The sequence below is a fragment of the Marinobacter sp. bablab_jr008 genome, from assembly GCF_016464145.1.
Lineage (GTDB): Bacteria > Pseudomonadota > Gammaproteobacteria > Pseudomonadales > Oleiphilaceae > Marinobacter > Marinobacter nauticus.
The window spans coordinates 1-93,218 of sequence record NZ_JACDWW010000092.1 but is presented as its reverse complement, the minus strand read 5'-3'; the positions used below and the strand labels follow the sequence as shown (position 1 = coordinate 93,218).

Below are 93,218 nucleotides of genomic sequence, written 5' to 3'. Positions count from 1 at the left end.
TACCGTTAACTTCCTATGGCTTCCTTCAGACCCCACCGTTGGCCAGTGACGCCCTTGCCAGTCGGATTGTCTTCCCCTCAGTCGGGGTGACGCCATCTTCTTTCAGATGGCCGGGTTTGCCAGCTTCGCCGGGCAAACGAACAAAGCGGCCACGGAAGCCCGCGGCCGCGCACCCATATTATTCAGAAGAATCCGAGTGGGTTGGTGTCGTAGCTGGTCAACATACACTTGGTCTGCTGGTAGTGCTCCAGCGCCATCTTGTGGGTTTCCCGGCCAACCCCGGATTTCTTGTAACCACCGAACGCGGCGTGGGCCGGATAAGCGTGGTAGCAGTTCATCCAGACCCGACCGGCCTGGATGTTGCGGCCCATGCGGTAGGCCAGGTTGGTGTCTCGGGTCCAGACACCGGCACCCAGACCAAACTCGGTGTCGTTGGCAATCGCCAGGGCTTCTTCCTCGGTCTTGAAGGTGGTAACGCCCACCACCGGGCCAAAGATTTCTTCCTGGAAAACCCGCATCTTGTTGTCGCCCTTGAACAGGGTTGGCTGGATGTAGAAGCCGTTGTTGAACTCACCTTCCAGGTGCTCACGGTCACCGCCGGTCAGTACAACCGCGCCTTCCTGGCGACCGATTTCCATGTACGACATGATCTTGTCAAACTGTTCCCTGGAGGCTTGGGCACCCACCTGGACGTCCGTATCCAGCGGGTTGCCACGTTTGATGGCCTTGGTACGCTGAACCACCTTGTGCATGAATTCTTCGAACATGTCTTCCTGAACCAGCGCCCGGGACGGGCAGGTACAGACTTCCCCCTGGTTGAAGAACGCCAGCACCAGGCCTTCCACACACTTGTCGATGAACTCCGGCTCGGCCTTCATAACATCCGAGAAGTAGATGTTCGGCGACTTGCCGCCCAACTCCACCGTAGACGGGATAATGTTTTCCGCCGCGCACTTGAGGATATGCGAACCAACCGGCGTGGAACCGGTAAAGGCGATCTTGGCGATACGCTTGCTGGTCGCCAGGGCTTCGCCGGCTTCCGGGCCATAGCCATTGACGATGTTGATCACACCCGGAGGCAACAAGTCACCAATCAGCTCCATCAGCACCAGAATACTGACCGGAGTCTGTTCGGCGGGCTTGAGCACCGTACAGTTGCCGGCGGCCAGGCAGGGGCCCAGCTTCCAGGCCGCCATCAGTAACGGGAAGTTCCAGGGGATGATCTGACCAACCACGCCCAGCGGTTCGTGGAAGTGGTAGGCGACGGTATTATGGTCAATTTCGCCCATGTGCCCTTCCTGAGCCCGGATACAACCGGCGAAATAACGGAAGTGATCGGCGGCCAGCGGGATGTCGGCATTCAGGGTTTCACGCACCGCCTTGCCGTTGTCCCAGGTTTCCGCCACGGCCAGTTGCTCAAGGTTGGCTTCAATGCGATCGGCAATTTTCAGCAGGATGTTGGAACGTTCGGTTGGCGACGTTTTGCCCCAGGCCGGCGCCGCCTTGTGGGCGGCATCCAGCGCCAGGTCGATATCCTCGGCCGAGGAACGGGGCACTTCACAAATGACCGCACCGGTAACAGGGGTGATGTTCTCGAAATACTGGCCTTTAACCGGCGCCACCCACTCGCCACCGATAAAGTTTTCATAGCGGGATTTGAAGGAGACAATGGAACCTTCTTTTCCGGGTTGTGCATAGATCATGACATCTTCCTCTTTGTTGTATTTGTCGCGGGGCAACGCAGCCTTTCGCGCTAACAAAACAAAGGTAGACCTCAATCCGGAACATTTGTATGGAGAGGGAAGATAATCCGCTTATCCGATGGTCTTAGTCGGCACCGAAGTGCTCCAGCTCTTTCAGGCAATCCTCAACAAAGGCTGCAGGATCCGCCATCACAGCCTCGTCCGCCACAACACCAAACTGCACTTGTCCGCCGTAGCTGACAATGCTGACACCCAGCCCGATATCACCGGCCTGAGGCACCCAAAACATCTGCTCGGTGATCTCACATCCAGCCAGATAGCGGGTGTCCGGAGTGCCAGGAACGTTAGATACCACCGCCGAAGCTTTCCCGAAGAACAGGTCGGCGAAGGGCCTGCGTCCCGGTTCGGGAATCAGTGCCGCGCAGCTGGTTAGCCCCCAGGCCAGGCCAGGCTGCCAGCTCTTCTTCAGTTTCCGGGTTTCATGCTTGATCCGGAACAACCGCTCCAGGGCACTCTCTCCATCCACCGGCAAAGGCACGAACACCGTGCCAAAGCAGTTACCGGGCTCGCCCTCTTCCGGCCGCACGCCGTCGGGCAGGCAAGCCCGGATGTCGACCGGCACCGCCGCGTGCATCACCGCCTCATCCAGTTGCTCCGGAGTCATGCCCAGTCGGGGCTTGACTGCCGCCGCCACGCAGGCGAGCAGGACATCGTTGATGGTTGTACCGGTTGCCCGGGCAATCGTGCGGAAGCGGGACAGAGGTACCGGGGAGGACCAGCGGCAGCTGCGTCGGCCCAGTAGCGGGCGTTTCAACTCAGACGGAGAGTCCTCTGGGCTCACCAGAAACTCACTGAATTCGTGCACCAGGCGCAGACTGTTTTCCAGGGCACGGCCTGCCATGCTCTTGCCAGTGCCTGGCGTTGATGGCGTATCGACAGAACCAGAGACGGCCGGAATCGCCTCTGCCATCCGGGCTTCCAGCCAGCTTTGGGCAGCCGCCATCCAGGCTCCAGCGCGGGGCTCCTCCGTTGATCCATAAACGGCCGGATACTGTCGCGGCGATGCCGGGCACAGGCGGTCAAAAATACCCAGCAGGGACAAGCCATCGGCGTAACAGTGATGCAGCCTCAAAACTAACGCAGCGCCACCCTGTGCGTTGGGTGCCAACCAGAATTTCCAGCGTGGACGATACAGCGGCAAGGGTTCGTTCAGGCGCTCGGAGACCCAGTCCTGCAGCTGTTCCGGCTCGAATCGGTCCAGCGCCACATCAAGGTGCTGGGGGGCGGAAAAGGTCTGGTCTTTCTCCCAGTACCAGGCAGGCGCACGCCACACCGGGCGGCAGCGGAACCGCTCCCAGGCCAGCCAGTATACCTCCAGAAACTCCCGGAAACGGGTCGGCGTCAGCCCGTCGACCCTCAGCATGATGGTGATGGTCATCGGGTTTTCGGGCCGTTCCAGAGCCAGCCAGGCTGAATCCGAAGGCAGCATGAGATGCGATTGCTCCTGGCTCAAACCCGATTATCCCCGATCAATAGCGTGCCTGTAGGAAAGAAAACCAATCCGGCATTGTGCCAGAGTCCGGATACCGGCTCCATCCTCGGGCACCGCGCACAGAGTTACAAAAAATTACACGTGAGTAACTGTTCAGTCCTATACTGGTTATATGGCCCGGTGCCATGGTTATAAAACCGTGCCCCGGATCGGCCAATTGGCCTCAACACACCATTTTTGCAGGCACTGGCGCCACTAAACCCGTTCGGCATTCACGGTACAAATGTCATACCGGCTCAGCAAAACCAATAACACAACGAAAAGCGGCCGGAGGGAGATGAATCATGAAAGCCAGTCATGTTCGCAAGCTGATCAAACCGATCGAAAGCGCCTATTCCGAAATGTTTTCCGGCCGGGTTTACCGCGTGGGCCGGGGTGCTGTGTCTGTGCGTAATCACAGTGGCACAGCAGAGCACACCGTTATTGGCGTGCATGGCTTTCTTGAGAATCACTGTTACTTTACCCAGGCCTACGATGGCCCCACCACCGAACTGATTCTGCTCACCTGCAGTAACTATCACATCCCGGTGAACGGTGTAACGCCAGAGAATCCGGCCTGGGAAGTGCCCATCAAACACCTTGAAGGCACCATCGAATACGACGCCTGCATCCTGAACCAGTCGTTGCAGAACCTGCCCAGCACCGAGAACATCCGGATCCATGGCCATTCCCGGGGTGGCGCGGTGATTCTGGAGGCCATCCGGCAGTGGCCGGAGCTTTACGAAAACGTGGAAGTGGTACTGGAAGCGCCGGTCCTGCCCCAGGGCAAACTGCATGCGCTGGTAACCACATTGCTCGAACCAGTCAGCCATGGCATGTGGCCCTGGTTGATTCGCCTGATCAACAGCGCCCCCCAGTCGGCCTATGGTCAGACCTTCTTCGGCAAGATGAACCCGCGCAAGCGCCAATTGCTGAGCAAACTGTTCTATGCCACCAAAGACCATCTGACCATTGTTCGCAACATCGAGAACATCATGGAATGGATGGCCCGCACCGACACCTCGGTGTATCGCCATGTGCGCCACGGGACCTTCCTGATACCGGCCACCGACCGAATACTGGATCGCCAGGCCATGCTGGCCAGCGCTCGCACCAGCCCCACCACCATGCGCATTGTCGAAACCGAAGCCCCCAGCCACTTCATCACGCTGGACAGCAAGGAGTGGGTGCCGGGCCTGGAAACCCTTGAGGCTGCGGCCCAAGGCTGAATTCAACGCAAACGGGCAGGTGCGTCACACCGAAGGCTTCGTTAAACTGGCGCTTTTCTGCCCGGTTGATTGGAGCCTTTAATGTATCGTGAGCGGCTGGTTGCCACGGATGTGCACACAGAGAACGCCCACCGTCTGAAACACCTGCTGCTGGAATACCACGATTTCCGCCAACACAAGGCCGGGCACCCCCTGCGGGATGAGGCCCACCAGGTGGCAGACTGGCAGGCAGAGCGGCTGAAAAACACCCATCTGGATCTCTACCGTCACCCGGGCTACCACACCGGCCTGGAATTTCTGCTGACCGACCTCTATGCCCCTGCCGGCATGACCCGCCGGGACGACAACATCGACCGGGTATTTCCGAAGATGGTGAAATGGCTTCCCGACCACCTGCTGGCCACCTTTGCCGGCCTGGTCGAGCTCAACCTGATTACCCAGAGCCTCGATCTTGAGCTGGCAGAGATACTTGCGCAGCAGGGCTTTTCGGCAACAGGTCTTGATGATGAGCGTTACTGCGAGGCTTATCGCGCCAGCAAACAGCTTGCAATTCGCGAGCGACAACTGGCTCTGGTAGCGGAAACCGGGCAGGAACTGGATCGCTACGTTCGCAATCGCACCCTCGGTTGGCTACTGTCCATGACCCGCGGTCCGGCCGAGATGGCCGACCTGGGTGATCTGCACAGCTTTCTGCACCGTGGCTACAGCGCCTTTCGGAAAATGAATCGGGTCGACCTGCTGATTGATCGCCTGCTCAGCCGGGAGCAACGAGTGATGGACAACATTCTGGCAGGCCACCCGACCCCTTTCTCCCTGCCGGATGACCTGTAGCGGGATTCAGGCCTGAATGATCTGATCCAGCTGGGAGTGAATTTCCTGCTCAATGCGGGATTTGAACGGCCGCAGCATCAACCCCAGCTCCAGACGGATATGCAGGTCGTTCTCGGAAATATCCAGCTGCCCTTTGACACCGCTGCGTTTGAACTTCAGCAGATCGCCTTCCCACTGGTAATTGACATCGAATTGTTTGGACAAATCCTTGGCCAGGGTTTCGGCCGCCTCGCGGGCGTGCTCCTTGTCCAGGGAATGGGCGCGATGGATATCGATAACAGACATGAATCAGTTTTCTCAGTGATTTGGAAACGGTTTTACAGTGTAAGCCGGCAATAAACTTGTAGCCAACCCCTCAAAGGTTAGAATACAGGGCTTAGATTCTGACAGGACCAACTTCCATGAGCGAGCAGCAAGCACCGGGCACCCAAGGCAACGGCCAGGACGACGTTACCCACTTCGGCTTTCGCAATGTGCCGAAAAGCCAGAAGGCCGGTCAGGTGGCCCAGGTTTTCCACAGTGTCGCCGGCAAGTACGACCTCATGAACGACCTGATGTCCATGGGCATTCATCGCCTGTGGAAGCGCTTTACTATTGAATTGAGCGGCGTACGCCCGGGCCATCAGGTGTTGGACATTGCCGGCGGTACCGGCGACCTGACCATGAAGTTTTCCGATCTGGTGGGCCCGTCCGGCAAAGTGGTGCTGGCCGATATCAACGCCTCCATGCTGCAGGTGGGTCGCAGCCGCCTGACCGACCGGGGTTACGCCGGCAACATCGAATACGTACAGGCCGATGCCGAACACCTGCCGTTCCCGGACAACAGTTTCCAGGCGGTGTCTATTGCTTTCGGCCTGCGCAATGTAACCGACAAGGATCAGGCCCTGCGGGATATGGCCCGGGTACTTAAGCCGGGCGGCAAGCTGATGGTGCTGGAGTTCTCGAAGCCCACCAACCCGCTGCTGAGCAAGGCCTACGACACCTATTCCTTCACCGCCCTGCCCCTGATGGGCCAGCTGATTGCCGGGGACAGCGAGAGCTATAAGTACCTGGCCGAGTCCATCCGCATGCATCCGGATCAGGAAACCCTGAAGGGCATGATGGAAACTGCCGGCCTGGTGAACTGCAAGTACTACAACATGACCGGCGGCATCGTGGCCCTGCACGTGGGAATCAAGCCCTGATGTTCCCCGGCCCGACCCTGCTTTCTGCGACAGGCGCCATTATTGAGGGCGCCCTGAACCGGGCGCTGACATTGGACCCGGCCGGCCAGCGCGCCTTGCTGGGCGCCTTGGGCGGGCCGGTTCAGTTCACCATTACGGCCCCGGTCACCATGCACTGGACCCTGAATCGCGCTGGCGAACGGGTACAGGTTCGCAGCCAGCCGGATCCGCAACCGGTGTTAATCATCACCGGGCGGCCGGTCGCCTTTGCCGCCCTGGCACTGGGCGATGACCGGGTATTTGCCGACGAACGCCTGACGGTGGAGGGCGACACGGCCCTGGCCCACCAGTTGCAGCGCGCTCTGAACCAGCTGCAACCGGATTGGGAAGCGGCCATGGCAAACCACCTGGGCGATGTGCCGGCCCATTTCATCGGCAAACGCATCCGCCAGGCGGTCAAATGGAGCCGCCAGGCGTTCAGCACCATGAACGCCAATGTGGAGGAATATGTCCACGAAGAGAGCCGCACTCTGCCCGGCCGGCGGGAGCTGGAGGCCACATTTCAGGATATCGATGAGCTGAGCCTGCGCACCGAACGCCTGGAGGCTCGGCTGAAGCAACTGCAAGCACCCGGTAGCGATAACAATACGGAGACCCTGTGACCCGCCTGCAACGCCTGTTCCGAATTGCCTGGGTATTCTGCCGCTACCGGCTGGACACGTTTCTGCCCTTGTCTGAACTGCCTACACCGCTGAAAATCTTTTTTCTGCTGGCACCCTGGCACCTGTTCCCGCAGCCAAAACTGAGCCGGGGTGACCGCCTGCGCCTGGCGCTGGAAGAGCTGGGCCCGGTTTTCGTCAAATTCGGCCAGATTCTCTCCACCCGCCGGGACCTGTTACCGGATGACATGGCCGAATCCCTGAAACAGCTGCAGGACAGGGTCCCACCTTTTCCCAGCGAACAAGCCCGAGGCATTATCGAGAAGTCGTTGGGGGCGCCCGTCTCGGAACTGTTTGCCGAATTCAGTCCGGATCCGATGGCTTCCGCCTCCGTGGCCCAGGTGCATGCTGCAACCCTACCCAACGGCCAGAAAGTGGTGGTCAAGGTTTTGCGCCCCGGCATCGAAAAAGTCATCCGCCAGGATCTGGGCCTGATGTACCTGATGGCCGGCCTGCTGGAGAAGTACTGGTCCGAAGGCAAGCGGCTGCACCCGGCGGAGGTAGTGGCAGACTACGACTCCACCATCCACGACGAACTGGATCTGCAACGGGAGGCCGCCAACGCCAGCCAGTTGCGACGGAATTTCGAGAACTCCCCGCTGATCTACATCCCCTTTATCGACTGGGACTATACCCGCAAATCGGTGCTGGTGATGGAACGCATTCACGGCATTCCTATTGCCGACGTACCCGCACTCGAAAAGGCGGGCGTCAACATGAAGGTACTGGCGGAAAAAGGGGTGGAGATCTTCTTCACCCAGGTGTTCCGGGACAGCTTCTTCCATGCCGACATGCACCCGGGCAACATCTTTGTGGATATCTCCAATCCGGCCGACCCAAAATATATTGCCATCGATTTCGGCATTGTCGGCACCCTGGCGCCGGACGATCAAAGCTACCTGGCCCGCAACCTGCTGGCGTTCTTCCGCCGGGATTACCGCCAGGTAGCGCAACTGCACATCCAGTCTGGCTGGGTGCCGCCGGAAACCCGCGTCAACGAGTTTGAGGCCGCCATTCGCACGGTGTGCGAACCCATCTTCGAGCGCCCCCTGAAGGATATTTCCTTTGGTCACTTCCTGTTACGCCTGTTCCAGACCGCCCGGCGCTTCAACATGGAAGTGCAGCCCCAACTGGTGCTGTTGCAGAAAACCCTGCTCAATGTCGAAGGCCTTGGCCGCCAGCTTTATCCGGATCTGGATCTGTGGAGTACCGCCCAGCCGTTTCTGGAAGACTGGATGCGGAAACGCATCGGTCCGTCCGGCCTGATCAAGTCTCTGCAGAACCACCTGCCATCATGGCTCGAGCAATCGCCAGAGATGCCCCAGTTGGTTCACGACGCACTACTACAGATACGCTCCAGCGGCCCCACCGAAGCGCAAAACCGGGCAACCCTGGCGCTGATGAAAGAGCAGCAAATGCGCAGCGAACGCCGTTGGCGCCGGGGCTTCATCGCCCTGGTTCTGGCAGGCGCGGCCCTGGTGGGCAGCCAGCCCCACGCCGGGCAGTGGCTGGCCGATCTGCCGGTCTGGAGCTGGGTCTTGCTTGCCGGAGCGGCAGGCGTCATGCTCCGGGGCAGTCGCTGAACCATCAAAGATTCAGGATTCATAAAAATGCAAGATTCTCCCGCTAACGTCGTACAGCCTGACTGGCTCGACGAGATCCAATGGACAGAAGACGGTCTGGTGCCGGCCATTGCCCAGGATGCCAATAATGGCGATATCCTGATGATGGCCTGGATGAACCGGGAATCTCTCCGGCTCACGGTTGAGGAAGGACAGGCGGTGTACTGGTCCCGTTCCCGTGGCAAACTCTGGCGCAAGGGCGAGAGCTCCGGGCACCAGCAGGTGCTCCGGGATATCAGGCTCGACTGCGATGCCGATGTGGTGCTGCTGAAAGTGGAACAAAAAGGTGGCATTGCCTGCCATACTGGCCGGCGAAGCTGTTTTTACCGAACCCTGAAAGATGGCCAGTGGGTGAGCGCCGATCCGGTTCTCAAAGACCCGAACACCATCTACGGCAGCAACTGAGGAGCAGACACCGTGAGTGATGTACTGGAACGACTGGCACAGGTACTGGAAGCCCGCAAAGAGGCGGATCCCGACACATCCTACGTCGCCAGCCTGCATGCCAAGGGGCTGAACAAGATTCTGGAGAAGGTGGGCGAAGAGTGCACCGAGACGCTGCTCGCTGCCAAGGATGCAGAGCATTCCGGCGAAACCCGGGACCTGGTGTACGAGACGGCCGACCTCTGGTTTCACAGCCTGGTGATGCTGTCACGGTTAGGCCTGGGCCCGAAGGATGTTCTGGATGAACTGGCCAGCCGCTTCGACCTGTCAGGCCTGGAAGAAAAAGCCTCCCGGAATCCGTAAAGGAGTACCCCCAAGGGGTATTTCCGCAAGGGGTAGCGGTTGGCGTACAATGTCATGCAACAGCAACATTTGAACGAGGAACCCTCATGGGTATCAGCATCTGGCAACTTCTTATCGTACTTGGCATCGTCATCCTGTTATTCGGAACCAAGAAACTCCGGAACATCGGCAGCGATCTCGGCGGCGCCATCCGTGGATTCAAAAAATCCATGAACGACGAGGAAGAGAAGAACGCCGAACAGCAACCGCTGGAAAAACAGAACGCCGAGCAACAAGCCCAGGCGGAAGACAAGCCCAAAGAAAAGCAAGGCTGAGCACCCCCTGAATGTTCGACATCGGCTTTCTAGAGCTGCTGATCTGCGGCGTGATTGCATTGCTCGTGCTCGGCCCGGAGCGTTTGCCGACGGCGGCGCGGGCGGCTGGCCGCTGGATCGGTGGCGCCCGGCGCATGGTCAGCCAGTTCACCAGTGAACTGGACCGGCAGTTGAAGGCCGAAGAACTCCGGGAGGAGCTCCGTAAGGCGGGTGATGTGGGCCTGGACGATGTGGAGAAAACCGTGCGTGGCGCCCTGGATGAGGCCAAGAAGTACGAGCACATGATCCTGCCGGACGATCAGGCCCGCAAGCCCAGGCCGGCACCGGCAACCCGGCGGGTAACCCCACCCTCTAAGGAGGAGGACAAACTGCCCGAAGCACCGCATGAACCCGTCAGGGACGAGACGGCGGCCAGCGATCAACCCAGTGAATCCTCACCGACCAGCCCCTCGGACAAGCATTCATGAGCGCCACCGAAAACGGCCAGCAGACATCGTCTGAACAACAGGAAATGCCCCTGATCGAGCATTTGCTTGAGCTTCGCAACCGGCTACTGAAAATGGTGCTGGCGGTGATTATCTGTTTCGCCGTCATCTATCCGTTTGCCAACGAACTCTATCTTCTGCTGTCCCAGCCGTTGCGCGAACTTTTGCCGGTCGGCCAGACCATGATCGCCACCGACATCACCTCGCCTTTCTTTGCGCCCCTGAAGCTGGCACTGGTTCTGGCGGTATTTGTCGCCATTCCGATCATTCTCTACCAGCTCTGGAGTTTTGTGGCGCCCGGGCTCTATGCCCATGAAAAGCGCCTGGCCTTCCCGCTGTTGTTTACTTCCGTGCTGTTGTTCTACGCTGGCGCGGCTTTCGCCTATTTCGTGGTCTTTCCGCTGGTGTTTGGTTTCTTTACCGCCATCGGCCCGGAGGGCATTGTCGAACTGCCTGATATCAGCAGTTATCTGAACTTCGTGCTCAAGATGTTCTTTGCCTTCGGCATTGCGTTTGAAATCCCCATTGCGACGGTACTACTGATTCTGACCGGCGCCACTACTCCGCAAGACCTGGCCGCCAAGCGCCCCTATGTGGTCGTGGCCTGTTTCATCATCGGCATGCTGCTGACCCCACCAGACATCATCTCCCAGACGCTCCTGGCCGTGCCCATGTGGATTCTGTTCGAGTTCGGCATCATATTTGGTCGCCTCGCCTACCGGGAACGGGAAGAGGCCGACGGAGAAGAGCCCGAAGCCTGATGAATCTGGCCCTGCTGTTTGAGGAAGACTTCGTCGCCCCGGACCGGGTGCGTCTCCGCGGCCGTCGGCTGGAGCACCTGAAAACGGTGCTCAAAGCCGGCACCGGCCATCGCATACCGGCTGGCCGGGTAAACGGCCTGATGGGCCATGCTGAAGTGCTGTCAATGACAGAGACCGAGGCCGAATTGCTGGTAACCCTGAATCAGCAACCCCCTGCCCCCTTACCGCTCACGCTGATACTGGCTATGCCCCGGCCCAAGATGTTCCGGCGGGTACTGCAGACCTGCGCCTCTCTGGGTGTGAAGGATCTCTGGCTGATCAACAGCTACAAGGTGGAAAAGAGTTTCTGGCAAACGCCCTGGCTAACCGAGGATCATCTGAGAGAGAACCTGACCCTGGGCCTGGAACAGGCCAAAGACACGTTGATGCCTCAGGTCCATATCCGCAAGCTGTTTAAACCCTTTGTGGAGGATGAACTACCGACACTGCTAGAGGGCAAACGGGCACTGGTGGCGCATCCGGGCATGGCGGCGCCCTGCCCCACCCACCTCAATGAGCCGGCCGCCCTGTGCATTGGTCCGGAAGGGGGCTTTACCGATTACGAAGTCGGCAAGCTGGAGGAAGCCGGCTGCCAGAGCGTGCATCTGGGCCCGAGGATTCTTCGGGTGGAAACCGCTGTGCCGGTGCTGATCAGCCGGCTGTTTGACGCCTGCCTGTGATCGGGCCGGCCCCGCCACGGATTACGCCGCCCGGCGCTCCCAGAGCTTCGCAACGGGCGTAATAACTAGAACCAGAATAGCGCCGGCCAGCAGGCCAAACAGGCCATCCCCGACCGTGGTGACCAGCACTTCCGGCACTGAAGAAATCATTCCGGCCACATGGTGAATGGCCCCGTACACCGCCGGTATACCATGGGTCAGAATACCTCCGCCCACCAGGAACATTGCAATGGTGCCCAGTACCGACAGGGTTTTCATCATCCAGGGCGCCAGCCACAGAATGCCCTGCCCCAGCTTCTGAGCGAAGGCACTGGTTTTCTGGCTCAGGTAAAGGCCGGCGTCGTCCAGCTTCACAATACCCGCCACCAGCCCATACACACCGACGGTCACCATCAACGCCACGACGGTCAGCACCGCAAACTGCATTCCGAAGCTCTTGTCGGCCACAGTTCCTAACGTGATGGCGATGATTTCGGCGGAGAGAATAAAGTCGGTCCTGACAGCGCCCTTGATCTTGTCTTTCTCAACCGCTTTAAGGTCCACCTCCGGCTTTTTCAGAGCCTCCCGCAGCTCTTGCCGGTGCTTTTCTTCCTGCTCTTTGTGCAGGAACCTGTGAACCAGCTTCTCGGCCCCCTCAAAGCAAAGGAAGGCACCACCGAGCATCAACAGCGGGGTAATGAGCCAGGGTACAAAAAAGCTGATGGCCAGTGCCGCCGGCACCAGAATGGCCTTGTTGATAAACGAACCCTTGGCGACCGCCCACACCACCGGGATTTCCCGGGCAGGTCGAACACCGGTGACCTGCTGCGCATTCAACGCCAGGTCATCGCCCAGCACACCGGCGGTTTTCTTGGTAGCAGCTTTGGTCATCACCGCCACGTCATCCAGTACGGCAGCAATGTCATCAAGTAATACGAGCAGGCTGGAGCCGGCCATAGACAGTTCCTTTGCAAATTGAACACGAAGGCGAGGAGTTTACGAAAACAGGCCGCCGGAAAACAGTTCCGGCGACTCAGAATGGACAACCGTTAGCGTTTTATACCCATAGCCTCGGCGGCAATGCGGTTCTTCAGCGGCGCCAGGTTGTCCAGCCAGCGCATACCGGTATTGCGCAACCACCGGATAGCCAGCTCATCCCGGGCAAACAACTGCTTGAAGCCCTCCATGGCCGCCATCATCGCCAGGTTCTCGCCTTTACGGCGGCGCTGATAACGAGCCAACACGGTCTGGTCTGCCGGCGAAAGTGCGAGCTCTTTGGCTCGCCCAGTAGGGCCGACACATCGCCATAGCCGAGGTTTGCACCCTGGCCGGCGAGCGGGTGAATGGTGTGGGCAGCATCGCCCACCAGTGCCAGGCCGTCGGCAACATACTCCTTGGCATGACGCTGACGCAGCGGAAACGCAAAGCGGCGCGAAACGGATTCGATAACCCCGAGCTGCTGCTCAATCGCCCGCTCCAGCTCTAACCGGAATTGCTCGGTCTCCAACGCCATCAGGCGGCGGGCTTCGGCCGTATCCTGTGACCAGACGATAGAGCAATAGTGCTCGTCTCCAGACTCCGTCAACAACGGCAAAAACGCCAGCGGCCCGGTGGGCGAAAAACGCTGCCACGCAGTGTACTGGTGCGGCTGCCGGGTACGGACGGTGCACACAATCGCTTGCTGATCGTAATCCCATTCCCGGGTAGCCAGTCCCGACCACTGGCGCAGCCGCGACTGGGCACCATCGGCCCCGACCACCAGTTTGGCGGACTGCGTTCGGCCATCGTCCAACTGGATTCCGGCTCCGGCACTCCAGCCCTGCACACGCACACCATCAATCACCGTAACGTTACTGTCCGCCAGCTCGGTAAACAAAGCGCGGACAATCGACCGGTTCTCAACAATGGTACCCAGGGTATCAGCATGAAGTTCAGCCGCATCGAAGTGAATTCGCCCGGTGCCGTCGGCATCCCAGACCGTCATGCCACGATAGCCGCAATGCCTGCCGGCCTGGACATGGCGCCAGGCCCGTAGACGCTCCAGCAGCTGCTCACTGGCCAGGGAGATGGCGCTGACCCGGGGCTCGAAGTCATCGGTATGGCTGGCGGTCGCTCCCGGGGCCAACAGATCCTGAACCCGGGCTCCTTCCACCAGCCCGGTATTCCAGCCTTGCCGCGACAACCCCAGAGCCAGGGCCGAGCCGACCATTCCGCCACCAACCACCAGAATGTCAAAACACGCCGCACCCACCGACTTACCTGTCATGTTTTTCCGCCTCGAAAGATGACACTCCGGAGCCTACCAGCGGCTTGCGCCCACCGGTGCCCATGGCTTTGCGGGCGAACCAGCGTTTGGCCCCCGGCAACAGATCCAGCCCCACCAGCCCTGCATCGCGGGCTGCGGCAATCGGCGCCAGCGGCTGACCGAAAATCCGGATCAAGGAATCGGAGAACTGCACCGTCTGCTGCCAGTCCTGCCGATGCAGTTGCTGGTACCGCCCCAGTACCGAGAGGTCACCAATCGGAAGTCCCTCATCGACCGCCCGGCGAAACTGTTCCACCAGGGTCATCAACCCCCTGAGGGCGAGGTTAAAGCCCTGACCAGCCACCGGGTGCAGGGCATGGGCGGCATTACCCACCAGCACAACCCCCGGGCGCGCGGGCTCATCTACCGTGGTCAGTTTCAGGGGATAGTGGTGGCACTGGCCAATGCGGGTAATACGCCCAAGGCGCCAACCGAACCGTTCCTGCAGTTTCCGGCATTTCTGTTCATCCGACAGTGACAGGATCTCGTCCAGAGCCTCGTCTCCCAGGGTCCAGACCAGGGCCGATTGATGCCCCGCCCGCTCCGGTGAACCATGGGGCAACAGCGCCATGGGGCCGGCCTCGGTAAAACGTTCATAAGCCGTAAACTGGTGGCTGTCGCTGGTGGAGACATTGGCAATCAGCGCGTTCTGACCATAGGCTTCGGTGCGGGAAACAAAGCCCAGCTTCTCACGCAACCCGGAACGCCCGCCATCGGCGATCACCAGACAACGCGCGGTCAGCTCCTCCTGTGCGCCATCCTTGCGGATGGCCACCCGGACACCGCCAGCCACGGGTTCCATGCCCACCACCTCAGCCGGTGCCTGCCAACTGACCCTGGTATCCAGCAAAGCCCGCATCAGGCACAGGCCCATCCAGCGGTTGTCTGCCACATAGCCAAGGGCATCCTGGCCATGTTCGTTGGCATGCAGGCGGGTAACGCCAAAACGGCCCCGGTCAGAGACATGAATGTGGCGTATTGGGGTGGCGTGCTCCGTCAACTGCGGCCACAGCCCCAACTGATCAAAGATCAGGCGGGAGCCCCAGGCCAGTGCCGTCGACCGGCTGTCATAGCTGGGCTGGTAATCCTCCGGCAACGCCTCTGGCGACAGCGGAAACGCCTCAACCACGGTTACCTTAAGTTCCGGCACCAGGCGCGCCAGCGCCAGCGCCAGAGTGGCTCCGGCCAGGCCGCCACCGGCAATGATCAGGTCAGTATCCACGCGCTCGGTAGTCACTGAATCAGTCCGCCATCAGAGCTTCAATATCGGCAATGGTCTTCGGCACGCCCTCGGTCAGGTTTCGGCAACCCTCTTTGGTGACCACCACATCGTCTTCAATACGGATGCCAATACCCCGCCAGCGCGGCTCTACGTCGGTATTGTCGGGAGCAATATACAGCCCTGGCTCAACGGTCAACGCCATCCCCGGTTCCAGTACCCGCCAGGCATCGCCGACCTTGTAATCACCAACATCATGGACATCCAGCCCCAGCCAGTGGCCGGTGCGGTGCATAAAGAAAGGTTTGTAGGATTCGTTGGCCAGGGCGTCGTCCAGGGTGCCCGAGAGCAGACCCAGATCGATCAGGCCCTGGGTCAGCACCTTCAGCGCCGCTTCATGGGGCTGGTTCCAGTGATTGTCCGGCTTCACCGCATCGATCGCCGCATACTGGGCCGCCAACACCACTTCGTAAAGCGCCTTCTGCTCCGGACTGAATTTGCCGCTGACCGGGAAGGTGCGGGTGATGTCCGAGGCGTAGCATTCCAGCTCGCAACCCGCGTCTATCAGTACCAGATCGCCGTCTTTCAGCGGTGCCGCATTTTCGATGTAGTGCAGGATGCAGCCATTGGCACCACCACCTACGATGGAGGGATAAGCGGTAGAGCGCGCACCATGCTCCATAAAGGTATGAATCAGTTCAGCTTCAAGATTGTACTCATACCCACCCTGACGAGCCCGCCTCATGGCCCGGCAGTGGGCCTCGGCACTGATCTGGCCGGCCTTTGCCATCACCTTGATTTCGGCAGCACTCTTGTACAGGCGCATATCGTGCAGCAGGTGCTCCAGCGCCACCAGCTCCCCGGGCGGATGCGCACCAGAACGAACCTTGCTGCGAATCACCTTGAGCCAGTCCATCACCCGGTTATCGAATGCCGGATCCTTGCCCAGCGGATAGTAGACCCGGCTTCGGCCTTCAATCATGCCGGGCAGAATATCGTCGATATCCGCAATGGGGAAAGCATCGTCGAAGCCGTAACGTTCGATGGCGCCCTCAGGGCCCACCAGAAAACCATCCCAGAGCTCTTTCTCCGGATTCCTCTCCTTGCAGAACAGAACCGCTTCACCATGCTCGCGGCCTGGAATCAGGGCCAACACCGCTTCGGGCTCGCCGAAGCCAGTCAGATACTGGAAATCGCTGTCCTGACGAAACGGGTGTAACACATCGCGGTTACGCACCCGCTCCGGCGCCGCAGGCAGAATGGCGATGCTGTCCGGGGCCATCCGGTCCATCAACTTGCGACGGCGCTCGGCAAACTCTTTCACGGGAATGGTCACAGCCATGATAGCTCCTGATCAGTGCAGGGTGGGCGAATCGCCTGCCGGCTTCTCCGGCTCATTGAACTCGGTGAACACCGCCAGCGCGCCAAGGCGCACGTACTCGGTAATTTCAAGCAGTTGCTGTTCACTTTCGTCGTCGGATTCTTCGTCCTCCGACAGCTGGCTGATGGCCACCATATCCTCGATCAGCTCCCGGATCTCATCCGGAGCCTGGCCAAGGGAAGCGCCGGCCGCCAGCGCCATGCCTTCCAGAAATCCTCGAACCCAGGCCACCAGGGCTTCCAGTCGTTGTTCGATGGCATAGTCGTCATCTGGCAACAACGGCTGAAAACTCATGTCGGTGGACTGCAATTGCTTGAGCGTTTTACCGTAGGCGCTGTTCATAAAGGGGGCGAGGTCATCCGACTCTTCAGCCGCTTCATCAGCCAGCCCCATGTGTTCGCAAACCATAGCCAGCCACTCGGGCTCGTCAATACGGGAGCCTGCCGCCAGCCGGCCACAGAGCACGCCATGCAGCTCAGAGGGGTGGCTGAACGCCTTGTGCGCGGTAAACACGTTGGCCCAGCGTTCAAATTCAGCCGCACGGGCGGCGGAGGTATCGGTTTCGGACATGAAGCTGCCGTTTCCTTAAATCGGTGGTGTACGTTCAGATACGCGCCGGGGCGGTGCCCCGACGAATACCGTATCCTAGCATTCTGGGGAAATCCTGGCACGAATACCCGGGCAGGCGGGGTTGCTTTTATCTTCACGTCAGACAAAAATGTTATAACATATCAGATATGGACAGAATGACCCGATGCGCAGATACGTTATGCCTCTCATGACCGTGGCACTGGCAAGCGCCGTACTGGCTCCGCTGCCCGCGGGCGCGGCCAACAACCCCAGCGCCCATCAACATGGCCACGCGGAGCTCCAGGTAGCCATAGACACCAACACCGCCGATGTCTTCCTTCGCTCACCCGCATACAATCTGCTTGGCTTCGAGCACGAGCCACGCACAGAGCAACAGCATCGGCAACTGGCGGATCTGGAGCAGTGGCTGATATCGACCCCTCTGATTAACACTGAGGATGGCAACTGCAACGTGGAAGATGCCAGCTTTCACAGCTCGTGGCCCGAGGCGACCCGCCATCACAGTGACCATGCGCACGAACACCATGACCACGATCACGAGGACGGGCAAGCAAACGACCACAGCGATATCGAGATTACCCAATCACTGACCTGTGACGGACTTGCCGATCACCAGACACTGACCACACCAATGGTGAAGCACTTTCCGGCACTGGAACACCTGGATGTTCAGTGGATCGGCCCTGAAGGCCAGGGCGCCACAAGACTGGAAGCCGGCGACCAGCAATTCCGGGTTGGCCGCTGAACCGTTACTCGGTGTAAGGTTCTACCGACTGCGCCACCATGGAATAGGAGGAAGTGCCGAGATCATTCTCGGTTCGCTCAATCACCAGCTCCCCCTCGATCCAGACCGGGTCGTATAGAGCCTCCAGGGTAAACCCTTCATGGTATTTTACGTGGATGATCTGGTTTGGGGGTGGTGGCGGCACATGGATGCAGGCGCCGTAGTAGGGCACCAGGAAGAACTCGAGAATGCGCATATCGTCCGTGGTTTTCAGAGGTACCACAAAGCCCGGAATCCGGCCCTCGACGTTGCCCATTTCCGGAACCACCCGCCCGGTCATGATTTCGTCCGGCAACAGGGGCGGGCCATCGCCCTCATGTTCGATTTCCGGCATAGTCTCGAGCAGCGCCAGATCTTCCGCAGGCATTAACTCAAGCCAGTCGATCTCCCGGGGCTCGGCACGGACCGCCAGGGAAACCAATAACAACAAGCCCAGGCCAAGACAGGCAAGCAGCTTGCGGGACAGAACATCAGTGAACATCAACACGGGTTCTCCAAAAAACCAGATCAGCAACCGGCGCCATCATACAACGGCGAGCACGATACGGATATGAACAGCGAGACACGACAACCGCCGGACAGTTCCCGCCCGGACACTCTGGCCATCCGAACCCGGAATCTGCACTTCCGATGGCAAAATCAGGCTCGAGAACTGGCCTTCCCCGATATTCAGCTGACACGGGGTGAACACCTGTTCCTGCACGGCCCCAGTGGTACGGGTAAAAGTACGCTGTTGGGACTACTCGCAGGCATGCACACGCCCAGCCGTGGCAGCCTTCAGCTGCTGAATCAGGAACTGACCACCATGAAGGCCGGCGCCCGGGATCGACTTCGCGCCGATCATATGGGCGTCATCTTCCAGCAGTTCAACCTGGTGCCCTATCTGAGCGCTGTGACCAATGCACTTTTGCCTTGCCGGCTATCAAATCTGCGCCATTCGCGAGCGATACCCTCCGCCACCGAAGCTGCCCAACACCTGCTGACACAACTGGGCATTCCGCAAAGCCACTGGCACCAGGGAGTGACCCGGCTATCGATCGGCCAGCAGCAGAGGGTGGCTGCCGCCCGCGCGCTGATCGGCGTTCCGGAGATCATTCTTGCAGATGAGCCCACGTCTGCTCTGGATAGCAACAATCGGGACCGCTTTCTTGAACTACTGCTAACTCTGGCCGAGCGCAGTAACAGCTCGGTTGTATTTGTCAGCCATGATCAGTCACTGGCCAGGCACTTTCATCATCGCATGGCCCTGGAGGTGGCGCCATGAACAAGCTCAAGCTCACCATCTTCCTCTCCGCCGCCAGTCTGTGGTACCGGCGCCGTGTACTGGCTCTCGTTTGCCTGACCCTGACGCTGAGCGTAACCCTGCTGCTTGGCATCCAGTACCTGCGCACAGAAATCCGACAATCATTCACCAGTACCATCAGCGGCACCGACCTTATCGTAGGGGCCCGCAGTGGCCAGCTGAATCTGCTGCTTTACACGGTGTTCCACATCGGTGATGCCACCAACAACATTCGCTGGTCCACCTATCAATCCATGACTGAGGACAGCCGCATCGACTGGCTGATACCTATTTCCCTGGGCGACAGCTACCGCGGCTTTCGGGTTGTCAGCACCAACGAGCAGTTCCTGGCCCGCTTCCGCTATGGCAACGACCAACCGCTGACCCTGGCGAGCGGAGACTGGTTTTCTGACCTGTTTGACGTGGTGATCGGCGCCGGCGTGGCACGGCAGCTTGACCATAAACTGAACGACGACCTGGTGCTTTCCCATGGCGGTGGCCGCACCAGCTTCTCGAACCACAAGGACCTGCCATTCCGGGTATCCGGCATTCTCGCGCCAACCGGCACGCCCGTCGACCAGGCGGTTTACATCAGCCTTGAAGCCATGGAAGCCATGCATGTGGGCTGGGAATCCGGCGTGGCCATCCCGGGCCGGACCCTGTCGGCCGACCAGGCCCGTAACCGGGATTACACACCGGACACCATCACCGCCGTGTTCGTTGGCCTGGACCGCCCGATCCTCACCTTCCAGGTTCAACGGGAGCTGAACCAGGCCCGCGAGGAACCTCTGTCGGCCATCCTGCCGGGTGTGGCCCTGAGCGAGCTCTGGCGGATGATGGGGCAATTTGAAAAAGCCCTGCTGGGCATCAGCGGCTTTGTCGTGATCACCAGCCTGGTGGGACTGATTGCGGTTTTGCTCACCCTGCAAGCCCAGCGGCAACGGGAGATTGCCGTTTTGCGAGCGACCGGAGCTTCACCGGGGCTGATTGCCGGCCTGTACAGCCTGGAGTGCGTCGGGCTTGCCCTGGCCAGTTGCCTGTTCGCCCTGCTGCTCGGCGCTGCCGCCATCGCCGGCCTCAGCCCCTGGCTCCTGGAACACTACGGACTGCAAATCCGGCTTCGGCCGCTGGCCCGGGAGGAGTGGCTGTTACTGGTGGCAGTGCCGCTCTCTGCGTTGGCAGTGTCCGCCCTCCCCGCACTGAACACCTGGCGAGCAGGCCGACAACAGGGGTTCGGGGCACCGGACTCCAGCTGAACTGACGCAAAAGGTGACAGGCCTCACGGCGAGCACGCCATGACAATGCGGTAAATTGACCGGTCTGGCGCGCGCACTTATAGTAACTCTCATCAAAATCACCGATGTTGGGCAGGTCATGGAACAGTCCGAAGTACAGGCATTAGCGGACAAGCTGGACAAGCTGATCGAGCGCTGCGACAAGCTGGAGAAAGACAACGCCCTGCTAAGGGAGCTGCAGGACGACTGGAACCGGGAACGGGCCCAGCTAATGCACAAAAACGATCTTGCCAAAAACAAGATCGAAGCCATGATCGGCCGTCTTCGGGCACTGGAGCACCACTGATGTCACAGACCCCAACCACCGTGGAAGTCAGGATTCTCGACAAGGAATACCTGGTGGCCTGTCCGCAGGAAGAGCAGGAAGCCCTTCTACGTGCGGCCCGGCATCTGGACACCAAAATGCGTGAAATCCGCTCCAGCGGCAAGGTATTCGGTACCGAGCGCATTGCCGTGATGGCCGCCCTGAACATCACCCATGAACTGCTGGAACGCGACACCATGTCAGACGCCACCAGCAGCATCCTGCGTGCCATGGATAACCGGCTTGATGAAGCGCTGGGAGAGCCTTCGGACAACTGATCCGGAAAGAATCCGGAAACGGGGTTGCAATCCTCCCCGGCCCTGCCCGTATAATGGAACCAACTTCCTGGGCTGTTCGCTGGTCGGGTACGTCCTCGAGCCGATGCGCATTACCCAGGTGGCTACTTCAGGGCATTGTGAGCATGTCCCCCAAGGGGGAAAGCCTAATATGTCACAGCGGCCACCGACCTTGAACTTCTGGGTTCAAGGGCTACATCCGATAACGGCAGCCCGGGAAGCTTTTCACCGTTACTCCGATTGCGACTTCCTGAATCTCAAGTGCAGCAAAGCGTCCTGAACCTCCTGGTTACCGAACCGCTCATCGAACAACAGTCCAGACCACACTGAGTCGTCCGACCTGGCCTGATCCTTTCGTTGCTGATACAGCGAATCCCAGCGTTCCAGGTACTGATAGGCCAGCTCATCATCCGGGGCCACCTGCTCACCCCGGTAGTACATCAGCCCGAGGTACGCCAGGGCGGCCATGTTCTCCTCCTCCGCCGCCCTCTCCAGAAGCTGTCGAACTTCTTCTGCATGAACCTCAGCCTGACCGGCGTAATACATTGCCTGTCTATAGCGCGCATTTGAGACAGCTTGACGCAGATTATCCGGCACATCGGCAACCGGCATAAATACAAACCGCTCGCGAGCTTTCGCAGCGCTCTCATCCCGGCCATCCTGCTGCAACTCTCGCGCCAAAAGCAGCTGTGCGGGCAGGTGGCCCTTATCAGCGGCGCGCCTCAACCAACCTACAGCATCCACCAGACTGGGCGGAATACTGGCCAGCCCCTGACTGTAGATCGCACCAAGTTTGTAGGCCGCCTCCGCATCCCGGTAAGCCATGCTTTCCAACAGATCCAAGGCTCGGCGATGCTGTTCTTCGGCCATACCCGGCAGGCTCGAGAGATAGATATCGGCCAGCAAGTGCTTGGCCCGATCGTCTTCTCGCTCTATCTGTTCAAGACGCGCAACGGCCAGACCCACTTGCATCGAGCGCCCGTCTTCGGGATTCAGATACAGGTGAGCCAACCAGAGATTCGCCTCTTTCTCGCCCCGGTCGGCCGCACGCTCCAGCTGATCGAGCGCCTCAAGATAATCAGCCTCGGAACGCTGCTTTCCGCGAGCCAGCGCCACACCTCGGGCCAGCAGTGCTTTCGGGTAGTTCTGATCGGCAGACCGTTGCAGCCATTGCTCTGCTTCGGCAGGGTTAAACCAAGGTGAATCTGGCGCTCCGTATATTTGGGCCATCATGTACTGGGCGCGGGCGCTGCCTTTATCTCCGGCATACCGGTACCACGCTATCCGGCGTTGCGCACTGGGATCCACCAGGGCCGGATACAATGTAGCCAGGTAGCGCATGGTGCCTGCATCGGTGTCCGGACGACTTGCGCGCCATACCTCGTCTGCACTCTGGAGAATAAACTCGCCTTCCTCATCCAGACAGGCCCAGGCAGGTACCCTGTCCCGGGTGTCGGAGCCGCAGTATTCAGCCAGAGCCCGGTGATGAAACAGATTCGAAGCATTATCTACCTCACCGATTTCGGGGATCAGTGCCACCGCCTGTTTGCGATCCTGCTCGACCAGCTCCCCGGACCAATAGATCATCGCGAGATCAATCAAGGCTCGCGGATAGTCCGCCGCACGGAGAAGCACTAACGACCTGGACACATCACGGTTCTCTGCCTGCCCTCGCCGATAGATCTCCGCCAACAAATGCCGCGCTTCGCGCTCGTAGACCGAAAACGGTTTCTGAAGCTCTCGCTCCAGCAACTCGGCAGCTGCCTGCTCATCCGCTGGCCCGCCCAGGCCAAGATACATTAAGCGAGCCAGTTCATAGCGCGCCCGACTGCTTTCATAACTCTCGGTCTCACCGTCAAGGTAACTCTGGAGATGGTGGCGGGCACCGGAATATTCAGCAGAAGCCAACGCACGAACACCCACCCGGTAAACCTCGGGGGATCCGGTCGCGCAACCAGACAAAGCAACAATCAAAACCGCAGGAAGCAACAGGCGAGCGTATCGGGGGAAATCCATGGCAGAATACAGCCTCTGAAAAAACAACGGACTGCAGACTAGCAGAATTTTAACGGGGCGTTATTGATGTGATACAACATAGGCCGAATTCACGACGCAGCAGCAGGTAATCGCCATCTTGAATCCGCATCATCAAGCAAGGACGTTTGACGCCGGCAATGATCGGGCCTCACGCCGCCAGCTCCGCCAAACTCTTCGCCAGAAACGGAGAAGTCTGTCGTTTGAAGAACAGCGGCAAGCTTCCGAACGTCTCGCCCTTAACCTGCTGAGGCACCCCGACCTGCACCGGGCACGCCACATTGGCATCTACCTGGCCAACGACGGCGAAATTGACCCGTCCCTGTATATTGATCTGGCTCGCAAAAAAGGCATCCGGTTCTACCTGCCCATTCTGCACCCGATCTACACGGGCAAGCTGGTTTTCAGCCCCTATTTTGATGGAGTGCAACTGACGGCAAACCGCTTCGGCATTCCAGAACCCCCGTTCCCGCGCTCAAGACGCAAGCCGGCCTGGGCACTGGATGCGGTGCTGTTTCCATTGGTAGGGTTTGACGAAACCGGAGGGCGACTGGGTATGGGCGGCGGCTTCTACGACCGAACCTTCGCGTTCAGCCGGATCAGGCCCTGCATGGCACCAAAGCTGGTTGGCCTGGCCCACGATTTTCAGCGCGTGGAACAGTTGCCAATTGAGCCCTGGGATGTGCCTTTACACGGTGTGGTAACGGATAAGCGTTGTTACCGTTTCAGACCCTGATTGGCAGACAGAACATAGCCTACTGCAGATGCTTCGCGGTCGGTACGCTTGTCCTCAGACGCCTGAATGGACGTAAAACCCGTAATCACAAGGCCGACAGCAAAGATGAGCACAATGGCACGAATGATGTCAGGCTTGCTCCCCATTTCTTGGATTCCCGTTATTCTTTCATTCAATTGGCAGGAAAATCAGACAACTATTACTGATTCGCAGAATTAGACGAAAGACTAACACGTAACTTGATTTTTACAATTTTTGACAGATTACCGTTATGTAAGAGTTGTAGCGTTCCACCCTCAGGTGGAACGCCCGTTGCCTGCTCCCAAAAACAGCCGATAGGCCTCGTTGTCAGTCATGTTTTCATAACGAAAACCGACCTTGTCGAGCATGCCCTCAAAGTCCGCCACCTCATTGTCCTCAACCTGCGCGCCCAATAGCACCCGGCTGTAGGCCGCACCATGATTGCGGTAGTGGAACATGGAAATATTCCAGCGCGTTCCCAGCGACATCAGGAACTTCAGCAAAGCTCCCGGGCGCTCGGGAAATTCAAACTGGAACACCTTTTCATTGGTAATCGTCGGTGCATGGCCCCCGACCATATGGCGAATATGCTGCTTGGCCAGGTCGCTGTCGGTAAGGTCGACCACCGAGTACCCGCTTTCCCGAAGATCCTGCACCAGTTCTTCCCGGCCATGTCCGCCAGCGGCAATCTGGATTCCCACGAAAATGGTGGCGTTCTGAGCATCCGCATAGCGGTAATTAAACTCGGTGATGCTACGCTTGTGCAGCGCATTGATGAACGTTTTGAACGCGCCCGGCTTCTCCGGGATCGTTACCGCCAGAATCGCCTCGCGCTTCTCTCCCACTTCGGTGCGCTCGGACACATAGCGCAGTCGGTCGAAGTTCATGTTGGCACCACTGAGGGTGGCAATCAGGTTTTCATCCTCGATCTTTTCCCTCGCGATGTACTTCTTGATACCCGCTACACCCAGAGCACCTGCCGGTTCGGCAATGGAGCGAGTATCTTCAAACACATCCTTGATGGCCGCACAGATCTCATCCGTGGACACTGTGATCACTTCATCTACGTGATCCTTGCAGATTTCCCAGGGATACTCACCGATCTGTTTGACCGCCACGCCATCGGCGAAGATGCCCACCTCATCCAGCACCACACGCTCACCGGCCTTCATGGCCGCCTGCAGACAGTTGGAGTCTTCCGGCTCCACACCAATCACTTTGATTTCCGGGCGCAGATACTTGATATAGGCCGCCATGCCGGCAATCAGCCCGCCGCCACCGACACAGATGAAGATGGCATGAATCGGCTTGCTGAACTGCCACATGATTTCCATGGCTACAGTGCCCTGACCGGCGATCACATCCGGGTCGTCGTAGGGAGGGATGTAGGTGTAGCCGTGTTTCTGGATCAGCTCCTGTGCGTGGGCTGCCGCCTCATCAAAAGCATCGCCCTTGAGAACCACTCTGGCGCCGTGGTCACGAACTGAGCGTACCTTGATCTCCGGCGTCGTCTGCGGCATCACAATAACGGCTTTGATGCCCAGCTTCTTTGCGGCCAGAGCCACGCCCTGGGCATGATTGCCGGCAGAAGCGCAGATAACCCCCTTGGCCTTTTGTTCTTCCGACAACTGAGCAATCCGGTTGTAGGCGCCGCGAATCTTGAAGGAAAACACCGGCTGAAGGTCTTCACGCTTGAGCATAATATTGTTGCCAAAGCGCTTGGAAAGACTACGGGCTTCAGTCAGGGGTGTTTCGATGGCCACGTCGTAGACGCGCGCATCGAGTATCTTCTTGATATAGCGTTGCGGCATGATGGTTCCGGTTGCTGGTGAGTGATCAGGAAAAACCCACAGTGTAGAAAGTTTGCACGCTTGCCGTCTATAAGCAGAGTTGCTGCAGGCGTATAATAGTGCCCAAATTCAACGCAAACCTCCGGGAGCCCCCCATGACCCAGGACGAACTGAAACAAGCCGTTGCCAAAGCTGCAGTGGATCACATCGCCCCTCACCTGGAACCGAGCAGCATTGTCGGGGTGGGCACCGGCAGCACCGCCAACTTTTTCATCGACTACCTGGCGGAATACCGCAACGACTTCGACGGCGCCGTCGCAAGCTCCGAGGCAACCGCCGAACGACTGAAAAAGCACGGCATCCCGGTATACGACCTCAACGCCGTTAACGAAATCGAGTTTTACGTCGACGGTGCCGACGAAACCAACGAGAGCCTGGAACTGATCAAGGGCGGTGGCGGTGCCCTGACCCGGGAAAAGATTGTGGCCGCCGTCGCCAAGACCTTTATCTGCATCGCCGATGAGTCCAAGCAAGTCGGCATCCTGGGCGAATTCCCGCTGCCCGTGGAAGTTATCCCCATGGCCCGCAGCCATGTCGGCCGCGAGATCGTAAAACTCGGGGGCGATCCGGTTTACCGGGATGGTTTTGTCACCGACAACGGCAACATCATCATCGACATCCACAACATGGATATCTCCCGCCCGCTGGTGGTGGAAGAAAAGCTCAATAACATTGTCGGCGTGGTCACCAACGGACTGTTCGCCCGCCGCCCGGCCGACCTGCTGCTACTCGGCACCCGTGACGGGGTGAAAAGCATTGCCCGCGGTGCATAAACCCCTGTAAGGCACTCCGCCTGACAAGCTGGCCATTCGGGCCAGCTTTTTTATTGCCGGAACAAACCCAAACCAAGCGCTTGCTTGGTAACCAGGATTGCGCGACACTCACCTCATCGCAAAACAAGAACACAGGGAGCCAATCCGTGTCTGACTACTTCAACGAAACCCACGAACAGGTGCGCCAAACCGCCCGGAAATTCATCGAGACCCACGTGCGGCCCCATATTGACGACTGGGAAGAAGCCGGTGAATTCCCCCGTGAAATCTATAAACTCGCCGGCGACGCCGGACTCCTGGGCATCGGCTTCCCTGAAACTCTGGGCGGCATCGGTGAAGGCGATATCTTTATGAAAGTCGCAGTTTCCGAGGAACTGATGCGATCCACCTCTGGCGGCTTCGTGGCCAGTATCGGCTCCCTGGATATCGGCCTGCCGCCGGTGGCCAAGTGGGCCAAACAAGACATTCGCGAACAGATCGTGCCACCCGTCCTGCGCGGCGACAAAATCGCCGCCCTGGCCGTGACCGAACCCGGTGGCGGCTCCGACGTCGCCAACCTGAAAACCCGTGCCGTAAAAGACGGCGACCACTACATCGTCAACGGGAGCAAAACCTTCATCACCAGCGGCATCCGCGCCGACCATTACACCGTCGCCGTGCGCACCGGGGGCGAAGGCCACGGCGGCATCAGCCTGTTGCTGATCGACAAAGGCACACCAGGCTTCACCACCGGCAACAAACTCCGGAAAATGGGCTGGTGGGCCAGCGACACCGCCGAGCTCTTCTTCGAGGACTGCCGGGTACCCGCCGACCGCCTGATCGGCGCCGAAAACGCCGGCTTTATCGCCATCATGAGCAACTTCCTGGCTGAACGCCTGAGCCTGTCCGTCATGGCCTACATGACCGCCCAGATCGCCTACGAGGCCGCTCTGGATTACACCAGACAACGCCAGGCCTTCGGCCGCCCCGTTGCCGGCTTTCAGGTCACCCGCCACAAACTCGTTGACATGGCCACCCAGATCGACATCGCCCGGGAATACACCTACCGCTGTGCCGCACTGATGCAGGCCGGAAAAAACCCCATTAAACAGGTGGCTATGGCCAAGAACTTCGCCGTGGACGTGTGCGAAAAAGTCACCCGCGAGGCGGTACAGCTGTTTGGTGGTATGGGCTATATGCGGGAGTCAGTGGTGGAGCGGCTGTACCGGGATGCCAAGATTCTGTCCATTGGCGGCGGCACCACGGAAATCATGAAGGAGCTGATTGCCAAACAGATCAGGCTGTGACCAAGGTTTAGTTTCGAATGGCAAGAGACTTCCGTATAATTGCGCCCACTTTTTAAACGCAGTTAAACGAACCCTAACGTACCAGGAAGGATCGCACATGCAATTCGACAACATCCCCGCTGGCAAGAACCCGCCAGAAGACATCTACGTTGCCATCGAAATCCCGGCCAACAGCTCTCCGGTCAAGTACGAACTGGACAAGGACATGGGCGCCCTGCTGGTTGACCGTTTCATGGCCACTCCGATGTTCTACCCGGCCAACTACGGCTTCATCCCCCACACCCTGGCCGACGACGGCGACCCACTGGACGTCCTGGTGGTCACCCCGTACCCGGTGCAGGCTGGCTCGGTTATTCGTTGCCGCCCGGTAGGCGTACTGAACATGGAAGACGAAGCCGGTGGTGATGCCAAACTGGTGGCCGTGCCCCACGACAAGCTGACCCAGACCTACCACAACGTTCGTGAAATCGAAGACCTGCCGGAACTGCTGCGTGATCAGATCCGTCACTTCTTCGAGAACTACAAGACTCTGGAGCCCGGCAAGTGGGTGAAAGTGCAGGGCTGGGACAACGCTGCAGCCGCCAAGAAAGCTATCGAAGACGCCATCAACGCCTACAAGGGCTGATCACGCTTCGAACATAAAAAAGCCGGGCAAGTCTAACGACTGCCCGGCTTTTTTGTGCCTGAGCCAAAGCTCAGACAACGGCGCTTATCAGCCCCGCGACAACAGGTCCCGCATATCACTGATCGCAGCATTCGCCCGTGACAGATAAGCCGCCATGGTCAACGAATGGTTGGCCAGCACACCGAAACCACTGCCATTGAGAATCACCGGACTCCACATGGAAGCCTGGGTGCCCTCCAGTTCGATAATGATTTGCTTTACGCTCGCCATGGCGTTCTTGTCCTGCAACACCTTCCGGAAGTCCACTTCCACCGCCCGGAAAATATGCAGCAACGCCCAGGCACTGCCTCGCGCCTCGTAAAAGACATCATCAATTTTGGTCCACGAGGTTTTGACATCCTCGCCACCGGTCTCTTCCGCCAGAGGATCATCCGGATTCAGATTGGCCACGGCATCCGACACCGACGCCTTGCCCACGCTTTCGCTGAGCGTGCGGGACAGGCTACCCAACCGGGTTTCCAGATCCGCCAGCCAGTTGTTCAGGTTATCCGCCCGGGCAAAAAACTGGGCGTCCGCCTGGGCCGGATCGGACAGGCGATTCAGATAGCGCTTGAGCGCATTGATACCACGCCGGTACTCGTTCTCGGTCGATGGAATGGCCCAGCTTTCACTGTCAAAGTGGAACTGGGGCTCGGCAATGGTCAGATCCGGGTCTTCCGCTGACTGGCTCTGGGAACGACTGATATCCTTACGCATCGCCCGGGAAAGATCCCGCAACTGGACCAGCACGCCATATTCCCAGTTCGGCATATTGTCCATCCACAGACCGGGAGGCGCGATGTCGTTGGAAATATAACCGCCGGGCTTATCCAGCAGGGTCTCGGCAATGCGGATCATGGTGGCGGTGGTGGCAAAACCGGTCACCGGCTCCCTATCCATGGTGCTTGCCAGCGTACGGGTGTGATCACGTACAGAAAAGGTATCTGGCTCACTGCTCCAGTAGATACCCAGAACCATCGCAATCAGCAGGTAGACCACCAGCAAGGCAACCACCAACTTGCCAATAACACCGCTACCGCCGGTGTAATCCTGTACATCGTCTTTCTTGTCCCTGAAGTACTGTCTGATCTTGCCAGGCATAAGACTCCTGATCTCCTGTTGATTACGTGTCTGCGGCAAATGGTCTGCCAAGATGGTAGCCCATGGCGCCGTCAATACCCAGTCTACAGAGTACCGAGTATTCCGCCGCGGTTTCTACTCCCGTAGCGTACACCTTCACCCCCCGACTATGGGCAATACCCACAACCGACTCCAGCCAGAACCGGTTTTCATCATGACGGTCCAGGTTGTGGATGAAGCTGTGATCAATCCGAACGGCCCTGAACGGCAGCCGCTTGAGATAACTGAATGGCACGCCGCCCACGCCGAACCGGTCAACCAGCACCGGTACACCAAGCCGCGACAACTCTCTTACCAGAGAGCTGACGGCTTTGCGGTGATGCTGAATGGTCACTTCGGCAATACCGACCCACAAGCGCCCGGCTGTGCGCCCGGCCCGGGTAACCATGGTCAGCAGATCGTCACGGAAGCTATCAGACGCGATCGAATTACTACCCAGTGATACCGCCAGCCGTCGCTCCGGGTGGCGTTCAAGACACTCCAGCGCCCGGGTAAGCAGCATACGGTCGATATCGCTCACCAGCCCCAATCGCTCGGCCATGGGTACAAACAAACCGGCTTTCAGCGGCCCTTCTGCAGACTCAATACGGGAGAACACCTGATAATGGACCAGTGTCTGCCCCTCACCATGCACCATGGGCTGGAGCCAGAGAGACAGCTTATCTTCCCGAATCGCCTGGGTAATGATCGTGCGCCAGGTCTCCATATTGTGATGGCTCTCAACACCGGAATCGGGTAGCACCAGGCTGCAGGAGTCCCCCCTTTGCTGGGCTGCCCTGAGAGCTTCATCGGCGGCGGCCAACAAGACCCTGATGCCATCACCGGGTCTGGCCACCGCCAGGCCAGCATGAACATGAGCGTCCATCGGGGCGGAGAGGTCAGAGTAGATGCCATCCAGCTCCCGCACCAGCTGCTCGGCCCAGATTCGCACGTCCGCTGCGGAGGCACCGGGCACAAACACCGCAAATTCTGCACCGGTTCTGCGCCCGGCAAAGGATTCGGCATGTCGGGCGACAAACGCCCGGATGCCACCGGCCACCTGGCGCAACAACCGGTCCCCCTCGTCCCGGCCATAGGCCAGGTTATAATCTGCAAAATAGGCCAGCTGCAGCATGATCAGAACGCCAGGCGCCGATTTCTCTTCCGATTCCACTTCCACCTTCATGCGCTGGTCAAAGGCACTGCGGCTTGCCAATCCCGTCACCGGATCTTCATTGTTCACACGCCGCAAATGCTGAATAAGCTTGCCTTGCCCCTCGAACAACTGGCCCAGATCATCCGCCATCTGGTTCATAGCCTCTGTCACCCGGTTCAGCTCCCGGGTGGAGCGAATACTCACTCGCTTCCGGAAATCCCGCAGGCCAAGCGCCCGGGCCTGGGCCTCGACCTCTTTCAAGGGCCTCAAAGTCCTCCGGAGTAACAGAAACAGCCCCAGCAAGCCACCAGTGGCGATCACCAGGGCGGATAGCAGCAGCCCCAGGGAAATATGCCAGAGGTCGTCGTAGGCCCGCCCGGGATGACTCACCACCCGCACCTTGCCCAACCGGCTCCAGCCCCTGACCACCTCCGCTTCCGCCACCGGCAAGGGCAATGCCGCCAGGGAAACAAACCACTCTGGCGCGCGGTTAGCCTGCAGCGGCATGCGCCGACCGGCAATCATCTCGCCATCGTGCCCCAGATACTCAACAGCCAGGTAACGACCACTGTCGAATACCGCATCAATCAGTGACGCCGAGGCCACCGGATCAGAACCGTCAATGGCATTGGACAGCGAAAGTCCGGTTGCGGTGGCACCATCGCGGGCGTGAGCTGACAGTTGATCGGCAACATAGTCCCGGAAATAGCCATAGCTGGTCACGAACGCAACCACCAGCGTGAGCGTCAGCAGAGTGCCAGCGAATAGCAACAGCAAGGTCTGCAAGGTAATTTCCCCTCGCTGCCTGCGGTTATAAAAGTTGTCGAGCATCCCTGCCATCACATCGGGGCTCCATCAGAGAAACGAGTATCAGGTTAGCTGTGACCCGGGCCGCAGAGTTGACAAACATTTACATAGCGCAACCTACGCCCACAACATTAAACACTATAGACTCTACACAAGGACCATAAAGCCTCTGTATAACTCATAAATGGCAAAAATTCGCGCAGACGGATATCGCGATCAACAATTGGACAGACAGGCCGGAGCACCATGAACGACGAGAGCCAGAAAGAGAAACTCAGGCAGCATTTCGCCCGCCGTGTCACCACCCAGGCCCGGGTGGTGCTTGATACCTGGCAGAAAATCCGCGACGACCGCAGTCAGGCGCCAGCCCACCGGGACGATCTGATTGCCGCAGCCGACAAACTCGTTCGTTATGCCCGGCGTTTCGAAATGGACAGCCACGCGGCTGCCGGCGAGCTGATCCTGTCCCTGTTGACCGACTGGCATCAGGACACCCCCCTGGACGATGCCAAAGCCAAGGCACTGGAAGATGCCACCGAGAATCTGCGCCTGTCCACCCAGCGCCGCACCGACCAGGACACCTCCAGCGCCCCCCAGCAGTATCGTCGCACGCCAGTTTATATCGCCCTGTCGAACGAAGAGATGGCCTCACGACTGATCCGGCAACTGGAATTTTTCGGTTTTCGCGCTTCCGCCTTCAGTGCATCAGCAGACCTGATTGAGGCCTGTGCGCTCAGCAAACCGGAAACCATCCTGATGGATGTAAGCTTCGGCGGCAGAGATAATGACGGCATTGCGACCGTGGAACAGTTACAGGAGCAACACGACACTCCGATCCCCATCATTTTCGTCAGCGACGAGGACGGCAGCATCGAAACCCGGCTGCGCGCCTCCCGCTGCGGCGGGGAGGAGTTCTTCTACCCGGCGGTGGACCCCGGCCAACTGATAGAAAAGATCGAAACCTATACCCACGGCAACACTGTCGAGCCCTACAAGGTGCTGGTCCTGGACGATTCCCGGGCCCAGGCCAAATACATGGAAACGGTATTGAAAAAGGCGGGAATGACCGCTCACATCATCACCGATCCGATGCAGATCATTCATGCCCTGGAGGAGTTCTCACCAGAAATCATCATCCTGGACATGTACATGCCCGGCTGCACCGGCATGGAGATTGCCCGTGTCATCCGCCAGCAGGATCGTTTCCACAGTGTTCCCATCATTTACCTGTCGGCGGAAGAGGACGTCAGCAAACAGCTGCACGCCATGAGCCTGGGCGGTGACGACTTCCTGACCAAGCCCATCGATCCCAAGCACCTGATTGCGACCCTGCACAACCGGGGTCGGCGGGCCCGCTCACTGCTGGCACTGATGATCCGCGACAGCCTGACCGGCCTGTTCAATCACACCCACACCCTGCATCTGCTGGAGCAGGAAATCGTGCGTGCGCGCCAGAAAGATCAGCCCATGTGCTTTGCCATGATCGATATCGACTTCTTCAAGAAGGTAAACGACACCTTTGGCCACCCGATTGGCGACCGGATTCTGCGCAGCCTGTCCATGTTCCTGAAACAACGTCTGCGCAAGACCGATCATATTGGCCGCTACGGTGGAGAAGAGTTCGCCATCATCCTGCCGAACACCCGCCCGGGCGATGCCCGCAATGTCCTCAACGAAATTCGTGAGCGCTTCTCCGAGCTGACCCAGCAGGCCGGCGACCGGGAATTCAATGTCACCTTCAGTTGCGGTATTGCCGACTGGCAGGGTGAAACCGCCCAGGCCCTGTGCGAGCGCGCAGACCGCGCCCTGTATACCTCCAAGGAGCACGGCCGCAACTGCGTGACCCTGGCCGAGACCTGACCGTCCGGGCCGGGCAATCGCCCGGCCCATGAAACCAATGTCGAATACCGACATTCACCGCCATGATCAACAATGATTGTCATCAACGAAATGTCATCGCGTGACAGCAGGTTGCTGTGTAACCTTTTCAGAGCAATGGACAACCGGCAGGATTGTCAAAAAGTGTTGATCTGGGGATAACAAGCACGCACCATTGGGGTAACGTGCCGTCATCTTCGGCGATCCTGTTCAAAAACCATCAAGGCAGACAGAACCATGTCGACCATTCTTGTGCTCCACGGCCCGAACCTGAATATGCTCGGAACCCGAGAGCCCGAGGTCTATGGCCACGAGACCCTGGCCGATATAGACGACCGCCTGCGCAGCAAGGCAGCTGAGAAAGGCCATCATCTGTTACACCTGCAGTCAAACGCGGAATATGAATTGATAGAAAGAGTGCATGAAGCCAGGGCTGAAGGGGTGGATTTCATCATCATCAATCCCGCCGCCTTCACCCACACCAGCGTGGCCCTTCGGGATGCCATGCTGGCGTCGGGCATTCCCTTTATTGAAGTGCATCTTTCAAACGTGCATGCGCGGGAACCTTTCCGCCATCACTCTTATTTTTCAGATATCGCCGAAGGCGTTATCTGCGGGCTGGGCAGCCAGGGCTACGATCTCGCCCTGAAAGCGGCCCTGCAAAGAATTCACCGATAGAACACAGAAACGGGACTGGAATAGTTATGGATATTCGCAAAATCAAGAAACTCATTGAGCTCCTTGAGGAATCAGACGTCGAAGAACTGGAGATCCAGGAAGGCGACGACTCGGTTCGCATTTCCCGCCGTCGCGAGCCCGCCGCCGGTGGACATTACGTCAGCCATTACGCGGCACCAGCCCCCCAGGCCGCTGCGCCGGCTCCGGCCCCCGCGGCCGATGCCGCCCCGTCTGCGGAATCCTCGGCTCCGGCAGCCCCCTCGGGGCACGCCGTGAAATCCCCGATGGTTGGCACCTTCTACCGTGCGCCGTCCCCCACCGCCAGCTCCTTTGTTGAAGTGGGCCAGAAAGTTAACGTGGGTGACGTGATCTGTATTGTTGAAGCCATGAAGATGATGAACCAGATCGAAGCCGACAAGGCCGGTACCGTTACCGAAATCCTGGTCGAAAATGGCCAGCCGGTTGAGTTTGACCAGCCCCTGGTCGTCATTTCCTGAATTCGGTGATTGCTAACCATGGCCATGTTAGAAAAAGTTCTGATCGCAAACCGCGGTGAAATCGCCCTGCGTATTCTCCGCGCGTGCAAGGAGCTGGGCATCAAGACCGTTGCGGTACATTCCCAGGTAGACCGCGACCTGATGCACGTTCGCCTTGCCGACGAATCTGTCTGCATTGGCCCAAACAGTGCCACAGACAGCTACCTCAATATCCCGACCATCATCAGCGCCGCTGAAGTGACCGATTCGGTGGGTATCCACCCGGGTTACGGTTTCCTGGCCGAGAATGCCGACTTCGCTGAGCAGGTCGAGAAAAGCGGTTTCCGCTTTATCGGCCCCCGTGCAGAGACCATCCGCCTGATGGGTAACAAGGTGTCCGCCATCGAAGCCATGAAAAAGGCCGGCGTACCCACAGTTCCCGGCTCCGACGGCCCGCTGACGGACGACGACGAACGCACCCTCAAGCTGGCGAAGCAGATTGGCTACCCGGTGATGATCAAGGCGGCCTCTGGTGGTGGTGGCCGAGGCATGCAGGTGGTGCACTCTGAAGCCGCCCTGCTGAAAGCAGTACAGATCACCCAGAGCGAAGCCAAGAATGCCTTCGGCGATCCCACCGTGTATCTGGAGAAGTTCCTGGAAACCCCACGCCACGTGGAAGTCCAGGTTCTGGCCGACATGCACGGCAACGTCATCCATCTGGGTGACCGGGACTGCTCCATGCAGCGCCGCAACCAGAAGGTAATTGAAGAAGCACCGGCACCGAACATCAACCAGGAATCCCGCGAGCGAACGCTTAAGGCGTGCGTGGATGCCTGCAAGGAAATCGGCTACGTCGGCGCCGGCACCTTCGAATTCCTGTATCAGGACGGCGAGTTCTACTTCATTGAAATGAACACCCGGGTGCAGGTTGAGCATCCAGTCTCTGAGATGGTCACTGGTGTGGACATTGTGCGCGAGCAGCTGCGTATTGCCAGCGGTCTGCCACTGCAATACAGCCAGGACCAGATCCACATTTCCGGCCATGCCATTGAATGCCGGATCAACGCCGAAGACCCGAAAACCTTCGTGCCCAGCCCTGGCAAGATCAGTCATTTCCACGCTCCGGGCGGCAACGGCATCCGCGTGGATTCCCACCTGTACAGCGGCTACACCGTACCGCCGTACTACGATTCCCTGGTGGCCAAACTGATTACCTGGGGCGACGACCGGGAGATCGCCCGCCGGCGCATGAAGAATGCGCTGGACGAAATGCTGGTCGAGGGCATCAAGACCAACCAACCCCTGCATCGAAAACTGGTGCGCGATGGTGGCTTTAAACAGGTAGACTTCACCATCCACTACCTTGAGAAACTGATGCGGGATTAACCATGCCCTGGATACAACTCCAGATTCCAGCTGATCCGGACACTGCGGATCAGCTGGAAGATCTGTTAATGGAAATGGGCGCCGATGCCGTTTCCATGGAAGACGCCGCCGACCAGCCGCTGTACGAGCCCGACCCGGGCACCACCCCCCTCTGGAGCCAGACCACCGTCACTGGCCTGTTCCAGTCTGATCGCAATATCGAACAGTTACTGGCGGAGATTCGCGACGCCTGGCACCAGCAGACCCAACAGTCTTTGGCCGACATTGACGTTACCCTGGTGGAAGACAAGGACTGGGAGCGGGCCTGGATGGACGACTTCCACCCGCTGCAGTTCGGTGAACGCCTGTGGATTGTGCCCAGCTGGCACGAGGCGCCAGATCCGGACGCCGCCAACCTGTTGCTCGACCCCGGCCTGGCTTTCGGCACCGGCACCCACCCGACCACCGCGCTGTGCCTGGAATGGCTTGACGGCCAGGATGTCGCGGGCAAGCAAGTGACCGACTACGGTTGTGGCTCCGGCATTCTGGGCCTGGCCGCCCTGTTACTGGGGGCAGAACATGTCGTTGGCGTGGATACCGATCCCCAAGCCCTGGAAGCCAGCCGTGACAACGCCCGCCGGAATGGCGTTGAAGATAACCGCCTGGATTTGTACCTGCCCGGCAACGATCCGGACACCCGAGCCGATATCATGTTGGCCAATATCCTTGCCCAGCCGCTGATCGGCCTGGCACCGAGACTGGCCGAACTGACCAGGCCCGGCGGGGATCTGGTACTGTCCGGCATCCTGTTCAATCAGGCCCGTGACGTGATGGAAGCCTATGAGCCCTGGTTCATCATGGACGAACCGGAACAGAAAGAAGACTGGATACGCCTCACAGGACGGCGCAAGGACGGATGACGACACAGGCGTTTATGTCTAAACTGCCTCCATCGTAGTGATCGACCAGAGATCGAGCTTTCAGGAACGAAGCATGACCCAGAGCAGCCTGCAGACCCAATGCCCCAACTGTGAGACCCGTTTCCGGGTAACAGACGAACAGCTGAGCGTCGCCAGGGGCAAGGTACGCTGCGGGAACTGCATGAAGATTTTCAATGCGGTCGAACACCAGGTGATCTCTGGCAAAGATAATGCCGGGGCCCGCCCGTCGCCCTCATCATCTGGCTCTGAAACCGGAGCACCCAGGCCCGGCCGGTTCGACGATGAAGAGGAACTGATCTTTGCGGACAACCCCGAGGAAGATGCCACCGAAGGCCGCTATGCCGGCAGCAAACTGACGTTCTCAGATGATGAGCTCAGCGACAGCTTCCGCAATTTCGACGAGCCCGAGGAATCCAGCTTCAGCGACGACGACCTGACGCCGGAAAACCAGAATATCGACGAGAGCTGGGCCGAAGCCATGCTCAACGACGACGAGCCCGCGAAGCCATCGGCTCAGCCAGAATCAGCGAAGCCTCAGCGCCCTGCCCCGGCGCAGCCCGAACCGGAACAGGCATCGCTTCAGACGTCCCCTGCTGCCGAAACACGGCCGGAGCCGCTTCGCCGTGAGGACAGCGAGTCCGATGAAACAACCCTACCCGCCAAGGAGACCTCTTCAGCGGAGCCGTCCACGGAACCGGATATCACGGACCTCAGCCTGGCGGATGACGATCGCGTGGGCGACCCGATTGTCAGCCGTACCCGCAAGCAAGCGGCGCCAGACACCCTCTACCATGACCTGCGACGGGATCCTGTATCCGTCGGTAACGGCGGAAGCCGGCTCAGAACCGTATTCTGGGCACTGGCGGTGCTGTCCCTGTTGGGCGTACTCATTGCCCAGGTTACCTGGTACCAGTTTGACCGGCTTTCTGCCATCCCCCAGCTCCGACCGTTCTACGAGAAGGGCTGCGAGATTGCCGGATGCGAACTCAAACCCCTGGTGAATGTCGAGGCTATCCAGAGCCGTAAACTGGTGGTGCGTACCGACCCGGAGAACCGGGATCAACTCATTGTCGATGCCGTGATTCTCAACCGCGCCGGCTTTGAGCAGCCGTTCCCAGCGATAGCTCTGACCTTCTCCAACCTCAATGGCGATGTGGTGGCCCAAAGCACCTTTACGCCAGAAGAGTACCTGGCCGGTGAGGCCGCAGAACTTGCCAGCATGCCGGTAGAGACGCCGGTGCGGATCGCCATCCGGATACGCGACCCCGGACGGGATGCCGTCAATTACAACCTGAGCTTTCGTCCCTGGGCGCCTTGATGCGAATCAATAGCCTTCGGGCCGACAGTTGACAGCGCAAAAGTCAACCAGAAAGCGCGAAAAATAATCAATTTTTTAACGCTTTCGCCCCTTCAATCAGCTTGCCCCCGGCGGTATCATTACCGCCCTTCGGAGACCGGAGCGGTCAGAAATTGAACAACCGCTCCAGCCGAATTTTGCTTAACCCGCTGTGACACGGACTCAGATCATGCTGCCAACGGCAAAAATCGGGCCGTACACCCTGCCCAACCCGCTGATTGTTGCACCCATGGCCGGTGTAACCGATCGCCCTTTCCGGCTTTTATGCCGACGAATGGGGGCCGGGCTGGCGATATCGGAAATGGTCATAGCGGACAGCAAGCTCTGGCATACGCGTAAATCCCGGACTCGCCTGAATCACGAAGGCGAACCGGAACCCAGATCGGTCCAGATCGCCGGCGGCGACCCCGAGATGCTGGCCGATGCAGCCCGGCAAAACGCTGAATTCGGTGCTCAGATCATCGACATCAACATGGGGTGTCCGGCCAAGAAAGTCTGCAACAAGGCCGCCGGTTCGGCCCTGATGAAAGACGAGAAGCTGGTGCGGGAAATTCTGGAAGCCGTGGTGAAGGCGGTGGATGTGCCGGTGACCCTGAAAATGCGAACCGGCTGGGACAGAGACAATCGCAATGCTCCGGTCATCGCCAGGATGGCGGAAGATGCCGGCATTCAGGCTCTGGCCGTACACGGCCGTACCCGCGCAGACAAATACAACGGCGACGCGGAGTACGACACCATCGCAGAGGTCAAGGCCAGCGTTGGCATACCGGTGTTCGCCAACGGCGACATTACCACGCCGGAGAAGGCCAGGCAGGTACTCAGCCATACCGGTGCCGACGGCTTGCTGATTGGCCGGGGTGCCCAGGGCCGGCCCTGGATTTTCCGGGAGATTCTTCATTATCTGGAAACCGGAGAACACTTGCCCCAACCGCCCATGGATGAAGTAGAGCGCATTCTGGCCGGGCACCTGGAAGAACTGCACCGTTTCTACGGCGAATTGATGGGCGTGCGTATCGCCAGAAAACACGTGGGCTGGTATCTGCAGTCCCATGATGACAGCAAACAGTTCCGACAACGCTTCAACGCCATCGATGATGCGCTGGAGCAGAAAGACAGCATCGCACAGTATTTTGCAGGCTTACGAAATGGAGAGGTATTCGCAGCATGACCGCTGAGACTTTGGCAAATCAATCCCTAAGCACCCCGGCCAACGATGATCTGCATCAGTTGCACACGGTAAACCACAGCGGCAACAGCGTCACCCTGCGTGACAGCGTAGAAGTTGCCCTGAAGAACTACTTTGAGCAACTCGATGGCGCGCCGGTTACCGACGTGTACCAACTGGTACTGTCAGAAGTGGAAGCCCCGCTGCTGGAGCAGGTGATGAAATACACCCGCAACAACCAGACCAAGGCCTCCACCATGCTCGGGCTGAATCGCGGCACCCTGCGCAAGAAACTCAAGCAATACGGTCTGCTATAATCAGACCTGACCCCACAAGGGCCTCCCGGATGCGTTCGCGAGGCCCTTGTTATTTGCACCCAGGCTTACAATCCGGCTTATCTGACCAGCGAAGAAAGTGACCCATGGCAAACCAGGCAAACACCCCCGTCCGTCGCGCCCTGATCAGCGTGAGTGATAAAACCGGCATCGTCGATTTCGGCCGTGCCCTCACCGAACGCGGCGTCGAGCTGCTCTCCACCGGCGGAACCTTCCGCCTGCTCAAGGAAAACAACGTACCGGTCACCGAAGTGTCCGATTACACCGGTTTCCCGGAAATGATGGATGGCCGGGTCAAAACCCTGCACCCGAAAATCCACGGCGGCATTCTGGGCCGGCGTGGCACCGACGATGCCATCATGGCTGAGCACGGAATCAATCCCATCGACATGGTGGTGGTGAACCTGTATCCGTTCGAGGACACCGTGGCCAACCCGGACTGCGACCTGGCCACAGCCATTGAAAACATCGACATTGGCGGCCCCACCATGGTTCGTGCCGCCGCCAAGAACCACAACGATGTTGCCATTGTCGTGAACGCCTCCGACTACAACCGCGTTCTGAAAGAACTGGCGGACAACGACGGCGAGCTGACCTATGGCACCCGCTTCGACCTGGCCGTGAAGGCCTTCGAGCACACCGCCGGCTACGACGGTGCTATTGCCAACTATCTGGGCGGGCGTACCCCGGATAACGACAACGCTGACTTCCCCCGCACCTTCAATGCCCAGTTCGTGAAAGTTCAGGATATGCGCTATGGGGAAAACCCGCATCAGCGCGCTGCCTTCTACGCCGAGCGCCACCCGAAGGAAGCCTGTGTCGCCACCGCCAAACAGCTTCAGGGCAAGGAACTGAGCTACAACAACGTAGCCGACACCGATGCGGCGCTGGAGTGCGTCAAACCCTTCGCCGACCCGGCCTGCGTCATCGTCAAGCACGCCAATCCCTGTGGCGTGGCCATCGGTGCCGACATACTGCAGGCCTACGACCTGGCCTTTGCCACCGACCCGACGTCGGCCTTTGGCGGCATCATCGCCTTCAACCGTGAACTGGATGCGGCGACCGCCAAGGCCATTGTGAATCGCCAGTTCGTGGAAGTGATTATCGCCCCGAGCGTTGCGCCGGAAGCAGTCGAGATTGTTGCCGCCAAGAAGAACGTACGCCTGCTGGCCTGCGGCGAATTCGACGGTGAACGCGCCCAGACCATGGACTACAAGCGTGTGACCGGCGGCCTGCTGGTGCAGGATCGTGACCTGGGCATGGTGGCTATGGAAGACGTGAAAGTGGTCACCGAACGCCAGCCCACCGAACAGGAACTCAACGACCTGCTGTTCGCCTGGGAAGTGGCCAAGTACGTTAAATCCAACGCTATCGTCTATGCCAAAGCCGGCCGCACCATCGGCGTCGGCGCCGGCCAGATGAGCCGCGTCTACAGCGCCAAGATTGCAGGCATCAAAGCCGCCGACGAAAACCTGGAAGTGAAGGGTTCCGTCATGGCCTCGGATGCGTTCTTCCCGTTCCGTGACGGCATCGACGCCGCGGCCGAAGCCGGCATTACCGCCGTGATTCAGCCCGGCGGCTCCATGCGCGACCAGGAAGTGATCGATGCCGCCAACGAGCATGGCATCGCCATGGTCTTCACCGGCATGCGCCATTTCCGTCACTGATCAAAGAACTCAGGAGTAACACATGAACATTCTGGTTATTGGCAGTGGCGGACGTGAGCACGCCCTGGCGTGGAAAGCCGCCCAGTCACCGCAAGCGGATAAAGTGTTTGTCGCCCCGGGTAACGCCGGCACCGCCCGGGAACCGAATCTGGAAAACGTCAACCTGGACGTGATGGACCTGGACGGCCTGGCCAACTTCGCCGAGCAGAACAACGTCGGCCTGACCATCGTTGGCCCGGAAGCCCCGCTGGTGGCCGGCGTGGTGGACAAATTTGAAGCCCGCGGCCTGCGCATCTTCGGTCCCAGCGCTGGCGCCGCCCAGCTGGAAGGCTCCAAGGCCTTCACCAAGGACTTCCTGGCCCGCCAGAAGATTCCCACCGCCGACTACGCCAATTTCACCGATGTCGACGAGGCCCTCGCCTACGTGCGTGAAAAAGGCGCACCCATCGTGGTCAAAGCCGACGGCCTGGCCGCCGGTAAAGGTGTAATCGTCGCCATGACCCTGGCAGAAGCCGAAGATGCCATCCGCGACATGCTCGCAGGCAACGCCTTTGGCGATGCCGGCAGCCGCGTGGTGGTGGAAGAGTTTCTGGACGGCGAAGAAGCCTCCTTCATCGTGATGGTCGACGGCAAGAACGTACTGGCCATGGCCACGTCCCAGGACCACAAGCGCGTAGGCGACGGCGACACCGGCCCCAACACCGGTGGCATGGGAGCTTATTCTCCCGCCCCGGTGGTCACTGCCGATGTGCACCAGCGGATCATGGACGAGGTGATCTACCCCACGGTCAACGGCATGGCGGCGGAAGGCCACCCGTACAAGGGTTTCCTGTACGCCGGCCTGATGATCGATACCAGCGGTGCACCCAAGGTCATTGAGTTCAACTGCCGCTTTGGCGATCCGGAAACCCAGCCGATCATGCTGCGCATGAAGTCCGACCTGGTGGAACTGTGCCAGGCCGCCGTGGATGGCAAGCTGGACGCGTGCGATTCCGAGTGGGATGAACGCGCCTCTGTCGGCATCGTACTCGCTGCCGGTGGCTATCCCGGCAGCTACGACAAGGGCGATGCCATCTCCGGCCTGCCGGACGGCGAAACAGAAGGTGAGAAGGTCTTCCACGCCGGCACCAAACTCAACGGCGACGACGTAGTCACTGCCGGGGGCCGCGTGCTCTGCGCTACCGCTCTGGGTAACACCGTCACCGAAGCCCAGCAACGGGCCTATGAGCTGGCAAAGAAAATCAGCTGGAACGGCATGTTCTACCGCAACGACATTGCCTACCGGGCCATTGCCCGGGAGCAGAGCTGAGGCTCCGGCTCGTCGAGTAACAGCGTCAGCCCGGTCATTGACCGGGCTTTTTTATGGGTTAGTGTTGGCATTCAATAATAGTCATAACGAAAAGGAGTTCCCTGTGCGCCGTACTCACCTGAAGCTGTTCCTGCTGCTGACCGTTACCCTGCTGGTCAGCGCCTGCTCCCGCCAGAGCATCTACGAAAACGCCATAGACTGGGAACGCTCAAGCGCCGGCCTGAAGGCCGCACAGGTCACCGTTGGCGATCTGGACATTGCCTATCTTCGCAGTGAAGAACCGGTCGATGGCGACACTCTGGTTCTGATCCACGGCTTCGGCGCCAACAAGGATAACTGGACCCGTCTGGCCAAAGAGTTCCAGGGTGAGTTCAACATCTATGCCCTCGATCTGCCAGGCCATGGCGACAGCAGTAAACCCCTGGACATCGGCTACCGTTTTGAGGATCAGGTAGATTACGTCCACCAGATACTGAAGGAACTCGGGGTGGAACGCTTCCACATGATGGGCAACTCCATGGGCGGTGCCATCACTGCCCTCTACGCTGCCACCCATCCAGAACAGGTTCACACAGCCGTACTGTTCGACCCTGCCGGTATCTTCGAATATGAAAGTGAGCTGGTGGACCTGGTCATGGATGGCGACAACCCGCTCATCCCGAAACGGGAAGGCGATTTCGACCGCCTGCTGGACTTCGCTCTGGAAAAACGCCCTTTCGTGCCCTGGCCGATCTTTGATGTGATGGAAGAAAAGGCCATCGCCAACCGGGAAGTCAACGAAGTCATTTTCCGGGCCATCCGCGACACAGGCTTCGAGCCGGATTTCCGCAACGCCATCACCAACATCCAGGCGCCGGTTCTGGTGGTCTGGGGCAAGCTGGACCGGGTGATTGACTACCGCAACGCCGATGTCTTTGTCGAGGCCATCCCGAACGCGCGCAAGGCGATTCTAGACGAGATCGGCCACGCGCCAATGGTGGAAGCGCCGGAGCAGTCGGCAGCCTTGTTCCGGGACTTTCTTGCCGACCGGCAGCCCTGAAACCATTCGCCACTACAGCTAGGCCCGAAAAAAAGGTAGGCTTCAGAGCTTTGGATTCCGTCGTCAGAAGATTCGCCCATGCCTGAAGCCATCTGGATAAGTTTTGCCTTTGTTATCGGCCTTCTCGTCAAGGGAATCGGTTTGCCTCCGCTGGTTGGCTATCTGGCCGCCGGCTTTGTGCTCAGCGGCCTCAGCGCGACTACCAGCATCACCGCAGAGCCCACCGATGTACTGGCCCACATTGCTCATCTTGGCGTTTTGCTGCTCTTGTTTACAGTCGGCCTGAAGCTGAAGCTACGCTCCATTGTCAGCCCGGAAGTCATCGGCGGCAGTCTGCTCCACTTCGCGATTACCTGTGTGGTGTTTGCCCCCGGCCTCTACCTGCTTTTTGACCTGGACTGGACAACGGCCCTGATGCTGGCGATCGCCCTGTCCTTTTCCAGCACCGTACTGGCCGCCAAGGTACTGGAAAGCAAACGGGAACTCAGAGCCTTCCACGGCCGGGTCGCTATTGGCATATTGATTATGCAGGATCTGATTGCACTGGTGGTGATGAGTCTCGCGGCCGGCAAAACACCCTCAGAATGGGCCGTCATTGTATTCGGCCTTCCGTTGCTCCGGCCGCTGCTTTACAGGCTGCTGGATGCCAGCGGGCACGACGAACTGCTGGTACTGCTCGGGCTTCTGCTGGCCCTGGTGGTTGGTGGCCTTGGGTTTGAGGCCGTGGGTCTGAGCTCGGAATTGGGTGCATTGGTGTTCGGTGCCATGCTGGCCAACCATCCCCGTTCCCAGGAACTGGCCAAGTCTCTTTGGAGCGTGAAAGAAATCTTCCTGGTTGGTTTTTTCCTGCAGATCGGCATTGACGGCCTGCCAGACCAGCAAGCTCTGATCTTTGCGGCAGTAGCAGCCTTGCTCTTGCCACTCAAAGGCATCCTGTTCTACTTCCTGCTGCTGGCTTTCCGCCTGCGGGCTCGCAGTAGCTTCCTCACCTCGCTGTCACTCACAAACTACAGTGAATTCGGGCTCATTGTCGCCAGTGTTGCCCTGCCAGAATGGCTGGTTCCGCTGGCGATATCGGTTTCCCTGTCGTTTGTATTTTCGGCGCCGCTCAACCGGTTTTCCCACAGTATTTACGAGCATGTTGCCCACAAGCTGGTTCGTTTCGAGAGTCAGAAACGTCATCCTGATGAGCAACCTATCTCGCTGGGTACTACACGGGTTCTGGTGATGGGCATGGGGCGAACAGGCACTGCGGCTTACGATTGGCTTGCGCCCCATGAAACGCGAATCATGGGGATCGACTCAGACCCTGCCAAAACCGAGAAACACCAGAAAGATGGGCGCAATGTCGTCTTTGCAGACGCCGAAGACACCACCTTTTGGGAAGGTCTGCACATGCCGGAACTCAACTCGGTGATACTTGCAATGAGTGACATCGAAGGCAAGCTTATCGCCGCGCGGATGCTGCGCAAGCTCGGCTTCGAGGGCTATATCGTGGCGCACACCATGTATGCCGATGAAGCCGTAAAAATTCGCGAAGCCGGCGCCAATGATGCCTACCTCACGATGAGTGAGACCGGCGTGGCCCTGGCAAGTCACCTTATGGACAAATCAGGAATTCAGGCGGCGCAGGTGCGGAACCCGGTGTAAACATCACTGCGAAACGGCAGATACGCCTGCCGGTAGGTGCCACGGATCAGGTTGGATGAGGTGGCACAACTGCCGCCCTTGGTGACTTTGTGCGTGGCAAACTGCAGGGTCGACATGAACGGGTACATATCTACCTTGAAGCCGTCATAGGGCAGGAACTCGTTGCTGGTCCATTCCCACACCGAACCCACCATCTGCCGGCAGCCAAACGGGCTATCGCCGGCCGGGTAATCCGACACCGGGTTGCGAGCCATGGACCGGGCATCCATATCCGCCTTCACAGCGTCCGGTGACTCGTTGCCCCAGGGAAAACGCCGGAACGGCTCACCAGGTTTGTTACCGAGCGCGGCCACTTCCCATTCATACTCGGTCGGCAACCGCCGCCCGGCCCAGGTACAGAAGGCTTCCGCCTCCCAGTAGCTGACATGGGTAACCGGAGCGTCTGGCTGCAACGGCAGCCAGCGGTCGAACACCCGTACCTGCCACTGTTCGTCATGCCACCGCCAATACTGCGGATGTCGGGGCAGCCGCATCATTGGCTCGCCAACCCCATAGATCAGGTTGACGTCCTGCTCCGATTCCAGCCACTTGCGGCCGCCGAACGACCAGAGTTCGGGACGCCTGTAACCATCATCGTCTACAAACGCCTGAAATTCCCCGTTGCTCACCAGCGTGCGACTGATGGCAAACGCCGGCAGCTCTACCTCAAAACGGGGCTTCTCGGCATCAAAGGCAAAGTCTTCGGTCGCGTACTGTTGCGACTCACCGGGCATGCCAATAACCCAGCGACCGGCCGGGATCTGAGCATCACCGCTGATCGACTCGCCCGGAGCAGGCCGATCACCTTTGTAATCCAAAGGCGCCGGATAGCCGACTGTCTGCCGACACCAGATGAGCGACTCGATGTGCATGTTCTGGTGGTAGATGGCGTAGCGGTACAGGTACAGCTCCCGGTCAGTGAGCTCCCGGGACTGAATCCGCTCCGCGACCCGGTCGTAGATGGTATTGAAATACTGAAGCGTGGCCTCCCGGCCGGGAAACAGATCACGGCGCCAGCGATCCTTGTGATCGACATGGAATGAATCCCAAAGGTCATCCATGGAGGGATCGTAGCTCGGTGTTCCGTCCAACAGGTTGAAGACAAAGACCTCGTAGAAAAACGCTGAGTGGCCCATTTCCCAGAGTGGCGGATTCACACCCGGATGATACGGGACCTCGAGCTTGTCTTCCGGTAACGACACAATCAGGCTCTCGGTGCGGACGCGAGCCTGTTCCAGTTCATCCAGAAGCTCTTTTTTGTTCATGGTTAGACCTTATCTCTCTCAGCCTGAAACCTCGGTGCAGGAGCAAGTTCCGAGAGGCTTTCCAAAAAGCGCTCCTGCCGGCACATCCATGTGTCGCTTATGTTCCGCCATCCATGGCTCCACAAATTTTTGGAAAGCCTCTCGGAACTTGCTCTTCATACGTCTTAGATAGACGAGAGTATCAAACAAAAAACCGCCGCCGGTAGTCACCGACGACGGTTATCTCTTTATGACGACGATAGCCTGCCCCGATTCAGCTCACTCGCAGTTGGCAAGCAGGGCGCAAAAACTGCGATCAGGCGGCTTTGCGTTTGCGCCGCCAGTCCGCCAGGTCTTCGATCAGCTTGTAGAACAAGGGCACGAAGAACAGGGCCAGGGTACTGGCCACCAGCATGCCGCCAACCACCACGGTACCGATTTCCTGCCGGCTCACGGCACCCGCGCCGGTACTGAATGCCAGCGGCAGGGAACCCACGATGAACGTCAGCGCGGTCATCATGATCGCCCGGAAGCGCTGACGGGCTGCGGTGCTGGCGGCCTCGAACGAACTCATGCCCGTTTGCCGGTTCTGGGCGGCGAACTCAACGATCAGAATCGCGTTTTTCGCCGCCAGGCCAATCAGCACCAGCAACCCTACCTGGAAGTAGATGTCGTTGGGGAAGCCACGCAACAGCGAGGCCAGTGCCGCCCCGAATACCCCGAAGGGCACCGCGGTAGCCACTGCCACCGGCAGACCCCAGCGCTCGTATTGGGCGGCGAGGATCAGAAACACCAGCAGCAGCCCCATGCCAAAGGCGAGGGTGCCGGAGTCCGCAGAGTCCTGCAGCTGATAGGCTTCACCGGTCCAGCCCAGCAACGTGTTTCGGTCAAACTGCTGATTGGCAACTTCCTGCAGCGCGGTCAGGGCTTCGCCCGTGGTGTGGCCCGGCGTCGGGTCCGCAAGCAGTTTGGCCGCGGGGTAGACGTTAAAGCGGTTCAGGATGTCCGGTCCGCTCACCCGCTCCAGCTCCACGAGTGAGCTCAGGGGAATCATCTCACCGTAGAAGGAACGCACAAACACCTTGCGCAGGTCATCCGGGTGGCTTCGGAATTCGCCTTCAGACTGCAGCGTCACCTGCCAGTTTCGCCCCTGCAGGGTAAAGTCGTTTACATACAGGCCGCCAAACGTGCTCTGCATGGTGGTGAAAATCTGATCCACCGGCACACCTGCCGCCTGGGCCTTCTCCCGGTCAACAATCGCCTGATAGCGGGGAATACCGGTATCCAGGGTCACCCGGACGTTGGTCAGTTCCGGGCGCTGGTTGGCGGCCTGGGTGAACCGGTCCGCCATCGCCTTAATCTCGGAAGGTGTGCGGCCACCACGGGCCTGGATATAACCTTCCACACCGCCGGTGGTCGACAGCCCCTGGATCGGCGGCGGGGTAAAGGCAATGACAAAGGCTTCGGGCATACCAAACCCGATACCCATAATCTTGTTGGCAATATCGGCCGCGCCCTGGCCTTCGCCTTCCCGCTCAGCCCAGTCCTCCAGCGTTACGAACGCGACACCGCTGTTGGTGCGCAAGGCACTGGAAATAATGTCAAAACCGGCAAAGGCGACAACGTCTTTCACCTCAGGCAGCTGCAGCATGTTCTGCGCCAGCTCGTCCCGGGTGGCTTCGGTGCGGCTGAGAGATGAGGTGGCCGGCAATGAATAAGCCGTCAGCACAAAGCCCTGGTCCTCCTGGGGGACCAGCCCGGACGGCATCTTGTTGAGCAGGAAAACGGTGCCACCGATCATGGCTGCGAACAACAGTACGCCGATCACGGCGTGGCGCAGTAGCCAGTCCACAACCGCCGAAAAACCGTTGGTGAGCTTGTCGAAACCGGCATCGAACCAGCGGAATACGGTGAGCTGCTTGCCTTCATGGCCGAGCAACAGGGCGCACATGGCAGGCGTCAGCGTCAGGGCGACGACACCGGAGATCACCACAGATACGGCAATGGTGATAGCAAACTGCCGATAGAGTTCACCACTGAGCCCACCCAGGAACGCAACCGGTGCAAACACCGCCACCAGCACCAGGGTGGACGCCACCACGGCTCCGGATACCTGGCTGACCGTGGTCACGGCGGCATTGTAGGGCGACATGCCCTCTTCCTTGATCAGCCGTTCTGCGTTCTCCATGATGATGATGGCGTTATCCACCACCACACCGATGGCCAGTATCAAGCCAAACAGGGTCAGCAGGTTGACCGAGAACCCCATGGCCTGCATGCCGGCAAACGTGCCCACCAGGGATACCGGAATCGCGATCAATGGAATCAGCGTGGCATTGAAATGCTGCAGGAACAGGAAAGTCACCACAACCACCAGCAGAACCGCAACGATGAAAGTCGAGATCACCTCCTGAATGGAGATATCAATGAAGCGGGTGGTGTCGTAGGGTACATTGTATTCGAGGCCTTCCGGGAAACGGTCGGCAATTTCCTTCATGGCTTCGTTCACCGCTTCCGCAGCATCCAGCGCATTGGCGCCCGGCTGCAGATACACACCCATCGGCACCGTGGCTCCGCCGTTGTAGATGGCGGCGAAATCATAGTTCTGGGCGCCCAGCTCTATCCGTGCCACGTCTTTCAGACGTAACGACGCGCCCTGATCATCACTGCGAAGAATCACTTCGCCAAATTCTTCCGGGCTGGTGAGCCGGCCCGGAGCGGACACGCTGAAGGTGAACGCCTGGCCTTCCGGCGCCGGCTCTGCCCCTATCCGGCCAGCGGCAAACTGGGCATTCTGGGCCCGCAGGGCGCCAGCCACATCCGCCGGTGTCAGCTCAAACTGCGCCAGTTTGTCCGGGCGCAGCCAGATACGCATGGAGTAATCCTGGGCGCCAAACAGAGAGGCGTCCCCGATGCCGGGCAGGCGTACCAGCTCATCCAGCACGTTCAGCAGCGCGTAGTTGGAAATCTCCACCACGTCCATGGAGTTGTCCGGTGAGGACAGGGTAATCACCTGCAGGATTGAGGTGGAACGGGATTCCACCTTCAAACCCTGGTCCCGGACGGTCTGGGGCAACCGGGCCAAAGCCTGCTGCACACGGTTGTTGACGTTGATCGTAGCCTGGTCCGGATCGGTGCCGATTTCAAACGACACCGTCACTCGAAAGCTGCCGGAGTCGGTCGCACTGGACTCCATGTAGATCATGTCGTCCACGCCGTTGATTTCCTGCTCAAGCGGTGCCACCACCGAATCGGAAATCACATCGGCACTGGCTCCCGGGAAGCGGCCGTCCACCACCACCTGAGGCGGCACCACGTTGGGGTACTGTTCTACCGGCAAACCCAGCAGGGCCAGCGCACCACCGAGGGTAATGATGATCGAGATAACCGAGGCGAAAATCGGCCGGTCGATGAATGTTCTCAGCATCAGTTGGCCTCCTCCGGGCTATCCGGATTGGTGACGTTAACGGCGGCGCCATCTCGGAGGTTCACCAGGCCACTGACAATATAACGATCACCCTCATCCAGGCCGCTCAGGAGGATCTGCCGGCCATCACTCACCGGCCCAAGCTCCACCTCCCGGACCCGGGCTTTGCTGTCGTCATCAACCACATAGACCACAGGGCCATTCTGCCCCTGGGTTACCGCCCTCTCAGGCACCGTTATCACATCGTCAAAACTCTGCAGTTCCACCCGCACCCGGACAAACTGTCCCGGTACAATCACTTGCTCCGGATTCGGGAACACAGCTCGGGCGGACACCGTGCCGGTGCGGGGGTCGAGGGTTGAAGCGGTAAAGTCGATGCGTCCATCCAGGTCGTATTCGCTGCCGTCCGCCAGAACCAGGCGCGCCGAGACATTCTGTTCCTGATCTGTTCTTACCATGCCCTCACGGGCAGCACGGCGAATGTTGGCGTCGTTTTCCGGCAGCGCAAAGCGAACGTGAACGGGATCGAGCTGAACAATAGTGGTCAGCAGGGTGCCGGTATCGATCAGGCTACCCTCCGGAAAATCCTCCAGACTGGTCACGCCGCTGATTGGCGCCGTGACATCGGTGTAGCCGAGATCCAGTTCAGCCTGGGCCACGCCGGCATTGGCCACCGCCAGGTTGGCCCGGGCCAGTTCCAATGCAGACTGGGCTGAATCCCGCTCCCGTTCACTGACGGCGTTACGCTCAAACAAGGAGGAAATACGGTTCCATTCCCGCTCCGCTTGCTGAACATCCGCCTCGGCAACCTGGCGTTGGGCCCGGGCTCGCTGCAGTGCCGCCGCTGCGGGCTTGCGATCTATGCGGAACAAGGCATCACCTTCCCGCACCATCTGGCCTTCTTCGTATAGCCGCTGTTCCAGAATGCCGCTGATGCGAGCCCGGACTTCCACCTCCCGGGCACCCCGGGCACGGCCGGCGTAATCCTGCCTCACCGTGACATCGGCCAGCGTCGCCTGTTGCACCACAACCGCCGCCGGAGGCATCCCGCCCGCGCCGGCCTGCTGGCCCTCACCATCCTGACCGCTGCACCCCGTTAGCATCAGCAGTGTCGACAAACCAGCAAAAAGCAATCCCTTGCGGGCGTTGGGGCGATGAGACATTTCAACGGGCATGGCGCGCTCTCCTGAACACCGAAACAGATCGTGTCATCAATTATGTAAATGTGTCCGGGCCAGCCAGCCCGAAATGGCAATCGGTAAGATCAGGCAAGATACATTCATCCATGTATGTATGTAAACTGTCTTCAGGTATACTTACGTATTTCCCGCAAGCGGTTCATACCCTGACGGGCCGGGACAAAGCCGGCGCAACACACCACCGGAAGACTTCATCATGGCGAGAAAGACAAAAGCCGAGGCGGAAGCCACCCGCGAATCCCTGCTCGATGCCGCCGAGAGCATGTTCATGGAGAAAGGCGTTGCCCGGGCGTCGCTGGAAGAAATTGCCCGTACCGCCGGTGTTACCCGGGGCGCGGTCTACTGGCACTTCCGCAACAAGCAGGACATCCTGGATGCCATGCTGGAGCGGGTTCGCGCGCCGCTCGGCGAAATGCTGGATGAAGCGGCCATCAGCCAGGACAGCCTGACCAACCTGAAGCATCTCTGCGTTATCGCTCTCAGCAAGCTGGCCGAAGACGAACAGTACTTCCGGGTGTACTACATCCTCTTCCACCGCAACGAATCTGATCAGGCGCTGAACAAACACCGGGAGCTTGCAGAGGAGGGAATTGCCTTTGTAACCGACATTTTCCGCAGCCCTGAAAACGCGAAAAAACTGCGACCGGGCCTGAGCCCGGAACTGGCGGGCTATCTGGTGCATACCCAGATGCTGGGACTGTTTTTCGACTGGCTGGCCAAACCTGAGCGCCTTCCGCTGGCCGAGGTTGCACCGATACTGGTGGAAACCGTTTTCGGTGGTCTGCTGGGTGAGCCGGAAGCCTGAGCTCCAGTCAGCCCCATACCCAGAGAATAACCGGCACCGCCGTGGCGGTGACCACCACAGACAGTGGCAACCCCAGGCGCCAATAATCGCCGAACCGGTAACCCGCGGGTTCCATGACCAGCGCATTGGATTGATGCCCTATCGGGGTCAGAAACGCGCAGGATGCGCCAATGGCGACGGCCATCAGCGTTGCGTCCGAAGACAGCCCCAACTGTCCAGCAACGCCCAGGGCTATAGGTGCGACCAGAATGGCCGCCGCGGCATTGTTCACCACATTGGATAACAACATGGTGCCAATCAGAATAATCGACAGCACCAGCCAGGGCGCCTGTCCCTCACCGATGGCCAGAATCTGACGGGCGATAAGATCGGCGCCGCCGGTGGTCTCCAGGGCCTGCCCCACCGGAATCATCGCCGCCAGCAATACCACCACCGACCAGTCGATGGCCTTGTAGGCATCACTGGCTTCCAGCAGTCCGGCCAGCACCATGGCGACCGCACACGCCACCAGCGCAACGGGAGGCGTCACCCAGCCGGCGACAATAACGAGGATGGCAACGGCAAACAGCCCACCGGCCAGTCCGAGGCGTTTCTCCCGGCCAAACGCCAGCCCCCGCTCAGCCAGCGGCAGACAGCCCAGCGTCCTCAGATTAGCCGGAAGCGTCTCCTCGAAGCCCTGCACCAGCAGGATATCACCGGAACGAAAACGGATATCCGCCAGCCGCTGTTTGAGACGGTGGCCCTGCCGGGCGACGGCCACGACGTTGACACTGTAGCGCTCCCGAAGATTCAGACGGTTTGCGGTACGGCCGACCAGCTGTGAACCGGGAGTCACAACCGCCTCGATCAAGCGGGCATCGCCAGCAACCAGCTCATCCTCCGCCTGTTGCCGACGCCCTTTGCCCCCGGTGCCATCCTTCTCTACTTCCTCGTTCGGCGCGCCCGAAGCCAACGTCAGACCGGTGATCTCCAGAAACTCGCCCAGACTCTCAGTATCGGCTTCCACCAGCAGGACATCATTTTCACGCAGAATGGTAAAGGTTGAGGGTGCCGGCGTTGTTTTGTCATCGCGGATCAACGACAAGACCACCAGATTGTTCTGGCTGTCTCCGGCCGTCAGCAGGTTGTGCAGGGTGCTACCGGCATAGTCAGAACCTTCGGTCAGTTTCAGCTCCGTCAGGTAATCACCCACGCTGAACAGTTTCTCGCCGGCGGCCGGGTCCTCCCGTTTCGGTGTCAGGCGCCAGCCGATCAATCCGATAAAGACGATACCCGCCAGGGTAATTGCCAGCCCCACGGGCGCAAAGTCAAATAGCCCGAAGGTGCCCGCCTCTCGATAGCTGGCAATGATGATGTTGGGCGGGGTACCGATCAGCGTAATGGTGCCGCCCAGCAGCGACCCGAACGCCAGAGGCATGAGCAGCAGTGAAGGCGACCGTCCGGCTTCCCGGGACATCCAGATGGCGACCGGCATCAGAAGCGCCAGTGCCCCCACATTGTTGATAAATGCCGAGCACACGGCCACCACGAGGGTCAGGGTCAGCACCTGAATCACGGCATTGTTCCCTACCCGGGCCAGCAGCCGCGCCACCTCGTCTACCACACCACCGTTAACCAGCCCCTGGCTGATAACCAGCACCGCCGCCACTGTAATCACGGCCGGGTGCCCGAAACCGGCGAATACGCTGTCAACCGGCACCAGTCCCGCAATGGCCACCGCCAGCAGCGCCAGCATGGCGACAACATCAAACCGCAACCGGTTCCAGATAAACGCTGCCAGGGTGACAAGCAGAACGGCAAATACAATCCATTGATCCGCTACCATGCCCCTCGACTTCCTCCATAACCGTCAATAAGTTTTACAGATCGAGCCAGCGCCAGCTCGGGAACCATTAGCAAGCATCTGTATTAACGGGATTACCCGATTCTGGTGCAAAACCTGCTATCGATCAGCTGAGACATTACCTGCATGGAAGCCCAGGCAGGTCACAGGGTCGTGGTCGACTATAGCAGTTCCCGCAGCAGTCCCCTCTCGTTTTCGAATACAGCGTTGTCGGTTGTTCAGTCCCTTTGCCGGAGCAAAGCTATGGAACAGAAACGACCGCTTGTCTGGTTGTCGGCGGCCCCTGATGCTGAAAATACACGGCAGCCCAGCCTTCCCGGCTGGCAGCTGACCGTCATCAGTAGCCGGCATACCCCCGTACTGCCAATGCCCGACTATCTGGGCAAACCCGTTGGGGTCTGTGTTCTGGCTGACCAGGACCCGGCCGCCCTGGAGACCATCAGAGGCTGGCTGGAGATGCTTCCGGTAACCTCCTGGCTGGCCGTGGTCAGGCGACGGCAACTGAATGACGCGGCGGTCTGTCGCCTGATCCGCGACTACTGCCAGGATTACCATACCCTCCCACTGGACCACCAACGACTGATCAACAGTCTGGGCCACATGTGGGGCATGCATTCCCTGAGTGCGCAACTGACAGGACCGGAACTGCTCAGTTATCAGGACTATGTACTGGATGGCCCATCGCCGGCCATTCGTCAGGCTCGCAGCCTGTTGCGACGCTTTGCAGCGACCCATGAACCCGTCATCGTTTACGGGGAGAATGGCACCGGCAAGGAGGCAGCGGCCCGGTTTATCCATGAACACTCTCCGCGCCATCACGGGCCTCTGGTTGTCATCAACTGCGCCGCGTTACCAGAGTCCCTGACCCAGAGCGAACTGTTCGGCCATGAGCGGGGTGCCTTCACGCACGCTCTGAAATCCAGAAAAGGCCGTATCGAAGCCGCCAATGGCGGCTCTCTGGTGCTACTGGGTGCCGACGAACTGGGGCTTATGCAGCAATCTGCCATCCTGCGTTTTCTTGAGGAAGGCACGATCGAACCCGTGGGCTCGAACCATGCCGTGCAGGTGGATGTGCGGGTAATCGCCACCTGCAATTCCCAGCTCGACCAGAAAGTCGCCCAGGGCAGTTTCAGAAGCGACGTTTTCTACCGGCTTGGTAACCTCACGGTGACCCTGCCACCACTCAGGGAACGTCTGGAAGACCTTCCGTATCTGGCCCGCCGGGCCCTGGGCGCCTCTGAGGGAGAACACTACCGGCTTGGTAACGCCACTTTGCTGGCCATGGCCGCACATTCCTGGCCGGGCAATCTGCGGGAACTGCAGAACCGGCTCCGGCAGGCCGTTCTGCTTGCCCGGCAATTAAACATCCAGCCCGAAGACCTGGGGCTGCCTCCGGCCACATTACCCACACACATCGACCAGTTCAGCCTGGAGGCCTACCGGGCCCGGGCCGACCAGGAAGCCATCGCGACCAGTCTCGCCCTGACACATCACAACGTCTCAGCTGCGGCGAGGCTACTGAATATTTCCCGAGTGTCGTTTTACCGACTGCTGGAAAAACACCAGCTGCAACCACCGTCGAACCACGGCCTTCCCAAGAAACGCGATCATGGAGATCTGTCATGAAACGTCTGGCCCTGTTCAGCTTCAGCCTATGCCTTACTCCGCTTGCCCTGGCCGAACCTCCTGCTCCGGATGAACGCACCGCCGGCACCACCGAGCAGCGGGAAGCGGCGGCCCAGGACAGCGCAACCACGATTGCCTCCATTACCGCAGACCGGGGTATCGTCACCCGGCCCGGGCGATTTACCATCGAGCCATCGTTTTCCCACGCCCACAGCAACGCAACCCGCGTGGCGGTTGAGGGGTACACAGTCATTCCGGCTCTGTTGGTGGGGTTGATCAACATCTCCGAGATCCAGCGCGATATTTTCGTCAGCGCGTTATCGCTGAAATACGGTTTCACCAGCCGGCTGGAAGGCAGCCTGCGATTGCCCTACCTGAGCATTCGGGAAGACCTTCGGGAACGGGAAGTGTTTCAGGGAACGCCGGTCGATACCGTGCGGGAATCGTCCGGTGATGGCATCGGTGATGCCGAGTTATCGATACGTTACCAGCTCAACGATGGCCTCGATGGCTGGCCTTATCTGATCGGTACTTTCCGGGCCCGGGCGCCCACCGGCGAAGGCCCCTACGATGTCGACCAGCGAATCATTACCGACAGCAGCGGCAACCCCATCGGGGTAGAGCTGGCCAACCGCCCCACCGGTTCAGGCTTCTGGGCAGTGGAACCGGGACTTTCCTTTATCTACCCGAGCGACCCGGCGGTTCTGTTCGGAAACCTGAGTTACGCCTGGACCATCAAGGAAGAGCAGGGCTTTGAAAACGGGGGCACCGTCGACCCCGGTGACGTGGTGAGATTCGGCTTCGGAATGGGCTTTGCGTTTAACGAACGCACTTCGTTCAGCCTGGGCTACGATCACTCGGTGATTCGCAAAACCACCTTTGAACATAGCAACGACCTGTTCTCGTCCAACTTCGACCGAATTCAGGTGGGTTCACTGTCTTTTGGGCTGTCGCACCGGCTATCGCCCTCAACCACCATGAGCCTGACGGTGGCGGTGGGAGTCACCGACAACGCACCGAACAGTGAGATCACCCTCAAGCTGCCGATCAATCTCTGAAACTGATCACGGCAACATAGGCAGACTGAAATCCCGTGGCAACCGATAGGCGCCACCGAGGTTGTTCAGTTCAATATTCAGTTGCCGGATATTCTGGATGGTGGTTCCGTTCAGGCTGTTCTGGATGACCGTCATCCAGCCGCCCGAGCCGGCCACGGCGGTATCAAGCGCCAGTTGCCCTGCTCCGCTCTCCCAGGCTCCCTGAATGGATGCCAACTGGGTGCTGAGTCTGTCTGCGGCCATGGGATCGTTCAAATTCGGAATGGTCAGGCGATTAACAACCAGGGTCTGACCGTTCACGGCCAGTACCTGCTCAAGGCCAATGGAGATCTCCAGATTGTTCATCACAAAGCCGCCCCGGAGCTGATCCAGCTCGGTATCCGCCAGGCTGGTAACAGGTAGTCTCAGCTCGGCATGAACCGGCCCGGCTAGCAGACTCAGAGTAATCAGAACAGCCCATCCTTTAACCATGGTCTTACCACTCCTGTGTACTGGGCCAGTATGGCAGGGTATGTCCCAATGCCGGTGAGCCAAGCCCCTTGAATAGAGGTGCCCGGGCCAGGCCCGGCCAGTCGTCCCGATCCAGAAAACTGGCTCGCCCCATATCCAGATGGCTGCGTATCACGAAGGCGGAGCCATCCCAATGCTCCTGAAATTCTGCCCAACTGTAGGCTTTAAGCCCCCGGGCCGGATCGCCCACCAGCACTTCCTGATCACTGATGCCCTTGATCACCACAAAATGTCGATAACCTCCCAGCGTTACCAGAGCAATTACCGGAACGCGAACCTGATCCCGAAGGCCGGCTAGCGGCATGCGGAATCCGTCCGCCAGATAACCTTCGGACTCCAGATAACGCTTCATATCCAACATGGAGAAGCCCTGCTGACGCACTTTGTCCTGATCCGCCAGAGTCCACATGCCTTGAAATACTTCCTGCTCACTGACCTCATCGCCGTAGTGAAAAGACAACAACGATGCCAGTGCCGCCGAGCCACAGCTGAAATCGTATTCCTGCTGGAACACAGCTGAAAATCGCTGATTCTGAAAACTGGCGACAGACACCGGAACATCCCCGGCAGGCCCGGGGACCAACACGGTGCCGGCGTGACCGGCGGTTGACAACATTCCGGCCATCACACCGGCCAGACAACCCCTGAAAAGCGACCGGCGGGAAAGGCCGCCACGCCTGGGTGCTACGGGAGTTGCCGACCGCACCTGACGGATGCGTTCCTGACGGTTCCCGATGCGATTGGTAGCCATGGCGGCCGCCCCTCCTCAATGGTTGATGAGAATATTGATTTGCGTGCTGTCCTGAATGACCACCTGGTTGCCGGTGTTCTGGATGACGGTGGCAATGCCGCTCATGTTGCCGAAAGCCTGATCACTGATACGGTTGTCTCCCGTCTTGACCGGGCCAGACAACACATTGCCAGAGACCAGAGCGTTCTGTTCTGACTCATTGAGTTGCCACTGGAGCGGAATTCCCTGTCGCCCGCTGGCAGCCTCCAACTGATCAGCACTCATTGGTTCCGCATCAGGCCAATCCCCGGCCCAGCTTGCAGACGCCACAGACACCAGCGCAGCCATCAGCATCCTGTTGATGAATCTGGCCATGACACATCTCCCGACAAAACCGGGCTGCCCTGGCCGGGCAGCCCGACCTGTCTCAGTTGCTGCCACCACCGGTACTCAGGTTGGACATTACGCTTACATTGGCCTGGGTTACGCTGCCAACGCCAGCATTCTGGGCAAATGCCCCGACGCCGGTGAAGTTGGCGGAGCCACCACTGATCTCGTTACCAGTGCGGGTATCCACATAGGAACCTTCACCGTTGGCGCTGCCATATGTGACATTGGTGCCAGAGACCGAGCCGTTAAGCTCTGCATCGTTCATGAACACTTCCAACGACAGGTTCAGCGTGGTGGTGCTGTTGTCTGAGTTGTCACTGCTGTCACTGTTGTAGGAATCGGTGGCATTGGTGGAGTTATCAGAACTGTCACTGTTGCCACTGTCCGCGATCTTGAACGAATCGTTCACGTTGGTGCTGTTGTCGGAATTATCGGAGTTGTCAGAGTTATCTGAGTTGTCCGAATTGTCGGAATTATCCGAGTTGTCCGATGCATCGGTGTTGCCGCTGTCGGCAATCTTGAAGGCATCGTTCACGTTGGTGCTGTTATCGGAGTTGTCAGAGTTATCTGAGTTGTCCGAATTATCGGAGTTATCCGAGTTGTCTGACATGTCATTGCCACTATCAGCAACCTTGAAGGAGTCGTTGACGTTGGTGCTGTTGTCAGAGTTATCCGAGTTATCGGAGTTGTCTGATGCATCAGTATTGCCACTGTCGGCAATCTTGAAGGCATCGTTGACACTGGTGCTGTTGTCCGAACTGTCGGAATTATCCGAGTTATCCGAATTATCTGAGTTGTCAGACGCATCGGTATTGCCGCTGTCGGCAATCTTGAAGGCGTCGTTCACGTTGGTGCTGCTGTCCGAATTATCGGAATTATCCGAGTTGTTCGAATTATCGGAGTTATTGGAGTTGTCCGAATTATTCGAATTATCAGACATGTTGTTTCCGCTGTCGGCGATCTTGAAAGAGTCCGCCACATCGGTACTGTTGTCTGAATTGTTGGAGTTATCGGAGCTGTCCGAGTTATCGGAGTTGTTGGTGGAGTTGTCGTTGCCAGAGTCCGCGTTACCGGAATAGTTGGTATTGGCAGCGGAATTGTCATTGGCATTGTTGTTGGGATCACCGTCCCCACCCTGGTCAGCCAGTGCAAATCCGGAGATACCCATGCTCATGGCGATGGCAGCGGCTAGCAGATTTTTTTTGGTATTCATGATGTCATGTCCTTTTGATGGTATTGGCTTAAAGGGGTCCAACCCATCCCGCCAGCATTCGGGTAAGCCAAGGTCCAGACCCGCAGAAGACAAGAGCGATTCCCGTGCCAGAAGCCAAGAAAATTACTCAGGACATTGAAAACTATTGGGAAATTTGAATTTCAAAGGCGCCAGAAAACAACCGTGAATTGACGAACTGTTGCGCTGGTGAAACAGCAAACGGTGGCTACATATCAGCCATTTCGCTTTTGTCCCCCAATATCAGCAACCTGGAAAAATCCGCCAGTGTTAAAAAACAAAACCCCGCAGGGCGCGAGCCATGCGGGGTTTCTGGTAGCTGGCAGGCACCTGCGGGTGCCTGCCGGACAATCTGAACCGGTCGATTAACCGAACTGGTTCATGGTGTTGTCTTTACCACCGGCCTTCAGAGCCGCTTCACCAGCGAAGAACTCTTTGTGGTCATCACCGATGTTGGAACCGGCCATGTCCTGGTGCTTCACAGTAGCGATACCCTGACGGATTTCCTGACGCTGTACGCCAGCAACGTAAGCCAGCATGCCTTCGTCACCGAAGTAGCCTTTGGCCAGGTTGTCGGTAGACAGAGCCGCAGTGTGGTACGTCGGCAGAGTGATCAGGTGGTGGAATACACCGGCTTCACGGGACGCATCACGCTGGAAGTTACGGCACCACTCGTCGGCCAGCTGACCCAGCTCGGTGTTGTCGTACTCGGCGCTCATCAGATTGGCGCGGTCGTAGGCAGAAACGTCCTTGCCTTCTTCCTTCCATGCGTCGAATACCTGCTGACGGAAGTTCAGAGTCCAGTTGAAGGACGGGCTGTTGTTGTAAACCAGCTTGGCGTCGGGTACCACTTCCTTGATGCGGTTAACCATGCCAGCAATCTGGCCAACGTGCGGCTTCTCGGTTTCGATCCACAGCATGTCTGCGCCGTTCTGCAGGCTGGTGATGCAGTCCAGAACAACACGGTCTTCGCCAGAGCCCGGCTTGAAGCAGAACAGGCCAGAGGCCAGACGCTTCGGCTTCAGCAGCTTGCCGTTGGACTTGATCACAACGTCGCCGTTCTCGATCTGGGAAGCGTCGTCGATGTACTCGCCGTCCAGGAAGCTGTTGTACTGGTCGCCCAGGTCACCCGGCTCGTTGGTTACCGCGATCTGCTTGGTCAGGCCAGCACCCAGGGAGTCAGTACGGGCAACGATAACACCGTCATCCACACCCAGTTCCAGGAACGCCAGGCGAACCGCGTTGATCTTGGACAGGAAGTCAGCGTGCGGAACGGTTACTTTACCGTCCTGGTGACCACACTGCTTCTCGTCAGAAACCTGGTTTTCGATCTGGATACAGCAAGCACCGGCTTCGATCATCTGCTTGGCCAGCAGGTAGGTGGCTTCGGCGTTACCGAAACCAGCATCGATGTCCGCAATGATGGGCACAACGTGGGTTTCGTGGTTGTCGATCTGCTGCTCGATTTCCTTGGCCTTAGCGGTGTCACCAGCTTTCTCGGCCTCATCCAGAGCGCGGAACAGGTGGTTCAGTTCCCAGGCATCAGCCTGACGCAGGAAGGTGTAAAGCTCTTCGATCAGGCCAGAAACCGCAGTCTTCTCGTGCATGGACTGGTCAGGCAGCGGGCCGAACTCGGAACGCAGGGCAGCAACCATCCAGCCAGACAGGTACAGGTAGCGACGCTTGGTGGTACCGAAGTGCTTCTTGATGGAGATCATCTTCTGCTGACCGATGAAACCGTGCCAGCAACCCAGGGACTGGGTGTACTTGGAAGAATCGGCATCGTAAGCAGCCATGTCTTCACGCATGATCTTGGCGGTGTACTTGGCGATGTCCAGACCAGTCTTGAACTTGTTCTGGGCGCGCATGCGGGCCGCGTGCTTCGGGTTGATGGCGTTCCAGGTGGGGTTCTGCTTCACGAGGGAAGCGATTTGGTCGACGTCTTGTGCGTAAGGCATGGTCTCTATCCTTTCTACGTTTGTGTTCAAAAGGTTCGGAGTGCTGCTGCCAGCAGCCTCCGGAGTCAGCCACCGGCCGGATTAACCGGGCTGGTGGTGACGTTGGGCGTAACTTTAGTGCTTTCGAATTTATAATTGAAATTTATATGGTGTATTTTCGGCATTTTTTAAATGAATACACATAATCCCTGCCGACAGGCTGAAGGCCTATTATTGAGGCGGGTCATTTCGGACAGACTACAGCGTGCTATGATTCAGGCACTTGACCCAGATCAGCAACCTCCCTCACCCACGGGCTACAGGGGCATTCTGTGTTCTACGTCCGCGCCTTCAATCATTCACTCCTGCACGCACTGAAGAACCTGCTTCCCATTGTGATCGTGGTGGCGTTCTTTCAGGTCGCCATTCTCCAGCAGGTGCCAGAGAACCTGTTCAGCATGGTTGCCGGCCTGTTTGTGGTTGCCATCGGTGTTGCCCTGTTTCTGCAAGGGCTCGAGCTTAGCATCTTCCCGCTCGGAAAGAGCCTGTCGAATCAGTTTGCCCGGCGCGGTTCCCTGGTCATTCTCCTGGCCTTCGGCTTTGCTATGGGCTTCTCTGCGGTGATCGCCGAGCCAGCCCTGATTGCGGTGGCCGAGCAGGCGCAAACCATCAGCGAGGGGCGCATCGACAGCCTGACACTCCGGGTGCTGGTGGCGTTGTCCGTGGGTTTCGTGGTGGCCCTCGGCATTTTCCGGACCATCTTCGGCTACCCGTTACACTGGTTCATGATTACCGGTTACGTCATCGTGGTGATCGTCACCTGGTTTGCACCGGAGGAAATCGTCGGTCTGGCGTACGATTCCGGCGGTGTCACCACCAATGTTGTGACCGTGCCGCTGATTGCCGCGTTGGGCATAGGTCTGGCTGCGTCGATCCGAGGCCGGAACCCGCTGATTGACGGTTTCGGACTGGTCGCACTGGCGGTGATGGTACCGATGGTCACCGTGCAGGTTTACGGCATGTTGGTGTACTCAGGTTCTGCCGAAGCCGAGGGTGTCCCGCTCTCACCAGATGTCGGAGAAACCAAGCCTTCCGGCGTGGTCGGCGCACTGCTGGACCTGGTCACCATGATTCGGGATGTTCTGCCCATCATCATCACTGTTCTGTTCTTTCAGTATCTGGTGCTGCGCCGCAAACTCCCCAACCCACGCAAGGTTATCTTTGGCTTTGCGTTGGTGATTCTGGGGCTCTATGCCTTTGTTATCGGTCTAAAGATGGGGTTGTTTCCGATTGGCACCAGCATGGCCGAACAACTGACCGCCAGAGACAATTATCTCTACGTGTACCTCTTCGCCCTGATGATCGGTTTTGCCACAACCATGGCGGAACCGGCGCTGATTGCCATCGGCAGGCAGGCGGAAGAAGCCGCCGGGGGCACCCTGAACGGCAATGTCATTCGTATATTGGTGGCAGTCGGGGTTGCCGTTGGCATCACCATAGGTGTTCACCGGATCATCACCGGCGACTCCATTCACTACTACATCATGGGCGGTTACATCCTGGTGATCGGGCTGACGCTGATTGCGCCCCGCTACATCGTTGCGCTGGCCTATGATCTGGGCGGCGTCACCACCTCGGAGGTCACGGTTCCCCTGGTTACCGCCCTGGGCATTGGTCTGGCCAGCAGTATTGACGGACGCAGCGTTCTTATCGACGGCTTCGGGCTGATTGCCTTTGCGTCAATCTTTCCTATCGTAACGGTGATGGCCTATGCCATCGTATCCCAGTATCTTGCAGAACCACGTAAGGAGACACCATGAAATTCTCGGCACTGGTGGCCATCGTTCCCGAAGACCTGGAGCAGGAGTGTATTGATGCTGCGCGGGATTGCGGTGCCGGAGGAATCACTGTGATGTCCGGCCGGGGCATCAGCAACACCGCGAAAAAGACCTTCTTTGGCCTGACCTACGATGGCAGCCAGAGCGTACTGCTGATGGTTCTTGAGAAAGGGCTGTCACTGGATGTGCTGAAGGCCGTCCAGAAAGTCATCATGCCCGACGCCAAAGATTCACAGGGGATGATCTTCACCGTACCACTGGAGCACCTGGGTGGCATCGACATGGCTCAGGTGGAAAAATTTGAGCAACATCTGAAAGACTCTCTGTAACCGGAGCGCAGACAATGAAACTGGTCAAAGATGTGATGGTGACCGACATCATCAGGATTTCACCCTTCGCCACCATTCGCGAGGCGCTGTCCCTGATGAAGCGGCACAATGTGAAATCACTGGTGGTGGAGCGCCAGAATGAGCACGATGCCTGGGGGCTGATTACCTATACCAATATTCTCAAGTCCGTCATCTCGGAGGATGGCGACATCGATTTGCTGAACGTCTACGATGTGTGCGCCAAACCGGTGATCAGCGTAGGTGAGAACCTGGCGCTGAAATACGCGGCCAGACTGATGACCGAGTATCGGGTTAAACGCCTGCTGGTGCTGTGTGACAACGACATTTCCGGGTTCGTGGTCATGGACGACATCATGCAGGCACTATTGGATACCGTCGACTAGAAACACCGGCCCCGGGGCGCCGACTCAGTTTTCCGACCCCAGGCAAAGCACCAACAGCTGATCGCCATCGCGCAGATCCAGGTACTGGCTCCGGGGCGGATTCATCTGCAAATGGCGCCCGCGTTCATCCGCTCCGGCCCGATAAACACCCAGGGCAATTTCCCCGCGCTCCGCCACAATCTTTTCCAGCACCTGGAAATCCGCGCTGGCCGGCAACGGGTAGTCGTGGGGGTTCCGGAACTGGATTTCTGCCCCACCCTCCGTGAACAGTTCATCCAGCACCACCCGCAGTTCTCGCCGCAGGGCCACCTGAGCCAGTACATGACTGAGGATCATCGGGCTGATCAGCATCTCGCTCTTGTGGCCGTACAACAGATGGCGGTTGTCCGGGTCACTCAGTTCCATAATAATCTGCGGTCGCCTGGGGGCGGCCGACAGAACATCTTCCAACTGGAGATAGCCCACCATGGCACGGGCATCGGCTTCCTCTCCGGAGCCAACTCGATCACTGCTGAGCAACATCACTGTGTCGTATCCGGCTGGATCAAGGCGTCGAAGGTCCTCTTCCACCATGTAGTCGGCTTCCAGCAGGCGACCGTTTACTTTCGACAGGTCAACGCCGTAACGCTGCATTTCCCGATTCCGGTCATCCAACGGAATCGCCGACACCAGATCGAGTTCAAAAACCCGACTGCCATAGCTGGCAAACTCGGCCGCCATGGTCGGCACCCTGCGGTTCCAGCCCAGTACCAGCACCCGGTGGACACCTGGAACCGGCTCTGGCAGGGCCTGATTTTGTCTTCGCTCCAGCTTCGGCAACGTCGCTGCCTTTGGCACGGCCACGGTATGCTGGTAATCCCGGGCCAGAAGCACAACCCGGTCTTCGTTGCGGATGACCGTGCCGGAATCTGCCAACAGATTGACCTGCCAGCCCCCGCTCGGGTTTGGATGCAACAAACCCAGGACAATCGCATTGGGCCGCTGGCTTGCCAGCTCTGCCAAGGTCAGGCCTTCAGCGGTTTCTCCCCCACGCACGAAAATCTCGTTGCCTTCACCGGCGGTCAGCAACTCGTTGTAGACCTCGGAAAGGTTCGGGTGGATGACGTTCTGAACCATCAACCTGCTGATGGTGGCATCACCGGCCACCACTTCCACGGCCCCGGGGTAGGCCCGCTCGATAACGGGCAGTTTACGCATGTCCTGAATTTCAGCCACCACAAAGGGCAGCCGGGCGTTGTAGTGCCTGGCCTGGGCGGCGATGGACAACAGCGCCTTCACGGTTTCAACATCGGAGGTTACCAACGAGCCGCCCTCGTGCACCTGGCTGGGCACAATCACCGCCGCCGCATCCAGACAGGCAACCCGATGCAACGCTTCCGGCTGAATGGCAGTGCCGCTGCGCAGAATCACTTCCCGGGCTCGCCGGCCAATACCAGGCTCCCTGATCAGTTCGTGCAAATGCTCGACACTGGCCTCTTCCGCCAAAAGAACCAGCCGCAGTTTCTGGGCATCATGCTTCTCCAGAAACCGGGCCATACGCCCAGACGAACCAAATAACTCCGCTACCAGCGGCGGCGTCTGGGCGGTCCAGCCCAGCACGACGATATGGTTCTTCAGCGTCACCGGGGTAAGCCCCCGCTCCAGATCTTCCATCTTGGCAATCAGCCAACGGGTGAGAATGGCCACCAGTGTACCCATGAACACCACGTAGCCCATTATCGTCAGCAGGGTGGAGACAATACGTTGCCAGGTGCCCACGTCGTCTCCCAGGTAACCCGGATCGGTCAGGCGCAAAAATGCCCACCAGATGGCGTGCCCGGCACTTTCAAACTCGCCGGCCTGGGGCAGCACCACCAGCAGACCGCCAATCAGCGATATCAGCGCAATAAAGCCACCAACCACCAGCAACTGAAAACCAGCCCCCTTGACCAGCTGGCGCTCCACGATGAACTTGATCCGATCAACAATTCGAAATGGCAGCATTCGATCCCTTATAGCGTCGTTCCCGCGGCAAACGGTTTGCCGGTTTCTGATTCTGTCGCCTAGGATAGTTCAAACAGTCCCGGAAGGTGAGCCCTGACATGATGCGGCCTTCAGGCAGTCTTTTATCGATCACTGGTGTGTTATGCCAACTGCCTGTTTTTTTTAGGTCTGCCAGTCCATCTCTGACAACTCAACCAGCGCCGCCTCCAGAGTCGGGTAGAAATAGCTCACGCCGGGCTCCGGTTTTACGCCGGCCCGGGCCAGGGTTCTCAATGGCTGGAACTGCAAGTCGGCAATTACAATGCGGGTACCGGTTTTCCGGCAACTGGCGATCAGTTTGTTCAACGCCGCCAGGCCGCCAGCGTCGAGGATGGTCACTCCGTCCATGTACAACACCAGACCCTCAGCCTGCTGGGACAAGTCTGCCAGCTCGCCGAAGATGCGGTCAGCAGCCGCGAAAAACAGCGGACCATTGATCTTGAACACCTGCCAGCCCTCCGGTACCCCGGCCTGTTGAACCCGTTTGCTGCCGGTAATGTCAGTCACTTTGGTCATTTGCGCCATTTCCCGCATAAACAGCACCGCGGCCAGCAACACCCCGGTGGTGATGGCAATTACCATATCCAGGGCCACGGTCAGGCCGAAGCAGGTCAGGAAAACCAGGATATCGCTGCGGGGCGCGGTCCTCAGCAGGTGCACGGCTTTCGGCGCCTCACTCATGTTCCAGGCCACCATCACCAGCAACGCGGCCATGGCCGGCATGGGCAGATAGGCAAGAATGCCGGCCAGGGAGACCAGCGCCAGCAGCACCACCAGCGCATGAATCATCGCAGCCACCGGTGATTCAGCGCCGGCCCGGTAATTGGCGGCCGACCGGGCAATAGCGGCGGTGGCCGTGATACCGCCAAAGAACGGTACCACCATATTACCAATGCCCTGCCCCATCAGCTCACTGTTGGCACTGTGGCGTTTACCGGTCATGCCATCCAGCACCACGGCACAGAGCAGGGATTCGATGGCCCCCAGCATGGCGATGGCGAAGGCGGCCGGAATCAGCTCCCGGAACAGGTCCCAGGACAGGCCGATAGGGCGTCCGTCGGCCCCTGCCTGCTGCCAGGGCCAGGCAAATTCCGGTAAAAACGGCGGTATTCCGGCACCGGTGCTGCCATCAGGAAGCAGGTAGCTGAAGCGTGACCCCACGGTCTCAATCGCCGCGCCACCAGCGTTCAACCACAATGCCAGCAGACTGCCAACAATCACTGCTGGCAGATGAGGCGGCACCGGAGTTCTCAGCCTTGGCCAGAGCAGCATCACCGCCAGGGTAACCACCGCCACCAGCGTACTCAGTCCATCCAGCGCCGGCAGTTGCTGACCCAGGACCGCCAGCTTGTCCCAGTAATGCTCTGGCATAGCGTCAATGGAGAGCCCGAAGAAGTCTTTTACCTGCAAGGTGGCAATCACCACGGCAATGCCACCGGTGAATCCCAGAGTGACGGATTCGGGGATATACTCAATAAAGCGGCCCAGGCGCATCACCGCCATAATCACCAGCAACACACCGGACATCAGCGTAGCCAGCAGCAAGCCACCCAGGCCATAGCTCTGGGCGATCGGATAGAGAATCACAACAAAAGCGGCCGTTGGTCCGGAAATGCTGTAGCGGCTGCCGCCAAACAGGGCAATCAGAAAACCGGCTATGATAGCGGTATAAAGGCCATACTGCGGCGCAACCCCGGAGGCAATCGCCAGCGCCATCGCCAGCGGAATGGCAATGATGCCAACCGTGGCGCCAGCCATCAGGTCCTTGAAAAAGCGCCCGCTGCTGTAGGGTTCATCAACGCAGGCCTCGCGAACGGCGTGAGCGGTACGAAGAGAAAAGAGATGGGCGCGATGGGGCATGAACAGACTCTCTCAGGCCAGGCATTTGGTTACATTATATGCTCATCATCTGTACACTCAATGTTAATATGATTAACATGCCAGTCTGTAACTATCTTCGCTGAACCTGTTGAGAACCAGAAACACCATGGAAAACCGAACTGCCCGGCTGACCCTGTTGATTGACCCTGAAAAGAAGAAAGTTTTCGAGGCCCTTTGCAAGCAGGAGGACGTGACTCCCTCCCAGAAGGTGCGTCAGTTCATTCGTGAATATGTGGAAGAGCGGCTCGGGCCAGACTGGCGCGAGCACAGCGGCCAGAAAACCGACTGACTCCGGCAACGTACAATCGGATATGAAAGCTTACGCCACCCGCCTTGTCCTGACGCTTGTAACCGTTGTCGCCTTCACAGGATGCACAGTCATGCGCACAGAGAACCGGCCCGCGCCCGTCAGCCAGTACGATGCCGTGATCGTCGACGCCAGCACCGGCGATATCCTCACGGTCGCAGAACTGGCCCGGCAATTGGCAGACACCGATGTAGTGGTGACGGGGGAATACCATGGCCACCATGCCTCGCACCTGTTACAGGCCCGCCTTCAACAGGCGCTGTACCGGCACAACCCCCGGCAGATCCTGACCATGGAGCAGTTCAACCTGAACCACCAGGATGCCCTGGATGCCTACCTGGCCGGACAAACCGGCGAAACGGAAATGATCGAAGACGCGGGCGCCTGGGAGAACTACAAAGGCTCCTACCGGCCCCTGGTGGAATTTGCCCGTGAACACCAGTTGCCGGTTATCGCGGCCAACGCCCCGGCAGATATCGTGCGCTGTGTCGGCCGTGAGGGGATGGACTATCTGCAACGCCTTCCAGAAGCGCAACGCGCCGCCCTGCCCGAACAGGCCTTCCTGGATACCCCGGACTACCGTGACAAATTCGTCGACGCCATTGCCGGCAGCCACGGTGCGGAACAGACAGAACTGACCGGGCGCCTGCTAAGTACCTATCAGGCCCAGCTGTTGCGGGACAACACCATGGCCGATCGGATACTGACTGCACTGAATGAACATCCCGGACATCAGGTTTTGCACACTACAGGCACCTTCCACAGCGAACAGCGGCTCGGTACCGTTGCGGTCCTTGAGCAACGGGCACCAGAACTGAGCATTGCAGTGCTCTCACCGGTTGAATGGTCGCCCCCGGAACAGGCGATGCCGGTGGCAGAAAACCGCCACAAGGGTGACTACCTTTACTTTATTCTGCCCCTGCCTCCGGAATACCGGGACGCGGAACGCCAGCGCAGCGCCATGCAGAAACGCTTCAGCCGCCATTCAGACACCCGCTGCGAGTGATCAAAGTGGCGCGTAAGGCGCGCCTTCCCAGCAGCCCCGGTTCCCGTTAACCTGCGCAGTCATCAGGACGTTTTCCGAACCGCAAGGAGTAAGCCATGAAAGTTGTCTCTGCCCTGATTATCGGCCTGTGCGCCATTGTTGCCGCTTCCCTGTTGAGCCAGGGCTTGATGGGGCTGCGCACGGCCGATCGCTACGTAACGGTCAAGGGCATGGCCGAACGGGAAGTGCAGGCAGACCTGGCGCTCTGGCCCATCCGCTTTGTTGCCACCGGTAGCACGCTGGACGAAGCACAGAACAAAGCCCGAAGCAGCCGGGAAGCCATCATGGCGTTCCTGAAACTGCAGGCCATTGACCAGTCTGCGGTTGAACTCCAGCGCCTGGATGTAACCGACACCCGCGCCAATCCCTACGCCGGCAATAACAACGAGCAACAGTACATCATCAATCAGACCCTGATGGTGCGCAGCACCGATATCGAGCGCATCCGGCAGGCGGCCCAGAACGTCAGCGAGCTGGTGGATTCCGGCGTAGTGTTGTCCTCGGACTACGGCCCGAGCGGCCCCACTTACCTGTTCAACGGCCTGAACGATATCAAACCGGCCATGATCGCCGAGGCCACAGCAGCGGCCCGTGAATCCGCCCAACAGTTCGCTCGGGATGCCGAGGCCAAACTCGGCAGCCTGCGCCGGGCCAATCAGGGTGTGTTCCAGATTCTGGCAAGGGATCAGGCACCAGGCGTGTCGGAGCAACAACAGCTGGTGAAAACCGTGCGGGTGGTCTCCACCTTCGATTACTACCTGGAGTAACCGAAAACAGGTGCCTACTGGGTGGCCACCATTTCGTCGGTCACCTGATAGTCGCCGGCCAGCCAGCGCAGGATCTCGTGAGCCGCGGGGTGATCAAACGCGTCGTAGGTGTGAATCAATGCCTGCTTTTTCTCATCGCTGATGCGTGCCAGCCCGGTGTCCTGCAGGGTCAGTAGATCCTTGTGCAACTGCCCCGCAAGCTCCAGACCAAGCACTTCCCGCGCTGCATGCAAAAACGCCTGACCATACTGGTAATCCGGCCCCTGGCGGTAGCATTCCGCCAGCGTGATCGCCGGGATGGTGGTCAGTACCGGCTGCAAAGCCGGATTGATGGCATGACCGGCAAGGTAGGCGGCATTGCCGGCAGGGCGGCCGGTGAAACCACGCAGATGCAGATGCCGGGACATGCGATCGCCATCATTCACCGGGTAATTATCCCAGAGGAGTGGCTTGCGCCCCAGCAACTTGCTGACACGTTTGAGATGGCCCGGAGAAACTTCACGGGAACAGACCTCTTCCCCGGTCCAGAAAACTCTCACTTCACGGTCCAGCTCCGCCCCCAGGGTTTCCAGATAGTCCGCCGGCCGCTGCCCGAAGACCCGGTCCAGCACCGGGTCATCGGAGTAGTAGGTGGGGCATACGCTAAGTTTGCCGGCACTGGTATTGGCTTTTACCCAGTCCACGATCTGAGCCTGGGTGCGGGCCAGGTCCGGAGTGTCCGGGTGCATATCATCAAACAGGATAGCCAGCTCCTGGATACCTAGGCGATCCAGCATTGTCAGTTTCTTCGCCAGGGCCTCCCGGGCCGTCTCATCGAAGTTATTGAAGATTTCGAACGGGCTCAGCCCGACACCAAACCGCACACCTTCACGCCGGCAGAATCTGGCAAAGTCCGCCAGTGCCTCAGCCTGCTCCGGAGGGTGCGGTTCCTGCCAGCGACGACGCAGGTAAGGGTCGGCCTTGGGGGCATACAGATAGAAGCCGTAACCATGGGCAAGCAGGGCATTGACCAGTTGGCGCCGTTCGGACCAGGTCCACAGAGGCCCGTAAAATCCTTCAATAATTCCCAGTTCCACCGTCATAAACCTGTCGCTCCCTGTCTGCCACCCAAGCGAATACTATACCGGACCAGCTGCCTTGATGACGGGATCGTCAGCTCTCAGCAAGCATACCGTATAATTAGATCCTAGCCGCTACTGTCACAACCTGCCTAGAATAAACGATCCGGTAAAATGTTGAGTTTTCAGGAGCACAGCTTTCATGCCCAATGGTCAAGACCGACTGCCCGCACTGGACGCGCTTCGAGGCATAGCGGCCCTGGGTGTGGTGCTGTTCCACTACCTCCCCTACTACGACAAACTCTACGGCCACAGTTTCAGCACGCCGGACACCCTCGGTTTCGGGCGCTACGGGGTTCACCTGTTCTTCATCCTCAGCGGCTTTGTCATCTTCATGACCCTGGAGCGCACCCGCAGCGCCAGCTGGTTCGGACTGGCCCGAGCCTTCCGCCTGCTGCCTGCACTCTGGGCCGGCATTGTATTGACCTGGATTGCCGTTCAACTGATGGGGCCAGCTGACCGCATGGTGAGCCCGGGCTCGGCGCTACTGAACATCACTCTGCTGCACGAATACCTGGGCCATCCCCATGTCGATGGCGCCTACTGGAGCCTGGTTATTGAAGCCACGTTCTACGTCTGGATTGCCTTGCTGTTCTACGGGCTGGGGAGCTGGCAGCGCATGCGGCCAGTACTCTGGGCCTGGACTCTGGCCAGCTACGCGGCGGTGATCTGGTGGAAAGCCATTCCCGACGGGCTGGAATTCCTGATCAAAGACCTGTTGTTTACCCGCTACGCGCCCCTGTTCATCAGCGGCATGCTGATCTACCGCTGGCACCGCCACAACCGCTTGCCGGTCGCGGATCTTGCGCTATTGACACTAACCATCAGCCACTGTCTGCTCGCTTACAAGGCACCGTTCAACCTCTTTGTGCTCGGCTGTTATGGCGTTTTCGGGCTGGCTGTCGCCGGCTACCTCAACGTTCTGGCCCGGCCGGGACTGCTCTGGCTGGGCAGCATTTCATACACCCTGTACCTGGTGCACCAGAACATTGGTTATGGCGTGATTGATCTGGCTTACAAAGCCGGACTACCCGGCCAACTTGGTGTGATGATGGCACTGGCCGTTGCCATTGGTCTGGCGGCAGCCCTGCATTACGGTATCGAAAAACCCGCTCTGCGCTGGTTCCGGCAGTGGCGGAAACGTGCCGTACCGGATACCGGTCTGACGTTGATCAACGCCCCGGTGCCGAAAAAAGCGGAAAATCTTGACTAGACTGAACACAACAAAAAACCTGAAACCCATTGCCTGACAAGAGTAAGACGCCATGGAAATCAAAACCTTCGCAGACCTGATTGACTGGACACGCCAGCTCCACGCCCACCTGGCCCGGTGCCTGCACGAATCCGCCCAGAAAAATCAGAACGAACGCGCTAGCGCCTTGCTCGATTACATCAGTTCCCACGAGGCACTGCTGGAACAGGCTGTTGCCGAGTACGAGAAACAGGCCGACCCGAAAGCCATGACCACCCGCCTGTACGATTATGGCGTGCATAAACCCATCGAGAAGAACCGCACCTGCGATACCCGCTATAACGATCTGGATTTTGACGGTATTGCCCGGGAGATCTTTGATTTCCACGACCAGGTGATGGACCTGTACGACTCCCTGATCGGCAAAGCCGAGATTCCCGAGGCCAAATCCCTGCTGGAGGATCTGAAATCCCTGGAGGAGCATGAGGCCATGCGCCTGGCCAGCCAGATCGGTCGAATGAACGACGTTTAACGTTAGACCAATGTCGTAGTCCGGCAATTTTTTGCTGCAGCCCACCCGCCATAGTTGCTAATCTGAACTACACTCTTGAGTTCCGGACCCCACGAGGGGCCGGGCTCTACTACAACAATGACAAGAGGTTAGAAGAGCAATGAAGATCCGTTCTGTTCTTTCCGCGGCTGTGCTGGCTGTGGCAACTACCTTTGCCGCCACCCAGGCGCTTGCCCAAGACAAGTTCACCCTGCGACTGGCAGAAACCTGGGGCCCGAACTTCCCCATTTTTGGTGACACCACCAAACGCTTCGCTGAAACCGTTAACAAGATGTCTGATGGCCGACTGACCGTCCGCATCGACTCAGCCAACAAGCACAAGGCCCCACTGGGCGTATTCGACATGGTCAAGGCCGGTCAGTACGACATGGGCCATTCCGCCTCCTATTACTGGAAGGGCAAGGTGCCGGAAACCCTGTTCTTCACCAGCATGCCATTTGGCATGAATGCCATGGAACAGTATGCGTGGTTCTACCACGGTGGCGGTATGGAGCTGATGCAGGAAGTGTATGAGCCCCACAACATGCTGTCGTTCCCTGGCGGCAACACCGGCGTACAGATGGGCGGCTGGTTCCGCAAGGAAATCAAATCCCTGGATGACCTCAAGGGTCTGAAAATGCGTATTCCCGGCTTTGCCGGCGAAGTCTTCGCAGAAGTGGGTGTTAACCCCACTAACATCGCCCCGGGCGAGCTCTACACCGCTCTGGAGCGCAATACGATTGATGCCGTTGAGTGGGTAGGCCCTGCGCTGGATCTGCGTCTTGGTTTCCAGCAGATTGCTGACTACTACTACACCGGCTGGCACGAACCGGCAACCGAGCTGCAGTTCCTGATCAACAAGCGCGTCTGGGATCGCCTGCCGGCAGACCTTCAGGAAATCATGCGGGTAGCCATGCGTACCGCTTCCTATGACATGCTGGTTCACTCTCAGCACGCCAACGCCGAAGCCTGGGCGAACATCAAGGAAGAGTATCCGAACGTACAGATCAAGCGTTTCCCGGATGACATTTTCCAGGCCATGTACGAGGCCAACGAGAAGCTGTTGAAAGAGGCCGCGGCAGAAAGTGAGATGGCTGCGAAGATCATTGAATCCCAGCACAATTATCTGGAGCAGAGCCGCGCTTACACCGACATTTCGGAGCGGGCTTACCTCAACACCATGGCCGAAGTCGAGTAAACTATTCGTTTATGACGAATCAGAGCCGGGATCGCTCTTCCAAGTGATCCCGGCTTTTTCATTTCCAACATTCAGAAATTCCGCGATGCGGAGGAAGAAGTTCGATGCGCTGGATTATCCGACTGGACGAGGGCCTGGCCTGGCTCTCCAAACTTTGCGGCTGGATCGCCTGTGTGGCCATGATCCTGATGGCCGCCAACGTCTTCTATGACGTCGTCGCACGTTATGCTTTCAACGATGTGTCCATCGCCATGCAGGAAATGGAATGGCACCTTTATTCAGTCGTCTTCCTGCTTGGCATTCCCTATGCCCTCCGCACCGATGGTCATGTCCGTGTGGACGTGTTCTACACCAACTGGAGCCAGAAGCGCAAAGCCTGGATTAACCTGATAGGCGCCGTTCTTTTTGTTATTCCGTTCGCCTACCTGATTGCCACCTATGGCTACAGCTACGCGATGGATGCGTACCAGATGGGCGAAGGCAGCGGCGACCCCGGTGGCCTACCCCATCGCTGGGTGATCAAATCCGTGATTCCGGTCAGTGCTTTCTTTATGGGAACGGCCGGCTTGAACATGGTGACCTACGCCATCCGGGTGATGGCCGGTGACAAGCAATACGAAGGTGAGCACAGCGCAGGAGGTCTGGCATGATCGGTATGATTATGTTCGGCGTGGCGCTGGTCATGCTGATGTTCGGTTTTCCGGTGGCCTTCACCTTCGGCGGCGTGGCGCTGTTTTTCGGTATCTACGCCGAGGGCATGGATCTCTTTGCCTTCATGCCCTTCCGGATCATGAGCGTGATGCAGAACACCGTATTGATGGCAGTGCCTCTGTTCATCTTCATGGGTGTGGTACTGCAACGCACCAGGCTGGCTGAACAACTGCTGACCTCCATGGGTCGGCTGTTTGGCGGGTTGCCCGGCGGCCTTGCCATTTCCACCATTCTGGTCGGTGCCCTGCTGGCTGCCTCCACCGGCGTTGTCGGCGCCAGCGTGGTTGCCATGGGCCTGATTTCACTTCCGGTCATGCTCGCACACAAGTACGACAAGCGCCTGGCCACCGGCACCATCTGCGCCTCGGGCACCCTGGGCCAGATTGTGCCGCCGTCGATCATCCTGATCATTCTGGGTGACGTCCTTGGCCTGCCCGTGGGTGATCTGTTCAAGGCTGCGGTCATGCCCGGCGTGGTACTGATTGGCCTGTACATTGTCTACATTCTGATTCTGACCCGTTTCAAGCCGGAAACCGCACCGGCCATGCCGGCCCAGGATGAATCGGTCAGCCGGGGCAAGGAAATCCGGGATGCCCTGCTCGCAATTATTCCGCCACTGGCGTTGATCGTGATCGTGCTGGGCTCCATCTTCACCGGCATCGCCACTCCCACGGAATCCTCCGCACTGGGCGGTGTTGGCGCCGTGGTTCTGGCGATCATCTACCGCCAGTTCTCGTTCAAAATGGTCTGGGATGCCGCCAAAGACACCGTCAGCGTGACCGCCATGGTGTTCGCAATCCTGATCGGCGCGACTGCCTTCTCCATGGTGTTCAGCTATACCGGCGGCGATTATCTGCTGGAGGAGTGGCTGATGATGCTGCCCGGCGAACAATGGGGCTTCATTATCCTGGCCATGGTGGTCATTCTGGTGCTGGGCTTCTTCATCGATTTCGTGGAGATTTCCTTCATCATCGTGCCCATTCTGGCACCGGTGGCCGAGGCCATGGGCATCAACATGCTCTGGTTCGCCATCCTGATTGCCATGAACCTGCAAACCAGCTTCCTGACACCACCATTCGGGTTTTCGCTGTTCTACCTCAAAGGGGTGGCACCACCGGAAGTCCGAACCACGGATATCTACAAGGGTATTATTCCGTTCATTCTGATCCAGATTCTGGTGCTGGCGCTGATCGTCATCTTCCCGGAATGGTTCGGCATGAGCGCCACCTACTGACCCCCGAATAACCCTGCAACTCTGGCGGAGCCGGCCAATGCCGGCTCCGCCCATCCACCCGCTCTGCCCCTCAGTCTTCAGTCCGCCGACCTGACAAAACCTGATCATTTTCTATACTGAGTCAAAAAGCCGCGACTCTCAGTTCAGTTTTCGGGATTGCACGGACCATAACGAATCAGAGGAGAGAGCATTCCATGGCACAGAGTACCGCTCATAAACCGGAGTTACCGGACAAGGAGGAACACCGGGCACACGTCCTCAGCCTGCCCCTGGAGCGCGGTCAATCCGATCGCGAACCCCACAGTTATGAACGCTGGCTGATCCATAAACTGATGCGTATGGCCGGCTCTCCCCCCATTCGTTTCCGGCTCTGGAACGGCGATGTCATAGAACCGGAAGTTCAGGACGCCCGCTTCACCCTGCACCTGACCGACCACAAGGCTCTCTACTCCCTGGTGGCCAACCCCAATCTGGCCTTTGGTGACCTGTATGCCGCCGGTCGACTGGAAATCGACGGCGATCTTCCAGATCTGATGGAGAGCCTGTACCGGGCCGTCCATGCCGCCCGCCAGAAATGGCCACGCTGGCTGGACGCCCTGTGGCGCAACCACAACCCGCGTGCCACCGGCATCTCCGAGGCCAAGGAGAACATTCACCACCACTACGACCTGGGCAACGCGTTTTACCAACTGTGGCTGGATGAGGCCGAAATGCAGTACACCTGCGCCTATTACGAGCAGGCCGACAACACCCTGGAACAGGCGCAACTGGCCAAACTGGAACACGTTTGCCGCAAACTTCGGCTGAAACCGGGCATGACCGTGGTCGAAGCCGGCTGCGGGTGGGGCGGGCTGGCCCGATATATGGCCCGTCATTACGGAGTGAAGGTGCATTCCTACAATATCTCACGGGAACAGCTGGCCTACGCCCGGGCTGAAGCAGAGCGACAAGGCCTGGACAACCTGGTTACCTATGTCGAAGACGACTACCGCAATATTGAGGGCCAGTATGACGCGTTCGTTTCTATTGGCATGCTCGAACACGTGGGCAAGGACAATTACCCCGCTCTGTCGGAACTGATCAAACGCTCCCTGAAGCCGAATGGTATTGCCTTGCTCCACAGCATCGGCCGCAACCGGCCCATGCTGATGAACGCCTGGATCGAGAAGCGGATTTTCCCCGGCGCCTATCCGCCCAGCATTGGCGAGTTCATGGAAATCTGCGAGCACAGCGATTTCTCGGTACTGGATGTGGAAAACCTGCGGCTGCATTACGCTCAGACCCTGACCCACTGGATGGACAATTTCACCGCCAACCAGGACCAGGTCACCGAGATGTACGACGAACATTTCACCCGGGCCTGGCGACTGTATCTGGCCGGTTCCATCGCCGCGTTCCGGGCCGGTTCTTTGCAGTTGTTCCAGGTGGTGTTCACCCACGGCGACAATAACCAGCTGCCCCAGAGCCGGCAGGAACTCTACACGTTTCCAGCCACGCCAGAGGGGGTCTGATGGAATACTACGACATCATTATCGTGGGGGCCGGCCCTGCCGGCTCAACCCTGGCCCGGGCTCTGGAGGACTCCGGCAAACGGGTACTGATCATCGACAAGCAAGCCTTCCCCCGGGACAAGACCTGCGCCGGCTGGGTTACGCCGGCAGTGATGGCCAGCCTGGACATTGATCCGGGGAAGTATTCCGTCGGCCGGACACTGCAACCCATTCGCCGGTTCCGGATCGGCATGATGGGGCAAAGTGCGGTGGAGAACGACCACGGGGATATTGTCAGCTACGGTATTCGTCGCTGCGAATTCGACGACTACCTGCTGGACCGTGCCGAGTGTGAAAAGCAACTGGCAACCGCGGTAAAGTCCATCAACCGGAACAACGGCAACTGGGTGATCAACGATCAATGGCAGGCGCCGCTGCTGGTGGGTGCCGGGGGCCATTTCTGCCCGGTGGCACGGCTGTTGGGCGACGGCCCGGGCAAGCATGAAACCGTGGTGGCCGCCAAGGAAGTTGAGTTCGAGATGACGCCAGAGCAGGCCCGCGCCTGCGAAGCCCGCGGCGACACGCCAGAGCTCTGGTTCTGCCGGGATCTCAAGGGCTACGCCTGGGTTTTCCGGAAAGGCAGCTATCTGAACATCGGCCTGGGCCGTGAGGACAACCACCGGTTATCTGATCATCTGGAAGCTTTTGTCGAGGAAATGAAACAGTCGGGCCGCATTCCTTCAGACCTGCCAGGCCGCTTCAAAGGTCACGCCTATCTGCTGTATGCCCATGCCAACCGACCACTGGTGGATGACGGCGTGTTGCTGATTGGCGATGCGGCCGGCCTGGCCTATACCCAGAGTGGCGAGGGCATTCGTCCCGCCATCGAATCGGCACTGATGGCGGCCAATGTTATCAAGGCCGCCACGGATTATTCCGCGCTCTCGCTGCAAAGCTATGGTGAACGCATTGCCGAACGCTTCGGAACCCGGGCCACGGACCAGGAGCCCGGCTTTGAGGTGCCGGACTGGCTGAAACAGCCCATCGCCAGCACCTTGATGCGCTCACACTGGTTTACCCGCAAGGTGGTCACGGAGAAGTGGTTCTTGCATCAGGAGGTGCCGCCACTGGAGGTCGCGGTTTAGATACACCAAGGCCGGGCGCTGAGGCCCGGCCTTGATTTCACGTCTGCACTGACCTGTAGCTCGATACCAGGCTGGCGCATGTAACGAGCGAGCTTAGAACTTCACGCGCATACCGGCCAGGAAGCCCATGTCGGCGTCGTCGCCAGACGCATCTTCAAGGTCGCTCTGGGCGATTTCGGCGAACACGCTGACGTTCTTGGCAGCCGGGAACTTGTAGGTTACGTTGGCGTACCATTCGGTAATGTCGTCCGCGTCATCTTCTTCCTTGTTGCCCATACCGAGTGCGACGTCGGTGGTGGCAGCAACAGCAAACACAGCCGCCAGGTTGTACTGGGTGGTTTCGAAGTCGTCTTCGTCGGTGGAGCTGTAATCAGCGGCCAGGTTCATGAAGCCGAAATCGTAGGAAGCACTGATACCCCAGGTATCCATGGAATCGGCAGAACCGTAGGCGCGCGCCTGCTGGTATGCCGCAGCCAGTTCAAGACCGGCCAGTTCAGTGGCAACAAACAGATCGTAGTACTCACCGTCGATACCGGCAGAAGCTCCGTCGTTGGTCTTCATTTCGTGGGAAGCTGCGATGTAGACGTTTTCCAGTTCGATATCGACGCGGATGGTATCATCACCGTCGGTGGCGATACCTTCGAAACGGTCTTCGTCCACGGTTTCAACTTCAATGGCTTGCTCAATGCCAAACTCATCCGTAGCAAAGTTCTGCTTACCGAAGGAGAATGAAGCCACGCCGTACTTCAGGCCCACGAAGGCTTCTTCCAGATTACTGCCGTTCTCGTCCTTCTCGGCAGCATCCTTGAAACCAAAGTCCAGGCGACCGAAGGCAGTCAGGTCATTGCCCAGATCGTAGGCAACGTAGTTTTTCAGCTCCAGATCGTCGTATTCAACCTCGGCGCGCTCATCAAAGCCGGTTGCCTGGCGGAACTGCACCTGGAAGTCACCGTTCAGTTTGGTTTGGTGTTTATTGGTTGCTGGAATCAACCCAGCTGTCCCACTCTTTTCGAGTTTGTTCGTCAGCCTTCAGATACCAGTAGCGCAGCATCCTGCTGACCATTTCCTGATCCGGATCGACGTGCGAATCCAGCAACAACCCGTCCTGGTTGGTTTTCAGCTCCGGTACGGCCACCGCCGCCACAGAGCCTGAACGGTTATAGGCAGCCAGCTCACGGGCATAGTCCCGCACCAGCTGAAAGCCCTCTTTTTCGAGCACATCGGCGGTAAACGCCACCTCACGGCCCTGGCGATCAGTCAGCTGCCAGTTACCCTGATGATTGAAGCTGTCCATTTGATTACGCGACTCGATTTCCGGAGCGCTCAGGGTCAGCGCGGTCTCAGCAGCCTCGAAACGGACCACGAAGGCATCGCTGGTTTCCAGCACCTTTTCACGGCCGATTTCAGCGGTGCACTCCACCACCAACTGCTGGGTACCATCAGCGAGGGTCACTGACTCGCCAGAGCCGGCGGTCTGCTCGCTACCCTGAACGGCTTGCACTTTCACACAGGGCCCCAGAGTGAGCTCAACGTCTGCCAGAGCCGGCAACGGCATCAAGGTGGCAAGCAAACAGGTTGGCCAGATAAGTCTCGTCACGCTTTGTTTCCAATCGGTGGTTGGCAGCAATCTTGAGACGACACTATGGAGGGAATTTATTAACGGACTGTTAATAATATGTTTCGGTTATATGACACATTCCTCAGGACACTCTTTTTCTCTAATAAACAAAAAAGCCCCGCCATAAAGACGGGGCTTCTTGTTCAGGGAGCTGAATTAATCAGTCAGCTCAAGTTTCACTCGGTAGATCGCCGTGGTACCGCTAACCTCGTTGCCGGTGATAAGCAACGGCTCGCCGGACGGCGAATCATCACTGGATACCACTGTGATGCTCTCTACACCCAGATCGCCTGCGGTTTCGAGCACTGAAGCCGTGTCGACAGTGGTCCAGTCGTCACGGGTGTTCAGGTAATCCACCTGAACCGGACTGGCGGGGTCCGTTACGTCGTAGACCAGAATACCCCCCATGCGCTCCAGGCCCAGGAAGGCAAAGGTTTTATTGTCGAACGTCGCCACGGTCACGGCTTCAGGTTCCGGACCTTTAGCGTCAGACCGGGAATCAAATGCCATGCCCTCGTCATGGGCGGAGTTGAAGTGGTCTGAGCAGGGAATAGAGCGATCCGTACCCAGACGGCACTCTTCACTGGCAAGGAACTGCTCGATCGTATCACCGGAGTCCCATACCAGCTCACCGTCCTCATTCCAGATCGCCAGAGAACGCGTGCCGTAGGAGTACAGCTGGTCGTACATCAGAAGCGTGCCGTCCGGGTCTTCTGCACCCGACGCGTTGAACATGACAGGAGCACCATTTTCAGCAACCCGGTAACCCTGCACCCAACTGATGTTGAGTCTTCCCAACTGGTCATCATCGCGACAGGCATTGGCTGCACCGGCTGTGGCACCGCAGTAATCGAAGACTGATGGATTCAACAGCGCACCTTCAGCCAGTGCAGTCAGTTGCGCCGGCATGTCGTCACCAACCCGACGGGCAAAACCATCCGGATGTACCAGGTGTTTCACCCGCAACTCTTCGACAAAGCCCCTGGAACTGTCGCCATTCCAGTAGTCGGCGTTATCTTCACCCCAGGCCCTGGCATCCCCCTCATTGGCCGTCACGATAAAGGTTTCACCATTTGCCTGGTAACTGTCGATGGCATCGGGATGATAGATACCCACCACACCCGGCCATCTCTGGATATTGATGACGCCGTCATCGTCCGAGGCATCAATACCCTGCCCCTCAACACCGTAATCCTTGAACCCCAGGGGTAAAATACCGGTGACCGTTGCCGCGCCGATATCCAGCTTCGCCAGGGCGTTGTTTTCCTGCAAAGAGACCCAGGCAGTGCGGCTGTCGGCACTGACGGTGATATATTCCGGTTCCAGATCCTGGGCTACGGTGGCCCCCGGGCCGTATATGCGAACACCCGATGCCTTCAGGGCGCCATCCTGGCTGTTGAAGGCCAGAAAATCGGCTGTCCGTACCGTGAGATTCCCCGGATTGGAAACATCAACCACACTGATCGACCCTTCCGGATCGATCTGGTAATCATCGCTTGGCTCGCCTTCGTTTGCTGCCAGGACATATTGCCCATCCGGCGTAAAGGTAACCATATCCGGCTGCGCACCTACCTGGATACTGTCACGCAACTGCAGGTCTGCAGCTCCAAATACCGCAACATAACCGGGGTCAGTTTTCGGATTCGATTCAACAGCAACCGCAACGAGCCCGTTTGCCACCGCCACACTGTTAACCACCGCATCAGCGGCAATGTCAGCAACTGTCAGCGTGTCGATTTTGGCTGGATTGACCGGGTCGCTCATATCCAGCACATCCACAGCCCCGGACAAGGCATTAACCACAAACGCCCTGCGACTGGCAGGGTCAAACGCCGTGATTTCCGCAGCAGACTCATCAAACTGTCCGGTGCTGTATCGACCGGCGAATTCGAGCGTCAGGCCAGTGACCTGAGCTTCCGGCGCCAGATCATCATCGTTGTCCGAGGAATTACAGCCGGATACCAGCACGGCGCTCACAGCGAGAACGAGCAATGACAGTTGAAATGGGTGCGATGTCTTGGGCACAGCGGGCTCCTTTGCTTATTTAATGATGCAAGAGCAAAGAAGGCTAGGCGACAGACGTGACGAACGCGGGAAAGGAAAGTGACAGTGCAGTGACGTTTCTGTGACAACTCCCCGGCCCGATGCCGGGCCGGGGAAAAGTCGGAGCATCAGCCGGAACTTACTGGCCCAAGTAGCTCCGGTACATCCATACCGTTTTTTCCTGCTGAGAGATGTAGTCACTCATCAGTGCCACGGTACCTTCATCTTCTGCTTCACCGGCCAGGTTCAGCAGGCCACGCTGCTTGGCGATGAGCTTACCGAAACTCTCGACGATGTTACCCACCGCTTCTTTGCCATCAGATACGTCCTTGCGCTCCGGCACTTCGGACTTTTCAATGTAGGTGCTGTAGGCGTGTGCAGGACGATGGCCCAGGGTGAGAACCCGCTCGGCAATTTCATCAATCTTGAGCAGCAGGTCATCGTAGAGTTCTTCAAATTTGGCATGCAGCTCAAAGAAATTGTCACCCTTGATGTTCCAGTGATAGCCACGCACATTCATGTAGAAAATCTGGTAGTTGGAGAGCAGTTCGTTCAGTGCATCTGCCAGCTTCTGGGTTTTGTCTGTGTCGAGACCAATAAAATTCTTGCCCATGTTGAACCTCCTGATTCGTTTTGGGGTGTCATCTAACAGCTACTGTATGACAGCTCAGTGTCAGAACGAAAGTTTGGGTATTCAATATCGCTCATAGCAGAAACTTATACCACCAACCCTAAAATCATAGCTGAACCCTATCGAGAAAAATGTCACTTTCTATTTGGAAACAATTCTCGTTTGTCCTTAAATGGGGTTATAGGCATTCATCACGCGGAGTTGATTCCATGAGTACCCTGAAACTGTTTGTTCACAATCACAGCTCGAAGGGCGACCCGTCGTTTCTGAAAACGATCACCTTCGCGATTACCCACTTTACGGTGGCTTTTACCGTCGCGTTCCTGCTGACCGGGGACATTCTGATCGGCAGCCTGATCGCGATGGTCGAACCGGCCATTAACACCGTTGCTTACTTCTTCCATGAGAAGATATGGGCACGGCATCAGCGGAATACAACCGCCAATGCCATGAATCTAGCGCAAAACACGCTTTAATGACTTGCCCTCTGTCAAAGACGGAGGGTAAAGCTACACACCCGGCCCGCAATCCATGCAACCCTCCCCTGGCTCAGGGCCTATCCGGAGTTTCTTGCTCAGGTCTTTTATTGCGGTTCGCAGCCCCTCCTCAATCACCGGATGGTAGAACGGCATCTCCAGCATTTCGCTCACGGTCATTCGCTTTTGCACGCACCACGCCAGCAAGTGGGCAAGGTGCTCTGCAGCAGGCCCGAACATCTGGGCCCCCATGAACAGGCCGCTGCCGTGCTCGCCGTAGACCCGGAGCAGCCCCCGATTCTTGCCAATAACCTTGCTGCGACCCTGATCCTCAAACGACACCTCACCAACCGCAAAGCAGCCCTGGCAACGCTCATCCACCTGATGAATGTTCAGCCCCACCGAGGCAATCTGGGGCTCGGTGAACACCACCGCCATGGGAGTTTTTCTGCGGCCGGTTCGGACTTCCGGCCAGGCCCCTGCATTGTCGCCGGCAATCCGGCCTTCGTCTGCCGCCTCGTGCAGCAGGGGGCGGTCGTTGTTCACATCACCGGCAATGAAGATATGGCTGTCACCGCAGCGCAGGGTGAAGGGGTCAAACTCCGGCATGCCCCGTTCATCCAGTTCGATGCCGGCATTCTGGATATCCAGGTGATCAATGTTGGGTCTCCGCCCGGTGGCTGCCAACAGATAATCAAAGGTTTGCTGATGCTCCTTGCCGCCCTCGCTCCAGCTGATGCGAACCCCCTCCTCGATGCGTTCAACACGCCGGGTATCGGCTTTCGGGCTGATGGCAAACTCTTCACGGAAGGTGTCCAGCGCATACTCCCTCACCTTCTCATCCTGAATACCGCCAATGCCGCCGCTGACGCCAAACATGCGGACCTTTACGCCCAGCCGGCTCAATGCCTGACCTAATTCGACCCCAATCACTCCCGGGCCGAACACCGCCACCGAAGACGGCAGATCCCGCCAGTCGAACACGTCATCGTTGACCACCAGTCGGTCTTTCGCTTCTTTCAGAATGCCCGGGATGTTGGGGCGGGAGCCGGTGGCAATAACAATCCGGCCCGCGGTGACCTCGGTATGATCACCCACGACAAGACGATGACTGTCAACAAATCGGGCATGCCCCATCAACCGGTGTTCCTGCGGCAGCGATTCCATGGACCGCACCACCGGTGCCACAAAGCGATCGCGCTCTTCACGCACTCGCGCCATCACAGCCGGACCATCAATGCGCACATCGCCCGGAAGCACACCGAACGCTTCCGCCTGCCTCACCTGATGGGCCCTTTCCGCGGCGGCAATCAGCAACTTGCTGGGCATGCACCCTACCCGGGCACAGGTGGTGCCGTATTGATCACCCTCAATCAACACAATCCGGTCGGTGGCCCTGCGGGCGCGCTGATAGGCGACCATTCCCGCCGTACCCGCACCGATAACCGCTACATCCACTTCTCGCTTGTCCATCCTGCCTCCTGGAGACTGACTGAAATTTCAGGTGGTTTGGGCTATTAAACTTAAGGAGCCTTTCGGTAAAGTATAGAAAGCTTATTATCCGCTGACAGGGGAATCACAGAAAAAATCCCTGTGGTTACTGGCTGCAGGCGCAACAACCCAAGCACAATTGCAAACACGCGGGAGAATGAATGTGCAGAATTACTGGCTGGAGTTTCTGACCGTTGCCCTGGTGCACCTTTTGGCGGTGGCCAGCCCCGGGCCGGATTTTGCAGTCATGCTGCGCCAGGCACTGACCCAGGCCCGGCGCAATGCCCTGCTGACCGCCATGGGCATTGGCATCGGCATTCTGCTGCATGTGGGCTATTCGCTGCTGGGTATCGGGCTGATCATCCAGCAATCGGTAATGCTGTTTACCGTGCTGAAAGTGATTGGGGCCGTGTATCTGCTCTATATCGCCTGGCACTGCCTGCGGGCCAAACCCGGAGCCATTCACGTGCAAGCGAACGGCGGGCAGGCCCAGACTGGCTGGGCGGCGTTCCGGCTCGGTTTTTTAACCAACGCCCTCAATCCCAAGGCCACCCTGTTTTTCGTGTCCCTGTTCTCCGTCATCATCAATCCAGGCACGCCGGTTCTGCTGCAGGCCGGATACGGCATCTATATGGCCCTGGCCACCGGCCTGTGGTTTGCCATGGTAGCGGTGTTCTTTACCCACCCCCGTGTCCGCCGGGGGTTCAACCGGTTCGGACACTGGCTCGACCGGACCATGGGGGGCATTCTGGTATTGCTGGCCGGGCAACTGCTGCTGTCTACAGTGAGCGGATCAGAGTCTCCGTCTGTTCCCAGCCCAGGCATGGATCGGTAATCGAGCACCCGTAGACCAGCTCTTTGCCGTCGTCCTGGCGGCCGAATTCCAGGAAGCTTTCCAGCATCAGGCCCTTGATGTGCCGATTGCCGTTACGCTTCTGCGCCATCACTTCCCGGGCGATGTCCACCTGCCGCTCAGCCTGCTTGCAGGCGTTATCATGGCTGCAGTCCACCATCACCGCCGTTGATACGCCGGCTTTTTCCAGCTCTGCCACCGCTTTGGCAATGCTCAGTTCATCGTAGTTGGTCACACCCCGGCCACCGCGCAGAACCAGATGAGTATCCGGATTGCCGGCGGTGGAAATCATCACCGGTGCGCCGCTATGGGAGATCCCCATGTGGTGGTGCGGGTGCGAGGCCGACTTCATGGCGTGGCTGGCCACGGTAATGCCACCATCGGTGCCGTTCTTGAACCCGGTAGGCATGGGCAGGCCGCTGACCATTTCCCGGTGAATCTGGGATTCGGTGGTACGGGCGCCGATCGCGGTCCAGCTTACCAGGTCCCCCAGGTAATCCATCATGAACGGGCTCAGGGCTTCGGTGGCGAGCGGCAGGCCGAGCTCGGACAACGCCAGCAACAACTTGCGAGAACGCTCCAGGCCCTGTTTCAGATCGCCCTGACCGGTGCGTTCCGGATCGTACAGAAGGCCTTTCCAGCCCACCGTGGTACGGGGTTTCTCCAGGTAGGCGCGCATGACAATCAGGAAACGGTCACTGACTTCGTCTGACAGTACTTTCAGGCGGGTGGCGTAATCCAGGGCAGCCTGCTCGTCGTGAATGGAGCAGGGGCCCATCACGATCAGGGTGCGGTCGTCCTGACCGTGCAGCACGGCGCGGATCTGATCACGGTAACCGGCAATGGCCCGCACCTGTTGCTCATCGGCAGGAAACTGCTGGCGCAACTCGGCGGCGGTAGGCAGTCTCGCTTCCTGGCGGTGCTGGCAGGCGCTTGAGGCTTGCGCATCCAGTGTTTCAGATTTCAGCGGCATGTTCATGTCTGTGTTCCCGTTTCCCTGTGTCAGAATCAAAAAAGCCCCGGCTGGGCTACCAGTCGGGGCTTTTCGGAGTCCGGTGGCAGCCTGGGTTGCTTGCCGGGCTGCCTTCCTCGTTGTATTCGGTCGATGAAGATCTTATGGGCGGCCCGGGCTCTGGCTAAAATAAAAGCCATAACCAAACCACCAAAAATACACAGCAGAGCCTGCGGCCTTCAGTTTTTCACCGAAAGCTTTCAGAACATTCAATTGACAGGCTGCGTGTAAGGTCTTCATGCTTTTCACTATATACCTACGGTTTTAACGATGGCAACCCGCAAAACGGATTATTTAATGCGGGCATGGCCGTCATGGCTCTGGAGGCCTGCATGCGAAACACCGAGCACCGCTCCGTTCTCTGGCTGATACCTGCCCTGTTTCTTGCGATGTTAACGGCTTCCACCGTCGTTTGGGCACAATCAGAAGCCAGGGTCTATGAGCTGAACAACCGAACGGCCGACGACATTGCGCTACAGATTCGCGAACTTTACCAACAGTCGCCGGTTACGGTGACGGCACGCGGACAACAACTGGTGGTCCGTGGCGAACCCGCACTGCTGGACGAAATCGGAACACTGGTGCAATCGATGGATGTGCCGCCGGTACAGATGAGGATCAGCGTACGCTACCGTCAGGACATCGGCGGCAAACAATCCGGAGGCGGCGTCAGCCTCTCGAACGGCTCGGCCGGCGCCAGCGTCGAACGCCGCACCATCAGCACCAATTCAACCCGTGAACGTCAGTTGATCGTGCAGGATGGCCAGTCAGCCCACATTACCTCCGGCAATGTGCGAACCTTGCCATTTGCCGTTAAGGGTGGGCGCAACCCCGCCGCCATACTGCAGCAGGTCGAAACCCGAAGCGGCTTTGTCGTAAGCCCCCAGGCCATCTCGAGCCAGGCGGTAGAGCTGAGTATCGTGTCCTTTGAGGAAGACCCCGCCGCACTGCCCGGCTACGAAACCGAAGCCCTGATGACCATCCGGCGGGTCGAGCCGGGCCAATGGGTCAGCCTCGGAGGAACTCGCACCTCCATGAATCAGGAGCAGCAAGGCATCACCTACCGTGTGAACGGCAAGCGTGCAGAAAACCTGTCCATCGACGTCAAAGTGGAAATTCTGCCCTGATCAGGCCTGATTACGCTTGCCCAGCAAGACATCTCGGGCCTCATTGAGCTTGGCGGCCAGGTAATCGTTGCCGCCGCGGTCCGGGTGCACCTTCAACATCAGTTTGCGGTGGGCAGCGGTCACCTCCTCACGGGAGCAACCGGGGTTAACTCCCAGAATATCGCAGGCTTCCTGCGTGCTCATTGGCCCCCGGGTGGCAGCCCGATCGCCCCCGGCATTTGCATGGCGCGTCGAGTCATTACCGGATGAATCGCCCATGGCCTTGCGAAACATCGGCGCATAACGCAGTAGTGCCGGCACCTTTCTCAACAGGGGAATAAGAGCGGCAATACCGGCCGTGATCACATGCACCCGGCCCGTCAGCACCATGAACAGCAACAGCGCACCGCCAGCCACCAGAATGACTTTCCAGATTGCCGCCTTCTGCCCTTCCGGCGACAGCGCGCCCCATTTTTTCAGGATCACAAATACAGCGGCAGCCAGGGCCAGGCCGAGAATCAGTTGCATTGCATGTATCTCTGTCAGGTTTTAGTCCACCAGTTGGACACTCAACTTGGTGCTGTTACTCTAATCCGGCATCCAAACACCAGCGTAATCATTCTGCAGTATTTATACTGCTTCATGAATGCAAACGGGTGACAAATAGCAATAGCTTTTGTAGCATCCTATTCGTTAAATTGAACTGACGTTCTATAACTTTGTCCCCGAGCCCTGATTTGCAAGGATAGCTGTCAGCCTTCCCTTCCGGGCGACTTTATCAGATTCAGGAAATTCACTCCCAGGAACAGACTTATGCGCACTGCTTCCCGTTTCGTCATCGTTCTCCTTTTTCTCGGCGTCGTGCTGGGTGGAATCTTTGGTTACAAGTTCTACCAGTTCGGCCAGATGAAAGAAATGATGTCCCAGCCACAGCCGCCGGCCATCATTTCTGTGACCAAAGCAACTACCGAAAACTGGCAGCCGGCGATCAAGGCTGTCGGCAGCATCACTGCTATCAACGGCATCGAAGTGGCCAACGAAGTGCCCGGTGTGATTGAGAGCATTGGCTTTGAGTCCGGCGATACCGTCAACAAGGGCGATGTTCTGGTGCGCCTGGATGCCGCCATCGACGAAGCAGCGCTGCGCACACGGCGGGCAGAAGCCCAACTGGCAGAACAGGAATTCAAGCGGGTTTCGGATCTGCTGCCGAAGCGGGCCGTGTCTCAGTCCCAGTATGATGAGGCCAAGGCCAATTTCGATGCCGCCCGAGCCCGTGTCAACGAGGCCGAAGCTCAGCTCAACAAGAAGGTGATTCGCGCGCCCTTCGACGGCAAGCTGGGTATCCGCATGGTGGATCAGGGTCAGTACGTTGCCACCGGCACACCGATCGTCGAGATCAACATGCTGAACCCTATCTATGTGGACTACACCCTGTCCGAGAAATTTCTGCCGGACGTGGATCAGGGCTACCCGGTATCCGTGACGGTCGCTGCTGTGCCGGACCAGTCCTTCGAGGGTGAGGTGAGCGCTATCAACACCTCGGTAAACCCGGAAACCCGTACCGTGCGTATGCGCGCCACCCTGGATAATGAAGAAAACCTGCTGCGCCCCGGCATGTTTGCCACCATTCAGACCGGTCAGCCCCGGGACAATGAAGTGGTTACCCTGCCGCGCACCGCCATTTCCTACAACACTTACGGCAATTTCGTGTATGTGGTTGAAGAAAACGACAACGGTGAACTGATTGTCAGCCGCCGCACCGTCACCACGGGCGAAGTCCGTGATGGCCGCTCAGCCGTGCTTTCCGGTCTGGAAGAAGGCGAAACGGTCGTCGCCAAGGGCCTGCTGAGGCTGCGCGCGGGCCAGCGTGTTGAAATCCAGGACGAGTCCGGCCAGGAGGCGTCTGAGTAATGAAATTCACCGACATTTTTGTCCACCGGCCGGTTCTCGCCACGGTGGTCAGCCTGCTGATCCTGTTGATCGGCGCGCGGGCCGCCATGGAGATGGAAATCCGGCAGTATCCGGAGCTGGAAAGCACCACGGTGACCGTCTCCACGGCTTACCCCGGCGCCAGTTCGGACCTGATCAAGGGCTTTATCACGACCCCGCTACAGCAGGCCATTGCGGAAGCCAGCGGCATTGATTACCTGACGTCCACCAGTTCCCAGAGCGTATCGACCATTCAGGCCAAGATGATCCTGAACTACGACGCCAACGATGCCCTGGCAGAGATCCAGGCCAAGGTCGCCAGTCAGCGCAACGTGTTACCGGCGGAAGCAGAGGACCCGGTTATCACCTCTACAACCGGCGACAGCACGGCACTGATGTACATTGCCTTCTACAGCACCGAGCTGGATGTCCCCCAGATTACCGATTATCTGACCCGTGTGGTGCAGCCCAAGCTGCAGGCGCTGGCCGGCGTGGGCAAGGCTGAACTGCTGGGCCGGACGTTTGCCCTGCGTATCTGGCTGGACCCGGAGCGTCTCGCCGCCGTGGATATGACCCCGGTCGAGGTGGCTGCCAAATTGCGGGCCAACAACTATCAGGCCGCGGTGGGTAAGACCCGCGGCAAGTACACCGAGGTCAGCCTGACCAGCGACACCGACATCGCCGACCCGGACGCCTTCCGGAACCTGGTGGTTAAACAGTCAAACGGCACTCTGATCCGCCTGCAGGACATTGCCCGGGTGGAGCTGGGCTCCCAGACCTACGACAGCCTGGCGCTGTACAAAGGCCAACCAGCCACCTATGTGGCCATTGAGCTGGCACCAGGAGCCAACCCGCTGACGGTGGCTGAACTGGTCAAGGCAGAACTGCCGGATATCGAGAGTCAGTTACCCAGCGGCCTGAATGTGCGCCTGGCCTACGACGCTTCCGACTTTATCGACGATTCCATCAACGAGGTTATCCAGACCTTGCTGGAAGCCATGATCATCGTACTGGTGGTGGTTTTCCTGTGCCTGGGTTCGGTTCGAGCCTCAGTGGTGCCATCTGTAGCGGTTCCGCTGTCCCTGATCGGTGGCGCCTTTGTCATGCTGATGTTCGGCTTCTCCCTGAACCTGCTGACGCTCCTGTCTATGGTGCTGGCCATCGGCCTGGTGGTAGATGATGCCATCATCATGGTGGAAAACGTGCACCGGCATATTGAACAGGGCGAATCCCGGTTCGATGCTGCCATCAACGGTGCCCGGGAAATGGCGACCCCAATCATCGCCATGACCACCACCCTGGTTGCGGTTTATGCGCCCATCGGCTTTATGGGAGGTCTCGTAGGCTCACTGTTTACCGAGTTTGCCTTCACCCTGGCCGGCACCGTGGTCATTTCCGGTATTGTTGCACTGACCCTGTCACCCATGCTGTCTGCCAAGGTACTCAAACCCCACGGCGACCCGGGCCGCTTTGAAAAGGTTGTCGAAAAGAGCTTCAACGGTCTGGCAAACGGTTACAAGGCAGCGCTGGCGTCATTGATGCAAACCAAGTCCGTCGTGGTGTTCTTCGCCTTTGTGGTACTTGGATCCATCTACTTCATGTTGATGATGAGTCAGAACGAACTGGCCCCCACCGAAGACCAGGGCATCCTGTTCTATCAAGGCCTGGGGCCCGAGACCTCCACCCTGGACTACCTGTACGACCACGGTCAGGAAGTGCAGAACCGGATGTCTGAGGTGCCGGGTTACAGCGAAGACTTCATGATTCTGGGCATCACCAGCCCCAACGCCGTCTTCGGTGGCTTCAAGCTGGCGCCCTGGAGCGAGCGGGAGATTACCCAGTTCGAGGTTCAGCCCAAGCTGGATGCTGAACTGAAAAAGGTCACCGGGCTGCAGACCGCGGTATTCCCCCGGCCGTCCCTGCCCGGCTCCGGCGGCGGCCTGCCGTTCCAGTTTGTCATCACCACCGGCGGCAGCTATGAACAGCTGGACCAGGTGGCGGATGAAATGCTGGGCAAGGCCATGCAGAGCGGTAACTTCATGTTCCTGAAGAAGTCCATCAACTTCGACAAGCCGGTTACCCGCATTAATGTTGATCGTGATCGCGTGGCCGATCTGGGCCTGTCAATGCAGGATGTTGGGCAGTCCCTGGCCAGCATGCTCAGTGGCGGCTACATCAACCGCTTCAACATGGAAGGCCGTTCATACCAGGTGATTCCACAGGTGGATGACCAGTTCCGCCCGAGCAAGGAAGCCCTGCAGGACTACTACATCCGTGCCGGCAACGGCGAACTGGTGCCGCTGTCCAGCGTCGTGAGCTTTACCGAGGAAGTGGAGCCGTCGAACCGCACTCAGTTCAACCAGCAAAACTCGCTGACCCTGGAGGGCGTGGTGATGCCGGGCGTGGCGGCAGGCACCGCCATGGAGTTTATGGAGCAAACCGCCAGCGACGTCTTCCCTCAGGGTTTCAGCTACGACTACACCGGGGAAACCCGCCAGCTGGCCACCCAGGGCAGCGCACTGATGGTGACCTTCTTCCTGTCATTGCTGGTGATCTATCTGGTCCTGGCCGCGCAGTTTGAAAGCTGGCGCGACCCGATCATCATTCTGGTATCGGTTCCCATGTCGGTAGCCGGGGCCATGGCGTTCATCGTACTGGGCTTTGCCACCATGAACATCTACACACAGGTGGGGCTGATTACGCTAATCGGGGTGGTCTCCAAGAACGGCATCCTGATTGTGGAATTCGCCAATCAGTTGCAGAAAGAGCGGGGCTTGAACAAGGTCGATGCGGTCATCGAGGCGGCGGCTATCCGCTTGCGCCCGATTATCATGACCTCTCTGGCATTGATCTTCGCCATGGTGCCTCTGCTGATTGCCATCGGCCCGGGTGCGGAAAGCCGGTTTGCTATCGGCCTGACCATCAGTGCTGGTCTGGGCATTGGTACCCTGTTCACGGTGTTTGTGCTGCCGGCGTTCTACATTTTGCTGGCCCGTGACCACCATGGCTCGGCAGCCGATGAATACGGCAACGACGAAGAGTCATCACAGGTGCCGGCGGGCAACCACTAACCCCGCACAGCTGTCTAGTCCTGAAATAGGTTTACACCTATTTCTATTGAAACGCCCGGTGCACCGCATCGGGCGTTTTGTATTTCAAGGCAAGATGTGGTCGCCTTGTGTTATAGGTCTGCACGGACTGATCGACCATCTTTTGGGCTTCC

The 93,218-nt window shown here is 58.7% G+C and carries 86 protein-coding genes, 1 other RNA gene and 1 pseudogene; 54 read left to right on the top strand and 34 right to left on the bottom strand.

Annotated features, from left to right (window positions below; genetic code table 11):
* Window positions 1-182: 182 nt before the first annotated feature.
* Window positions 183-1,703, bottom strand: a complete 1,521-nt coding sequence (locus JIF53_RS19280) for an aldehyde dehydrogenase family protein (RefSeq protein ID WP_199454089.1) — start codon at window positions 1,701-1,703, stop codon at window positions 183-185.
* Between the two features lie 124 nt (window positions 1,704-1,827).
* Window positions 1,828-3,192 (bottom strand): WS/DGAT domain-containing protein, encoded by a 1,365-nt coding sequence (locus JIF53_RS19275; RefSeq protein WP_199454087.1) that lies wholly within the window; start codon window positions 3,190-3,192, stop codon window positions 1,828-1,830.
* 347 nt (window positions 3,193-3,539) lie between these two features.
* Between JIF53_RS19275 and JIF53_RS19270 the strand changes: the two genes are divergently transcribed.
* Both JIF53_RS19270 and JIF53_RS19265 read left to right on the top strand, forming a co-directional pair.
* Window positions 3,540-4,463 carry an alpha/beta hydrolase gene (locus tag JIF53_RS19270; protein WP_153740537.1) on the top strand — a complete coding sequence of 308 codons (924 nt, stop codon included), beginning with the start codon at window positions 3,540-3,542 and terminating at the stop codon, window positions 4,461-4,463.
* 81 nt (window positions 4,464-4,544) lie between these two features.
* Window positions 4,545-5,294, top strand: a complete 750-nt coding sequence (locus tag JIF53_RS19265) for an FFLEELY motif protein (protein ID WP_199454085.1) — start codon at window positions 4,545-4,547, stop codon at window positions 5,292-5,294.
* A 6-nt stretch (window positions 5,295-5,300) separates the two neighbouring features.
* Here the strand turns inward: JIF53_RS19265 and JIF53_RS19260 are convergent, their stop codons facing one another.
* Entirely contained in the window at window positions 5,301-5,579 is a 279-nt protein-coding gene (locus tag JIF53_RS19260) for a polyhydroxyalkanoic acid system family protein (RefSeq protein WP_011786826.1), read from the bottom strand.
* Between the two features lie 116 nt (window positions 5,580-5,695).
* Between JIF53_RS19260 and ubiE the strand changes: the two genes are divergently transcribed.
* The 9 genes from ubiE (at window position 5,696) to JIF53_RS19215 (ending at window position 11,824) form a co-directional block, all read left to right on the top strand.
* Window positions 5,696-6,478 carry a bifunctional demethylmenaquinone methyltransferase/2-methoxy-6-polyprenyl-1,4-benzoquinol methylase UbiE gene (ubiE, locus tag JIF53_RS19255; protein WP_014422685.1) on the top strand — a complete coding sequence of 261 codons (783 nt, stop codon included), beginning with the start codon at window positions 5,696-5,698 and terminating at the stop codon, window positions 6,476-6,478.
* Window positions 6,478-7,119 (top strand): ubiquinone biosynthesis accessory factor UbiJ, encoded by a 642-nt coding sequence (locus JIF53_RS19250; RefSeq protein ID WP_199454083.1) that lies wholly within the window; start codon window positions 6,478-6,480, stop codon window positions 7,117-7,119. The genes ubiE and JIF53_RS19250 overlap by 1 nt, the downstream gene beginning before the upstream one ends.
* Window positions 7,116-8,759, top strand: coding sequence for a ubiquinone biosynthesis regulatory protein kinase UbiB (gene ubiB, locus JIF53_RS19245; RefSeq protein ID WP_199454081.1), 1,644 nt, complete (start codon window positions 7,116-7,118; stop codon window positions 8,757-8,759). Before JIF53_RS19250 ends, ubiB begins: the two co-directional genes overlap by 4 nt.
* 27 nt (window positions 8,760-8,786) lie before the next feature.
* Entirely contained in the window at window positions 8,787-9,203 is a 417-nt protein-coding gene (gene hisI / locus JIF53_RS19240) for a phosphoribosyl-AMP cyclohydrolase (protein ID WP_023009608.1), read from the top strand.
* A 12-nt stretch (window positions 9,204-9,215) separates the two neighbouring features.
* Complete coding sequence (locus JIF53_RS19235) at window positions 9,216-9,545, top strand: phosphoribosyl-ATP diphosphatase (RefSeq protein ID WP_199454073.1); 330 nt, start codon at window positions 9,216-9,218, stop codon at window positions 9,543-9,545.
* An 86-nt stretch (window positions 9,546-9,631) separates the two neighbouring features.
* Window positions 9,632-9,859, top strand: coding sequence for a Sec-independent protein translocase subunit TatA (tatA, locus tag JIF53_RS19230; protein WP_014422690.1), 228 nt, complete (start codon window positions 9,632-9,634; stop codon window positions 9,857-9,859).
* A gap of 11 nt (window positions 9,860-9,870) precedes the next feature.
* Complete coding sequence (gene tatB / locus JIF53_RS19225; protein WP_199454071.1) at window positions 9,871-10,326, top strand: Sec-independent protein translocase protein TatB; 456 nt, start codon at window positions 9,871-9,873, stop codon at window positions 10,324-10,326.
* The gene (gene tatC, locus JIF53_RS19220) at window positions 10,323-11,105 is read left to right on the top strand and encodes a twin-arginine translocase subunit TatC (RefSeq protein WP_199454069.1); all 783 of its coding nucleotides are present in this window, start codon (window positions 10,323-10,325) and stop codon (window positions 11,103-11,105) included. The genes tatB and tatC overlap by 4 nt, the downstream gene beginning before the upstream one ends.
* Window positions 11,105-11,824, top strand: coding sequence for a 16S rRNA (uracil(1498)-N(3))-methyltransferase (locus JIF53_RS19215; RefSeq protein WP_199454067.1), 720 nt, complete (start codon window positions 11,105-11,107; stop codon window positions 11,822-11,824). Before tatC ends, JIF53_RS19215 begins: the two co-directional genes overlap by 1 nt.
* Before the next feature lie 21 nt (window positions 11,825-11,845).
* Here the strand turns inward: JIF53_RS19215 and JIF53_RS19210 are convergent, their stop codons facing one another.
* The 5 genes and pseudogenes from JIF53_RS19210 to JIF53_RS19190 all read right to left on the bottom strand — a co-directional run bounded on the left by JIF53_RS19210 (window position 11,846) and on the right by JIF53_RS19190 (window position 17,278).
* The gene (locus JIF53_RS19210) at window positions 11,846-12,760 is read right to left on the bottom strand and encodes a DUF808 domain-containing protein (RefSeq protein WP_199454065.1); all 915 of its coding nucleotides are present in this window, start codon (window positions 12,758-12,760) and stop codon (window positions 11,846-11,848) included.
* Window positions 12,761-12,852: 92 nt separating this feature from the next.
* Window positions 12,853-14,069: pseudogene (locus JIF53_RS19205) on the bottom strand (UbiH/UbiF/VisC/COQ6 family ubiquinone biosynthesis hydroxylase).
* Window positions 14,059-15,345, bottom strand: coding sequence for a 2-octaprenyl-6-methoxyphenyl hydroxylase (gene ubiH, locus JIF53_RS19200; protein WP_199454063.1), 1,287 nt, complete (start codon window positions 15,343-15,345; stop codon window positions 14,059-14,061). Before ubiH ends, JIF53_RS19205 begins: the two are co-directional and overlap by 11 nt.
* A gap of 4 nt (window positions 15,346-15,349) precedes the next feature.
* Window positions 15,350-16,669 carry a Xaa-Pro aminopeptidase gene (pepP, locus tag JIF53_RS19195; protein ID WP_199454061.1) on the bottom strand — a complete coding sequence of 440 codons (1,320 nt, stop codon included), beginning with the start codon at window positions 16,667-16,669 and terminating at the stop codon, window positions 15,350-15,352.
* 12 nt (window positions 16,670-16,681) lie between these two features.
* On the bottom strand, window positions 16,682-17,278 hold the full coding sequence (locus JIF53_RS19190) for a UPF0149 family protein (protein WP_011786840.1): 597 nt from the start codon (window positions 17,276-17,278) through the stop codon (window positions 16,682-16,684).
* Between the two features lie 184 nt (window positions 17,279-17,462).
* Here JIF53_RS19190 and JIF53_RS19185 point away from each other — a divergent pair, with 184 nt between their 5' ends.
* Window positions 17,463-18,044 carry a ZrgA family zinc uptake protein gene (locus tag JIF53_RS19185; protein ID WP_199454059.1) on the top strand — a complete coding sequence of 194 codons (582 nt, stop codon included), beginning with the start codon at window positions 17,463-17,465 and terminating at the stop codon, window positions 18,042-18,044.
* 4 nt (window positions 18,045-18,048) lie between these two features.
* On the opposite strand, the gene JIF53_RS19180 is transcribed toward JIF53_RS19185, so the two are convergent.
* Window positions 18,049-18,564 carry a DUF3299 domain-containing protein gene (locus JIF53_RS19180; protein ID WP_014422699.1) on the bottom strand — a complete coding sequence of 172 codons (516 nt, stop codon included), beginning with the start codon at window positions 18,562-18,564 and terminating at the stop codon, window positions 18,049-18,051.
* Between the two features lie 69 nt (window positions 18,565-18,633).
* Between JIF53_RS19180 and JIF53_RS19175 the strand changes: the two genes are divergently transcribed.
* From JIF53_RS19175 to ssrS, 5 genes are all read left to right on the top strand, one after another.
* The gene (locus JIF53_RS19175) at window positions 18,634-19,347 is read left to right on the top strand and encodes an ABC transporter ATP-binding protein (RefSeq protein ID WP_199454057.1); all 714 of its coding nucleotides are present in this window, start codon (window positions 18,634-18,636) and stop codon (window positions 19,345-19,347) included.
* Window positions 19,344-20,621, top strand: coding sequence for an ABC transporter permease (locus tag JIF53_RS19170; RefSeq protein WP_199454055.1), 1,278 nt, complete (start codon window positions 19,344-19,346; stop codon window positions 20,619-20,621). The genes JIF53_RS19175 and JIF53_RS19170 overlap by 4 nt, the downstream gene beginning before the upstream one ends.
* A 118-nt stretch (window positions 20,622-20,739) precedes the next feature.
* Window positions 20,740-20,946 carry a TIGR02449 family protein gene (locus JIF53_RS19165; protein WP_011786845.1) on the top strand — a complete coding sequence of 69 codons (207 nt, stop codon included), beginning with the start codon at window positions 20,740-20,742 and terminating at the stop codon, window positions 20,944-20,946.
* Window positions 20,946-21,242: a cell division protein ZapA gene (locus JIF53_RS19160; protein ID WP_023009596.1), complete on the top strand. Its 297-nt coding sequence runs from the start codon at window positions 20,946-20,948 to the stop codon at window positions 21,240-21,242. The genes JIF53_RS19165 and JIF53_RS19160 overlap by 1 nt, the downstream gene beginning before the upstream one ends.
* Before the next feature lie 61 nt (window positions 21,243-21,303).
* Window positions 21,304-21,484: non-coding RNA, 6S RNA (ssrS, locus tag JIF53_RS19155), on the top strand.
* Between the two features lie 7 nt (window positions 21,485-21,491).
* Here the strand turns inward: ssrS and JIF53_RS19150 are convergent.
* The gene (locus JIF53_RS19150; protein ID WP_199454053.1) at window positions 21,492-23,276 is read right to left on the bottom strand and encodes a tetratricopeptide repeat protein; all 1,785 of its coding nucleotides are present in this window, start codon (window positions 23,274-23,276) and stop codon (window positions 21,492-21,494) included.
* 118 nt (window positions 23,277-23,394) lie between these two features.
* Between JIF53_RS19150 and JIF53_RS19145 the strand changes: the two genes are divergently transcribed.
* Window positions 23,395-24,030, top strand: coding sequence for a 5-formyltetrahydrofolate cyclo-ligase (locus tag JIF53_RS19145; protein ID WP_014422703.1), 636 nt, complete (start codon window positions 23,395-23,397; stop codon window positions 24,028-24,030).
* Here the strand turns inward: JIF53_RS19145 and JIF53_RS19140 are convergent.
* Window positions 24,012-24,176, bottom strand: a complete 165-nt coding sequence (locus tag JIF53_RS19140; RefSeq protein ID WP_199454051.1) for a hypothetical protein — start codon at window positions 24,174-24,176, stop codon at window positions 24,012-24,014. The two genes, JIF53_RS19145 and JIF53_RS19140, sit on opposite strands and share 19 nt — an antisense overlap.
* A gap of 150 nt (window positions 24,177-24,326) precedes the next feature.
* Window positions 24,327-25,862 (bottom strand): threonine ammonia-lyase, biosynthetic, encoded by a 1,536-nt coding sequence (ilvA, locus tag JIF53_RS19135; RefSeq protein WP_014422705.1) that lies wholly within the window; start codon window positions 25,860-25,862, stop codon window positions 24,327-24,329.
* A 134-nt stretch (window positions 25,863-25,996) separates the two neighbouring features.
* On the opposite strand from ilvA, the gene rpiA reads away from it, so the two are divergent.
* From rpiA to ppa, 3 genes are all read left to right on the top strand, one after another.
* Entirely contained in the window at window positions 25,997-26,674 is a 678-nt protein-coding gene (gene rpiA, locus JIF53_RS19130; RefSeq protein ID WP_011786849.1) for a ribose-5-phosphate isomerase RpiA, read from the top strand.
* A gap of 146 nt (window positions 26,675-26,820) precedes the next feature.
* Window positions 26,821-27,960, top strand: coding sequence for an acyl-CoA dehydrogenase family protein (locus JIF53_RS19125; RefSeq protein WP_014422706.1), 1,140 nt, complete (start codon window positions 26,821-26,823; stop codon window positions 27,958-27,960).
* A gap of 97 nt (window positions 27,961-28,057) precedes the next feature.
* Complete coding sequence (gene ppa / locus JIF53_RS19120) at window positions 28,058-28,585, top strand: inorganic diphosphatase (RefSeq protein WP_014422707.1); 528 nt, start codon at window positions 28,058-28,060, stop codon at window positions 28,583-28,585.
* An 87-nt stretch (window positions 28,586-28,672) separates the two neighbouring features.
* Here ppa and JIF53_RS19115 read toward each other — a convergent pair whose 3' ends face one another.
* Both JIF53_RS19115 and JIF53_RS19110 read right to left on the bottom strand, forming a co-directional pair.
* Window positions 28,673-29,725, bottom strand: coding sequence for a DUF2333 family protein (locus JIF53_RS19115; protein WP_011786852.1), 1,053 nt, complete (start codon window positions 29,723-29,725; stop codon window positions 28,673-28,675).
* 22 nt (window positions 29,726-29,747) lie between these two features.
* Complete coding sequence (locus JIF53_RS19110) at window positions 29,748-31,739, bottom strand: EAL domain-containing protein (protein ID WP_199454095.1); 1,992 nt, start codon at window positions 31,737-31,739, stop codon at window positions 29,748-29,750.
* Between the two features lie 213 nt (window positions 31,740-31,952).
* Here JIF53_RS19110 and JIF53_RS19105 point away from each other — a divergent pair, with 213 nt between their 5' ends.
* From JIF53_RS19105 to JIF53_RS19050, 12 genes are all read left to right on the top strand, one after another.
* Window positions 31,953-33,566 (top strand): diguanylate cyclase, encoded by a 1,614-nt coding sequence (locus JIF53_RS19105; RefSeq protein ID WP_141067453.1) that lies wholly within the window; start codon window positions 31,953-31,955, stop codon window positions 33,564-33,566.
* Window positions 33,567-33,821: 255 nt separating this feature from the next.
* Window positions 33,822-34,262 carry a type II 3-dehydroquinate dehydratase gene (aroQ, locus tag JIF53_RS19100; protein ID WP_011786855.1) on the top strand — a complete coding sequence of 147 codons (441 nt, stop codon included), beginning with the start codon at window positions 33,822-33,824 and terminating at the stop codon, window positions 34,260-34,262.
* A 26-nt stretch (window positions 34,263-34,288) separates the two neighbouring features.
* Window positions 34,289-34,759 carry an acetyl-CoA carboxylase biotin carboxyl carrier protein gene (gene accB / locus JIF53_RS19095; protein WP_023011259.1) on the top strand — a complete coding sequence of 157 codons (471 nt, stop codon included), beginning with the start codon at window positions 34,289-34,291 and terminating at the stop codon, window positions 34,757-34,759.
* Window positions 34,760-34,777: 18 nt separating this feature from the next.
* Complete coding sequence (accC, locus tag JIF53_RS19090) at window positions 34,778-36,124, top strand: acetyl-CoA carboxylase biotin carboxylase subunit (RefSeq protein WP_011786857.1); 1,347 nt, start codon at window positions 34,778-34,780, stop codon at window positions 36,122-36,124.
* 2 nt (window positions 36,125-36,126) lie between these two features.
* On the top strand, window positions 36,127-37,023 hold the full coding sequence (prmA, locus tag JIF53_RS19085) for a 50S ribosomal protein L11 methyltransferase (RefSeq protein ID WP_022993098.1): 897 nt from the start codon (window positions 36,127-36,129) through the stop codon (window positions 37,021-37,023).
* A 73-nt stretch (window positions 37,024-37,096) separates the two neighbouring features.
* The gene (locus JIF53_RS19080) at window positions 37,097-38,362 is read left to right on the top strand and encodes a DUF3426 domain-containing protein (RefSeq protein WP_199454049.1); all 1,266 of its coding nucleotides are present in this window, start codon (window positions 37,097-37,099) and stop codon (window positions 38,360-38,362) included.
* Between the two features lie 208 nt (window positions 38,363-38,570).
* Window positions 38,571-39,569, top strand: a complete 999-nt coding sequence (gene dusB / locus JIF53_RS19075) for a tRNA dihydrouridine synthase DusB (RefSeq protein ID WP_199454047.1) — start codon at window positions 38,571-38,573, stop codon at window positions 39,567-39,569.
* A complete protein-coding gene (gene fis / locus JIF53_RS19070) occupies window positions 39,566-39,883 on the top strand; it encodes a DNA-binding transcriptional regulator Fis (protein WP_011786861.1) in 318 nt (105 codons plus the stop codon). The genes dusB and fis overlap by 4 nt, the downstream gene beginning before the upstream one ends.
* A gap of 104 nt (window positions 39,884-39,987) precedes the next feature.
* Entirely contained in the window at window positions 39,988-41,568 is a 1,581-nt protein-coding gene (purH, locus tag JIF53_RS19065) for a bifunctional phosphoribosylaminoimidazolecarboxamide formyltransferase/IMP cyclohydrolase (protein WP_199454045.1), read from the top strand.
* Between the two features lie 22 nt (window positions 41,569-41,590).
* Complete coding sequence (purD, locus tag JIF53_RS19060) at window positions 41,591-42,877, top strand: phosphoribosylamine--glycine ligase (protein ID WP_199454043.1); 1,287 nt, start codon at window positions 41,591-41,593, stop codon at window positions 42,875-42,877.
* A 103-nt stretch (window positions 42,878-42,980) separates the two neighbouring features.
* A complete protein-coding gene (locus JIF53_RS19055) occupies window positions 42,981-43,916 on the top strand; it encodes an alpha/beta fold hydrolase (protein ID WP_199454041.1) in 936 nt (311 codons plus the stop codon).
* 78 nt (window positions 43,917-43,994) lie between these two features.
* A complete protein-coding gene (locus tag JIF53_RS19050; protein ID WP_199454038.1) occupies window positions 43,995-45,566 on the top strand; it encodes a cation:proton antiporter family protein in 1,572 nt (523 codons plus the stop codon).
* Here JIF53_RS19050 and senA read toward each other — a convergent pair.
* The 3 genes from senA to JIF53_RS19035 all read right to left on the bottom strand — a co-directional run bounded on the left by senA (window position 45,536) and on the right by JIF53_RS19035 (window position 51,451).
* Entirely contained in the window at window positions 45,536-46,870 is a 1,335-nt protein-coding gene (gene senA, locus JIF53_RS19045; protein ID WP_199454036.1) for a selenoneine synthase SenA, read from the bottom strand. The two genes, JIF53_RS19050 and senA, sit on opposite strands and share 31 nt — an antisense overlap.
* A 295-nt stretch (window positions 46,871-47,165) precedes the next feature.
* A complete protein-coding gene (locus tag JIF53_RS19040) occupies window positions 47,166-50,276 on the bottom strand; it encodes an efflux RND transporter permease subunit (protein ID WP_199454029.1) in 3,111 nt (1,036 codons plus the stop codon).
* The gene (locus JIF53_RS19035; RefSeq protein WP_199454027.1) at window positions 50,276-51,451 is read right to left on the bottom strand and encodes an efflux RND transporter periplasmic adaptor subunit; all 1,176 of its coding nucleotides are present in this window, start codon (window positions 51,449-51,451) and stop codon (window positions 50,276-50,278) included. The genes JIF53_RS19040 and JIF53_RS19035 overlap by 1 nt, the downstream gene beginning before the upstream one ends.
* Window positions 51,452-51,671: 220 nt before the next feature.
* Here JIF53_RS19035 and JIF53_RS19030 point away from each other — a divergent pair, with 220 nt between their 5' ends.
* Window positions 51,672-52,280, top strand: coding sequence for a TetR family transcriptional regulator (locus JIF53_RS19030; protein WP_199454025.1), 609 nt, complete (start codon window positions 51,672-51,674; stop codon window positions 52,278-52,280).
* Between the two features lie 7 nt (window positions 52,281-52,287).
* Here JIF53_RS19030 and JIF53_RS19025 read toward each other — a convergent pair whose 3' ends face one another.
* Window positions 52,288-54,105 carry an SLC13 family permease gene (locus tag JIF53_RS19025; protein ID WP_199454023.1) on the bottom strand — a complete coding sequence of 606 codons (1,818 nt, stop codon included), beginning with the start codon at window positions 54,103-54,105 and terminating at the stop codon, window positions 52,288-52,290.
* Window positions 54,106-54,366: 261 nt separating this feature from the next.
* Between JIF53_RS19025 and JIF53_RS19020 the strand changes: the two genes are divergently transcribed.
* Window positions 54,367-55,749, top strand: a complete 1,383-nt coding sequence (locus JIF53_RS19020) for a sigma-54 dependent transcriptional regulator (protein ID WP_114433818.1) — start codon at window positions 54,367-54,369, stop codon at window positions 55,747-55,749.
* A complete protein-coding gene (locus JIF53_RS19015; RefSeq protein WP_199454022.1) occupies window positions 55,746-56,807 on the top strand; it encodes a transporter in 1,062 nt (353 codons plus the stop codon). The genes JIF53_RS19020 and JIF53_RS19015 overlap by 4 nt, the downstream gene beginning before the upstream one ends.
* Before the next feature lie 6 nt (window positions 56,808-56,813).
* On the opposite strand, the gene JIF53_RS19010 is transcribed toward JIF53_RS19015, so the two are convergent.
* The 5 genes from JIF53_RS19010 to JIF53_RS18990 all read right to left on the bottom strand — a co-directional run bounded on the left by JIF53_RS19010 (window position 56,814) and on the right by JIF53_RS18990 (window position 61,626).
* On the bottom strand, window positions 56,814-57,278 hold the full coding sequence (locus JIF53_RS19010) for a hypothetical protein (protein WP_199454020.1): 465 nt from the start codon (window positions 57,276-57,278) through the stop codon (window positions 56,814-56,816).
* A 4-nt stretch (window positions 57,279-57,282) separates the two neighbouring features.
* Window positions 57,283-58,068: a C39 family peptidase gene (locus JIF53_RS19005; RefSeq protein WP_199454018.1), complete on the bottom strand. Its 786-nt coding sequence runs from the start codon at window positions 58,066-58,068 to the stop codon at window positions 57,283-57,285.
* A 15-nt stretch (window positions 58,069-58,083) separates the two neighbouring features.
* The gene (locus JIF53_RS19000) at window positions 58,084-58,422 is read right to left on the bottom strand and encodes a hypothetical protein (RefSeq protein ID WP_011786875.1); all 339 of its coding nucleotides are present in this window, start codon (window positions 58,420-58,422) and stop codon (window positions 58,084-58,086) included.
* Between the two features lie 52 nt (window positions 58,423-58,474).
* The gene (locus JIF53_RS18995) at window positions 58,475-59,650 is read right to left on the bottom strand and encodes a hypothetical protein (RefSeq protein WP_199454016.1); all 1,176 of its coding nucleotides are present in this window, start codon (window positions 59,648-59,650) and stop codon (window positions 58,475-58,477) included.
* 383 nt (window positions 59,651-60,033) lie between these two features.
* Window positions 60,034-61,626, bottom strand: a complete 1,593-nt coding sequence (locus tag JIF53_RS18990) for an isocitrate lyase (protein WP_022993107.1) — start codon at window positions 61,624-61,626, stop codon at window positions 60,034-60,036.
* 311 nt (window positions 61,627-61,937) lie between these two features.
* Here JIF53_RS18990 and JIF53_RS18985 point away from each other — a divergent pair, with 311 nt between their 5' ends.
* The 3 genes from JIF53_RS18985 to JIF53_RS18975 are packed head-to-tail and all read left to right on the top strand — an operon-like array spanning window position 61,938 to window position 64,176.
* Window positions 61,938-63,425 (top strand): DUF1538 domain-containing protein, encoded by a 1,488-nt coding sequence (locus JIF53_RS18985; RefSeq protein ID WP_114433810.1) that lies wholly within the window; start codon window positions 61,938-61,940, stop codon window positions 63,423-63,425.
* On the top strand, window positions 63,422-63,772 hold the full coding sequence (locus JIF53_RS18980) for a P-II family nitrogen regulator (RefSeq protein WP_114433808.1): 351 nt from the start codon (window positions 63,422-63,424) through the stop codon (window positions 63,770-63,772). Before JIF53_RS18985 ends, JIF53_RS18980 begins: the two co-directional genes overlap by 4 nt.
* Before the next feature lie 14 nt (window positions 63,773-63,786).
* The gene (locus JIF53_RS18975) at window positions 63,787-64,176 is read left to right on the top strand and encodes a CBS domain-containing protein (RefSeq protein ID WP_011786880.1); all 390 of its coding nucleotides are present in this window, start codon (window positions 63,787-63,789) and stop codon (window positions 64,174-64,176) included.
* A gap of 24 nt (window positions 64,177-64,200) precedes the next feature.
* On the opposite strand, the gene JIF53_RS18970 is transcribed toward JIF53_RS18975, so the two are convergent.
* Together JIF53_RS18970 and dauA are read right to left on the bottom strand one after the other, a co-directional pair.
* Window positions 64,201-66,159, bottom strand: coding sequence for a CASTOR/POLLUX-related putative ion channel (locus JIF53_RS18970; RefSeq protein WP_199454014.1), 1,959 nt, complete (start codon window positions 66,157-66,159; stop codon window positions 64,201-64,203).
* Between the two features lie 162 nt (window positions 66,160-66,321).
* Complete coding sequence (gene dauA, locus JIF53_RS18965) at window positions 66,322-68,058, bottom strand: C4-dicarboxylic acid transporter DauA (RefSeq protein WP_199454012.1); 1,737 nt, start codon at window positions 68,056-68,058, stop codon at window positions 66,322-66,324.
* Window positions 68,059-68,185: 127 nt separating this feature from the next.
* Between dauA and JIF53_RS18960 the strand changes: the two genes are divergently transcribed.
* The 3 genes from JIF53_RS18960 (at window position 68,186) to JIF53_RS18950 (ending at window position 70,198) form a co-directional block, all read left to right on the top strand.
* The gene (locus tag JIF53_RS18960; protein WP_011786883.1) at window positions 68,186-68,368 is read left to right on the top strand and encodes a hypothetical protein; all 183 of its coding nucleotides are present in this window, start codon (window positions 68,186-68,188) and stop codon (window positions 68,366-68,368) included.
* Window positions 68,369-68,459: 91 nt separating this feature from the next.
* Window positions 68,460-69,392: a ChaN family lipoprotein gene (locus JIF53_RS18955; protein ID WP_199454005.1), complete on the top strand. Its 933-nt coding sequence runs from the start codon at window positions 68,460-68,462 to the stop codon at window positions 69,390-69,392.
* Window positions 69,393-69,487: 95 nt separating this feature from the next.
* Window positions 69,488-70,198 (top strand): SIMPL domain-containing protein, encoded by a 711-nt coding sequence (locus JIF53_RS18950; protein ID WP_199454003.1) that lies wholly within the window; start codon window positions 69,488-69,490, stop codon window positions 70,196-70,198.
* Window positions 70,199-70,212: 14 nt separating this feature from the next.
* On the opposite strand, the gene JIF53_RS18945 is transcribed toward JIF53_RS18950, so the two are convergent.
* The gene (locus JIF53_RS18945; protein WP_113879187.1) at window positions 70,213-71,280 is read right to left on the bottom strand and encodes a beta-N-acetylglucosaminidase domain-containing protein; all 1,068 of its coding nucleotides are present in this window, start codon (window positions 71,278-71,280) and stop codon (window positions 70,213-70,215) included.
* A gap of 178 nt (window positions 71,281-71,458) precedes the next feature.
* Between JIF53_RS18945 and JIF53_RS18940 the strand changes: the two genes are divergently transcribed.
* The 7 genes from JIF53_RS18940 (at window position 71,459) to JIF53_RS18910 (ending at window position 78,836) form a co-directional block, all read left to right on the top strand.
* A complete protein-coding gene (locus JIF53_RS18940) occupies window positions 71,459-72,529 on the top strand; it encodes an acyltransferase family protein (RefSeq protein ID WP_022993117.1) in 1,071 nt (356 codons plus the stop codon).
* Window positions 72,530-72,581: 52 nt separating this feature from the next.
* Complete coding sequence (locus JIF53_RS18935; RefSeq protein WP_199454001.1) at window positions 72,582-73,040, top strand: ATPase; 459 nt, start codon at window positions 72,582-72,584, stop codon at window positions 73,038-73,040.
* Between the two features lie 139 nt (window positions 73,041-73,179).
* Complete coding sequence (locus tag JIF53_RS18930; RefSeq protein WP_011786889.1) at window positions 73,180-74,256, top strand: TRAP transporter substrate-binding protein; 1,077 nt, start codon at window positions 73,180-73,182, stop codon at window positions 74,254-74,256.
* 104 nt (window positions 74,257-74,360) lie between these two features.
* Entirely contained in the window at window positions 74,361-74,906 is a 546-nt protein-coding gene (locus JIF53_RS18925; protein ID WP_023009564.1) for a TRAP transporter small permease subunit, read from the top strand.
* The gene (locus JIF53_RS18920) at window positions 74,903-76,201 is read left to right on the top strand and encodes a TRAP transporter large permease (protein ID WP_011786891.1); all 1,299 of its coding nucleotides are present in this window, start codon (window positions 74,903-74,905) and stop codon (window positions 76,199-76,201) included. Before JIF53_RS18925 ends, JIF53_RS18920 begins: the two co-directional genes overlap by 4 nt.
* Before the next feature lie 194 nt (window positions 76,202-76,395).
* A complete protein-coding gene (locus JIF53_RS18915) occupies window positions 76,396-77,712 on the top strand; it encodes an SAM-dependent methyltransferase (protein WP_023009563.1) in 1,317 nt (438 codons plus the stop codon).
* Window positions 77,712-78,836 (top strand): NAD(P)/FAD-dependent oxidoreductase, encoded by a 1,125-nt coding sequence (locus tag JIF53_RS18910; RefSeq protein ID WP_153740492.1) that lies wholly within the window; start codon window positions 77,712-77,714, stop codon window positions 78,834-78,836. The genes JIF53_RS18915 and JIF53_RS18910 overlap by 1 nt, the downstream gene beginning before the upstream one ends.
* A gap of 93 nt (window positions 78,837-78,929) precedes the next feature.
* Here the strand turns inward: JIF53_RS18910 and JIF53_RS18905 are convergent, their stop codons facing one another.
* From JIF53_RS18905 to JIF53_RS18890, 4 genes are all read right to left on the bottom strand, one after another.
* Window positions 78,930-79,775, bottom strand: a complete 846-nt coding sequence (locus JIF53_RS18905; protein WP_323127215.1) for a porin — start codon at window positions 79,773-79,775, stop codon at window positions 78,930-78,932.
* 31 nt (window positions 79,776-79,806) lie between these two features.
* Window positions 79,807-80,433 (bottom strand): DUF2057 domain-containing protein, encoded by a 627-nt coding sequence (locus JIF53_RS18900; RefSeq protein ID WP_323127214.1) that lies wholly within the window; start codon window positions 80,431-80,433, stop codon window positions 79,807-79,809.
* Window positions 80,434-80,610: 177 nt separating this feature from the next.
* Window positions 80,611-82,479, bottom strand: a complete 1,869-nt coding sequence (locus JIF53_RS18895) for a choice-of-anchor I family protein (RefSeq protein WP_199453999.1) — start codon at window positions 82,477-82,479, stop codon at window positions 80,611-80,613.
* A gap of 157 nt (window positions 82,480-82,636) precedes the next feature.
* Window positions 82,637-83,110, bottom strand: coding sequence for a Dps family protein (locus tag JIF53_RS18890; protein WP_014422762.1), 474 nt, complete (start codon window positions 83,108-83,110; stop codon window positions 82,637-82,639).
* A 227-nt stretch (window positions 83,111-83,337) separates the two neighbouring features.
* Here JIF53_RS18890 and JIF53_RS18885 point away from each other — a divergent pair, with 227 nt between their 5' ends.
* The gene (locus JIF53_RS18885; RefSeq protein ID WP_153740192.1) at window positions 83,338-83,604 is read left to right on the top strand and encodes a DUF2061 domain-containing protein; all 267 of its coding nucleotides are present in this window, start codon (window positions 83,338-83,340) and stop codon (window positions 83,602-83,604) included.
* Window positions 83,605-83,637: 33 nt separating this feature from the next.
* Here JIF53_RS18885 and JIF53_RS18880 read toward each other — a convergent pair whose 3' ends face one another.
* Window positions 83,638-85,077: a dihydrolipoyl dehydrogenase gene (locus JIF53_RS18880; protein WP_153740193.1), complete on the bottom strand. Its 1,440-nt coding sequence runs from the start codon at window positions 85,075-85,077 to the stop codon at window positions 83,638-83,640.
* A 181-nt stretch (window positions 85,078-85,258) separates the two neighbouring features.
* Between JIF53_RS18880 and JIF53_RS18875 the strand changes: the two genes are divergently transcribed.
* The gene (locus JIF53_RS18875) at window positions 85,259-85,930 is read left to right on the top strand and encodes a LysE family translocator (protein ID WP_011786900.1); all 672 of its coding nucleotides are present in this window, start codon (window positions 85,259-85,261) and stop codon (window positions 85,928-85,930) included.
* Here the strand turns inward: JIF53_RS18875 and JIF53_RS18870 are convergent.
* Entirely contained in the window at window positions 85,875-86,927 is a 1,053-nt protein-coding gene (locus JIF53_RS18870) for a 3-deoxy-7-phosphoheptulonate synthase (RefSeq protein WP_199453997.1), read from the bottom strand. The two genes, JIF53_RS18875 and JIF53_RS18870, sit on opposite strands and share 56 nt — an antisense overlap.
* Before the next feature lie 365 nt (window positions 86,928-87,292).
* Between JIF53_RS18870 and JIF53_RS18865 the strand changes: the two genes are divergently transcribed.
* Window positions 87,293-88,087, top strand: coding sequence for a secretin N-terminal domain-containing protein (locus JIF53_RS18865; RefSeq protein WP_199453995.1), 795 nt, complete (start codon window positions 87,293-87,295; stop codon window positions 88,085-88,087).
* On the opposite strand, the gene JIF53_RS18860 is transcribed toward JIF53_RS18865, so the two are convergent.
* The gene (locus JIF53_RS18860) at window positions 88,088-88,594 is read right to left on the bottom strand and encodes a DnaJ domain-containing protein (protein WP_183577329.1); all 507 of its coding nucleotides are present in this window, start codon (window positions 88,592-88,594) and stop codon (window positions 88,088-88,090) included.
* A gap of 285 nt (window positions 88,595-88,879) precedes the next feature.
* On the opposite strand from JIF53_RS18860, the gene JIF53_RS18855 reads away from it, so the two are divergent.
* Window positions 88,880-89,977: an efflux RND transporter periplasmic adaptor subunit gene (locus JIF53_RS18855; RefSeq protein ID WP_199453993.1), complete on the top strand. Its 1,098-nt coding sequence runs from the start codon at window positions 88,880-88,882 to the stop codon at window positions 89,975-89,977.
* Window positions 89,977-93,066 carry an efflux RND transporter permease subunit gene (locus tag JIF53_RS18850; protein WP_014422768.1) on the top strand — a complete coding sequence of 1,030 codons (3,090 nt, stop codon included), beginning with the start codon at window positions 89,977-89,979 and terminating at the stop codon, window positions 93,064-93,066. Before JIF53_RS18855 ends, JIF53_RS18850 begins: the two co-directional genes overlap by 1 nt.
* 43 nt (window positions 93,067-93,109) lie before the next feature.
* Here the strand turns inward: JIF53_RS18850 and JIF53_RS18845 are convergent.
* On the bottom strand, window positions 93,110-93,218 hold a 109-nt coding region (locus JIF53_RS18845), incomplete at its 5' end, for an integrase core domain-containing protein (protein WP_199452605.1).

Bases quoted from the DNA above. Each gene is read 5' to 3' on its own strand.
- JIF53_RS18880 (WP_153740193.1), bottom strand. From the start codon at position 85,077: ATGGACAAGCGAGAAGTGGATGTAGCGGTTATCGGTGCGGGTACGGCG.
- JIF53_RS18855 (WP_199453993.1), top strand. From the start codon at position 88,880: ATGCGCACTGCTTCCCGTTTCGTCATCGTTCTCCTTTTTCTCGGCGTC.
- JIF53_RS18950 (WP_199454003.1), top strand. From the start codon at position 69,488: ATGAAAGTTGTCTCTGCCCTGATTATCGGCCTGTGCGCCATTGTTGCC.
- accC (WP_011786857.1), top strand. From the start codon at position 34,778: ATGGCCATGTTAGAAAAAGTTCTGATCGCAAACCGCGGTGAAATCGCC.
- JIF53_RS19265 (WP_199454085.1), top strand. From the start codon at position 4,545: ATGTATCGTGAGCGGCTGGTTGCCACGGATGTGCACACAGAGAACGCC.
- JIF53_RS18915 (WP_023009563.1), top strand. From the start codon at position 76,396: ATGGCACAGAGTACCGCTCATAAACCGGAGTTACCGGACAAGGAGGAA.
- JIF53_RS19280 (WP_199454089.1), bottom strand. From the start codon at position 1,703: ATGATCTATGCACAACCCGGAAAAGAAGGTTCCATTGTCTCCTTCAAA.
- JIF53_RS19260 (WP_011786826.1), bottom strand. From the start codon at position 5,579: ATGTCTGTTATCGATATCCATCGCGCCCATTCCCTGGACAAGGAGCAC.
- JIF53_RS19020 (WP_114433818.1), top strand. From the start codon at position 54,367: ATGGAACAGAAACGACCGCTTGTCTGGTTGTCGGCGGCCCCTGATGCT.
- ppa (WP_014422707.1), top strand. From the start codon at position 28,058: ATGCAATTCGACAACATCCCCGCTGGCAAGAACCCGCCAGAAGACATC.
- tatB (WP_199454071.1), top strand. From the start codon at position 9,871: ATGTTCGACATCGGCTTTCTAGAGCTGCTGATCTGCGGCGTGATTGCA.
- JIF53_RS18865 (WP_199453995.1), top strand. From the start codon at position 87,293: ATGCGAAACACCGAGCACCGCTCCGTTCTCTGGCTGATACCTGCCCTG.
- JIF53_RS19170 (WP_199454055.1), top strand. From the start codon at position 19,344: ATGAACAAGCTCAAGCTCACCATCTTCCTCTCCGCCGCCAGTCTGTGG.
- JIF53_RS18970 (WP_199454014.1), bottom strand. From the start codon at position 66,159: ATGCTGCCATTTCGAATTGTTGATCGGATCAAGTTCATCGTGGAGCGC.
- pepP (WP_199454061.1), bottom strand. From the start codon at position 16,669: ATGGCTGTGACCATTCCCGTGAAAGAGTTTGCCGAGCGCCGTCGCAAG.
- dauA (WP_199454012.1), bottom strand. From the start codon at position 68,058: ATGCCCCATCGCGCCCATCTCTTTTCTCTTCGTACCGCTCACGCCGTT.
- purH (WP_199454045.1), top strand. From the start codon at position 39,988: ATGGCAAACCAGGCAAACACCCCCGTCCGTCGCGCCCTGATCAGCGTG.
- JIF53_RS19115 (WP_011786852.1), bottom strand. From the start codon at position 29,725: ATGCCTGGCAAGATCAGACAGTACTTCAGGGACAAGAAAGACGATGTA.
- purD (WP_199454043.1), top strand. From the start codon at position 41,591: ATGAACATTCTGGTTATTGGCAGTGGCGGACGTGAGCACGCCCTGGCG.
- JIF53_RS19270 (WP_153740537.1), top strand. From the start codon at position 3,540: ATGAAAGCCAGTCATGTTCGCAAGCTGATCAAACCGATCGAAAGCGCC.
- fis (WP_011786861.1), top strand. From the start codon at position 39,566: ATGACCGCTGAGACTTTGGCAAATCAATCCCTAAGCACCCCGGCCAAC.
- senA (WP_199454036.1), bottom strand. From the start codon at position 46,870: ATGAACAAAAAAGAGCTTCTGGATGAACTGGAACAGGCTCGCGTCCGC.
- JIF53_RS19160 (WP_023009596.1), top strand. From the start codon at position 20,946: ATGTCACAGACCCCAACCACCGTGGAAGTCAGGATTCTCGACAAGGAA.
- JIF53_RS19050 (WP_199454038.1), top strand. From the start codon at position 43,995: ATGCCTGAAGCCATCTGGATAAGTTTTGCCTTTGTTATCGGCCTTCTC.
- JIF53_RS19000 (WP_011786875.1), bottom strand. From the start codon at position 58,422: ATGGCCAGATTCATCAACAGGATGCTGATGGCTGCGCTGGTGTCTGTG.
- JIF53_RS19010 (WP_199454020.1), bottom strand. From the start codon at position 57,278: ATGGTTAAAGGATGGGCTGTTCTGATTACTCTGAGTCTGCTAGCCGGG.
- tatA (WP_014422690.1), top strand. From the start codon at position 9,632: ATGGGTATCAGCATCTGGCAACTTCTTATCGTACTTGGCATCGTCATC.
- JIF53_RS18920 (WP_011786891.1), top strand. From the start codon at position 74,903: ATGATCGGTATGATTATGTTCGGCGTGGCGCTGGTCATGCTGATGTTC.
- JIF53_RS18935 (WP_199454001.1), top strand. From the start codon at position 72,582: ATGGAAATCAAAACCTTCGCAGACCTGATTGACTGGACACGCCAGCTC.
- JIF53_RS19150 (WP_199454053.1), bottom strand. From the start codon at position 23,276: ATGGATTTCCCCCGATACGCTCGCCTGTTGCTTCCTGCGGTTTTGATT.
- JIF53_RS18860 (WP_183577329.1), bottom strand. From the start codon at position 88,594: ATGCAACTGATTCTCGGCCTGGCCCTGGCTGCCGCTGTATTTGTGATC.
- rpiA (WP_011786849.1), top strand. From the start codon at position 25,997: ATGACCCAGGACGAACTGAAACAAGCCGTTGCCAAAGCTGCAGTGGAT.
- ilvA (WP_014422705.1), bottom strand. From the start codon at position 25,862: ATGCCGCAACGCTATATCAAGAAGATACTCGATGCGCGCGTCTACGAC.
- JIF53_RS18870 (WP_199453997.1), bottom strand. From the start codon at position 86,927: ATGAACATGCCGCTGAAATCTGAAACACTGGATGCGCAAGCCTCAAGC.
- JIF53_RS19035 (WP_199454027.1), bottom strand. From the start codon at position 51,451: ATGCCCGTTGAAATGTCTCATCGCCCCAACGCCCGCAAGGGATTGCTT.
- JIF53_RS19080 (WP_199454049.1), top strand. From the start codon at position 37,097: ATGACCCAGAGCAGCCTGCAGACCCAATGCCCCAACTGTGAGACCCGT.
- JIF53_RS19215 (WP_199454067.1), top strand. From the start codon at position 11,105: ATGAATCTGGCCCTGCTGTTTGAGGAAGACTTCGTCGCCCCGGACCGG.
- JIF53_RS18925 (WP_023009564.1), top strand. From the start codon at position 74,361: ATGCGCTGGATTATCCGACTGGACGAGGGCCTGGCCTGGCTCTCCAAA.
- JIF53_RS18955 (WP_199454005.1), top strand. From the start codon at position 68,460: ATGCGCACAGAGAACCGGCCCGCGCCCGTCAGCCAGTACGATGCCGTG.
- JIF53_RS18885 (WP_153740192.1), top strand. From the start codon at position 83,338: ATGAGTACCCTGAAACTGTTTGTTCACAATCACAGCTCGAAGGGCGAC.
- JIF53_RS18930 (WP_011786889.1), top strand. From the start codon at position 73,180: ATGAAGATCCGTTCTGTTCTTTCCGCGGCTGTGCTGGCTGTGGCAACT.
- JIF53_RS18960 (WP_011786883.1), top strand. From the start codon at position 68,186: ATGGAAAACCGAACTGCCCGGCTGACCCTGTTGATTGACCCTGAAAAG.
- tatC (WP_199454069.1), top strand. From the start codon at position 10,323: ATGAGCGCCACCGAAAACGGCCAGCAGACATCGTCTGAACAACAGGAA.
- ubiE (WP_014422685.1), top strand. From the start codon at position 5,696: ATGAGCGAGCAGCAAGCACCGGGCACCCAAGGCAACGGCCAGGACGAC.
- hisI (WP_023009608.1), top strand. From the start codon at position 8,787: ATGCAAGATTCTCCCGCTAACGTCGTACAGCCTGACTGGCTCGACGAG.
- JIF53_RS18990 (WP_022993107.1), bottom strand. From the start codon at position 61,626: ATGCCTTACGCACAAGACGTCGACCAAATCGCTTCCCTCGTGAAGCAG.
- JIF53_RS19275 (WP_199454087.1), bottom strand. From the start codon at position 3,192: ATGCTGCCTTCGGATTCAGCCTGGCTGGCTCTGGAACGGCCCGAAAAC.
- JIF53_RS19110 (WP_199454095.1), bottom strand. From the start codon at position 31,739: ATGGCAGGGATGCTCGACAACTTTTATAACCGCAGGCAGCGAGGGGAA.
- dusB (WP_199454047.1), top strand. From the start codon at position 38,571: ATGCTGCCAACGGCAAAAATCGGGCCGTACACCCTGCCCAACCCGCTG.
- JIF53_RS19105 (WP_141067453.1), top strand. From the start codon at position 31,953: ATGAACGACGAGAGCCAGAAAGAGAAACTCAGGCAGCATTTCGCCCGC.
- JIF53_RS18980 (WP_114433808.1), top strand. From the start codon at position 63,422: ATGAAATTCTCGGCACTGGTGGCCATCGTTCCCGAAGACCTGGAGCAG.
- JIF53_RS18940 (WP_022993117.1), top strand. From the start codon at position 71,459: ATGCCCAATGGTCAAGACCGACTGCCCGCACTGGACGCGCTTCGAGGC.
- prmA (WP_022993098.1), top strand. From the start codon at position 36,127: ATGCCCTGGATACAACTCCAGATTCCAGCTGATCCGGACACTGCGGAT.
- JIF53_RS19005 (WP_199454018.1), bottom strand. From the start codon at position 58,068: ATGGCTACCAATCGCATCGGGAACCGTCAGGAACGCATCCGTCAGGTG.
- JIF53_RS19175 (WP_199454057.1), top strand. From the start codon at position 18,634: ATGAACAGCGAGACACGACAACCGCCGGACAGTTCCCGCCCGGACACT.
- JIF53_RS18890 (WP_014422762.1), bottom strand. From the start codon at position 83,110: ATGGGCAAGAATTTTATTGGTCTCGACACAGACAAAACCCAGAAGCTG.
- accB (WP_023011259.1), top strand. From the start codon at position 34,289: ATGGATATTCGCAAAATCAAGAAACTCATTGAGCTCCTTGAGGAATCA.
- JIF53_RS19185 (WP_199454059.1), top strand. From the start codon at position 17,463: ATGCGCAGATACGTTATGCCTCTCATGACCGTGGCACTGGCAAGCGCC.
- JIF53_RS19025 (WP_199454023.1), bottom strand. From the start codon at position 54,105: ATGGTAGCGGATCAATGGATTGTATTTGCCGTTCTGCTTGTCACCCTG.
- JIF53_RS19015 (WP_199454022.1), top strand. From the start codon at position 55,746: ATGAAACGTCTGGCCCTGTTCAGCTTCAGCCTATGCCTTACTCCGCTT.
- JIF53_RS19180 (WP_014422699.1), bottom strand. From the start codon at position 18,564: ATGTTCACTGATGTTCTGTCCCGCAAGCTGCTTGCCTGTCTTGGCCTG.
- JIF53_RS19190 (WP_011786840.1), bottom strand. From the start codon at position 17,278: ATGTCCGAAACCGATACCTCCGCCGCCCGTGCGGCTGAATTTGAACGC.
- JIF53_RS19040 (WP_199454029.1), bottom strand. From the start codon at position 50,276: ATGCTGAGAACATTCATCGACCGGCCGATTTTCGCCTCGGTTATCTCG.
- JIF53_RS18975 (WP_011786880.1), top strand. From the start codon at position 63,787: ATGAAACTGGTCAAAGATGTGATGGTGACCGACATCATCAGGATTTCA.
- JIF53_RS19165 (WP_011786845.1), top strand. From the start codon at position 20,740: ATGGAACAGTCCGAAGTACAGGCATTAGCGGACAAGCTGGACAAGCTG.
- JIF53_RS19250 (WP_199454083.1), top strand. From the start codon at position 6,478: ATGTTCCCCGGCCCGACCCTGCTTTCTGCGACAGGCGCCATTATTGAG.
- JIF53_RS19030 (WP_199454025.1), top strand. From the start codon at position 51,672: ATGGCGAGAAAGACAAAAGCCGAGGCGGAAGCCACCCGCGAATCCCTG.
- JIF53_RS18910 (WP_153740492.1), top strand. From the start codon at position 77,712: ATGGAATACTACGACATCATTATCGTGGGGGCCGGCCCTGCCGGCTCA.
- JIF53_RS19140 (WP_199454051.1), bottom strand. From the start codon at position 24,176: ATGGGGAGCAAGCCTGACATCATTCGTGCCATTGTGCTCATCTTTGCT.
- JIF53_RS18850 (WP_014422768.1), top strand. From the start codon at position 89,977: ATGAAATTCACCGACATTTTTGTCCACCGGCCGGTTCTCGCCACGGTG.
- aroQ (WP_011786855.1), top strand. From the start codon at position 33,822: ATGTCGACCATTCTTGTGCTCCACGGCCCGAACCTGAATATGCTCGGA.
- JIF53_RS18995 (WP_199454016.1), bottom strand. From the start codon at position 59,650: ATGAATACCAAAAAAAATCTGCTAGCCGCTGCCATCGCCATGAGCATG.
- JIF53_RS19210 (WP_199454065.1), bottom strand. From the start codon at position 12,760: ATGGCCGGCTCCAGCCTGCTCGTATTACTTGATGACATTGCTGCCGTA.
- JIF53_RS18945 (WP_113879187.1), bottom strand. From the start codon at position 71,280: ATGACGGTGGAACTGGGAATTATTGAAGGATTTTACGGGCCTCTGTGG.